The organism is Psychrobacter sp. CX21, assembly GCF_057396255.1.
In genome coordinates this window covers 1-94,190 of record NZ_JBXYJG010000014.1, presented here as the reverse complement: position 1 = coordinate 94,190, position 94,190 = coordinate 1, and the positions used below count along the sequence as shown (strand labels likewise).

General features: G+C 40.0%; 74 protein-coding genes, 4 tRNA genes and 1 pseudogene. 43 read left to right on the top strand and 36 right to left on the bottom strand.

Features of this window, described 5'->3' with window-relative positions:
* Window positions 1–31: 31 nt before the first annotated feature.
* Entirely contained in the window at window positions 32–1,246 is a 1,215-nt protein-coding gene (locus AC2SLP_RS09155) for an IS256 family transposase (RefSeq protein ID WP_486535535.1), read from the bottom strand.
* A gap of 464 nt (window positions 1,247–1,710) precedes the next feature.
* On the opposite strand from AC2SLP_RS09155, the gene AC2SLP_RS09150 reads away from it, so the two are divergent.
* The 9 genes from AC2SLP_RS09150 (at window position 1,711) to AC2SLP_RS09110 (ending at window position 11,706) form a co-directional block, all read left to right on the top strand.
* On the top strand, window positions 1,711–4,032 hold the full coding sequence (locus tag AC2SLP_RS09150; protein WP_486536365.1) for an FdhF/YdeP family oxidoreductase: 2,322 nt from the start codon (window positions 1,711–1,713) through the stop codon (window positions 4,030–4,032).
* A gap of 250 nt (window positions 4,033–4,282) precedes the next feature.
* A complete protein-coding gene (locus AC2SLP_RS09145; RefSeq protein WP_486536364.1) occupies window positions 4,283–5,596 on the top strand; it encodes a formate dehydrogenase accessory sulfurtransferase FdhD in 1,314 nt (437 codons plus the stop codon).
* 93 nt (window positions 5,597–5,689) lie between these two features.
* The gene (gene tilS, locus AC2SLP_RS09140; RefSeq protein WP_486536363.1) at window positions 5,690–7,570 is read left to right on the top strand and encodes a tRNA lysidine(34) synthetase TilS; all 1,881 of its coding nucleotides are present in this window, start codon (window positions 5,690–5,692) and stop codon (window positions 7,568–7,570) included.
* Between the two features lie 189 nt (window positions 7,571–7,759).
* Window positions 7,760–8,608: a pyrroline-5-carboxylate reductase gene (proC, locus tag AC2SLP_RS09135; RefSeq protein WP_486536362.1), complete on the top strand. Its 849-nt coding sequence runs from the start codon at window positions 7,760–7,762 to the stop codon at window positions 8,606–8,608.
* A gap of 183 nt (window positions 8,609–8,791) precedes the next feature.
* Window positions 8,792–9,361, top strand: a complete 570-nt coding sequence (locus AC2SLP_RS09130; RefSeq protein WP_486536361.1) for a YggT family protein — start codon at window positions 8,792–8,794, stop codon at window positions 9,359–9,361.
* Between the two features lie 297 nt (window positions 9,362–9,658).
* A tRNA-Ser gene (locus AC2SLP_RS09125) sits at window positions 9,659–9,748 on the top strand.
* Between the two features lie 131 nt (window positions 9,749–9,879).
* Window positions 9,880–9,956: transfer RNA gene (locus AC2SLP_RS09120), tRNA-Arg, on the top strand.
* 277 nt (window positions 9,957–10,233) lie between these two features.
* A complete protein-coding gene (locus AC2SLP_RS09115) occupies window positions 10,234–10,911 on the top strand; it encodes an RDD family protein (protein WP_486536360.1) in 678 nt (225 codons plus the stop codon).
* Between the two features lie 315 nt (window positions 10,912–11,226).
* Window positions 11,227–11,706 carry a hemerythrin domain-containing protein gene (locus tag AC2SLP_RS09110; RefSeq protein ID WP_486536359.1) on the top strand — a complete coding sequence of 160 codons (480 nt, stop codon included), beginning with the start codon at window positions 11,227–11,229 and terminating at the stop codon, window positions 11,704–11,706.
* Between the two features lie 120 nt (window positions 11,707–11,826).
* On the opposite strand, the gene AC2SLP_RS09105 is transcribed toward AC2SLP_RS09110, so the two are convergent.
* The 11 genes from AC2SLP_RS09105 to AC2SLP_RS09055 all read right to left on the bottom strand — a co-directional run bounded on the left by AC2SLP_RS09105 (window position 11,827) and on the right by AC2SLP_RS09055 (window position 22,424).
* Entirely contained in the window at window positions 11,827–12,777 is a 951-nt protein-coding gene (locus AC2SLP_RS09105; protein WP_486536358.1) for a calcium/sodium antiporter, read from the bottom strand.
* 131 nt (window positions 12,778–12,908) lie between these two features.
* Window positions 12,909–13,289 (bottom strand): aspartate 1-decarboxylase, encoded by a 381-nt coding sequence (gene panD / locus AC2SLP_RS09100; protein ID WP_486536357.1) that lies wholly within the window; start codon window positions 13,287–13,289, stop codon window positions 12,909–12,911.
* Window positions 13,290–13,617: 328 nt separating this feature from the next.
* Entirely contained in the window at window positions 13,618–14,202 is a 585-nt protein-coding gene (pth, locus tag AC2SLP_RS09095) for an aminoacyl-tRNA hydrolase (protein WP_486536356.1), read from the bottom strand.
* A gap of 107 nt (window positions 14,203–14,309) precedes the next feature.
* Window positions 14,310–15,002 carry a 50S ribosomal protein L25/general stress protein Ctc gene (locus AC2SLP_RS09090; RefSeq protein ID WP_486536355.1) on the bottom strand — a complete coding sequence of 231 codons (693 nt, stop codon included), beginning with the start codon at window positions 15,000–15,002 and terminating at the stop codon, window positions 14,310–14,312.
* Window positions 15,003–15,279: 277 nt separating this feature from the next.
* Complete coding sequence (locus AC2SLP_RS09085) at window positions 15,280–16,242, bottom strand: ribose-phosphate pyrophosphokinase (protein ID WP_486536354.1); 963 nt, start codon at window positions 16,240–16,242, stop codon at window positions 15,280–15,282.
* Window positions 16,243–16,323: 81 nt separating this feature from the next.
* Window positions 16,324–16,399 (bottom strand) — tRNA-Gln (locus AC2SLP_RS09080).
* Between the two features lie 214 nt (window positions 16,400–16,613).
* A tRNA-Gln gene (locus AC2SLP_RS09075) sits at window positions 16,614–16,689 on the bottom strand.
* A gap of 177 nt (window positions 16,690–16,866) precedes the next feature.
* Window positions 16,867–17,877 (bottom strand): 4-(cytidine 5'-diphospho)-2-C-methyl-D-erythritol kinase, encoded by a 1,011-nt coding sequence (ispE, locus tag AC2SLP_RS09070; RefSeq protein WP_486536353.1) that lies wholly within the window; start codon window positions 17,875–17,877, stop codon window positions 16,867–16,869.
* Between the two features lie 129 nt (window positions 17,878–18,006).
* Window positions 18,007–18,789, bottom strand: a complete 783-nt coding sequence (gene lolB, locus AC2SLP_RS09065; protein ID WP_486536352.1) for a lipoprotein insertase outer membrane protein LolB — start codon at window positions 18,787–18,789, stop codon at window positions 18,007–18,009.
* 144 nt (window positions 18,790–18,933) lie between these two features.
* The gene (locus AC2SLP_RS09060) at window positions 18,934–21,045 is read right to left on the bottom strand and encodes a tetratricopeptide repeat protein (protein ID WP_486536351.1); all 2,112 of its coding nucleotides are present in this window, start codon (window positions 21,043–21,045) and stop codon (window positions 18,934–18,936) included.
* A gap of 344 nt (window positions 21,046–21,389) precedes the next feature.
* A complete protein-coding gene (locus AC2SLP_RS09055) occupies window positions 21,390–22,424 on the bottom strand; it encodes a polyprenyl synthetase family protein (RefSeq protein ID WP_486536350.1) in 1,035 nt (344 codons plus the stop codon).
* 604 nt (window positions 22,425–23,028) lie between these two features.
* Here AC2SLP_RS09055 and fadB point away from each other — a divergent pair.
* From fadB to AC2SLP_RS09035, 4 genes are all read left to right on the top strand, one after another.
* Window positions 23,029–25,188: a fatty acid oxidation complex subunit alpha FadB gene (gene fadB / locus AC2SLP_RS09050; protein WP_486536349.1), complete on the top strand. Its 2,160-nt coding sequence runs from the start codon at window positions 23,029–23,031 to the stop codon at window positions 25,186–25,188.
* A 196-nt stretch (window positions 25,189–25,384) separates the two neighbouring features.
* Window positions 25,385–26,557: an acetyl-CoA C-acyltransferase FadA gene (gene fadA / locus AC2SLP_RS09045; protein ID WP_486536348.1), complete on the top strand. Its 1,173-nt coding sequence runs from the start codon at window positions 25,385–25,387 to the stop codon at window positions 26,555–26,557.
* A 194-nt stretch (window positions 26,558–26,751) separates the two neighbouring features.
* Window positions 26,752–27,201: a hypothetical protein gene (locus tag AC2SLP_RS09040; RefSeq protein ID WP_486536347.1), complete on the top strand. Its 450-nt coding sequence runs from the start codon at window positions 26,752–26,754 to the stop codon at window positions 27,199–27,201.
* 158 nt (window positions 27,202–27,359) lie between these two features.
* Window positions 27,360–27,938 (top strand): isochorismatase family protein, encoded by a 579-nt coding sequence (locus AC2SLP_RS09035; RefSeq protein WP_486536346.1) that lies wholly within the window; start codon window positions 27,360–27,362, stop codon window positions 27,936–27,938.
* 159 nt (window positions 27,939–28,097) lie between these two features.
* Here AC2SLP_RS09035 and AC2SLP_RS09030 read toward each other — a convergent pair whose 3' ends face one another.
* Window positions 28,098–29,333, bottom strand: a complete 1,236-nt coding sequence (locus AC2SLP_RS09030) for an MFS transporter (protein WP_486536345.1) — start codon at window positions 29,331–29,333, stop codon at window positions 28,098–28,100.
* Window positions 29,334–29,611: 278 nt separating this feature from the next.
* On the opposite strand from AC2SLP_RS09030, the pseudogene AC2SLP_RS09025 reads away from it, so the two are divergent.
* Window positions 29,612–30,214, top strand: a pseudogene (locus tag AC2SLP_RS09025) (HD domain-containing protein).
* Window positions 30,215–30,475: 261 nt separating this feature from the next.
* Window positions 30,476–31,150 carry a DUF1287 domain-containing protein gene (locus AC2SLP_RS09020; RefSeq protein ID WP_486536344.1) on the top strand — a complete coding sequence of 225 codons (675 nt, stop codon included), beginning with the start codon at window positions 30,476–30,478 and terminating at the stop codon, window positions 31,148–31,150.
* Window positions 31,151–31,198: 48 nt separating this feature from the next.
* Here the strand turns inward: AC2SLP_RS09020 and AC2SLP_RS09015 are convergent, their stop codons facing one another.
* Together AC2SLP_RS09015 and asd are read right to left on the bottom strand one after the other, a co-directional pair.
* Entirely contained in the window at window positions 31,199–32,032 is an 834-nt protein-coding gene (locus AC2SLP_RS09015) for a L,D-transpeptidase family protein (RefSeq protein ID WP_486536343.1), read from the bottom strand.
* A gap of 92 nt (window positions 32,033–32,124) precedes the next feature.
* Window positions 32,125–33,015: an archaetidylserine decarboxylase gene (asd, locus tag AC2SLP_RS09010; RefSeq protein WP_486536342.1), complete on the bottom strand. Its 891-nt coding sequence runs from the start codon at window positions 33,013–33,015 to the stop codon at window positions 32,125–32,127.
* A 196-nt stretch (window positions 33,016–33,211) separates the two neighbouring features.
* Here asd and dtd point away from each other — a divergent pair, with 196 nt between their 5' ends.
* The 3 genes from dtd (at window position 33,212) to phoR (ending at window position 36,309) form a co-directional block, all read left to right on the top strand.
* Window positions 33,212–33,652 carry a D-aminoacyl-tRNA deacylase gene (dtd, locus tag AC2SLP_RS09005; RefSeq protein WP_486536341.1) on the top strand — a complete coding sequence of 147 codons (441 nt, stop codon included), beginning with the start codon at window positions 33,212–33,214 and terminating at the stop codon, window positions 33,650–33,652.
* 129 nt (window positions 33,653–33,781) lie between these two features.
* Entirely contained in the window at window positions 33,782–34,483 is a 702-nt protein-coding gene (gene phoB / locus AC2SLP_RS09000) for a phosphate regulon transcriptional regulator PhoB (protein ID WP_486536340.1), read from the top strand.
* Window positions 34,484–34,845: 362 nt separating this feature from the next.
* A complete protein-coding gene (gene phoR, locus AC2SLP_RS08995) occupies window positions 34,846–36,309 on the top strand; it encodes a phosphate regulon sensor histidine kinase PhoR (RefSeq protein WP_486536339.1) in 1,464 nt (487 codons plus the stop codon).
* 100 nt (window positions 36,310–36,409) lie between these two features.
* Here phoR and AC2SLP_RS08990 read toward each other — a convergent pair whose 3' ends face one another.
* Window positions 36,410–36,892, bottom strand: a complete 483-nt coding sequence (locus AC2SLP_RS08990) for an FKBP-type peptidyl-prolyl cis-trans isomerase (protein WP_486536338.1) — start codon at window positions 36,890–36,892, stop codon at window positions 36,410–36,412.
* Between the two features lie 465 nt (window positions 36,893–37,357).
* Between AC2SLP_RS08990 and AC2SLP_RS08985 the strand changes: the two genes are divergently transcribed.
* A complete protein-coding gene (locus tag AC2SLP_RS08985) occupies window positions 37,358–39,277 on the top strand; it encodes a M61 family metallopeptidase (protein WP_486536337.1) in 1,920 nt (639 codons plus the stop codon).
* Window positions 39,278–39,310: 33 nt separating this feature from the next.
* Here AC2SLP_RS08985 and AC2SLP_RS08980 read toward each other — a convergent pair whose 3' ends face one another.
* Complete coding sequence (locus AC2SLP_RS08980; protein WP_486536336.1) at window positions 39,311–39,898, bottom strand: YdcF family protein; 588 nt, start codon at window positions 39,896–39,898, stop codon at window positions 39,311–39,313.
* Window positions 39,899–40,311: 413 nt separating this feature from the next.
* Between AC2SLP_RS08980 and AC2SLP_RS08975 the strand changes: the two genes are divergently transcribed.
* Window positions 40,312–41,226, top strand: coding sequence for a DMT family transporter (locus tag AC2SLP_RS08975; protein WP_486536335.1), 915 nt, complete (start codon window positions 40,312–40,314; stop codon window positions 41,224–41,226).
* 108 nt (window positions 41,227–41,334) lie between these two features.
* Here the strand turns inward: AC2SLP_RS08975 and AC2SLP_RS08970 are convergent, their stop codons facing one another.
* The 4 genes from AC2SLP_RS08970 to AC2SLP_RS08955 all read right to left on the bottom strand — a co-directional run bounded on the left by AC2SLP_RS08970 (window position 41,335) and on the right by AC2SLP_RS08955 (window position 47,648).
* A complete protein-coding gene (locus AC2SLP_RS08970) occupies window positions 41,335–41,946 on the bottom strand; it encodes a pseudouridine synthase (protein WP_486536334.1) in 612 nt (203 codons plus the stop codon).
* Between the two features lie 72 nt (window positions 41,947–42,018).
* Window positions 42,019–42,549, bottom strand: a complete 531-nt coding sequence (locus AC2SLP_RS08965) for an ion channel (protein ID WP_486536333.1) — start codon at window positions 42,547–42,549, stop codon at window positions 42,019–42,021.
* A gap of 85 nt (window positions 42,550–42,634) precedes the next feature.
* Window positions 42,635–44,869, bottom strand: coding sequence for an NADP-dependent isocitrate dehydrogenase (locus tag AC2SLP_RS08960; RefSeq protein ID WP_486536332.1), 2,235 nt, complete (start codon window positions 44,867–44,869; stop codon window positions 42,635–42,637).
* A gap of 559 nt (window positions 44,870–45,428) precedes the next feature.
* Window positions 45,429–47,648, bottom strand: a complete 2,220-nt coding sequence (locus AC2SLP_RS08955) for an NADP-dependent isocitrate dehydrogenase (protein WP_486536331.1) — start codon at window positions 47,646–47,648, stop codon at window positions 45,429–45,431.
* An 826-nt stretch (window positions 47,649–48,474) separates the two neighbouring features.
* Here AC2SLP_RS08955 and AC2SLP_RS08950 point away from each other — a divergent pair.
* From AC2SLP_RS08950 to glyA, 3 genes are all read left to right on the top strand, one after another.
* Entirely contained in the window at window positions 48,475–49,836 is a 1,362-nt protein-coding gene (locus tag AC2SLP_RS08950; protein ID WP_486536330.1) for a GNAT family N-acetyltransferase, read from the top strand.
* 55 nt (window positions 49,837–49,891) lie between these two features.
* Window positions 49,892–50,359 (top strand): chorismate--pyruvate lyase family protein, encoded by a 468-nt coding sequence (locus tag AC2SLP_RS08945; protein WP_486536329.1) that lies wholly within the window; start codon window positions 49,892–49,894, stop codon window positions 50,357–50,359.
* 1,074 nt (window positions 50,360–51,433) lie between these two features.
* On the top strand, window positions 51,434–52,690 hold the full coding sequence (gene glyA / locus AC2SLP_RS08940; RefSeq protein ID WP_486536328.1) for a serine hydroxymethyltransferase: 1,257 nt from the start codon (window positions 51,434–51,436) through the stop codon (window positions 52,688–52,690).
* 211 nt (window positions 52,691–52,901) lie between these two features.
* On the opposite strand, the gene gltS is transcribed toward glyA, so the two are convergent.
* The 5 genes from gltS to AC2SLP_RS08915 all read right to left on the bottom strand — a co-directional run bounded on the left by gltS (window position 52,902) and on the right by AC2SLP_RS08915 (window position 58,082).
* Window positions 52,902–54,176, bottom strand: coding sequence for a sodium/glutamate symporter (gene gltS, locus AC2SLP_RS08935; RefSeq protein ID WP_486536327.1), 1,275 nt, complete (start codon window positions 54,174–54,176; stop codon window positions 52,902–52,904).
* A gap of 292 nt (window positions 54,177–54,468) precedes the next feature.
* Window positions 54,469–54,810: a barstar family protein gene (locus tag AC2SLP_RS08930; RefSeq protein ID WP_486536326.1), complete on the bottom strand. Its 342-nt coding sequence runs from the start codon at window positions 54,808–54,810 to the stop codon at window positions 54,469–54,471.
* 1 nt (window position 54,811) lies between these two features.
* Entirely contained in the window at window positions 54,812–55,660 is an 849-nt protein-coding gene (locus tag AC2SLP_RS08925; protein WP_486536325.1) for a ribonuclease domain-containing protein, read from the bottom strand.
* A gap of 222 nt (window positions 55,661–55,882) precedes the next feature.
* A complete protein-coding gene (locus tag AC2SLP_RS08920; RefSeq protein WP_486536324.1) occupies window positions 55,883–56,581 on the bottom strand; it encodes a ZIP family metal transporter in 699 nt (232 codons plus the stop codon).
* A gap of 202 nt (window positions 56,582–56,783) precedes the next feature.
* A complete protein-coding gene (locus tag AC2SLP_RS08915; protein ID WP_486536323.1) occupies window positions 56,784–58,082 on the bottom strand; it encodes a glutamate-5-semialdehyde dehydrogenase in 1,299 nt (432 codons plus the stop codon).
* Window positions 58,083–58,599: 517 nt separating this feature from the next.
* Between AC2SLP_RS08915 and AC2SLP_RS08910 the strand changes: the two genes are divergently transcribed.
* The 7 genes from AC2SLP_RS08910 (at window position 58,600) to AC2SLP_RS08880 (ending at window position 65,603) form a co-directional block, all read left to right on the top strand.
* A complete protein-coding gene (locus tag AC2SLP_RS08910) occupies window positions 58,600–58,917 on the top strand; it encodes a hypothetical protein (protein WP_486536322.1) in 318 nt (105 codons plus the stop codon).
* A 427-nt stretch (window positions 58,918–59,344) separates the two neighbouring features.
* Window positions 59,345–60,148, top strand: coding sequence for an ABC transporter ATP-binding protein (locus tag AC2SLP_RS08905; RefSeq protein ID WP_486536321.1), 804 nt, complete (start codon window positions 59,345–59,347; stop codon window positions 60,146–60,148).
* Between the two features lie 340 nt (window positions 60,149–60,488).
* Window positions 60,489–61,313, top strand: coding sequence for a transporter substrate-binding domain-containing protein (locus AC2SLP_RS08900; RefSeq protein WP_486536320.1), 825 nt, complete (start codon window positions 60,489–60,491; stop codon window positions 61,311–61,313).
* 186 nt (window positions 61,314–61,499) lie between these two features.
* A complete protein-coding gene (locus AC2SLP_RS08895; protein ID WP_486536319.1) occupies window positions 61,500–62,240 on the top strand; it encodes an ABC transporter permease in 741 nt (246 codons plus the stop codon).
* Window positions 62,241–62,249: 9 nt separating this feature from the next.
* On the top strand, window positions 62,250–62,975 hold the full coding sequence (locus AC2SLP_RS08890; RefSeq protein ID WP_486536318.1) for an ABC transporter permease: 726 nt from the start codon (window positions 62,250–62,252) through the stop codon (window positions 62,973–62,975).
* Between the two features lie 260 nt (window positions 62,976–63,235).
* Window positions 63,236–63,901, top strand: coding sequence for a fumarylacetoacetate hydrolase family protein (locus AC2SLP_RS08885; protein ID WP_486536317.1), 666 nt, complete (start codon window positions 63,236–63,238; stop codon window positions 63,899–63,901).
* Window positions 63,902–64,118: 217 nt separating this feature from the next.
* Entirely contained in the window at window positions 64,119–65,603 is a 1,485-nt protein-coding gene (locus tag AC2SLP_RS08880; RefSeq protein ID WP_486536316.1) for a PGAP1-like alpha/beta domain-containing protein, read from the top strand.
* A 314-nt stretch (window positions 65,604–65,917) separates the two neighbouring features.
* Here AC2SLP_RS08880 and hslO read toward each other — a convergent pair whose 3' ends face one another.
* Window positions 65,918–66,865, bottom strand: a complete 948-nt coding sequence (hslO, locus tag AC2SLP_RS08875) for an Hsp33 family molecular chaperone HslO (RefSeq protein ID WP_486536366.1) — start codon at window positions 66,863–66,865, stop codon at window positions 65,918–65,920.
* A gap of 463 nt (window positions 66,866–67,328) precedes the next feature.
* On the opposite strand from hslO, the gene AC2SLP_RS08870 reads away from it, so the two are divergent.
* The 6 genes from AC2SLP_RS08870 to AC2SLP_RS08845 all read left to right on the top strand — a co-directional run bounded on the left by AC2SLP_RS08870 (window position 67,329) and on the right by AC2SLP_RS08845 (window position 76,672).
* Complete coding sequence (locus AC2SLP_RS08870) at window positions 67,329–69,110, top strand: AMP-binding protein (protein WP_486536315.1); 1,782 nt, start codon at window positions 67,329–67,331, stop codon at window positions 69,108–69,110.
* Window positions 69,111–69,218: 108 nt separating this feature from the next.
* Window positions 69,219–70,829: a carboxyl transferase domain-containing protein gene (locus tag AC2SLP_RS08865; RefSeq protein ID WP_486536314.1), complete on the top strand. Its 1,611-nt coding sequence runs from the start codon at window positions 69,219–69,221 to the stop codon at window positions 70,827–70,829.
* Window positions 70,830–71,123: 294 nt separating this feature from the next.
* Window positions 71,124–71,957 carry an enoyl-CoA hydratase/isomerase family protein gene (locus tag AC2SLP_RS08860; RefSeq protein ID WP_486536313.1) on the top strand — a complete coding sequence of 278 codons (834 nt, stop codon included), beginning with the start codon at window positions 71,124–71,126 and terminating at the stop codon, window positions 71,955–71,957.
* Window positions 71,958–72,182: 225 nt separating this feature from the next.
* Window positions 72,183–74,360, top strand: a complete 2,178-nt coding sequence (locus tag AC2SLP_RS08855; RefSeq protein WP_486536312.1) for an acetyl/propionyl/methylcrotonyl-CoA carboxylase subunit alpha — start codon at window positions 72,183–72,185, stop codon at window positions 74,358–74,360.
* A gap of 129 nt (window positions 74,361–74,489) precedes the next feature.
* Window positions 74,490–75,410, top strand: coding sequence for a hydroxymethylglutaryl-CoA lyase (locus tag AC2SLP_RS08850; RefSeq protein WP_486536311.1), 921 nt, complete (start codon window positions 74,490–74,492; stop codon window positions 75,408–75,410).
* A 74-nt stretch (window positions 75,411–75,484) separates the two neighbouring features.
* On the top strand, window positions 75,485–76,672 hold the full coding sequence (locus AC2SLP_RS08845) for an isovaleryl-CoA dehydrogenase (RefSeq protein ID WP_486536310.1): 1,188 nt from the start codon (window positions 75,485–75,487) through the stop codon (window positions 76,670–76,672).
* Between the two features lie 272 nt (window positions 76,673–76,944).
* On the opposite strand, the gene AC2SLP_RS08840 is transcribed toward AC2SLP_RS08845, so the two are convergent.
* On the bottom strand, window positions 76,945–77,526 hold the full coding sequence (locus AC2SLP_RS08840; protein ID WP_486536309.1) for a tetratricopeptide repeat protein: 582 nt from the start codon (window positions 77,524–77,526) through the stop codon (window positions 76,945–76,947).
* 546 nt (window positions 77,527–78,072) lie between these two features.
* Here AC2SLP_RS08840 and AC2SLP_RS08835 point away from each other — a divergent pair.
* Both AC2SLP_RS08835 and AC2SLP_RS08830 read left to right on the top strand, forming a co-directional pair.
* Window positions 78,073–78,429, top strand: coding sequence for a hydroxyisourate hydrolase (locus tag AC2SLP_RS08835; RefSeq protein WP_486536308.1), 357 nt, complete (start codon window positions 78,073–78,075; stop codon window positions 78,427–78,429).
* Window positions 78,377–78,607, top strand: a complete 231-nt coding sequence (locus AC2SLP_RS08830; protein WP_486536307.1) for a hydroxyisourate hydrolase — start codon at window positions 78,377–78,379, stop codon at window positions 78,605–78,607. The genes AC2SLP_RS08835 and AC2SLP_RS08830 overlap by 53 nt, the downstream gene beginning before the upstream one ends.
* A gap of 136 nt (window positions 78,608–78,743) precedes the next feature.
* Here the strand turns inward: AC2SLP_RS08830 and metW are convergent, their stop codons facing one another.
* Both metW and metX read right to left on the bottom strand, forming a co-directional pair.
* On the bottom strand, window positions 78,744–79,364 hold the full coding sequence (metW, locus tag AC2SLP_RS08825) for a methionine biosynthesis protein MetW (protein ID WP_486536306.1): 621 nt from the start codon (window positions 79,362–79,364) through the stop codon (window positions 78,744–78,746).
* Window positions 79,354–80,607, bottom strand: a complete 1,254-nt coding sequence (gene metX / locus AC2SLP_RS08820) for a homoserine O-succinyltransferase MetX (RefSeq protein ID WP_486536305.1) — start codon at window positions 80,605–80,607, stop codon at window positions 79,354–79,356. The genes metW and metX overlap by 11 nt, the downstream gene beginning before the upstream one ends.
* Window positions 80,608–81,152: 545 nt before the next feature.
* On the opposite strand from metX, the gene hemH reads away from it, so the two are divergent.
* Window positions 81,153–82,172: a ferrochelatase gene (gene hemH / locus AC2SLP_RS08815; RefSeq protein WP_486536304.1), complete on the top strand. Its 1,020-nt coding sequence runs from the start codon at window positions 81,153–81,155 to the stop codon at window positions 82,170–82,172.
* Between the two features lie 165 nt (window positions 82,173–82,337).
* Here hemH and AC2SLP_RS08810 read toward each other — a convergent pair whose 3' ends face one another.
* Window positions 82,338–82,550 carry a hypothetical protein gene (locus AC2SLP_RS08810; RefSeq protein WP_486536303.1) on the bottom strand — a complete coding sequence of 71 codons (213 nt, stop codon included), beginning with the start codon at window positions 82,548–82,550 and terminating at the stop codon, window positions 82,338–82,340.
* Window positions 82,551–82,615: 65 nt separating this feature from the next.
* Window positions 82,616–83,158 carry a ferritin gene (locus AC2SLP_RS08805; RefSeq protein WP_486536302.1) on the bottom strand — a complete coding sequence of 181 codons (543 nt, stop codon included), beginning with the start codon at window positions 83,156–83,158 and terminating at the stop codon, window positions 82,616–82,618.
* Window positions 83,159–83,558: 400 nt separating this feature from the next.
* Here AC2SLP_RS08805 and AC2SLP_RS08800 point away from each other — a divergent pair, with 400 nt between their 5' ends.
* Both AC2SLP_RS08800 and AC2SLP_RS08795 read left to right on the top strand, forming a co-directional pair.
* On the top strand, window positions 83,559–84,332 hold the full coding sequence (locus AC2SLP_RS08800; RefSeq protein WP_486536301.1) for a glucose 1-dehydrogenase: 774 nt from the start codon (window positions 83,559–83,561) through the stop codon (window positions 84,330–84,332).
* Between the two features lie 78 nt (window positions 84,333–84,410).
* Window positions 84,411–86,144: an amidohydrolase gene (locus AC2SLP_RS08795; protein WP_486536300.1), complete on the top strand. Its 1,734-nt coding sequence runs from the start codon at window positions 84,411–84,413 to the stop codon at window positions 86,142–86,144.
* A gap of 121 nt (window positions 86,145–86,265) precedes the next feature.
* Here AC2SLP_RS08795 and AC2SLP_RS08790 read toward each other — a convergent pair whose 3' ends face one another.
* Window positions 86,266–87,393 (bottom strand): hypothetical protein, encoded by a 1,128-nt coding sequence (locus AC2SLP_RS08790; protein WP_486536299.1) that lies wholly within the window; start codon window positions 87,391–87,393, stop codon window positions 86,266–86,268.
* 583 nt (window positions 87,394–87,976) lie between these two features.
* Window positions 87,977–89,134, bottom strand: a complete 1,158-nt coding sequence (locus tag AC2SLP_RS08785; protein ID WP_486536298.1) for a catalase family protein — start codon at window positions 89,132–89,134, stop codon at window positions 87,977–87,979.
* Between the two features lie 549 nt (window positions 89,135–89,683).
* Here AC2SLP_RS08785 and AC2SLP_RS08780 point away from each other — a divergent pair.
* Window positions 89,684–90,610, top strand: a complete 927-nt coding sequence (locus tag AC2SLP_RS08780; RefSeq protein ID WP_486536297.1) for a DUF4424 family protein — start codon at window positions 89,684–89,686, stop codon at window positions 90,608–90,610.
* Window positions 90,611–90,924: 314 nt separating this feature from the next.
* Here the strand turns inward: AC2SLP_RS08780 and AC2SLP_RS08775 are convergent, their stop codons facing one another.
* Window positions 90,925–91,794, bottom strand: coding sequence for a MipA/OmpV family protein (locus tag AC2SLP_RS08775; RefSeq protein WP_486536296.1), 870 nt, complete (start codon window positions 91,792–91,794; stop codon window positions 90,925–90,927).
* Between the two features lie 432 nt (window positions 91,795–92,226).
* On the opposite strand from AC2SLP_RS08775, the gene AC2SLP_RS08770 reads away from it, so the two are divergent.
* Complete coding sequence (locus AC2SLP_RS08770) at window positions 92,227–92,754, top strand: redoxin family protein (RefSeq protein ID WP_486536295.1); 528 nt, start codon at window positions 92,227–92,229, stop codon at window positions 92,752–92,754.
* A 228-nt stretch (window positions 92,755–92,982) separates the two neighbouring features.
* On the opposite strand, the gene AC2SLP_RS08765 is transcribed toward AC2SLP_RS08770, so the two are convergent.
* A complete protein-coding gene (locus AC2SLP_RS08765; RefSeq protein WP_486535649.1) occupies window positions 92,983–93,975 on the bottom strand; it encodes an IS110 family RNA-guided transposase in 993 nt (330 codons plus the stop codon).
* Window positions 93,976–94,190 lie beyond the last annotated feature (215 nt).

Genomic DNA, 94,190 nt, shown 5'->3' with positions numbered 1-94,190 from the left:
GAGCCCATCCTGAATTCTGTGTAACTGCAATTTAGATTAAATGCTTACTAACACGCTCATCGAACATAATCATAAATCGATTAAGAGCAGACGTCCAGTTACGGATGGGCATCGACCACTTTTTAGACGCCTGCTGAGTCGCTAGATAAACAACCTTTAACGCCGCTTGATCAGATGGGAATATCTTACGCTTATTCACAGCGGTACGAATCACGCTATTTAATGACTCGATAGCATTGGTCGTATAAATGGCTTTTCTAATGTCTTTCGGGTAATCAAAGAACACGGTTAAGCCCTCCCAATTATTGCGCCAAGAGGTAACCACATGCGGGTATTTATCGCCCCAGATCTCATTAAACTGCTCAAGGCTAGCCTCTGCCAGCTCAAGCGTATCAGCACCATAAACCGCCTTTAAACCAGCCGCTACTTTTTTTCTATCTTTCCATGGTACAAACTTCATAGAGTAACGTACCATATGCACAATACATAGCTGAACCTGTGTGTTTGGATATACCGTATTAATTGCCTCGCTAAAGCCTTTTAAACCATCCACACAGGCAATAAGAATATCTTGAACCCCACGGTTTTGTAGTTCAGTGAGAATACCTAGCCAGAACTTAGCGCCTTCATTCTCCGATAGCCACATACCCAGTAGCTCCTTTTTGCCCTCAAGATTGACGCCTAAGGCCAGATAGATGGCTTTATTAATGATTTGCTTGTCTTGACGTACTTTAACGACAATGCAGTCTAAATATACGATAGGATATAAGCTACTTAGTGGACGATTCTGCCATGCTGTGATGTCATCTATGATGTTGTCAGTAACCCTTGATACGAGACTGGTTGAGATATCAACGTCATAGATATCTTTGATACTCTCAACAATCTCAGTGGTTGTCTGGCCTTTGGCGTAAAACATGATGATTTTATCATCGAGCCCAGTGATACGAGTTTGATGCTTTGCAACCAATACAGGATCAAAGCTTCCTTCACGGTCTCTGGGTGTAGATACTTCAATCTCACCTGTGTCACTGCGCACTGTCTTTTTGGTGTGACCGTTGCGCTTGTTTGGGGTATCCGCCTTTTCATGCTTAGGATAGCCTAGATGCTCTTCCATCTCGGCTTCTAATGCAGTGTCAATAAATGACTGCATGAGCTCTTTTTGAAATGCTTTGATGTCTTCAAAGCTGCCAACGTGTTTGGCCATTTGTTCGGCTAGTTTTTTTAGTTCTGTTTGTTTTGTCATTGCTTATTCTCCTTTACTATGGATTATAAGCAGTTACACAAAGTTTGGGAAAGTCTCCATTTAAGCACTCAACAATTCTATAATCCTTTTTAGTCCTCAATACTTAGCTTATTGAGGGCTTTTTTTATATCGTTTTGAGCTCATGCTCACAGTCTGATGTCGTGTGCAATCTCAGATGTATAAAACAAAATGTATAGTAAATGCTAACGATAGTGTCGCAGAATATTTTTTTGTCCTATACTCATTATTATCCAGTAATCTCAAATGAATCTACCGTACAACATATAAACCCGCAGGCAAAACGGCGAACAATTTTAGCTATCAGCAGTCCTAATATTTAAATGTTCAACGGACCCTAACAAAATTCCCTTTGCTTGCTAGTTCATAATCATCGCCCATATTAGAAATTATCTAATCTATAGAGTGTCACCAGCCATTATTATCCTAGCTAAAAGAGTGCCATTATGAGAAAAATACCTGTTTATAATCATCCTGCTGCAGGGTGGTCTGCATTAATAGAATCATCACAAGTGTTATTAGATTACAAAGCATTTTTACGGGGTAGCGTGAGTGTGCTTAGTAGCAACCAGCCAAATGGTGGGTTTGATTGCCCAGGCTGCGCTTGGCCGGATCATAAAACACATAAAACAATTGATGTGTGTGAAACAGGTATAAAGGTTTTAGCAAGTGAAACCACAACTAGACGGGCCGATGCTGAATTTTTCTCCAAGCATACCGTTTCCGAATTACAAGGCTATGATGGTCATCAGTTAGAGCTGGCGGGAAGATTAACCGAACCATTGTATTACGATGCCAATCAAGACCGATATGTTCCGATAACGTGGAAAGATGCTTTTCGCAAAATTGCTGATCAGTTAAAGGCATTAGATAATCCTGATGAAGCCATGTTTTACACCTCAGGGCGCGTCACTAACGAGCCTGCGTTTTTGTATCAGTTGTTTGTTCGTTTTTTTGGTACCAACAATTTACCTGATTGTTCAAACATGTGTCATGAGCCTACTTCGGTCATGTTGGGCAGACAATTGGGTGTCGGTAAAGCCACCGTCATGCTTGAGGATTTTGAAAAAGCAAAGCTTATATTGATGTTTGGGCAAAACCCTGCAACCAATCATCCGCGTATGCTAGAGATGTTGGCGCATGCTAACGAGCAAGGCTGCCGTATTATTGCTATTAATCCAATGCGTGAACAAGGTCTAAGTAGTTTTAGAAATCCGCAAAAAGTGAACCATATGGCAGCTGGTGGCAGTGATCCAATGGTCGATGAAGTGGTGCAAATTCAAATCGGTGGTGATACTGCTCTATTGACTGGCTTAGCCAAATGGCTACTTGAAAATGACAAAATTGATAAAAACTTTATAAATGAGCATACCTCAGGATTCGATGCATTAAGTGAATGGCTACAAGCGCAGTCATGGGACGATATCGTTCGTGGTAGTGGCATCACACAAGACGCCATTATTGAACTTGCACAATTGGTTGCGGACAGTCCAGCGACTATATGTACATGGGGTATGGGTATTACTCAGCATACGCAAGGCGATGACAATGTCGCTATGATTACCAATTTGTTACTTCTAATGGGAATGATTGGTGTCGAAGGCGCTGGCGCTTCACCAGTGCGTGGTCATTCGAATGTTCAAGGCGATCGTACCATGGGTATTCATGAACAGCCCAAGCAGTCGTTACTTGATAGCTTACAAAGTGTGTTTAAGCATCCAATGCCGCAAGAAGATGGCTATAATGTGGTCACGGGTGCAAAAGCGATGATTCAAGGCAAGATCAAGACTTTCATCAGTATGGGCGGCAATTATAGTGTAGCTGCCCCTGATAGATCAGCCATTCAGCAAGCGATGTCAAATAATGCACTTAATGTGTTTGTCGCGACAAAACTCAACGAAAGCATGCTTTATCCCGGTAAAAACAATCTCATACTTCCTTGCTATAGCCGAACAGAGCGTTATCAAACCAGTTATGGTAACCAGTTTGCCACTATTGAAGACTCTATGTGCCAAATAGTACCCACTAAAGGTAAGCTTGCCCCAATCAGTGATTCTTTAAAAGCTGAAGCACAGATTGTGGCGGGTATTGCTAACGCCTATTTTGGTTCAGACCATGTTATCGATTGGGATAAAATGGCTGAAGATTACGATTATACTCGCGATTATATCGCACAAGCGATTTCAGGGTTTGAGAACTTTAATTATCGTATTCGTGAGAATAAGCGCGGTTTTCATTTGTATCATGCTGCGCGCCATCGTAAGTGGAACACGGAAAGTGGCAAAGCGCAGCTTGAAGTCCCCAAATATGACATCACTTATGTCGCCGATCAGATGAGCGAGACCAATCAAAATATTAATACTCAACACGGGTCATCTGGTACGAACGAGATTAATCAGCAGGCTCAGGATGAACAAAAAGTTTGGCAGCTTACGAGTGTCCGTAGTCATGATCAATTCAATACCACTATCTTTGGATATGAAGATCGTTATCGCCAAACCAATCGCCGTGATGTGGTGTTTATGCATCCTGATGAAATGAGCCGTTTAGGATGGGATGCAGGCGAGCGTATTATTGTGTCTAAACATGATAACAGTAAGATGACAAGGCAGATGGGGCCACTGGTACTTACGCCGATGGATATCGCGGCTAATGCTGTGGCAGTGTATTATCCTGAGTGTAATGATCTAATAGATTTAGACAGCCATACATTAGAATCGTACACCCCAACTTATAAATCGATGACGGTAACTCTGCAAAAAGCTTAGCTGATGTTTTTAATTACTCTATATAATGAGCTCGAGTTGTGTCTATTCGAGCTCATTATACAAATTCCTTAATTTTATATCTAAACTGATTTTAAAAGTTCCTTTCATAAGGTTTAACACGTTATATGGCTAAAGCGTAATATAAAGACTTAGTCTAGGTGTTTTTTATATAAGTAGTTTGGTAGATAGATAAGACGTTTATCAAAGCCATAATGTAGTAATGATATTTAAAAGTAATGAGAACTAAGTCATGTCTATCATAGACGAAGACCGGACTAGTAGTCCGTCATCTATACTCCAAGGTTTTAATGATATTGTGGATTTGAATCACTCAAAAGTTATAGAGGGTGATAACGTAGTTTACGGTATTAGAAGGACTAACGGTACATTAAGTAATGGCGGTTATAAGCTTCATGGTCATAACAATGATGTTAAAAGCAATACTGCCCATGTAAGTAGCACTTCTCATATAAGCAGCACTTCACATTTCAATAGTAGCAACCGCTACTGTAGCAATACCCATATGTCAGATCAGACCTTAAATCATGTAGCAAATCATATGTTTAGCACTCCTATGGCCAATGCACCTTATAACAAACAGGTTGAATTAAAAGCATTTAATTCAGAAAGTATATATAACTCAAAAAGTGAAGAACCACCTATCAAAGTAGCGAAAGTTCATCCCGCTCAAAAGCACAGCTATATACGCGTCAAGGAGTTAGATGAATTACACATAGAGCAGAATGAGACGGTACTAGCCGTCGAAGCAGCAATTGCCATAGTTATTAACGGTATTCATTATGCAGTACTAATGGCAAGTCCAGAACAGCTTGAGTACTTGGCACTTGGCTTTTTATTAAGCGAAGGTTTAATTGAGCATCGAGGCGAGTTATTGGATTGGCAAATACGTCCTGTACAGGATGAGAGTGATTTTAGTCCCATGAGTCAAGTTAATAATGACGGCGTTGAGCGTCAAAATCTCAAGCGCTTGTTATTAGATTATGATGCGTATATGGTTGAGCTCACTTTAAATCAGCGTAGACATCAGCAAATTATCATGCAAAGACGTCAACTGTCTGGTCGCACGGGCTGCGGTATGTGCGGTATGACGGGACTTGAGCAAGCATTGCCTGATTTAACAGATTATATCGCGTCCACTTCTGTAGGAACTGACCGAAAAATGCCAAGTTTAGAGGCATTATTATCTATAAAACAATTAATTGAAAATGCACAATCTATGCATCAGTTGACTGGTGCGGTACATACCGCTGCCACTTTATATCAAGGCGAATTGTACTTGTTTGAAGATGTGGGTCGGCACAATGCGTTAGATAAATTGATAGGTTGGCAGCTGCGAAACAATATAGCTTTAGATTATGTGGTCATGACATCAAGGTTGTCTATCGAACTGGTTCAAAAGGCCATTCGATGTCAACTGCCTTGGCTCATAGGTATGTCTGCACCAACCAGTACAGCGGTAAAAGTGGCACAGCGCTATGCTCTAGGGCTGGCTGGGTTTTTAAGAGAAGATCGGGTTACTTTTTATACTGACAAGCGCATATAATGAGTGAGTTTTTTAAAGTAACTCCCAATAACTCTTATATATTGCTTTTAATGCTGACCTAGTTTCTTACTATAAACATGTGTTTTAACGACTATGACTATAGACTGTAGTTTAACTCAGACTTTGCTCAACAGTTTTAACGATTATAAACTGCAATTACATGGCAAACGTGTTTGGCTGGCCTGTAGTGGTGGGCGAGATTCGCTAAGTTTGGCCGCATTGTGCCAGACACTTTTTGAAAATGGATCTTTGCCGTTTTTACCCCAGATACTGCATGTCAATCACCGAATGCAAAAAGCTAATGAAGAATGGTCACAGCATGTCTCAGAATGGGCCGCGCAGAATAATATTCCTTGCACAATCTTATCGATATCGATTCATAAAAAAACAGAACAAGACGCTCGGCTGGCAAGATATGAAGCAATGCTGGATATGATGAATCAAGATGATGTACTTATTCTGGGGCATCACCAAGATGATCAAGTTGAAACTCTATTAATGCGGTTATTTAATGGCGCTGGGGTGAATGGTTTAAGCGCCATGCAAGCTTGGTCGTCCAAATACAATCGATGCAAAGCTAAGCATAAGCATAAGCATAAGCGGGTGTTTTTATGGCGACCATTGCTGACAGCAAGCCGTGCTAGTATTACTAAATATGCTCAGTTACATCAACTTGATTATGTCGATGATCCCACCAATGTAATGAGTAGTCATACAGCTACAAGTGATTCAACTCTACCAAACAGCTCGACTGTTCAATCTGAATCCATAGTGAATGACAGAGCCTGGTTGAGAAGTGTGTTGTTGCCACATATTAACCAGAGATATCCGCACGCTAAGTCGGCAATCGCTCGTACTTGTGAATTGATGCAAGATGCGGCATCTATCTTGAGCGACCAAGCTCAAACGGATCTTAATAACGTGTGTATAGAAGCAGATGAAAGACAATCTGTCTTAGCTATTGAATTATTTAGTGCATTAACTAAGGCTCGGCAATCCACTCTAATTCACACTTGGCTCGCTCCTAAACAAACCCAGTTACCGCCCTCAAAACGTCTAGTCGATGACGTAATACGATTGACTCAACGCGATGATTTGGATCATCAAACTCAATTGTACTGGCACAGTGGCGATCATCATTATGTCATTCGTCGTTACAAAAATAACCTCTACCGAATCGATCAAACTTGGTTCGATTGGCTACAATTGACACCTGACACGCAACAACTATCTATAAATGACCATAAAGTTGCTGTAGATGACAGCCAAAACGTAACTGACAAAGACAATAGCACGTCCTATTTGAAGGATTCAAACCAAGTATACCTACAAAGTCACAATCATAGACTATATTTAAAGAGTCCAGAAACGGGCACTCACTGGTATGTCAGTGGCATGCACGATGTAGCTATTATAATACGTGATCATTTTTTAAACAGTGCTGCACATAGCCATTCAGATAGTGCTACCAACAACCCCTCAAAAAGCCTTCTATATCCATTTTCTCAAAGTGATTTAAAGCTTAAGTCTTTATCAATAATGATTGAACCGCTACCACGTAATCTAAAAGTACAACTTCAAGGTAGAGTAGGGCGAAAATCCGGCAAAAAGCTTCTTCAAGCCATAAACCAGCCAAGTTTTAAACGCCGATCAGTTTGTTCGTGTTCATTATTAATTCAGACAACCCCTCTCAACGACGATTTGGCAGTACAAACAGTAGAAAGTTCATTAAGTTCAATCTCTAAGTTAGATAAGTCACAATCTTTAGACACCCTACCTATACAAACTGCACCTAAAGAAATTGCATCTATAGAAACCGTACCTATACAAACTGCATCTATAGAAACTGTACCTATAAAAAAAGTGCCCTTATTTATGCTTACGACAGATGGTATCGAACCATTAAGTAGCCCAATTGAAGAAGAGATTCAACAGCTTATTGAATGCCAAAAACTATCTATTGATTTAAAATAGCTTTAAACGTACAGGCCCGTGTAAAATTCATTATGCTACGACATAAAGCTTGACATGATGTGGTAAACTAATCTGCCTTTGATATAAAACATGTCATAAAATTCCTGTAATCTAAACGTTGTTATGGGTTCTTTAATCTTACACATGCGATTGGTCAGGCCGCTAAAAAAACTCTAAAGGAAATAATGAATGTCTCAACTTAAAGGAAAGAAAATCAGCTTTATCGGTGGTGGTAACATGGCACAAGCGCTCATCAGTGGGCTGCTAGGTCGAGGTATTAAACCAACAGATATTACGGTTTCAGCTCCTTCAGAAGAGACACGCGCCTTATTTCGTAGTCAAAAAATCAATACGGTAAATCCAAAGGGTAATACAGAAACTGACAATCCTAAAGCTGCGGTTGAGTCAGCAGATGTGGTGGTTTTAGCGGTTAAACCTCAAGTTATGGGAGAGGTGCTTTCAGAGTTTGCCGATGTGTTAGATAGTCAGCTCTTAATTTCAGTAGCCGCAGGGCTCTCAACAGATACGCTGAGCAAGATGGTCGATGGTTATCTAAATATCGTACGTGCAATGCCAAACACGCCTTCGACTATTCAAAAAGGGGCGACAGGGCTGTATGCCACGGACAGTATTAGCGAGACTGACAAACAATTGGCGAGCACAATAATGGCGGCATCTGGCTTAGTGAGCTGGGTAGATAAAGAAGAGCAGCTGCATGCCGTAACTGCCGTTTCAGGCTCTGCACCTGCATATTTCTTTTATATGATCGAGTCTATGATTAATGCGGGTGTTGAGCTTGGTCTCGATGAAAAACAAGCGGCAGCATTAGCCATGCAAACTGCGCTTGGTGCGGCACAAATGGCAATTACCAGCGATGAAACACCCGCTGAGCTACGCCGTAAAGTAATGTCACCAAATGGCACTACACAGGCTGCGGTGGCTGCATTACAGCATAACAACTTTGAGCAAATTATGAAGTTGGCCATGCAGGCCTGCTATGACCGTAGTGTTGAAATCAGTACAGAACTTGCTCAATAAGCATTATTAAAGTGCTAATTCACTTGTTTGTTTCTATAGATTTTAATCAAAGTAAATAATCAGCATGAATTTTAAAGTATCTTATAAAGATACGCCCAATTCACTCCGTTTTATATCCAGTTCTCTCAGTTTTATATATAGTCAGTGTCATATTTTTAAGATAAATTAGGAAGAGTACGTTGAATGTCTAGTTCTTTAATACCTTTGTTTAATATGGTTATCAGCTTTGCCATGTTGCTTATATTCATACGCTTTATGCTACAGTTCGCTGGGCTTGAGCGAAGTAACCCTATGGCTGAACCTGCGTATAGGATCACCAAATTCGTTGATGTTTTTGAACGTATTTTCCCAACGGTAGGCGGTGGCCGAGTTAGTATTGCGGCTATCGTCCTAATGTTTTTACTCAAGCTCATTGATCTGTCAGGTAATGCAGCCTTACTAGGCTATGGGTATACGCCGCTTAAACTGTTCTTTACTGGATCTTTACAGCTCATATTGAGCTTTTTAAGTGTGGCACGCTACCTTATTATTGGGGCCATCATTATCAGTTGGATTGTGATGTTAACCCAAAAGATGCATCCGATAATGACAATTATTATTCAAATGGCGGAGCCCATTTTGGCACCATTTCGACGTATTACGCCTAATCTTGGTATGATTGATTTGTCTCCAATGTTTGCCATATTCGGGTTATTGCTGATTGAAATTATAATCAAAACCATTGCAAGTAATTTATTACCGTTATTTGGATAGCTTCATTTGAGTTAATAATGCTTAAGGGTTTTACATACTGATTAGGATATGACTAAGGTTTATAAATTCGATTTAGTTAGTAGATAAGACATAAATACTTATCTTAAAGAAATTTAAAAACTAACTTGCAAACTCCTTTGAGTTTGTTATAATACTCGCCCACAACGAGATGTAACTCTTATATAAATTGACTGATATATAAGTTATTTGGTTTATTTGAGTTTCTTATGAGTGTTGTTGTCTAAAAGCTATTTAGGAATGAGTTCATTTTAACTAAATAGTTGTTTTAGGGGTTTTGGAGAAGTGGGTGAGTGGCTGAAACCGCACCCCTGCTAAGGGTGTATACGTTAACGCGTATCGAGGGTTCGAATCCCTCCTTCTCCGCCATTTTATTAGATTAAATTAATCCAATAAAAAGTTGACACCTAAGATTTATGGACTATAATAGTCACCCTGTTAACCGTAAGCGATAGTTTACTCGTTAACACTGTGTTATAAAGTATTAGCATGATAATTATGCGCCTTTAGCTCAGCTGGATAGAGCACTTGGCTACGAACTAAGGGGTCGGGAGTTCGAATCTCTCAAGGCGCACCATTCATTCTAATCACTTATTTCATATATTAATTAATCGCCAAACGTGGGCGATTTTTTTATGTCTGTCAGTTTTTCTCTATGCCGTCACACCTATCTTCCCCTATTTGTTGCAACACACCCTCCTACTTTGCAGGTTCGATTCATATCTGTTAATTCAAGATTGAGATGAATGCTGTTGCCAGTCTCTAAATACGTTACAATACGCTAGCATATTTTATCTTAGCAGCTTATGCATACTACATTAAGTGTCTTATTCTATTAGGTTATTGTAATTATCATGTCCAAACCAAAGCTATCTCGCCGAGATTCTAGCAAGACAAACACCTCAAAAAAGAAAGCGCTGCGCCCTACAGGTATCGAGGGGGTGAGTATTTCTGGTGAACCAGAGATTGCCCGTGCCACTACTCGTGTCATAGCGATAATTTATGATGGTATGTTGATATTAGCGTTGCTGTTTTTGGTAGGTACGGTGCTGACAGTGATTGGTACGATGTTGACGATGGAGACAGGGGTAAGCTCAGATGAGGCGCAGACCTTGCCGCGTTGGTATCAAAATCTCGTACTGACACCTGCGTTTATTGTGACTCTTATTGGGTTCTATGGTTTATTTTGGCAGCGTGCAGGTCAAACCTTAGGGATGCAAACGTGGCGTTTAAAAACTGTCGATAGTAACGGTCAATTGCTCACTTGGTCTGGGTCAGTGAAACGTATTTTAGCAGCATGTGTGGTACCTATTGTATGCGGCTTGATAGGTTATTTATTCCAAGGATCTCGTACCGCTATGTTAACGAGTGCTTTATTTGGTTTGATATTCAACTATATATTTTGCTTGTTTAATAGCCGCGGATTGGCAGTTCACGATATCCTATCTAATACTGTGACATTAAAGATGCCCAAGATTCATCACGAAGGACTCATGACATCTTTAAGAAAAAAGAATAAAAAGAATAAATAGCGAATAGGGTAAATAAGAATCGCTTGCATTATTCACATGCTCATACAAATCTTAAGCCAATAGCGACACCATTTCATCATCAAATTGCTTATACTAATCTAAAATAATCAGCACGGTTATAAACAGTACTTTAATAACTTTAAGTACTTTAATAATGTGTAACTCTATGTTTTGTATAAAGATACACGAATACAATCAACAAACAAGTATTTCAATTTATTTGTCATCAAATATTCGTTACCCGTGCTTATAGTATTTTTGGATAGTATTTAGCTAATAGTATGTAGCTATAAGTCATTATTTTGGGAGTATGTCATGAGTCAAGAAACCAGTATCGATTTTGATAAAGATATTTTTGCCGCATTAATTGAAAAACACGAAGTACAGCGTGATTATTGTAATAAGCTTGAAAATACGAGTGACAATGAGAAGCGTAAAGAGATATACGAAGATTTAAGACTTGAGCTTAAAGCGCATGCAGCAGCTGAAGAGCGCCATCTATACATCCCAGTTATGCAGCATGATGATGGTTTGGATTTATCCCGGCATGCCATCACTGAGCATCACGAAATGGATGAAATGATGGAGACGCTAGACGATGGCCGTATCGGGCAAGAAAAGTGGGATGAAACCTGTGCTGATTTGATCGAAAAGGTGCGTCATCATTTGCAAGAAGAAGAGAATGAATTCTTTATAGAAGCTCGTAAGATACTAGACGATGATTTACAGCAGCGTTTAGGCGCTTTATATCAAGTTGAACACGATGAGTATGAAGAAACGCACGAACATGATTAAGGGCCTAAAATAATAGCCAACATTTTAAATGTTGGCTATTATTTATTTTTGCACATCGTCATAGTTTAAATAGGACAATCAAGCTTGAAAAGGTTAATATAGTTTTAATAGGTTAAACAGTTATATTGCGGTCAAGCCTAGCCACGTAGAATAGCCTACGAAGCTTAAAACCAGTATGATTCCACTGGTGTACTTTAAATTACCATCTCGTTTAAAAGCCACAAGACACAGTACAAATAGTAAGACCGTGGCCAGCCCAACCATTAGCATATCGCGAGATAAAATCTCAGGTTCTACAGACATGGGATGAATAACGGCAGCTAATCCTGTAACACCAAGGGTATTAAATAAGTTCGAGCCGACCACATTACCCAAAGCCATATCGTGCTCACCACGTCTTGCTGCTGCCACACTAGCTACAAGCTCAGGCAATGAGGTACCAATAGCAATAATTGTTAAGCCAATTAATAGCTCACTCATACCCCATAATGTTGCAAGCTTCACTGCGCCCCAAACCACAGCCTGTGAGCTGGCGATCAATAGCGATAACCCAACAATTAGTAAGCCTAAAGATTTTAAGATATTGACGTTTTTATTTGCATCTATTTCAGCATCAGTATTATTGCGAAGACTCAAATAGATTTGAATCAGTAATACCATAATTAAAGCTACAATTAATACGACGCCGTCTACAAACGTCAGTTGTCCATCAACGAGCTGAAACGCAGCTAGTACAGTGATTGCAAGTAGCAGCATTAAATCATGTCGTATTACGTCACTACGAATCAAAATAGGACTGATAAGGGCTGTCACCCCAAGCACGAGCGTAATATTAATAATATTAGAACCATAGGCATTACCCAGTGCCAAACTTGGACTACCTGAGAACGCCGCAAAGGCAGAGACTACCATTTCAGGTGCAGAAGTGCCAAATCCAAGGATTAACACGCCAATCAAGAAGCTTGGCATATTAAACTTTATGGCCAAACCTGTGGCACCGTCTATAAAAGCATCTGCGCTCCATACCAATATAGCTAGACCAAGAACAATGGCCACGATAGCTAAGCCCATATTTATCTCCAATAAGCTGATATACGATAATATTTAGTTATTAAGCAGAACCTAAAGTTTTTAGGATTTGAAAAAACGCCAAGCAATTTGCATCGCTTAGCGTTAGATTCGTTATAAGAATTATGATTTTATTATGATACTTGCACGGGAATAATATTAGCGGTATCTTTTACCGTATTGTCTTCATTGCAGTATACCAATCGTGGTTTGTGCGTATCAGCTTCCTCTTCATCCATTTGCGCATAGGCACAAATAATAACGATATCGCCAAGATCTGCCATATATGCTGCTGCGCCATTTAAAGAAATAATACCAGAACCAGCTTCAGCACGAATGGCATAAGTGCGAAAACGCTTACCATTAGTCACATTATAGATATCAATAGATTCATTCTCGCGAATACCTGCCAAATCTAATAAATCCCCATCGATACCGCAAGACCCTTCATAATGTAGGTCTGCATGTGTAACACGGGCACGGTGTAATTTACCTTTCAGTAAGGTCAATAACATATAGGGTTCCTCGGAATAATGGACTATAGTCGAACTACTCTTAAAGTGTTAAACTCGCGCAGCCTAGGCTAGTAGTACTTAAACTCGCTCGCCATGTACCACTTCTAAGATTGATTGACTATAAATTGTTAAGCAAATAACTTGAACGCAGATTATACGCATAATGATAGCTATCATTTGTTAATTGATTCAATAGACTATCAAAAAAAACAAGTATAAAGGTTTATAAGTTAATTTTACAGAGATTAAATAGAGCTAAATAACAAACATTCGTTCATTGTTTATATATGAGGCTTAACAAAGAGTAATTAAAGGGAAGTAAGACTACTTAATTGGGAAGTTTAAATCCATTAATTTGGCTTCTGGCTTTTTCTATTTCACCTGTCACCATTAACTGTAAAGCACCCATCGCTGCATCTAATGCCGATTCTATGGCTATTTGATCATCTGTAGACGCTTTAGATAGCACATGACCACTTACCTTAGACTTATGACCTGGATGGCCGATACCGATTCGCAGACGATGAAAATCATGACCCAAATGCGGCGTAATATCTCGTAGCCCGTTATGGCCACCATGTCCGCCGCCAGTTTTAAGTTTAATACTACCTGGAGGAATATCAAGCTCATCATGCGCAATGAGTAACTCATCAGGATCAATACCATAAAAGTTAACCATAGGAACAACAGATTGACCCGATTTATTCATATAAGTCATGGGCAACAGTAAGCGCACATCCGTATTAAAAATACGACCTCGACCCGTTAGGCCATTGAACTTCTTTTCAGGGACTAATTCAATGTTAAATTTATCTGCAATTAGGGCCACAAACCAAAAACCAGCATTATGTCTCGTGTGGACATATTGCTGGCCTGGGTTGCCAAGCCCAACAATAAGCTTAAGTTGGGACATAGCATTCTCACTGTATTCTATTGAGTGAAAGTCATTTTGATAGATAGTCATTTTGACAGTTAGATAATGACTCAAAAGTCGTTATCTAACTAATGACAATAGACGAATTATTCTTTGTCTTTATCTTCTTCATCAGTACCTTCACCACCTTGTTCGGTAGCAGGCACATCAGCAGCATCAACTTCTTCGCCGTCGTCTTCATCAACTTCTTCAAGTGTTGGTGGCTGCATATTAACGATAGTACGGTCAACCGGCTCATCAATATCAAGCTCGAATAAGATAACGTCTTCAGGAAGCTTGATATCAGAAAGATGCAATGAATCACCAATTTCTAAGTTAGAAACGTCAACTTCAAGATATTCTGGAAGGTTCATCGGTAAACAAACGATTTCTAAATCAGTTACTAGCGTAGATAAAATACCACCTTCTTTAGTACCTGGAGCGTCTTCACGACCAACATAATGAACTGGGATGTTCATATTGATCTTCTGACCTTTAACAATGCGCTGGAAGTCAGCATGCATTGGGAAACCTTTAGCAGGATGACGCTGGAGGTCTTTAATGACCGCTAAATGTTCTTCACCATCAAGCTCGATAGTCAAAATATTTGAGAAGAAAGCTTCATTTTCAAGAAGTTTCCACAGTTCGTTGTTTTTGATAGCGATTGCCGTAGGCTCTTCATTACCACCATAAATAATAGCGGGTACTAAGTTTTGCTTACGCAGGCGGCGGCTCGCACCTTTGCCCTGCTGATCTGCGGTACGGGCGATGCCTTTTACCGTGTATAATACGTTACTCATAGGAGTATCCTTGATTAATAAATTGATTTTTGATGCCATCCGGTTACATTTGCGACCAATGTATCCAAACCAACATCGAATATAGACTATAGCTGTATTATCATTGATTTCAGAGACGATTTAACCATTTCGCAGCCGTCCCCTACAGATATAGAGGGCGTATTATACGCTTATTAAAAGCTAAAATCCAGCTGGTTAAATATAAAAAACCACCATCTTAAGATAGTGGTTTTTATCTTTATATTCATACTATTCTGTCTAATGTATAAATACTTTATTAAGGCTTATTTATAGAGTCAAACATCGCGCTAATAGATTCTTCATTATTGATTCGACGTAAGCTTTCAGCCAATAGGGATGCGATAGTAACTTGACGGATCTTATCACAAGCTTTTGCATCTTCACTTAGCGGAATAGAATCAGTCACCACCAATTCATCTAATACAGAGTTACTGATGTTATCAATAGCATTACCTGATAATACAGGGTGGGTAATGTAGCCTAATACACGACGAGCGCCATTGTCTTTTAGCGCTTGCGCAGCTTTACACAAGGTCCCAGCGGTATCGACCATATCGTCGACAATAACACAGTCACGATCTTTGACATCACCAATAATATGCATGACTTGTGACTCATTTGCACGAGCACGGCGCTTATCGATAATCGCCAAATCAGTATCATCACCAAGCTCTTTTGCCATAGCGCGTGCACGAACCACACCGCCCACATCAGGAGAGACAACCATAAGATTGTCATAACCTTGTTTTTGCAAATCTTTTAGCAGTACAGGCGTACCATAGATGTTATCTACTGGAATATCAAAGAAACCTTGAATCTGATCTGAGTGTAAGTCGACCGTCATAACGCGATCTATACTAACAATGTTTAGCATGTCAGCGACCACTTTGGCCGAAATAGGTACACGAGCAGAGCGGGGGCGACGGTCTTGGCGTGCGTAGCCAAAGTAAGGCATCACTGCAGTAATACGGCCTGCACTTGATCGGCGCAGGGCATCTGCCATGACCATGATTTCCATCAAATTGTCATTCGTAGGTGCACAGGTAGGTTGTAAAATGAAGACGTCTTTACCACGAACATGCTCTTTAATCTCAACAGCGATTTCGCCATCAGAGAAGCGCGTAACATTTGCACGGCCTAGAGGAATATGTAAGTGATCTGCGACGGTTTTAGCAAGTTCAGGGTGGGCGTTGCCCGTAAAAATCGCCAGATATGGCATGATTCAAGTCCTATTTATTTGACTTAGAAAGGAGCAGTGAAGACTGCACAAATAAAGGAGAATATTGAACGTTTTGAAAAATGGCAGGGGTAGCTGGACTCGAACCAACGGATGTCAGGATCAAAACCTGATGCCTTACCAACTTGGCTATACCCCTAAAACAGACTGACTATATCAAATTATATTAAATTGAAACTAACATAACGTTTGATATTTAATTATAAAAACCAAAATAAGGTAAGTTTTTATAATGGTTTGCATTGTATTTTTTCAGAATCGTTCGTTGCGAACTATACCGAAAACTAACTAGATGTGTCAATGAATTAAGCAGTTTTATTTATATTAAAACAACACTTTAACATTAACGAATATGGCAGGGGTAGCTGGACTCGAACCAACGGATGTCAGGATCAAAACCTGATGCCTTACCAACTTGGCTATACCCCTTTATGGGCGAGTTATTATACACTAGAATTTATCCAATGCAACTTTTTTTATCGATTTAACTAAACCTTTGCATGCTATTTTGGCGAAAAGGTCATTATAGGTTCTAATTACGCCTACCAATAAATTACGAGTAATAATAACTTATAAGTACTAAAAACTGCTGAACCATAGCAATATTCATAAAGCCTCAGTGATAATAGCATGACAAGGGATGTCAGGATCATGAGCGATATAATCTTTTATTAAATCTAGCTTATTAGTAGGTATTGGTAAAAATACACTGCTACCTGTGCCCGTCATACGCGCCGTAGTACCTGTTAAGCTTTCTAGGGTTTTTAGATAGATTAAGGCCGATTGTACTTCTACTACCATGTCGGTAACAATAGGCTCAAATACATTGGTAAACGGATTATTAAGCTGCCCTAAAAAGTCATCTTGTTGGTCAACAATTTGGGATACACTTAATCTTTGCATATTTCGGTTTAGCGCGGGATGCGAAAACAACGCTTGCGTGGAAGCATGCGCATTTGGATTTAGTAACAAGTAATGTTGGTGAGGCAGTAAAATAGGTATTAGCTTGTCGCCGATGCCCTCAGCAATGGCATCGTTATTAAATATAAAAATGGGCACATCAGCACCAACAGTTGCACCAATTTTGATCAGTTCAGTGTTGCCTAACCCGATACCCCAAAGCTGGTTTAGCGCAACCAGAGTGGCTGCTGCATTCGAAGAGCCGCCTCCTAAGCCTGCCCCTGTAGGCAAAACTTTATGGAGTGTTATATCTATAACGGGCATACGATCAGGTAAGCCTGCCTGCAGATTGGGTTCAAGCGTCGCTGTTGATGTTGTTAACGCTGACTGCGAATGAATGTCTGCATCGATTTGGGTGCTAATCTGATGTTTTAATGAGTCTATAAGCGCGAGCGAGGCTTTGGTAATAAGGTTGTCATTTATATCATCGGTTACTGCAACATTGCTATGCAAACGAATGGGCATATTGGTATGATCTAGTACAGCATATGGATTAAAGATTTGCGGTGTTATATTAAACTCTAAAGTATCTCCCCAATTTAATAATCTAAAGACACTCTGTAGATTATGATAGCCATCGTCTCGTTTGCCCGTAATATGTAAAAACAGGTTGACTTTTGCTGGAGAAAACAAGCACAAACTTTGCGGTATCGTCATATCGTCGTCTATATGAGTAGAATGAGTTAAATGCAAATCTATAGCCCTACTAGCCAATTTAGTATGCTACTGACAAGAAGGCAACTGAAAAAGCGACCAAAAAACAACTGGTAAAATAGACATAAAAAGCTACTGAGTATGGTTTATGGTCATAATGACACGATGTCCATCTGTGCGGACCACTTTAATCTTACTGGGCCTAATGCTGTGGTCGTTTTTATAGCTAAATGACGCATCCCAACCTGCATTGCTTGACGCCGCAATACGACCTTGCTCATCTAGGCGGCTGTTGCTATCAGACGGTGCGGGGCGTCCAGATATCCAATAACGCAGTTGAGATATAGGCGCTTGCCATCCTGTGGCTTGTAGGAGTAACTGTTCTGGGTCACTCGCCAAGATTTGACCCGCCTCTTTATTCACTAACGTCGCTTCAACACCATTATACTCAATAACGGTATGCCCTATACCCAGAGCGCCTGTGAGGTCAATTGCAAAACGATCATCTTCTTGTGCCCAGACATAAAATGCACTGCCAGACTGAGCTGCTGTATTTTGCGTTTCAGGCGTCGTTACTCCGATTTTACCGCGAATATTAAAACTCTGTAGTAAATGGGGATAACTGTCAGTGGATGCATTCATACCTGTGTTTGCATTAGTGTTTGTTGAAGACGCTTGCATGGTTTGACAGCCTGTTAGTACCATAGCCCCAGTAGCTAGTATCGCCATTAAAAAGCGACGACCTACTACTGTAGTTGTTTGATCAACAGTACTTTGTTTAAGAGGGTTTTGACTACATGAGCTTAGTTTGTTGCTCTCTTGTGTGTAGCACGCACTAGCGGCGAATAGAAGCGGATTGGCTTTTAAATGCGGGCTGGTTTTTGAAGCGTGATTAACAAACGGTAAACCTGACATGATGTTCCTTGGGAGATATGTATGAGTGTCTTATATGAGTTACTACAATAGGGACAGTATAAAGTTTATAAATTATCTAAAATAGAGTTTATATAGCGCTTAGTCTGGCTTTAACTCCTAATAAGAATGACGACGTCAAAATAATCAATAGGATTGTAAGCGGTCATTTATATCTTGATGCCCTAAAGCGAAACGGCTTTTTAAATCGTTTAATAAGGCAGTCACTTTGTCATCTTGATCTAAGCCTTGATAAGCACGCAGTAATATAATACCTGAATCAAGTGTGGGTGACGTTTCATAGTTGATTTCAAGTAGTGATATCACCGTGTTATAGCGCTGTTCAGATAGCGCATTCGCTGCAATAATATTTAAAGCTGACAAATAATTATCTTGATCAAATAAAGGTGACTCATATGGAATATCTATAATGGACTGCGCCATATCTAGCGCCATATTAATATCATACTCATCCCCTGTTTCAAGTAATAAGACGGCTTTCGCTAAGTTGTAATCTATATTTTCAGGATCTAATAGTAGCAATCTATCAAGTAGCTTCTTTTTCAGTAGCGTATCATGTTCGTTATCCAGTATTTGTGTACGCGCGAACAACAACTTGGTGTCATCTGGAAATTTGAGGTTGGTATCTTCTAATATCTTTTTGGCTTCAACAGGTCTGTTTTGTTGTCGCAAGATATCTGCCTGCATAATGGCGCTATCTGGGGCAAAAACCTCAAACTCTTGACTTAATTTAGTCAGGGTATCAAGCGCTCTATCAGGCTGATTACGCAATAACTGTATAGACACAAGTTTTTGTCTTGATTTGAGGACAAGGTCTTCTTGCATGACTTTTGATAAAAAACGCTCAGCACGATCATACTTTTGTTGTCGCTCAGCGCTGATACCTAAATAATAATAGGCTTGGTCGATATAATAGGGGGATGCTGCAAGGCTTGAGAGTAACTCATCGGCTTCTTTATAGGCTTGAACATCGATACTGACTAAAGCTGCCAGTAACGTCACCTCGTCGTCATGGAATAAATCATTGGCTTTTAATAAAAGCTCCCAAGCTTTTTTAGTCTGTCCTAAATCTAAGCGATATCTAATCTCGTACAAATATAAGGCTTTACTGTCTTTTAGTCGCTTGCGATGCTTACTCACATAAGCCAAAACGTCTTGATCGGATTGCAGTTGTTTTAATACATCTGCTTTTAATATGATGAATGCTGAATTATTTGGGAGTGACCTTAGTGCGCGATTCACACTTATTAAGGCGATATCTGCGTGACCCAATTGAGACAGTAGTCCCGCCTGCATGACAAGGATAGAAGGATTATCATGCTTAGGTAAATTCATCAGCGTTAATAATAATAAGCGCTGATCGTTTGTTGTAGTGGGATAAATGCCTTGCAGTATTTCGCTAAGATCAGCTTGAGGATCATAGGCCAATAGGTCGCTTAACACTTCACCAGCCAATTCATAATTGCCAGCTTTTAGTGATAAATGTGCCACATAAAATAGCGCAGGTATATGCTCAGGGTTTTGCTGTTGCCATTCGGACGCAAATGCTAATGACTCGTTTGCGGGCTCATATAACAAAGACAACTCTAATGCACGCTCAAATACACTTGTTGAATTTTGCTTAAAAGATTCTTGTTTGTACAAGTTTAAAGCGGTATCAATATGACCTCGAGTAATTACATACTCAGCCTGTAATATATTTAATAGGCTTGGACGTTTATCTGTCGCTTGTGAGTTATCCGCTTGAGATTTTGTATGGTTCGCTAATTCAGATGCAGTTGTGTCTAGTTGATATTGCTCTGTTATTATCTCGCTGGGATCTAATTGCGAGCTTTTTGACATTGAGACATGAGCCGAATTAGGTAGGCTCGATTGTTTTATATTGGACAATACATCCGCACTTGCAGGTATCGCATAAGTAAACGTGCCTACAATACTTAGCAAACACAATAATTTAAGATACTTATGGTGTCTTTTAGGTAAGACAGGTGTATTTATGTCAGTTTTTGAATAACGTGCTATAGAGCCTCGGCCTATTAGATTGAACATAAAGGGTTTAAGGGCGGGAGTTTTGAGAGAAATAGACCTTAATTTATTAGGGTATTTAAAAGCGGTTTTTCTAAAAATGGATTTGCTTGGACGAAAACGCATATACCAGCGTGCACGAGTCTGACGAACGTAAGTTCCGACCCCTTTGATGAGCAATTTTGGCTGTAGCGAATCAATTATGAAAACCATATGGTCCTATATAAAAAACGTTAAAAAATGCCGAACCTTAATAGCATTTTGTCTTTTACTAGCTGGGTAGTGTTAAGCAGTTTTTAAATTTAACCGACAACTATTAAGTTACATATATTATTCAACATTTATTAATCAATAATTATTAGTCAATAACTTTTAATCAATAACTATAAGTATCTTTAAAAAAGTGCCCTATTTAGCTTTATATGACTTATGTACGATATAACTTATTTTTGCCTATCTTAACACCTCTGATTATATTGATACAAAACATCCTAATAGGAGGATCAATAAGATGGTAAATAAGAAGATAAATAAACTGTTTAAGATAGGTGATAGAATTATTTCTTACGTTGCCATAACCAATCCGCTAAGGCAATTAATGTGCTTTGTTCCGTAAAGCGCTCATCTATGGCTTGCGTAGCCTCCTCAAATAAAGACTTGGCATAGTCGTTAGCTGTGTCAACACCCATTAATCTAACATATGTTGATTTATTTAACCCTTCATCGCTACCAGCAGGTTTACCTAAAGTATCTGTACTGGCGGTCACATCCAAAATGTCGTCTTGAACTTGAAAAGCCAAACCGATATTACTGGCAAATAGGGCCAAAGAGTCCAGTTGATCACGCGTAGCGTCAGCACAGATACCGCCCATCAGTACCGCCGCTTCTATCAAAGCGCCCGTTTTGTCACGGTGTATGGCTTCAAGCTCAGCTTGGTCTATCAGCTTGTTTTCTGCATTTAAATCTAGCATTTGACCTGAAACCATTCTTCTAGCTCTAGGGGCGAAAACAGTTGATAGTTTGGCAGAGTCTTCATCTGAGATAGGCTCAAAACCACCAATTTGTGCATTTAGAATCTCAAATGCTAGCGTTTGTAATATATCTCCCGTTAGCATAGCAGTGGCTTCATCAAATTGAATATGACAAGTAGGGCGGCCACGGCGTAGATCATCATCATCCATGCAAGGTAGGTCATCATGAATTAAAGAATAGGTATGCAAAAATTCTACAGCAAGCATGGCACGGCGACAGTTATCATTAATGACCAAACTATCATTAAAAACTAAGCTGGCTGAATCCTTTAAATTTTGCTGATATTTGCTATTGTTTTCAGTTTCATTTCGACTTTGATTAGCGGGCTTACTTTGATCATTGCGCTTACTTTGAAGAACAGTGTGATAGCCACACGCCACCAATAATGGGCGAACACGCTTGCCTAGACCCGTCATGGCATAATCGCACGATTCTTTTAAAGGACTGGGTAGCTTCGCGTGGTCTAGCAAAGTCGCTATATCGCTTTGTAACGTGTCGATAACCTGTTGGCTAAAGTTTTCAAAAATGACGGGTCGTTTTGTAATAGAACTGTGGCTCATGGAACAATGCTCGATGCTTGAAGCGCTTAATAATCTAAGCCTTAAGTGAAAATAGTTTATAACCTATATGTTAAGTGACACGATTATGTTAAGTGACACAGTTAAACGGGTAACTATAAATAGTTAGCGCCATATATTATACCGACAAAAAATAATTTTAACGTTAAATAAGAATATATGACCTGTAAGTCAGGTAATGCGCTGTGACAGCGGGGGTATAAATCCCCTAAACTAACCAACTTTAAGACAGAGCTTTACTATAAAGATAATAAGGTTTAGATATAAATAGACAATATATCTTATTAATTTAATACATTTTTAATGGTTCAAGTGATATAAAATTTATATAAGTTGACTCTTTATTAAAGCTGATTAACAATTTTTCAATGCTTAGCTATATTCAAACGTTTATTTAATCTGTTGCTAACAAGTATGAATTAATAATTAGCATGAATGAATTAATAAGTACGAATTGATAACAAGCAGGATAGGTAAACCACTCAATATAAATCACAACATATAAACGACAACGTAAGTTAGCTTGCACGTGGTGCTATTGCACGTGAGGTTTAAAATAAAGTGCTAAAATAACAAGGAGATTTACATGATATATCAAGGTAACCGCATTACGGTATCACTATTGGATGATGGCATTGCCAACATGCAGTTTAATGCCGAAGGTGAAAGTGTTAATAAATTTGATGCCCAAACAAACACGCAATTCGACGAAGCTGTCACTGCATTAGAGCAAGCCGATAATGTAAAAGGTCTTATTGTTACTTCAAGCAAAGGCGTATTTATTGCTGGTGCTGATATCACAGAATTTGTTGGTCACTTTAGTAAAGAAGCAGAAGAGATTGAAAAATGGATCGTTGAAATCAACGATGTATTTAATCGCTTTGAAGACCTACCATTCCCTAAAGTAGCCGCCATCAATGGCGCAGCACTAGGTGGTGGTTGTGAAATGACGCTAGTATGTGAATACCGTGTCATGGGCGATAAAGGTCAAATCGGCCTACCTGAAACCCAGTTAGGTATCTTCCCAGGCTTTGGTGGTAGTGTACGTACCCCACGTGTTATCGGTATTGATAATGCATTAGAGCTTATTGCTACGGGTAAAGCGCAAAAACCTGAACAAGCTTTAAAGCTAGGCTTGGTTGATGCCGTTGTTGCTCAAGATGATTTGCAAGCCGCAGCCATTGATTTGGTTAAAAAAGCCATCGCAGGCGAGTTAGACTGGCAAGCAAAACGTAAAGAGAAACTACAGCCTGTGAAGCTTAATCAGCTAGAGCAAACGATGGCGTTTAATAGTGCCAAAGGTGCTATCTTTGCAAAAGCCAATCCTAAGCAGTACCCAGCACCTGCTATTGCTATCGAAACGATTGAAAAGCATGTGAACTTGGGCCGTGATGAAGCCATCAAAGTCGAAGCAGCTGGTTTTGCGAAAGCAGCTAAAACACCACAAGCGGAAAGCTTAGTTGGTCTCTTCTTAAACGATCAAACCGTTAAGAAACTTGCCAAGCAGCATACAAAACAAGCGCATGAAATTAATGAAGCTGCGGTACTTGGCGCTGGTATTATGGGTGGCGGTATTGCTTATCAAGCAGCTTCTAAAGGTCTGCCAATCATTATGAAAGATATCAAGTCTGAGCAATTAGACTTAGGTATGGGCGAGGCGAGCAAGCTGCTAGGCAAAATGGTTAGCCGTAAGAAAATGACCCCTGCTAAAATGGGTGAAACCCTAAGCCGTATCCGTCCAACACTTAACTACGGCGATTTTGGTGAGACTGATATCGTTATCGAAGCGGTGGTAGAAAATCCAAAAGTTAAGCACGCGGTTCTAAAAGAAGTCGAAGGCTTAGTAAAAGAAGATGCTATTTTAGCTTCGAATACTTCAACCATTTCTATCACCCACTTGGCCACCGTCCTTGATCGTCCAGAAAACTTCGTTGGTATGCACTTCTTTAACCCTGTACACCGCATGCCATTGGTCGAAGTTATTCGCGGTGAAAAATCTTCAGAACAAGCGATTGCTACTACGGTCGCTTTAGCTCAGCGTATGGGTAAAGTACCTGTTGTGGTAAATGACTGCCCAGGCTTCTTAGTGAACCGCGTATTATTCCCATACTTTGGTGCGTTTGATTTGTTATTAAAACAAGGCGCTGACTTTGTACACGTTGATAAAGTCATGGAAAAATTCGGCTGGCCTATGGGTCCTGCTTACCTAATCGACGTAGTAGGTCTAGATACTGGTGTCCATGGTGCAGAAGTTATGGCAGAGGGCTTCCCAGATCGCATGAAGCCAGACTACAAAGGTGCTATTAAGTACTTGTATGAAAATGAGCGTCTGGGTCAGAAAAATGGCGTAGGTTTCTATAAGTATGAAACAGACAAGCGCGGTAAGCCTAAGAAAACTGCTGATGATGCCACTTACGCACTACTTAAAGACACCACTGATGCAGATACGCAGCAGTTTGATGATCAAACCATCATCGATCGCATGATGCTCGCTTTTTGTAACGAAACCGTTCGCTGCTTAGAAGACAACATCGTAGCGACACCAAGCGAGGCAGACATGGCTATGATTATGGGTGTTGGATTCCCTCCATTCCGTGGTGGCCCATGCCGTTATATCGACCAAGTTGGCTTAGATAACTACCTAGCATTATGTGAGAAATATGCTCACTTAGGTAAAGCTTATGAAGCGCCGCAAAAGATCCGTGATATGGCAGCAGCCGGCGAAACTTTTTACCCAAAAGCTTAATACGATAACCGTTTAAAACTAATTATTTAGGGTTTACTAAAACTACAACTTTAGCGAATGGGTATGAATTGATTGCACTATTTGAGAGATTACGTCAGGAGCTCAAAACTGGTACACAATCGCTATAAATTATCAATGACAGTTATTACAGTTTTTAGCTAAGCCCTAACCATAAAAAAGATTCAAGGAGTATTACATGACAACATTAAGTCCAAATGACGTAGTCATCGTAGATGGTGTGCGTACTGCAATGGGTAAATCAAAAAACGGTATGTTCCGTAATGTCCGTGCAGACAGCATGTCAGCAGAGCTAGTACGTGCTTTGGTTGAGCGTAATGATTTTGATACCAATGAGGTTGAAGATGTTATCTGGGGCTGTGTGAACCAGACTCTAGAGCAAGGTATGAACATTGGCCGTAATATCGGTTTATTAGCTGATATCCCAAAAACAGCGGGTGGCCAGACTGTGAACCGTCTTTGTGGCTCATCTATGCAAGCGCTTCATACTGCTGCTGCTCAAATCATGACCAACCAAGGTGATGTTTTCATCATCGGTGGTGTCGAGCACATGGGTCATGTCGGCATGATGCATGGCATCGATATCAACCCTGAAGCTTCTAAGCATTATGCTAAAGCGTCAAACATGATGGGTCTGACTGCTGAAATGCTAGGCCGTATGAATGGTATTACCCGTGAGCAACAAGACGCATTTGGTTATGAATCTCATCGTCGTGCTTGGGAAGCCACTACCGAAGGTCGTTTTGACAATGAAATCATTGGTATCGAAGGTCATGATGAGCAAGGTCGCTTACAGTTATGTACGGTTGATGAAGTGATTCGCCCCAATACTACTATGGAGTCGCTAGCGAAGCTACGTCCAGTATTTGATCCTAAAGGTGGTACAGTAACAGCGGCGACCTCTTCTGCATTATCAGATGGCGCGTCTGCAATGCTAGTAATGAGTGCTCAAAAAGCCAAAGACCTAGGGCTTAATCCTCGCGCTCGTATCCGTAGTATGGCCATTGCTGGTTGTGATGCGGCTATCATGGGTTATGGTCCAGTCCCTGCGACTCAAAAAGCACTTAAACGTGCTGGTATGAGTCTTGATGACATGCAGACTATCGAGCTTAACGAAGCATTCGCAGCTCAAGGCCTATCCGTTCTTAAAGCATTGAACCTATTAGATAAACAAGACATCATTAACGTAAATGGTGGTGCTATTGCTCTAGGTCACCCACTAGGGTGTTCAGGTGCTCGTATCACAGTTACTTTATTGAACGCAATGGAACAAATGGATACTGAAATTGGTCTAGCCACAATGTGTATTGGTCTAGGTCAAGGTATTGCTACCGTTATTGAACGTGTTTAATCAAAAAATGTTTGGTTTAATGACTCGTTTAAATAGCTAGTTTTTTTAAACCAATCTTGTATCCTAAGCATCTCTAGCGTAATGTTAGAGGTGTTTTTTATCGTCTACTATTCTTAATTGTTTCTTTAATGGCTTAGTGTATATAATTTTAATTTCTCAGTTACTTTCTATGACAGCTAACAGGTCACTCTATCATGTCTAACAACTCTACTAAAAGCTCGCTTAAAACTACAAGTACGTCTAAAACTAACAGTTCGTCTAGAACTAAAAACAAATCAGCTACTTTATCCAAAGTTTTATTAGTATCTGCATTTGGGGTGGGTCTAAGTTTATTATCCAACAGTAAGTTGATGGCGGGGTATATTACGGATAAGACCAATCTTGACACTATAGAGCCGCAAATATTAATTGGCAGTGTTAACAAAACCCTAGAGCAGTTTAGTTTAACGACTAAAGCTGGTATTGAGTATCATGTGTTTGATCCTAACCATATCTTAGATGATTTGGTCAAAAAAAGGGGCGTTACTGATACGTTTTATCACTTAAATAGAGTGCGTGTTAAAGCTTTGGTGAGTAAGGTTGGTAATTATGGTCATATGGGCTATTACGAGCGTCAAATTACCATAGTTAATATTGATGAATAGAAGTAGAATGATAATGTTCAATAAATCCGAATAAAATAATTTTAAAATCAATCAATTAACAAGTTTAAGAATTAAGTATTTGACCGAATTTAGTTAGTATGACTTAATAGAGTGTAAGACGATTTAAATTTTATAACCTCGGGCACAAAGGATGTGTTATGAATACCACAGTGACCACGGACAAAACTTATCGCATCTTGCGAGACAACTGTCAGGCATTAATTATTGACGTACAAGAGAAACTAACGCCGCATGTTCATATGCATGAAAAAATAATTGAAAAGGCAGTCACACTTATTAAGGGATTGCAGGTATTAGACGTACCTATATTGCTAAATGAGCAGTATAAGAAAGGACTTGGGGAGACGGTACCTGATATTAAAGCTGCACTGGACAGCTCAGCATTTAAGGCGATTGAGAAAGTAACGTTTAGTGCTTGCGATAACGATGAAACTTGGAATTACTTGGCACAACAAAATCGTATCTCAGTGATCGTGTTTGGGGTAGAGACCCATGTGTGCGTGATGCAAACGGTACTTGATTTACTAGACATCGGGATGCAGCCCGTAGTTATCGCTGATGCGACAGGTTCACGAAGTTCATATGACCGCCGTCAAGCCATACGCCGTATGCGCCGTGCTGGTGCAGTGATTACCACAACAGAGGCCATCTTATTTGAACTATGCCGCTCTAGCAAAGACCCTGCTTTTAAAGCGATTAGCCAATTGGTTAAATAAGATTACTTAATTAAATTTACCTAAAATATGCAGTTCGAAATAAAGGAACGTAAAGCGTTATTAGAGATTAAAAGCTCAAGTGATTTGGGCTTTTAATCTCAGGCTACGTAACTTATGACTATAAGCGTAAATTTTTAGTCTATGCAGCTGCTTAAGCCCCTAGGCTATCTCAGCATTAAGAACAGGTCGATCCTTTATTCTTACCACCAAAAACGCAGCAAATATAACAGCGGCGATTAATACCCACCCTGTAGGTAGCCAGCTGCCTGTGCCTGCTTTCACACCTTGCATTAATAGCACCATAAACACACCGCCAAGGTTACCCATCATCATCAGCATTGCGACTGCTTTGGCAGCTTGCGAGGGATGAACCGTGTCTTCAGCGGCTGCAATAAGCAGTGGATACCCTGCCAATAAAAAGAAGCCTAAAATGAAGCTTACAGCCAGTGCTGCTGGACCTGTAGTCGTATACAGTAACGGATAGGTTGCCCCAGCGCCGACTAGGGTTGCCATGATTAAAAAGATACGTCTTTTGTTTAAATAATCTGATAATAAAGGAATAATTAATGCACCTAAAATGCCGCCCACAATAAGCATGGCAGTGATAATGCCTGCTGTTGTTTCGCTGATGCCTCTAGGTTCAAGTATCGGGGCTATCCAGTTACTCAGTCCATTAAAATATCCCATAGCAATAAATACAGCCAATGAAATCAACCATAAGCGTTTGTTTTGCATTAAAGACTCAATCTCATCGATTGATATGGCAACTGCATGCTGTCTTGGCTTTTCTTCCACCACTAAGAAGAAGAACAATACTGCAACAGCGGTAATTGCGACATTAAACAGGAGCATCTCTTTAAAACCAAATAGATCAACGAGGGGAGCAGGTGCAAATGCTCCAAGAGCGGTGGCTAAAAACATGCCGCCCATAATTATACCGGTAACGGTTGCAATTTGTGATTTATCAAACCAGTCTGTTGTGACTTGATTAATCGCATTGGTGATATAAGGCTGCGCTATGGCAATCAACAGCTGACCGCCAAAGACTACCAAATAACTTTCAGCGCCCAACCATCTTATAATCGAACCCACCAGCATCAGAACAGCGGCGTAGCTGACAATCTTTTTGTAACCCACATTGTCTAATATTTTACCCGAATGAATTGCAAGTAATACAAATACAATGGGGAACATAAGCGTCAATAGGTTGGCAAAAAACTCATTAACGCCAAAATGCTCTTGTGTACTAATTATAATGGTTGCAAAGGTTAGCCATAAGAATTGATTGACGCCTAACAAAAGAGAAAAGCCTGCAATAATTAGCCATTTATGTTGGGGGTTTTTGCGGTTATGTTCCACAGAAGTGGGAGGCGGAGTAGGGTGTGTAGATTGCATCGACATTCCTTGTCTATTGCGGTTTGATGATATCGCATAAAATATAAACAGTGTTTAGCACTTTATAATATAAAGTTGTATTTTGCTAGCATAATACGTTTAATAACAAAACAGTATACGCATTATTTAGAAAAATAGGGTCTGTTAATAAAAGTTTGCTTAAGAGGCGTGTGTTACTGAAAACATTAGACCGTGTGCTAAAACTAAACTTTTCTAATTTTCTATCTTAATGTTATTAGGGATACGCCCTACAAAAGTCATTATCTATAAGAGTTGTTATGTTAAAAATTGCAGAATGTAAAAAGAGCGTTGATGAAACCACGCGTTTTTTATTAGAGCTTGATGCCCTAAAACGTGTTAACCGGCGCAGTTATGTTACCCAAACTGACCGTTTAGAAAATTCAGCAGAGCATTCATGGCATTTGGCCATGGCGTGTTGGTCTATAGCTGAGCAGTTTAAGATTGAGGTCAATCATGAAAAGTTACTCAAGCTTGCCCTGGTACATGATTTAGGCGAGATCGATGCGGGTGATACTTTTTTATATGCAGAAACTCGAGACAAGGCACCTATCAATGAGCGAGAAGGTATCAAGAGATTACAAGCGACTGCTGGAAATGGCATTACGGATTTATTAGCAATATGGGATGAGTAAGAGACCGGTAATAGTTCAGAAACCCAGCTGTTAAAGGTCGTAGATCGTTTGTTGCCATTTCTTCTAAATCTCAATACTCAAGGTAAAACTTGGCGTGAAAATAAGGTTAAGCGCTCTCAGGTAGCGACTATGCATGCTTTTATAGCAGATAGTTTCCCCGCGATACATGATTGGATAGCTTTGCAAATTGGCTATGCCACAAAGCAAGGCTGGTTGATTGACGACTAAAAAGACTAGAAAGACTTAAAATATAAGCTCCTATCCGGTGTTTATAACGTTAATAGAATAAGTTGAAGCAAAATTTATTTGGTTTAAGGTGTTATTTGAAGCTTACTTGAAAAAGCACATTAAAACTGATAAAAGTCTACTAGATGTAAACAAATGAACCTTCACAGTTTTTTCATATGAATTTTTATACGGACTTAACGATTGTAGTTTATAGTAATAGGTACAAAATAAATTTATATAACCAAAAAATGAGTGCCTAACGTGATTACTTCAAAAGTTTGTCGTACTATAAAAACCTCTAAAATATCGCTGCTGGTTAATAAAACTAGCTATCAGACACTACGCTATCTTCATAAGTTTATTGCAGGTGCGCTGGTCGTAGGGATGATAGGGTTCAGTCCCATGGTGCATGCAACTAATACGAGTAGTGATGGCAATAAGCTTGCGAACGATGCCCGTAAACAAATTGGGGTTACCGTTAGCTACGACCCTGCTTATCGAAGTTTAGCGTTTCCTCGTGGCGATGTGGATCAGTCGACTGGGGTGTGCACTGATGTGGTAATACGGGCGTATCGTTTGCAGAATATAGACTTGCAGCAGTTGGTCAATCACGATATGAAGCAAAATTGGTCCGCCTATCCTAAGCTGTGGGGGCTTAAGTCTACAGATAAAAACATCGATCATAGACGGGTGCCAAATCTTGAAACTTTTTTTGAGAGACATGGCCGGAGCTTATCAACCTCTGATAAGTCAAGTTTTATGCCAGGAGACATCGTCAGTTGGCGACTACCGGGCAATAACTTACCGCATATAGGTATCGTATCTGATAAGACAACCAGCGATGGCACCCCGCTAATCATACATAATATCGGTCAAGGTACTAAAGAAGAAGCGGGGCTGTTCCGTTTTCCGATTAAAGGTCATTACCGTTATTAGTTAAGTATAAACTTTAATGCTATCAATACTAGCGTTCAAAAATGTGCACTACCAAACGATTTCTATGGGTGTGCCCACGTTGACCGCACCCATTATTTCGTCCATCTCGTCATTAGTCACCGCCATACAGCCATCGGTCCAGTTTCGCTGTTGGTTTATAAACGCTAAGTCGCCATAGCCGTTCATTTGTCCATGTATCATGATAGCGCCGCCAGGACTGACGCCACGTGCCGCTGCATTTGCTCTATCTGTTTCATTAGGATAGCTGACATGTATGGAGCGATAGGCGATAGAGTTTTCATTTTTGTAATCAAGGGTATAGATTCCCTCTGGTGTTTTTTCATCGCCCTCTTGCTGTTTGTGACCTTGAGGTGCATCTCCTAATGCAATGTGATAACTTTTTACTGATTCACCATCTTGTAACAGGTACAGCCTTTGGCTCGACTTATCGACATATACTTTATCGATTGAGGCGTCTTCAAGACTAATAGAAGAGGCAACAAAAGGACTGTCATCCTCACGAGTATTTGCTGTGTTATCAATGATTGATAAGGCGGATGAATGTGATGATAGTGCGTCTGATGTTGATGTTGATGTTGATGTTGATGCTGAAGCGGATTGTAGAGCCGCAGTGGATGCGCCTTCAAATTGCGGTTCATCTGATTCTTTAGGCATAATCAAAACCACGATGGCCCAAAAAAATACTAATATGAATAATCCTTTAATTCTCTTATAACGTTTTCGCGGTTTTGATGCAGCTGAAATATGAGCAATCGGTATATTCTTTGTCGTATTAATAGTATCAGTGGTCGTCTTAAAAGTATTGCTATCAGACGTTGTCTTAGAAGTATTGCTATCAGGGGAGTATTTTGAATTTGGCATGGGTCAGTCAATTTAAATTTGGATTTAAAGGAGTATGACAATATCCCATGCAAAATTGTAGAATAACGAATGAAAATTCGATGAAAACAAGATTAACTGTCGAGGCCAGCAACGCCTAACAGCTGTCCCATTTGTACGACCGAACCGTTTTCTAGATCTGATAGCCATGTCGTTCCAGCAGATTTGGGCATCACCACTATGGCCGTAGAACCTAAATAGAAGCGGCCAAGCTCGTCACCTTTTTTGAGGTTTATAGTATGTTTGAGGGTTTGAATGTTTTCACTGCGCTCAATTTTACCAGTAGCCACTGTCTCAATACCAGCCACAATCATAGCGCCAACTAATACCACAGCCGCACGTCCATATTGAGTCTCAAATATACATACCAAGCGCTCATTACGCGCGAACAAATCGGGCACATTTTGGGCAGTGACATTATTCACAGAAAATAGCGTACCTGGTACATATCGGGTCTCAATGAGTTTGCCATCAAAGGGCATATGCACTCTATGATAATTGCTGGGGGCTAAATAGACTGTCGCAAAGCTTCCTGAATCGTAATAATTCGCATCTGCATTGTCTGTATCTGCAAGGAGGTGGTCCACAGCATAATCCCGACCTTTAGCTTGCATTAATTGGTTTTGTTTAATATGTCCTATTTGCGAAATCATACCGTCAGCGGGTGATACAATACCATGCTCTGTATCATCAATAGGACGGGCATCTTCTGCAAGCTCGCGGGTAAAGAAATCATTGAAGCTTTTAAAGTCGGCTAGGTTCTTTCTAGCATACTCATCAAGCGTAATGCCGTAAGCTTTAGCAAATGTATTCACAAAAGCTTTTTTAACAATAGGATGGTTGCTTGCTGCTAAACGTCCTGCGGTTTCACTTAGCTTTTGCTGCGGGACAACATGTTGCAGCGTGGTAAATATCCCATCACGGCTAAGTAGCTGCTGCACATGTTTTTTAATATAATCTTTCATGATATATCCTTGTATTATAGTTATCTAAATAGTGATCATTCAGCAAACCCTACGCGTCATATTGGACTTAAAACTGTATAATGCCTAGTGCCTAGTGCCTAGTGCCTAGTGCCTAGTGCCTTGTGCTCTAATGTAGGGCTATAGTGTATGGTTATTTTATCATGGTTAATATAGGTTGAAAGTATGGGAATAGTTTATGAAAGCATTGATACAAAGAGTGACCAAATCAGAAGTGATAGTAGACGAGAAAAGTGTTGGTAAGATAGAACAGGGTATTTTGGCGTATATAGGTATAGGCCCTGATGACACCTTACAAACGGCCAAAAAGATGATTGATAAAATCCTAAACTATCGAATTTTTGCCAATGAAGCGGGCAAGCTTGATTTGAATGTCCAGCAAGTTAAAGGCGGTCTGCTGTTGGTTTCACAATTTACTTTAATGGCTAAAACAGACAAAGGTCGTCGCCCCGATTTTGGCGGCGCAATGGCGCCTGAGGCAGCCAACAATTTATTTAATGAGTTAGTTGAATATGCTAGGCAGCAGTATGCAAATGTGCACGAAGGCAAGTTTGGTGCGAATATGCTAGTAAAAGCTGACAACGATGGGCCTATAAACTTTATTTTAGATATTAATTGAGGTTTAAGATTGATAATTAGACAGCTTGTCATCTAATTGTCATAAATATAGGTTGTAATATAACGGTCATATTTGTATTAATATAAAAATATCCGCTAGAGTAGACGTAAATTTAAGGACAGCATTAGCATGAATACCGAAAGCATATTGGTTGTAGAAGATGAACCTGCCATTCGCGAAATGATTGTAACTACCCTAGAGATGGCAGGATTTAAGTGCTTACAGGCCGAAGAGGTTCAGCAGGCTCATAACCAAGTGGTCGACCATCGACCTTCACTAATTTTGCTCGATTGGATGTTACCTGGTAATCAATCCGGTATCGACTTGTGTCGTCGGTTAAAAAAAGATGAGCTGCTCTCTGAGACGCCAATCATCATGTTGACTGCACGCGGAGAAGAAGACAATAAAGTACAAGGTCTAGATGCAGGAGCGGATGATTATATTACCAAGCCATTTTCAACCCGTGAGCTGGTATCGCGTATAAAAGCAGTATTAAGACGTAGTAGTGCCTTATCAGGGGAAAAGCCCATAATGGCTGAGGGACTAAGTCTTGATCCCGTAAGCCAGCGTCTATCAGCAGATGGTGTGCCCGTTGATATTGGACCTACCGAATATCGTTTATTAGCGTTTTTTATGAGTCATCCAGAGCGTGCTTATACCCGAACGCAGCTGCTCGACCAAGTCTGGGGTGGTAATGTTTATGTCGAGGATAGAACCATTGATGTGCATATCAGACGCTTACGTAAAGTGCTTGAACCCTATGATTATTCAGGATTTATTCAAACGGTACGGGGTACAGGCTACCGTTTCTCAACGCAAGTTCACGGCTAACGCACTGTAGAGTAGATAGGCTGAGGCTGCTTAAAGAATGAAACATTTAAGTCTTAAACACTTAAGGCTTAAACACTTAAGGCTTAAACCAGTTATAACAACAACTATAAGCCAATTAAGTTGGGTTTATATTAGGGCGTATTGCACTTTATCAGGACGTCATCTATAGTAAAACCTAATCCCTTATTGACTAATCATAGAACCATGCCGATCAATTTCATTATCTTATTATCTAATAGTAGACGTCAGTATGCCAACAAATTTGGTCATGAATCATTGATAACCACCAGCGTCGTTACGCTTATTGGGTTAAATTTTGCTGTTTTTAAGACTGCCGTGCCTAAACATGCGTGGAATTGAGCATGATTGAAAATAAATCTGCAAGACCTAACCCTTCCTCTAACACCCTGCCTAAAGACGACTTTGCAGATGACGATTTAAAGCCTACTGGGAATGCACCAAGGATACTGCCTGCCTCTCAAAACAAAACGGCTTATACGACTCATGCTCCAGAAAGCAATGGTTCTACCTTATTCTGGTTAGACTTCAAATGGCTTTTATTTATGGTCGTTATTGGGGCAACTGCTGGCCATTATTTTGGGCATGTTGAATGGGGTATTATTGCAAGCATGCTGATATATTTTATATGGCGTTTGTATTCAGTACAGCAATTTTATTCATGGATGAGCCATTCTTTAACCTTACCACCGCCTGATTTTTCAGGCAGTATGACACATATTGCCAATCAGCTGTATGACAGCAAAAAACAAGAACAACTAACGCATCAAAAAATGATGGGTCTGGTAAAAAAAATCAGAAGCTCGTTATTGGCCCTACAGGATGCCGTTATCTTATTAGATGAAAATGACAGTTTGGAGTGGTGGAATCAAGCAGCAGAAACACTGCTTGAACTACGATCTGAAGATCAAGGCAGAAGCATCTTAAACCTTATCGATGTGCCACAGTTTCAGTCCTATTATGTGAATGCTGTGTCACCTAATGAGGGCGTACGGTTACGCTCATGGCGAGATAACGAACGATACTTGCAATGTGAAGTGACACATTTTGGTCAAGAAAAGCTGCTTATTATTTATGATGTCACACGTTTACAGCATTTAGAGCAAATGCGTAAAGACTTCGTGGGTAATGTCTCCCATGAGCTTAGAACCCCGTTGACGGTGCTCATGGGATATATCGAAACTTTCTCAGACCAGCCAGATTTAGATCCAAAGTGGAAACGCGGTTTTAATCTGATGACCCAGCAAACGGTTCGTATGAATCATATTATCAATGATTTGCTGTTATTATCTCGTCTTGAGAATGAAGAGTCGACCACTTTAGAGTGTGTCGACATGCCGCAATTGTTAAGCGATATTTTTGATGATGCACAAGGCTACAATCGTGAGTATAACCACGTTATAGATTTACATATTGATTCGCAAAAAAACATATATGGCTCAGAGTCTTATCTGTATAGTGCACTATTAAATCTAGTGACTAATGCCATAAAATATACGCCCAAACACGGCGAAATCACCCTATCTTGGCAAGATTACAAAGATGGGGCGCTATTTAGCGTACAGGACAATGGGATAGGTATTGCTGAGGCGCATCTTGGAAGATTAACCGAGCGTTTTTATCGTGTAGATAGTGGCCGCTCTCGTTCTACTGGGGGTACGGGACTTGGTTTGGCTATTGTAAAACATGTTTTGTTGCAGCATAAAGCCAAGCTTACTATTGAATCTGAAGAAGGTAAAGGCTCAACGTTTCATGTTCATTTTCCCGCCCGCCGTATTTGTAAAGACAAAACTCTAAAGCAGCATTAAAAGCCCTCAAGTCATAAGTTACTCAAATTTTAGACAAATAAAAAGAGCCATTTAACTAAAAATGCCTCTTTGTAATTCTATAGCTTTAATAGCGTTAAGATTAGTGCTCAACGCCACCAGCGCCATGTACATGACCGTGGTTCAATTCGTCTTCAGTAGCAGCACGTACTTCAACAACTTCAACATCAAAGTTTAGCTTTTTGCCTGCTAAAGGATGGTTAGCATCGACCGTTACTGTCTCATCATTAACGTCAGTAACAGTTACCAACATAACTTGGCCTTCAGCTTCAGACTGGAACTGCATACCTGGTTGAATGTCTTCAACACCTTGGAAGTTACTACGCGGTACTTGCTGAACGGCTTGTTCTTGGTACTCGCCATATGCGTCAGCTGGCTCAATAGTTGCTGTTAGCGAATCGCCTGCAGACTTACCTTCAAGCTCTTTTTCAAGACCTGGGATAATGTTGTTATGACCATGTAAATAAGCTAATGGCTGACCTTGCGACTGATCGATAACGTTACCGCTTTCGTCTTTTAATACATAATTAAAGCTTACTGCAGTATCTTTTGTAATCGTTGTCATAAAATTTCCTAAATAAATAAGGGTTCAAATAAAGGGGTAGCACAATAAAACGAAGTGATTATATCAATATAATCGTAATTGATACCACACTTGTTAAGATTGCCTTGCCTAATAGATTGAGATTGTTACGTAAGGTTTCAAGTCAAAATTATAAATTAATTCAATATTTACTTATTGATAAATAAAATTCTACGCTTATCTCATTCAACACTATTCCAATCAACACCTATTAATCGCACATTTTAGAAGTCCAGCAGTAGCGACGATGCTATGAGTTTGGTACCCTAAGACAACAAATATTCGTTTAAATCAATAACACAGTCTGCAAAGCATAGCCTTGAACACGTTATCTATCGAACCAATATCTTTTAAATCATTATCTTTTTAATCAATACCAATTAAATCAATACCAATTAAATCAATGCCAAATTAACCACTGACGTAATAGAGACAAATAAAAACCTTATGAAGACTTTAAATACTATTAAAAATGACTCCACAGCTACCGACATACAGCAATCTAATCAGACCCTTGCCTTTACGTTAGACTTTAAACGCTTTAAACAACATGTAGTCGATGTGAGTCTGACCTTTACCGCTACTCAAGACAAACCATTACTCTGGCTACCATCATGGATACCCGGAAGCTATTTGATGCGTGAGTTTGCCCGCAACATAACTGCGGTAAACTACACGGTAGAGGACGCATCAGTTGATAGTATCACTACGCAAAAAGCGATTAAAGTGAGTAAAAACGAGTGGTTACTTGATAGCGTTAAATCCGGCAGCAACGTACGAGTCAACTATGAGGTTTATTGCTATGATTTGTCAGTACGCACCGCTTATGTAGATCAGACACGCTTATACGGTAACTTTACCTCACTGACATTAGCGGTAGAGGGTATAGAGGACATAGCGGCCGAAGTAATTTTAAGTGTGCCGCATGCGTTTTATGAGCTTAATACAACTGACAAAAAAGTAAAGCTTGCCTGTGGGTTAAATGCCACGTATTTACATACTGAAAGCGCTCACCATTATCATCTACAGGCCGAGAACTATCATGAGCTAATCGATTATCCGTTTGAGATTGCGCCGCAAAATGAGTTTAATTTTATCGTTCATGATAATGCACATAATACGATAGCGCATCGGTTTTATCTTTCAGGCAAACACAGTGCGAACTTAGGTAGACTACAGCAAGACTTACAGCAAATATGCCAAACCTATGTAAGCTGGTTAGGTGACGCGCCATTTGGTAATGCTCAGTACGATGGTTATACTTTTATGACTTACGCCAGTGGGAATGATTATGGCGGATTGGAGCATATTAATTCAACGAGTCTCGTAACTCCGCGTAGCGATCTACCTATCAGCGATGAGCCTAAAGAGCCAAGCGAGAACTATCAGCGCTTTTTAGGGCTATGTAGTCACGAGTACTTTCATGCATGGTGGGTTAAAACCGTGCGTCCAGATGTGATGATGGATGTCAATTTGCGCACTGAAGCCTACACACCTTTATTGTGGGTCTTTGAAGGCTTTACCTCTTATATTGACGACTTTATGCTACAAGCGTCTGGCGTGGTGGGTAAAGACAGCTACCTAAAGCTGCTTCAAGGACAAATAAATCGCTATACCCAAACGCATGGCCGTAAGCTACAGAGTGTTGCAGAATCTAGCTTTGATGCTTGGATTAAATTGTATCGTGCTGATGAAAATACAGGTAATGCTGGTATCAGTTATTACAACAAAGGGGCATTGGTTGCGCTATGTTTAGATATAACTTTAATGCAGCATACTGACGGCCAGTATCGCTTGTTTGATGTGGTTAAAGCCTTTTATCAATTGGCAAAAGAACAGGGCAAAGCTGGCAAACGTATTCGTGTCGGTATGAATGATGATAACTTGACACAAGTTATCAGTCAATTTATTGATAACGCGGTGTGGCAAGACTTTAAAGCGCGTTATGTGAATGGGGTTGAAGAGCTACCTATCCAGCAGCTTCTAGAGGCAAATGGCATTAGCTTCGAGGTCGATGAAAAAGATAATACCCTACCGTGGGGCGCGGCTGTTTCTGAATCTGAAGAGGGTTTGAAAGTCAACAAAGTATTGCGTGATAGCGTAGCAGCGGAAGCGGGCATTTCTGCCAAAGATGTGATTATAGCGATTGACGGTGTTAAAGCGACTAAAAAGCAATTGCACAGTATTGCACAATCAGGTCTAGAATCTGTACAGTGTTATGCTTTTCGCCGTGATGAGCTGATGAGCTTTACTCTAAACTCTAAGACTCAATCTGGTATTAGTGCTAATCCTAGTCTAGGGAAAGTGAGTTTAAGCTTAAATGAGTCTGGTTTTGAGGGATGGTTAACTCCAAAGATTTTAAAGTAGAATTTAATAATATAAGTTTTAATGTAATGTAATCTAGTTTTTGCCTCCCATCTTGCCTAACGAGTAGTAAAACGTCTCATATAGTAGCGATTTGAGTTTTGGAATAAGTGATCGATACATTGAGGTGGTGGTTGGTGAGGGCTGACAGACCATGCCTTGTTGACTGGCTAACGCTATGGAGCGTTTCATATGCAGTGGGTCTGAGACAAGTAAACACGTCTCTAAATGGTGTGCCTGCATGATGCTATGTGCTTCAATCAGGTTCTCAAAAGTATATTTAGATTTGTCTTCAACGAATATGATAGCCTCTGGCAGACCTAACCTGATTAGATATCGTCTAGCGATTTGGCTGTCTGCCTCATTTGCATTATTGCCAAATCCACCGGTTAAAATTAATTTATCTACTTTGTTTGTCTCATATAAATATTTACCATGGTTAAGCCGTTCTTTAAATATAGGCGACGGTTGACCATCTGCCGTGCCCGCACCTAGTACTATTGCAACATCCGACTTAGCTTCGCTATAAGTCGTTGAATACTGATATATCGTATAGGCATTGATAGTAAAAAAGCTGACGTTAATCAGTAATAAAACAAGACCTAAGTACTTTAAAACACGCAACGTTATAACCTTAGTTTTTTAAATTTCAATAGCAGTCGATGCAGTCAAAGAGCCATAAGCTGAGATTAATATCTTAAAGATTATCCAATTTTTAAGTAAATGTAATGAAAATTATGAACAATTACTGTGATTTATGTTTTAACTATGAGATAAGTGCAAGCTAATAAATTCAAGTAAGCAAGCTCCTAGCTTCGAGACGTTATATGAAGAGTTAATAAAAAGTAAGGTCTATACTTTATCAGTTATTTATTTAGACTGGCATAACTAGAGCGCTCATAACCAAAGTGCTTAGAAAAACTACTTAGACTATAAGGACATTATTTAGATAATTAGGTATCATCCCACCTCCTAAGTAGACATCCTTATAAGTGTCTGATTCCATTTCATAGCTTGATTATCATTAGACCCACATTATGTCTTATCATCAGCCTGTACAGGGCGCATTTTGGATGGTTGCAGCAGGCTTTATGTTTGCCATCATCAATACCACCTTACAATATCTCGGTATAAATTATGGTTTAGGCTCTGGCGCCGCGGTGTTATTACAATACGGTATAGCGTTATTATTGTTCTTACCGCTCATGCGTACAGGATCGATTCGTTCTGCAGTCAAATCAGACTTTCGTCTGCTGCACGTGATACGGGTAGGTTTTTCAGTTATTGGTATTCAGCTATGGACGTGGGCGCTTGCCTACCCTGTACCTATTTGGCAAGGCATTGCGCTGCTCATGGTATCGCCTTTGTTTGCTACAGTAGGCTCTGGCCTTATCTTGCGTGAATCTGTGAGTCTGGTGAGATGGGTTGCGACTTTGGTGGGTTTTATCGGCGCAATGTTGGTATTACAGCCATGGTCGGATGAATTTATGTGGGCAAGCTTAATGCCAGTGGCTGCTGCTTTTTTCTGGGCCAGTGCGTCGCTTATGACTAAGTTTACAGTGAGCCGAGACACGCCAACGACTATTGTTTTTTATCTTTTAGCATTGATGTTACCATTTAATATTTTATTTGGCTTACCTAGTTTTGATATACCAAGTGATTGGCAAGTTTGGGGGTTATTGATACTTATTGGCGGTTTGACCGCATTTGCGCAGTGGTCTATTGCTAAAGCTTATTCGGTGGCTGATGCGTCCTTTGTGCAGCCTTTTGATCATATCAAACTCCCACTCAATGTATTGGCAGGATTTATCGTCTTTGGCTGGGTGCCACCAGGTATGCTTTGGGTAGGTTCAGCACTCATTATCGCATCAGTGGTATTTGTCACCCATTACGAACGCCGTCAAAATCCAGTCAAGGTAATATGGGAAGAAACATATAAAGAAGACGGTTAGGCACTGTAAAACGAATAGGAACTGACTCAATAACTCGTATCTCAAATCCTATAATAGCAGTGGCTATGGGCTGTTTTAGGGTTTTTAAGCTTTATGACACTGCAAAATTTAACTAATACCTAATTGCTTTAATCGTTCGGCATTTAAATGTATGCGTACAAACTCCCCAACCTTCAAATCACCAAGCTCAAAGCCTGCCATTGACCAACGAATCAGACGCAGGCAGGGTAGTCCGGCATGAGCCGTCATCCGTCGAACTTGGCGGTTTTTACCTTCATATATAGTCATTATTAGCCAAGAGTCGGGCACACTTTTGCGTTCACGTATCGGTGGATCACGTTGCCAAAGCGGCATGGGTAACTCATCTTCACTGATATGAGCTATCTCAGCAGGTAAGGTTTTGCCATCTTTTAAAATGACACCTTTACGAAGGTCATCCAACTGCTCTTGTGAAGGAACCCCTTCTACTTGCACCAAATAAGTTTTGCTTTGCTTGCGTCCAGCATTGGCTTTGGGCGGATGAGTAATCGCTTTGTTTACTCGACCATCTGCCGTTAGTAGTAATAATCCTTCACTGGTCGCATCCAGACGTCCCGCTACTCGCAACGACTTATCACTGAAAAACTTAGCAAGGGGAGTATATTTATTATTCGCATCATCACTAAATTGGCTTTGAACACCATAAGGTTTGTTAAATAGAATGAGGCTTGTAGCTGACATAACATTGCTCTTAAATCGGGGGTTAACAATGAATACGAAATTAAACTGGGTTAGTCTTAATATCTCTTATATCTATTTTTCAGTACCACGATTAACACCACTGCCATCTGCTTTCCATTGAATAACAGACATGCTGGTAGAGGCCATAAGGCCTAATACCAAATAACCTACCAACGCGTGGATACTTGCCAAAATACGTCCAATACTTTGTGGATGAAAATCCCCATAGCCGGTAGAGGTAAAGGTAATAATGGAATAATAAAGACATAACCAAAAATCATGAGTGATGGGTCTACCATCTAGTGTGTTATCAATGATACCTATTTGCTGATACACACCTGAAAATGCCAGTAAAAATATGATGACATTAACAACGGATAATATAAGCTCTTTCCATAGATTGCCTTTATCAGCAAATATACGTTTTAAAGTACTGAACAAGGACCATAAAAATACACCACAAAATGGGAAGGTTAAGCAGACAATGACTATATCTCTTAGAAATTCATTAGGCAAAAAGCGGGCAAGACCATACCAAATAATGCCAATTGTTATAAAAAGGATTAGCGTCGCTCTGGCGTTGTTTAATTTTCCTAACATCATATAAAGCCTATTTTAAAAACCCCACCGGTTAGGTATTAACCAATGAGGTATTTTGACACATTAAGTGCTATTGTAGCCAAATTTTTTATAGTGAGTCTAATGCGTTATTAAAGGTTGTACTAGGGCGCATAACTTGTCTCATCTTGTCATCATCAGGTAAGTAGTAGCCGCTGAGATCAACGGGTTGACCTTGTACATCATTGAGCTCTTGTACTATTTGCGTCTCATTGTCTGCGAGCATCTGTGCAAATGGCTTAAACCGCGCTTTTAGATCGCTATCTTCATCTTGATTCGCCAATTCCTGTGCCCAGTACAAGGCCAAATAAAAGTGGCTACCTCGGTTGTCAAGCTCGCCTACTTTTCGAGAAGGCGACTTATTATTTAGTAGTAGTTTCTCAGTCGCCTCACTTAGTGTGTCCGCTAGTATTTGAGCTTTGGGATTGGACTCATCTCCATTCTTACCACTATGCCAAGCTTCATGCTCTAGTGATACTGATAAAGCAAGAAACTCTCCTAAAGAATCCCAGCGCAAATGATTTTCTTCCAACACTTGTTGAACATGCTTAGGAGCAGAACCACCTGCACCAGTTTCAAATAGACCACCGCCATTCATTAATGGTACGATTGAGAGCATCTTAGCACTGGTACCAAGCTCTAAAATTGGAAATAGGTCAGTTAGATAGTCGCGTAATACATTACCCGTTACCGAAATAGTATCTTTACCCGCTTTTAGACGCTCAAGGGTGAAGCGCGTTGCGTCTTTTATGGACATGATGCGAATATCTAGACCTTCTGTATCATGATCTTTGAGATAATGCGTCACTTTTGAAATTAAAGCAGCATGATGTGGACGATTTTTGTCTAGCCAAAATATGGCTGGCATGCCACTGGCTTTGGCGCGAGTGACTGCAAGCTTAACCCAGTCTTTGACTGGTTCATCTTTAACTCGGTTCATACGCCAGATGTCATCTTGCTGAACGGCGTGTTCTGTTAATACATTGCCATCATCATCAAGTACCTGCACTTTACCAGCGCTTGGCATTTGAAAGGTTGTATTATGTGAGCCATACTCTTCTGCTTTTTGCGCCATTAGACCAACGTTAGGTACTGTACCCATTGTCGTAGGGTCAAAAGCGCCATGCTCTTTACAAAATTTGATCGTCTCTTCGTATAAGTCGGCATAGCTACTATCAGGGATGACCGCTTTGGTATCATGAAGCTCACCATCTGGTCCCCACATCTTACCGCCATTTCGTATCATTGCAGGCATGGACGCATCAACAATAACGTCGCTTGGAACGTGTAAATTCGTAATGCCTTTGTCTGAATCTACCATAGCAAGCGGTGGGTTTTTGTCATTTATTTTTTGAATGTCTGCTTCAATTTCTTGACGTTTGGCATCGGGTAGCTCTTGTATTTTAGACAGCAATTGTGCAAATCCATTATTGACATTGACGCCAATCTCATCAAAAGTCTCACCATGTTTCTCAAATAGATCTTTGAAATAAACTCTGACAGCTTCCCCAAAGATAATAGGGTCAGATACCTTCATCATGGTCGCTTTCATATGAATTGAGAATAAGACGCCTTGATCTTTAGCATCCTGTACTTGTTCGGCCAAAAAGTTCTTTAAGATGCTATAGCACAGTATTGAAGTATCAATTAGTTCACCTTCTTTTAAAGGAGCAGGGCCTTTAAGTTCAGTAACGTTATTCACGTCATCTCTAAAGATAATACGGTAGTTGGTGGGCTTTTCAATAACAAGTGATTTCTCATCATCAGCAAAATCACAAAAGCTCATGGTTGATACGTGCGACTTAGAGTCAGGCGACCACTCTTTCATAGAATGCGGGTTTGATCTGGCATAAGCTTTAACGGCTTTGGGTGCCCGTCTATCAGAGTTACCTTCACGTAATACAGGGTTAACGGCACTGCCTTTTACTTTATCAAAACGTGCACGTATGTCTTTTTCTTCTTCGGTTTGAGGATCATCAGGAAAGTCTGGAAGGGCATACCCTTTATCTTGAAGCTCTTTTATGGCTTTTTTTAATTGATGGATAGAGGCACTGATGTTCGGGAGTTTAATAATATTGGCTTCAGGTTTTAAAACCAGCTCACCAAGCGCTTCAAGGGCGTTAGGAACTTGTTGCGACTCATCCAAATAGTCAGGAAACAAAGCTAAGATGCGACTTGCCAATGAGATGTCACTCACTTCGATGTTGATACCAGCAGTCTTAGTAAAGGCTTGTACAATAGGTAGAAAAGATTGGGTAGCAAGTGCGGGTGCTTCATCTGTTTTGGTATATACAATTTTTGACATAATAATCGTGTTCCTTTGATATTTATAATTGAATGGTTATAACTTGACTTAATTGTTTAGAAATTTACAGTGATTAATAGATAAAATGAGTAAAAGATAGCGCGATTGATATAAGTTGGGTTGATTGACTTATTGAGTTTACAGCTTATTGATTATTAGGCTATTTATGAGGCTATGAAGATGATATGAATTTCTAATTCTTATGCATTGTTGTTTTAATTTTTTGGTTTTATAAAATTAATAGTCTAAGCATACTAAAAGATTGAATTTGAAATCAGTTTAAGAATCGTATCTACTACTTATCGTTATGTAGCTAATCGTGTCTTGCTTTTTATTACAGGCTCATATTAAAGCTAGATTTATTTTAAAGATAGAATCTTGGTTATGTCATAAAAAACACCCCAAGCGTATGAACGCTTAGGGTGTTTATAACTTTATCGAGTTTTCGATCACTATGGCTATTTAATCTGTATCTTTTATCAATAAACTGACTCGCTTTAGACACAGGCTAGATTTACAGCATTAATATAAGCCAGTGTTGTAGACAGATTAAGCCCTCTTAAAGCGAGGCAAGAGCTTTATTAAACGTCTCACTTGGCCGCATAACTTCTTTAGCAGTCTCTTCATCAGCTAGATAATAGCCTTTAAGATCCACAGATTTGCCTTGAACCTCATTAAGCTCTTGCATAATGGTTTGTTCATTGCTAGCTAATTGTTCTGCTAGTGGCGCAAATTCAGCTTTAAGCTCACTGTCTTGATCTTGATTAGCAAGCTCTTGTGCCCAGTAAAGTGCAAGGTAGAAGTGGCTGCCACGGTTGTCTATTTCCCCAGTCTTACGTGACGGTGACTTATCTTCTATCAATAGCTTTTCAATGGCTTCTTCAAGGGTACTGGCTAACACTTTCGCTTTTGGATTACCCTGATTCTTTGATAAATGTTCTAATGATTCAGTCAATGCCATGAACTCGCCTAGAGAATCCCAGCGTAAATGGTTCTCCTCAAGTAGCTGTTGAACATGCTTAGGCGCAGAACCGCCAGCACCTGTTTCAAACAATCCGCCACCTTTCATTAATGGCACCACAGACAGCATTTTTGCACTGGTACCCAGCTCTAGAATAGGGAACAGGTCAGTAAGATAATCACGTAAGATATTACCCGTTACTGAAATGGTATCCAGACCGCGAGAGACGCGCTCAAGGGTATAACGCATAGCGCGCACTTGAGACATGATATAAATGCGCAGACCTTCAGTATCATGATCTTTTAGATAAGTCTCTACTTTTTGAGTAAGCTCTCTTTCATGAGGTCTGTAAGGATCTAACCAGAATACTGCTGGCATATCTGATTCACGAGCGCGAGTCACGGCAAGCTTTACCCAGTCCTGAATCGGCTCATCTTTTACCTGACACATACGCCAGATGTCGCCTTTCTCAACTGCTTGCTCCATCAGCACTTCATCTGTATCGTTATCTACAATACGGGCGATACCTGAGTCGCTAGATTCAAAGGTCTTATCATGTGAGCCGTATTCTTCTGCTTTTTTGGCCATTAAGCCAACGTTTGGCACTGTACCCATAGTGGTCGGGTCAAAGTTACCGTGCCACTTACAGAAGTTAATCATTTCTTGATAGATACGAGCAAAGGTAGACTCTGGCATAACGGCTTTACAATCATATAACTTACCATCAGCACCCCACATTTTACCACCGTTACGAATCATCGCTGGCATTGAAGCATCAACAATCACGTCGTTAGGAGAGTGGAAGTTGGTAATCCCTTTTGACGAATCGACCATCGCTAAGCGAGGACGATGCTCTTGACACGCGTGTAAGTCATAAGTGATTTCATCTTGCATAGACGCGGGTAGCTCTTTGATTTTATCGTATAAGTCCGCCATACCGTTATTAACATTGATGCCTAACTTTTCAAAAGTTTCACCATGCTTCTCAAAAGCTTCTTTGTAATAAATACGAACTGCATGACCAAAGACGATAGGATGAGATACCTTCATCATGGTTGCTTTTACATGCAAAGAGAACAAAATTCCCGCTTCACGGCAGTCTTCCATTTCCTCTTCATAGAACTTGAGCAATGATTTTTTGCTCATAAACATAAGATCTATAATTTCTTTATCTTCTAAAGCAATCTCTGGCTTTAAAACATTGGTCGTACCATCTTCTAATAGCAGCTCCATACGCACATTGCGAGATTTGTCTAAAGTTATGGACTGTTCGCCGTGATAGAAGTCACCTTGATGCATGTGAGAGACATGCGTACTTGACCACTGCTTCCATTCACCCATCGAATGAGGATGTTTACGGGCGTAGTTTTTAACCGCTTTTGGTGCGCGGCGATCTGAGTTACCTTCACGTAATACGGGGTTTACTGCACTACCAAGTGCTTTACCATAACGCTTAAGTATTTGTTTTTCTTCTTCGGTTTGGGGATCTTCAGGAAAGTCAGGAAGGGCATAGCCTTTACTTTGAAGCTCCTCAATAGCAGCTTTTAATTGGCCAACAGATGCACTGATATTGGGAAGTTTGATAATATTGGTATTGGGATCTTGCGTCAGACGACCCAGCTTTGCTAAGTCATCAGACACCTTTTGGTCATCAGTAAGATAATCTGGAAACTCTGCCAGTATTCGCGCTGCAACAGATATGTCGCTGGTTTCAACTGAAATACCTGCGGTTTTACTAAAAGCTTCTACAATTGGTAAAAAAGATAACGTGGCCAGCGCTGGCGCTTCATCGGTCTTTGTATATATAATTTTTTGCATTATAGTATTCGATTCCTTTAGTTTGTTGTTAATTGAAACTGCTTAAAATAATCAATGGGTGTTGTCACAACATTAAGCATACGATATTGTCATATGAATAGGCTCAACCGTTTGACTATTATCAAAACGCACTAGATGCTTGAACACTTAAACATAATATAACCTATTGATAATCTGATATAAGTTGAACAATAGATGCAATATTAAAGCCAAGACCTTTTAACCCTAATTTACATCGTGCTTTTTTTTGTTTTTCGACTATTCATTATGATTGTTCGTGATGATTGTTAATGATGACTATAAAGCGATTAATATTAGATAATGTATATTGGGAGTACGCCTTAAACATAAACTTTATAAGTTATTTCTATATTAATAAAGTGTAATAGAAATAGAGTGTACAAGTATACTATTATTAAACGCTATCTATGTATAACAATTATAATAAACATAATACGCTAACCATAGCGCTTGAACCTATATTCTACCAGTGATTAACATAGATATCATCTTTGGAGCCACGCATACTTAAGTATAAATTTTTAAAGGGTAAAGCATGTATTTTTTATTAGTAAATAAGTTTGGTTAGATTTTCTGCTTTGATCAGGCTTGATTAAGAATATTGAGATAAGAATATTGAGATAAGAATGTTAGGTTCAAGTTGAACTATTATTCAAGAATTTGCATGGCCGTATATGGATGATTGTATTTGTATGGCTATTTTTGAATGACTTTATTTGAATGACTTTATTTGCAAATAATGACAGAATCAACGATAAAATTTGATACGCTAGACGACTAATATAATTAAAATAAATCTTAATCTATGACCTATACCTACGCTATCGTACAAGAAACAACTTGGCAGTCTAAAGCCAATTGGCAACAGCCAGACACTCCATTTATGTCCTTTGAATACTGGCAAGCCTTAAGAGATACACATGCTATAGGGCAGCAGTCTGGATGGGTGCCGTTGTATATTCTAATTTACAAATCTGACCACGTTAATAAAAATGACATGAGTCTAAATGATAACAGCCGTAAACAGAGTATTGGCGATAAAGAGAGCAGTAGCCTTAAACAGAGCATTAATTATGTTAATTCTGAGCAGTCTAATGATGAGACTAATAACTCGTCGCTCATTGCTGCAATGCCCTTATTTATTAAAGGGCATCATCAAGGTGAATATGTGTTTGATCATGCATGGGCAGAAGCGTATGCGCGTTATGGGGTGAATTATTACCCAAGACTGGTCACCAGTGTTCCTTATACGCCAGTATCTGGTGCAAGATTTTGGTTGATACAAGATCAACCACTCACGGTAGAGATTTGTAAAACCGCGATTGCAGCGATAGATGATGTTGCCAACCAAATAGAAGCTTCAAGCTGGCATGGGCTGTTCATTAGTGAAAAGCAAATGGATACTTTGTCAGATTTACCCAGTCCTTTTTATAACCATCAGAATCTTGAACGTCAAGGATGTCAGTTTTTATGGCAAAATCAAAAATTAAAACATGATTCAGAGGTTGATACTGAAGTATTTAAAGACTTCGATGACTTTTTGAGTACCCTCACGGCCAAAAAGCGAAAAAACATACGAGCAGAGCGAAAAAAAATAGCCAAACAGAATCTAAGGTGCCAAATTAAAACAGGCGCACATATTACTAAGCAAGATTGGGAGGTATTTTACAAATGCTATGCCATGACTTATGCCATTAGAGGGCGTCACCCATATTTGATACCTGAGTTTTTTGAACAAATCTCCCAAACCATGGCGCCAAACTTGATGTTGGCTCAAGCCATCGATAATAATGACGATATTGTCGCGAATAGTTTGTTTTTTTATGATGATATCAATCAAGAGGACGCTACTTTATACGGTAGATATTGGGGCGCTTTAGATGACTATGATAGCTTGCATTTCGAGCTGTGTTATTACCAAGGGATTGAGTTTGCAATTGCACAAGGGCTTAAGTATTTTGATCCTGGTACTCAAGGCGAGCACAAATTAATAAGAGGGTTTGTACCGCATAGAACCTATTCATTGCACCGTATATATGATACGCAATTTGAGCCTGCCATAGCTGAGTTTTGTCAGCAAGATCGAGACTATATGTTCACGTATCGCCGGCAAGCGCATGAAGCATTGCCATTTAATATCTCAAATATGCCATTATTTCAAGGCTGATATCCCAAGACCAATCATTAACAGCCACTTAAAAAAACACAAATAAGGTTAATAAATGGCACAAGCGCTACCTCAACAAGCCAAGTTTTGGCTACAGTCATCTGGATCATTAACTGCCTTACTCGAAGCCAAAGCAGGGCAGCCTCTAAAGGTAAAACCTATATATGAGGGATATCAGCCATTGACCTTAGCGCAAAAGAAACAGCTGGGATATACAGGCTATCAGCTTAATCGACCAGTCATGGCTTGGATAAGAGAAACTTGCTTATATGGTAATGAGCAGCAGGAATGGGTTGCTGCCCAAAGCATATTTCCACTTTATAGTTTAAAAGGGGATGCAAAACGACTTAAAAGCTTGCGCGGGACGCCCATCGGCTATGTCTTGTTTAAACGACGCAACAAACTGCCACAAACGCGCAGTATCAAGCTTACTAAAAATGGCTGGAGGCGACAAACTCTATACAATTGGCAAGATAGGCCACTTGTCATCAGTGAAACTTTTCTGGAAAGTTTTTTTGATTAGAAGTAATTATGGCACTAAAATCAGCAATAGATGGTTTGGGGTGGATATTTAATACAGTTATTGAACCTTTAGCACTTAACAATGAATTAATATTATGGGCAGTATAGAATTGCTTAATTAGGACTGTTGATAGCTATAGTCAAAGAACTTTAAAGTAGTCACAAGGCAACCGAGTGCAAGTACTACTAGGGTAGGCTTAGCGAGGTTAACACCGTGACTCTTTATAAGTTCGCCGACTATACCAATTAATCCAAGCTGTGTTCCAAACTAGGCGTAAACCGCTGATAATGCCCGAAGCGTATTGGACCTTAGCTAGGTTTACAACAACGTTTGGGGCAATTTTAGCATCAGCCTTGAGAACGGTTCTCGAGCAAAGCACTGCTTTGCCCGTTCGCAAGGCGAGAGCTATGCTCGAGAGGGGGCAGGGCTATTTTTTGCCAATATATCGCGACATTCAATAATTAACGGTTCTAACTTAGAACGACTCAGCTGCGAAAATTACCCTGCATAGCATATTGCCTAAAAAATAGCCTCTGCCAGTTCCATGAATCAATTATATACAGCCCCTAATCATCGAAACCTAAATATTCATCATCTTATTGCGGGTTATTTGTCTTTAGACTTTAAAATTTCATGTTAAACTTACTATCTAATTCCAAACGACACATTGCAAACTAACTTATTACAAGCTAACTAATTACAAACTAACTAATTACAAACTAACTAATTGCAAACGGACGGCATGTATAGTCGAATAAGACTAAAAAGAAGTCTAAAATAGTTACAAGGCAACCGAGTACTAGTACCATTCATGTAGGCCAAGTTCATATACATATAGGCCAAGTTCATATAGGCTGAGCTCATGTATGCGTATCATGGTTAACACCGTAACCGTTTAGTAATTCGCTGACTATAAACAAGATACATGTGGCATAACACTGCTTAAATCGCTTAGCGTATTGAGTGCCGTTAATTTTAGCTATCGAATTTTGATAAATAAGTTGGCTTAGTTTGGTTCTGCATCCGTTTTACATCGTTAACAACGTTTAAAAAAAGACTTTATAGGACAATACTATGTTTAAAGATATTAGCATTAAAGATTACGATCCAGAATTACATGACGCTATGCAGTCAGAAACCAAGCGTCAAGAGAGCCATATTGAGTTAATCGCTTCTGAAAACTATTGCTCACCAGCAGTTATGGAAGCTCAAGGTTCAGATTTAACCAACAAATATGCGGAAGGCTATCCTGGTAAGCGCTATTATGGCGGTTGTGAGTATGTCGATATCGTTGAGCAGTTAGCCATTGACCGCGCAAAAGAATTATTTGGTGCAGAGTACGCTAACGTACAGCCCCATGCCGGTAGCCAAGCCAACGCTGCAGTATTTTTAGCCCTGCTTGATGCAGGTGACACGGTACTGGGTATGAGCTTAGACGCTGGTGGTCACTTAACTCATGGCGCACACGTGAACTTCTCAGGCATCAACTACAATGCGGTTCAATATGGCTTAGTCGAAGAAACCGGTCTAATCGACTATGATGAAGTTGAGCGTTTGGCAAAAGAGCACAAACCAAAAATGATTATTGCCGGCTTCTCTGCCTATTCGCAAGTAGTGGATTGGCAGCGTTTCCGTGATATCGCAGACCAAGTAGGTGCATATTTCTTTGTCGATATGGCGCATGTCGCAGGTCTAGTAGCGGCAGGTGTGTATCCAAGCCCAGTTCCTTTTGCTGATGTGGTAACGACCACCACTCACAAAACCTTGCGTGGCCCACGTTCAGGTCTAATCTTATCTCGTGATGACAAATTAGCTAAGAAGCTAAATTCGGCTGTATTCCCAGGTAACCAAGGTGGCCCATTGATGCACGCCATCGCTGCAAAAGCGGTTTGCTTTAAAGAAGCCTTGCAAGATGACTTTAAAACTTATCAGCATCAAGTGGTTAAAAATGCTCAAGCGATGGCGAAAGTTATCCAACAGCGCGGTTATGACATCATCTCTGGGGGTACTGAAAACCATCTAATGCTAATAAGTTTAGTGAAGCAAGAGATGACGGGTAAAGAAGCAGACAAATGGTTGGGTGATGCAGGTATTACTGTTAACAAAAACGCCGTACCAAATGACCCTAAATCACCGTTTGTGACTTCTGGTATTCGTATTGGTACGCCAGCCATTACCACGCGCGGCTTTAACGAAGAACAATCTAGCGAGTTAGCCGGCTGGATTTGTAATGTTTTAGACAGCCGTGGTGATGAAAAAGTAATCGCTGAGACGCGTGAGAAAGTACAGAAAATCTGTGCAGAATTGCCAGTTTATGAAAGCAATCAGTAATTAGCGTTGTTGCTTTTATGCGTTAGATTGCCTTGTATGCATTAGATTGACTTGTATGCGTTGGGTTGCTTTGTATGCATTAGATTGTATAAACGCTTGATAAAAAAACCGCTTAGCTTATGGCTAGGCGGTTTTTGTTTTAAAGCTTATTGTAGATATGAACTATAAAATCAAAGCGCCTTAATTTTATTAAGCGCTTTGACGCTACCAACTACATAAATGGTAAGTTCACAAATATTTGTAGTACGGTGGCATTGACGATATCCACAAAGAATGCGCCAACCATAGGCACAATCAAAAAGGCTTTAGGTGATGGCAGATAACGGTCCGTTACGGCTTGCATATTAGCAATCGCAGTTGGGGTCGCGCCCATACCAAACCCGCAGTGTCCTGCAGACAATACGGCGGCATCATAGTCTTTACCCATAATTCTAAAAGTCAGTAGATAAACGTATAGAATCATGATCAGCGTTTGTACGATTAGGATAATAAGTACAGGGCCTGCCAAATCGGTTAGCTGCCATAGTTTTAGTGATAATAAAGCCATGGCTAAGAATAAGCTCAAAGAAGCATTACCGATCACATCAATGGCACGATCAAACATGTTGAAGTCAAAAACTAAAGTCAATACGTTACGGATAATAACGCCGCCAGCCAGCGCCCAAACGAAAGTCGGCAAATCAAACCAAGTGCCATCACCTAGCAAGGTCATAACATCTGCGAATGCTAATGCTGCTGCAAACAAGGCCAACGATTCAATAGTAGAAGAAGCGGTAATAAGACGTATGTTGTCTGGTTTTTCAAATATCTCTTTATTTCTGTGTGCATCCTCTTCATTATGCTTTGTGCTATAAAGGGATTGCTGTCCAGCAAGGCGCTCAGTTTCACTAGGGTTAAGATTTACTGGCGCAGGCTCAACGCCTAATTTATTAATAAGACGGCGAGCAACTGGGCCACCAATAACGCCACCTGCAACAAGGCCATAGGTCGCCACTGCGATACCTAATGTGGTGGCGCCCGCCACGCCATACTGCTCTTCCAAAGTGATACCCCACGCCCCTGCAGTACCATGCCCGCCAGTTAAGGCGATAGAGCCAGTAACCAAACCTAATAAAGGATCAAGTCCCAGCAATGAGGCCATAGAAACACCAACAATGTCTTGCACGACGATGAATGAAGAAACTACAGCGGTGAATATCAATAAAGGCGTACCCCCAGCCTTTAATCGTCCAAAGTCAGCACTGAGTCCAATAGAGGCAAAGAACATTAACATACAAGCTGTCTGTAGCTCTTGCTGAAAGTTAAAACTATAGCCCCAGATTAGATTGAGGACATAAACAATCACCGCAGCAACTAGACCACCCGCAACGGGTTCTGGGATGTTGAAGTCCTCTAAAAACTTTATTCTTTTTACTAAAAAACGTCCTAATAATAAGACCAAAGTGGCTAATATAAGGGTGTAATAGCCATTCAAAGTAACATCCATAAGTCGATCCTTATTACATATATTTTCTATTTTTTATACGTGTTACCACATGAAGATTAAAAATATGGATTATTATAGTTTAATAATTAACGATAAGTCGTCTATAAATAATGTGGAGTGTTGTTAAGCCATGGGGTTTTATGTTATTTCAGCCTTATGTGAAGAGACTTTTTAAAGCAGTTATTCAAGTAAGTTATTTAAAAAATGCTATTCAAAGATTCTATTTACAGATTTGATTCACACCTAATATAAACTTATGGTTATCTGACTCTACCTCTATTACTAATTAGGTTCATCTATTAGGCTCTTCATTTACGATTACCCACAGCTTGGGCTTTCCAAAGTCTTGGAATGCATCTTGAATCATGTTTTTAAATACATTGAAGTCTTCGGTATTTATATTATTGATGGCGGTCAAATCTAAGCTTAAGTTTTCAACATCACTGTCGGTCAAACAGTCCCATGCGCTATCCCAATTGTGTGCAAAGTAATTGGGAAAATCACAAGCGTCATCAAGCGCTTTTAATAAGGTTTGTTTGTTTATCTCATTTGTTAATGGTAACAATTTAGCGTTTGCGGGTATAGTATCCATCATATGAGGATGCTTTGGAATAAAATGAATCGCTTGTGTCATATTAATCGACCTTGAGTGGTTTGAAACTGTCATAGTGATCTACGGTTAGATAATATACGGTAGGCGGATTACCACCCGTGACGATACGCCGTGCTCCTCGATGTGATACTCCTGGCGTAGGTACCGTGTACTCTCGATAATACCCATTAGGCTTGTTAGGCAAGCGACCTTCTCGATTATAAAAAGTTGAACCGTCCTTACGAGGATAGGGGTAAGGTCCACCTTGTTGAATCAAGGCAATCGTCTGGTCAACTTGTGCATCTCCAGTGATATCTGTTTTAGTAACTTCTATACCAGTAACTTCAATAGACCCATCATCCTCTTTGATAGCTGGGTAAGTGCTTGAGCTGTCAGAACCTACAGATGATGATTGTGTAATATTTGAAGGATTATCGCTTGCGGACGTGTTACTAAGATTTAAATCACCAAAGACATATATGGCGACAGCTACAATCGCTATGATCGTCATCAATCGTGATAGCCAGCTTTTGTCTGCTACATGAATCTTGGCTCTATTACTGTGTGCGCCGTAGCTATTAGTTTGGCGGTTATTGAGCTGACTGCTATTTAAGGTCTTATGAGTAGACTGAGTATCTAAGATTGTAGAAGCCTTATGTGAACCTAATGCAGAGTCAGATGATAAGTCAAACTCTGTATTTGTAACTTCGATTGCATTAAGACGGTTTTGCTCGTCGCGCTCACTATTAAATATGACGTGCTGACCTACCTGTATTGGCCCTTCTAATCTTGAATGACTGATATGGAAAAAGACGTCTTCAGACTGAGAGTCGACGTCAATAAATCCGTAACCTTTGTCCTCATTCCAATACTTTATCTTACCACTTTGCATGAAGCAGTCGTCCTTATAACCGTGTTTTAAATAGCTATGTTTAAAAAGCTATGTCTGAAAAGTTAAGTTTAAAAAGCTGCGTTTAAAAAAGAATACCAGTGCCTAAACAACAGTCTTTAAATGCAATGAATAGTATGGGCGTTGATTGGCATAAAAATAGTAGGTAAACAAAATAGATATAATCCCAAAGATTAATATAACCTTAAGATAGTGGCTAATTATTTAACCACCTAATTGATTAAGCGCTAAGGCTATTACCAAACCAATTGCAGTACTAATACCAGCCCAGTGGTTGCCTTTTTTGAAAGCTTCAGGGAATAGCTCGGTGGCTAATGATGCGATGACAGCACCAGCGGCGAAACAGTCGATAGAGCTTAAAGCGGACTTTGATACATCTCTAAGTAGTAAATTACCCAATATAGCAGCGACTGACAATAGCACTGCGGCGCCTATCCAAATTAAAATGATGGTTTTTTTATTAGCGCCGCCTTCTTTCATTTGTTTTGCGCCGCCCGCTGCTTCTGGTAAGTTAGATAGTAATATAGATCCTGCTAATGCAGCCACTTGCATTGGGTTTCCACTAATTAAAGAGACGCCTAACGCTAAGTTCTCAGGCACACCATCTAAAGTAACCGCAGCCAAAAGACCGCCACCGCCGCTACTGTCCATCTTTTCATCAATTAGATAATCGACACCTGTGAATACCATTGCACCAATCATGGTGAATATAACAGCATTTAGTAGCCCACCTTCTGATATTGCAGGTTGCAACATCTCTAAGGCGACCGCTAGCATCAGCGCGCCACCTGCTATTGCTAAAAGGTTGCCTTGCATCCAGTCTGGGAGCTTGCCATAAACGCCCCATAGTGCACCCACTATCAATGCGCTAGACACGACCAATATTACTAAAAACATCATCATAACGGATACCTCTTATTACTTTATACGCGTAACGATATCAAAAATATTAGATTTAATTGTCACCATTAGCAATATTTTAGTAACAATATATTTTTGATAAAACTCACACTGTATGATGCTATAAAATAATTGGATCAATCAAAAAAATGCCAGATTATACTGGCATTTATAGGTCTCGTGATTTTTATATTAAGTTATAAGTTTAGCTACGCACCTCGCCATGCCCATAAACAATCCACTTCTGCGACGTTAATCCTTCAAGCCCGACTGGACCACGAGCATGAATCTTATCGGTGGAGATACCAATTTCTGCGCCAAGGCCATATTCAAAACCATCTGCAAATCGGCTTGAAGCATTAATCATAACGCTTGAAGAGTCGACCTCACGAATAAAACGTTGAGATTTGGTGTAATTGTCCGTAATAATAGCATCGGTATGATGACTACCATGCGTATTGATATGTTGAATGGCCTCATCTATGTCCTCGACAATCTTAACAGCTAATATAGGAGCCAAATACTCCGTATCCCAGTCCGCATCATTAGCGTCACTCAAATGACCTGACAGCTTTAGGTTATCATCTAAGATAGTCATCGATACGGCATCAAGACGAAGCTGCATGGCGTCGTCCGCCTCGACAATGGCTTCGGCAACTTTAGGTAATAGAGATTCTGCAATATCTTTATCTATTAATAGCGTCTCCATCGTATTGCAGGTGCCATAGCGGTGTGTTTTGGCATTGACACTGACATCAATAGCAATTTTAGGATCTGCATCACTATCTATAAAGGTATGACAATTTCCGTCTAAATGTTTAATAACGGGTACTTTTGCATCATTACTAATACGTTCGATAAGACCCTTGCCGCCGCGCGGTACAATCACATCAACATAATCAGTCATTGTAATCAATTCGCCCACAGCAGCTCGATCGGTAGTTTGCAATACTTGAACGCCATGCTCTGGCAAACCTGATTCTTTCAAGCCCTCTATGATACACTTGGCGATAGCTTGATTGGACTCAAATGCCTCAGAGCCGCCGCGTAAGATAATGGCATTACCAGATTTTAAAGCTAACGAAGCAGCTTCTAAGGTCACATTGGGGCGAGATTCATAGATCATACCGACCACGCCTAATGGCACACGCATTTTACCCAATTGTATGCCAGAAGGGCGATACGTCATATCCGTAACTTCACCAATAGGATCTGGCAGATTTGAGACATCTTTTAAGCCTTGTAACATGCCCTTAAAGCGTGCGTCTGTTAATTCTAATCGATCAAGTAAGGCGGATTCTAAATTATTACTACGACCATTATCCATATCGATTTTATTGGCAGTCAAAATGTCAGATTTAGCGGCTTGCAATTTGTCATATATGCAAAGCAGGGCGTTATTTTTTTCCCCCGTACTCGCAGCAGCCAGCTCTCTTGAGGCAGCTCTAGCTTGTTTGCCTACTTGCTGCATGTATTGTTTGATATCCTTTATGTTCTGTCCCATTTACAGTGTCCTAATAGATGAAGAAAAGTATAAAGATAAGATAACTTTTGTTATAACATAAAGCAGATAGAGATATTAGTAAAGCGGTTTGCGACCCACACTGATACTGGCAAACTTATACTCAAGGACATACGCTCACAAAGCATTACTAAATTCTGCTTTTGCATGTTAAAGATTAGTAGTAACTTAAGTAAGTAGCCGTTATTAATTAGCTATTTGCAAGAAACTATGAGTTAGTGAGAAACAACTTTAAGAAAGGATGGTTTATAATAGTGCTTGTATGTCTATAATTCTTTTATTACATATCTTTTATTACATGATTTTCAGTGCATAGCTTTTAATATATGACTGAAATTAATGTATGACTGAAATTAATGTATGACTGGTAAATTATGTATGACTGGTAAATAAGTTACAGACACTTCATTATAAAAGCTTTAAGTACCCAGTGCTTTAAGCTCACAAATAACTTAGTTTAAGATAAATTTAAGTGCAATATAAATGAATAGGTACTCATATGGAAAACTTTAAAGCATCACTTATTGCGCAGGTATTAGCAGCGAGTATTCTAACACTTGGTATCTCTGCATGTAGCAGCCCTGAGCAGGAAGCCGAGGTTGAAGGTGCCGAAGCCGAAGAGTCTCAAACTATTGAAACTGAATCTAACGATACAGACAGTACGCATATTGGCAATGACAATGACATTGAGCTTGCAGATCCAGATGTTGAGGCAAGTGAAGAGAGTTTAGCGGCTCAAGAAGAACAACTTGACTCAGCGGACGATGCCGAAATACTAGATGGTACTGAGCAAGAAGAGCACGTATCCACCTATTAAGTATTAAATTTTTAGGTTTAGAACATCGTGTATGATGTCAGCTAAATAAAATGCGACCAATGCATGTATGACTGTCTAGGCGAGGTTTGCATATGCATTGGTCTTATAGCTTTATACGTGATTGAATTTAATAGTCAGGTAAAGGTACTGCGCTAAATTAGTTGCTTATCTATTAGCTTATTTATATAGGTTACTTATTTAACTGCTTATATAATTAGTTGCTTATTTAATAGGTTTTAAGAGACAATATATACCTTAATAGCAAGGCATATAACTGCCTATACCATATTTGGTATAGAAGTCTATCAGGTATGACTGCTTTTTTATGGCTTAATACTTAATTAAGCTGTATGTCAGTCTAAAAACTATGGGTTATAATGCGCCTGCTTAAATTCATAATATCAAATATCGGATACCGTTCACCTTTATGTCAAATGCTACTTCAGATCGACCTGTTGCCCTTGATTTGCAAAATATATATAAAAGCTATGGATCGCTTGAGGTATTAAAAGGAGTGTCGATAACTGCTTATGATGGTGATGTTATCTCCATACTGGGCTCTTCAGGCTCGGGCAAGTCCACACTGCTTCGCTGCATTAATCTACTTGAAAAGCCCAATAAAGGCACGATTACCTTAGGTAATGAGACGCTTGACCTCGTCCCAAGTAAGTCAGGTGAGCTTCAAGCCAAAAACCGTGCGCAGCTTGAAAGTTTGAGAGCACGGGTAGGATTTGTATTTCAAAATTTTAATTTGTGGCCACATAAAACAATTTTGGAAAATATCATTGAAGGGCCAACCCAAGTTCTAAAAATGAAAAAGAGTGAGGCGATTCAAGAAGCAGAGGCATTACTAAAAAAGGTAGGACTTCACGATAAAAAAGATGCCTACCCTGATAACTTATCGGGTGGACAGCGTCAGCGCGTGGCCATTGCTCGTGCCCTAGCTATGAAGCCGCAAGTACTGTTATTTGATGAGCCAACCTCAGCCCTTGACCCAGAGCTCGTGAATGAAGTATTGGCGGTTATGCGTGAGTTGGCTGCTGAAGGCCGTACCATGTTAATCGTGACGCATGAAATGCGCTTTGCTCGTGATGTGTCGTCTAAAGTTGTTTTCTTGCATGAGGGGCGTATAGAAGAGATGGGAACTCCTGAACAAGTTTTTGATAATCCCAAATCAACCAGAGTGCGTGAATTTATGGCATCGCATAGAGCAGACGCAAATACGATTTAAATCTAATAACGTTATTTTTGTAAAAAAGTAAAAATTAAGCGCCTATAATAGAATTCATTTGCAATTGAAACCTTTAAAATTAGGTTTACGCAATAAAATATTTGTTTTTATGACATTGCTCGGGTATTATTTTTGTCAACAGCCGATAAGACTTTATTGCTATAAGTTTCAGTTAGTATGAAATTAATGCTGTTAGAATACTTAAACTGTAATTAAATAATGCTATTGCAAAGCTGAGTTGTTTATAGAATTTAATTATTAGCTTCACATTTAAATTCTCTACGCCAAAATAGATAACTTGTAATTACTGGGCATTTTTAACATTAAAAGGAAGTACCAAATGCAAAACACTTCGACACAGACTGGTTTCAATACGCTAGTCAAATCAGCCATCGCTTTAGCGACTGGCCTATCAATGACGTTATTAGTAGGCTGTAACAATACTGAGCAAACAACTTCTGAAGAAGTGGCGACAGATGCAACTACTGAGATGAGCACTCAAGAACCCATTCGCATTGCTACGGAAGGCGCCTATGCTCCCTTTAATGCAACTGACAGTGACGGTAATTTAGTTGGTTTCGATATTGACTTAATTAATGCGCTATGTGACGAGATACAAGCAAACTGCCAGCTACAGGCTCAAGATTGGGACGGTATTATCCCAGGACTAAAAAATGGTAAGTATGATGCAGTCATTGCGGGCATGTCTATCACGCCAGAACGCGCAGAGCAGGTAGATTTTACTGATTCTTATTTTGAAAACTCTTTGGTATTTGTTGCTGAAAAAGGGTCAGATTTAAATCCTGAAGATAAGACGTCTTTAGAAGGACTTACCCTAGGCACTCAACGTGCAACTATTGCCGCACAGTGGTTGGGCGATAACTTACCGAATACGAATGCAAAATTATATGACACCATTGGCGATGCTTTCTTAGATTTAGAAGCGGGTCGTTTAGATGGTATTCTTTCTGATACCGCACCTGTTGTAAACTGGTTAAGTGATGGCAAGACAAATTACGAAATTATCGGAGATGAAATAGATAATGACGATAATTTTGGTATTGCTGTGCGCAAAGAAGATCCATTAAGAGAGAAGTTTAATGAAGCGCTTGCCTCTGTTAAAGAGAGCGGTAAATATGACGAAATCAGAGGTCAGTATTTCTAATATTTAAAATAGGATTAAAATGTTAATTTAAAATATGGGTAGTTATATTCTAGCTTAATCAATCGGTATGTTGTCTTTTCAAACAAGGTAGAGAACCGGTGACCTTTACTCATATTCGTATAGGCCGGTTAATATTGAATTTTAGCCGGCCTATATTATTTTTAACATAATGAAGGTGTGAATGACGTGATGGATTTGCAAGGTTTTGGGCCATTACTTTTGAGTGGCGCACTTGTCACTATTAAACTTGCTGTAGTAAGTTTGTTTTTTGGCATGATATTAGGCTTATTGGGTGCTTCTGCGAAACTTTCCAATGTCTGGATATTGCGCAATCTTGCAACGGTGTATACGTCAACCATGCGGGGTATACCTGAGTTACTATTGGTGCTGTTTATATATAATGGCGGCTTTGTTCTATTAAATGCTCTTTTAAATAAGCTTGGTTACCATCAATATCATGATTTCAGTCCTTTTATTGCTGGCGTTCTAGCCCTCTCTATCGCGTTTGGTGCGTATGCAACCGAAGTGTTTCGGATGGCCATGCAAGAGATTCCAGAAGGTCAACGTGAAGCTGCTGAAGCGATAGGTATGCGTCCTATTCAAATATATTTTAGAATAACCATGCCGCAGTTTTGGCAACTTGCTTTACCAGGTTTAGGTAACTTATTTTTGGTGTTATTAAAAGATACGGCACTCGTATCAGTAGTGGGCTTACAAGATATTATCTTTCAGGCTAATCGCGGTAAAGCAGCTACTCAGGATTCATTCACCTTTTACATGGCAGCGGCTTTAATCTATTTAGGGCTGACCGTAATTATTACTGGTATTGTTATGTTCCTTGAATGGCGTGCAAACCCAGCTGCACGATATGCCAAACGGCTAAATAAGCCGTCCTCCTTTTTTCCTATTAATCTCATTAAAGAGTAGGGCGACGATATGGACTGGAGCTGGAAAGTTATATTTGAATCGTTCCCTGATCTCTTAGGGGGCGCAGTTGTCACTATTGAGCTGGTGGTGTTGTCCGGTGTCATCGGTTTGTTCTTAGGTTTTATATTCGCACTAATGCGCTTATCGAATAATAAGCTTTTAAAAAGTCTGGCGTTTTTATATATATTTTTTTTTCGCGGTACCCCTTTACTGGTTCAGATTTATCTGATTTATTTCGGGTTTCAGCAGTTCGATTTTCTCAAAAACTCATTTTTGTGGGAGCCTGTATTTAAAAATGCTTTTTGGTGCGCAACGATTGCTTTTACATTAAATACAAGCGCCTATATTGCTGAGATTATTCGCGGTGCCATATTGGCCATACCTGAAGGTGAATTGGAAGCTGCCGATGCCATTGGAATGTCTAATACGCAAAAGTTTAAGCGTATTATTTTACCAAGAGCCTTTGGGATTATGTTGCCAGCTTATAGTAATGAAGTTATTTTTATGCTCAAAGGTAGCGCGCTTGCAATGACAATAACCTTATTAGACATCACGGGTGTTGCCAAAACAATCAGTGCCGTGACTTATACGAATATGGAATTGTATTTTGCCGCAGGTATTGTTTATCTAGTACTAACTTGGATTATATTATTCATATTCAAGTTAGCCGAGAAGCGTTTTAACCGTTACATGAGCTATGTGCCACCAGAGGTGATGACGACGACTGTACCCTAACCCATGTATTAACTTCCCATGCATTAAATTAGGTCACTCAGTTACCCTCCATTCGTTAAACTAATTAACCAGCTTATAGGCTGGTTTTTTTGTGCTTGTATTGCTTTATAAGTTTGAGTAACCTAAGTAGCGAGCTATAAATCGAATATCTACATGTATCAATCAATAAACCCTAAGTCAAAATTCTATAAGTGGTTTATCGACCTTATAAAGTCTACGTCTGTTTCAAATTTGAACACTTAACTTAAAAGGATAAACAGTTGTCTACTCAAACTGAATCTACCCCTATCGGCAAAGTCTTATGCGTTGGCCGTAATTATGCTGCTCATGCTAAAGAGCTTGGCAATGAGGTGCCGACACGACCCATTTTGTTTATCAAGCCCGCCTCTAGCGTGATCAGTATTGATGAGCCTATTGTGAGTCAAGTAGTAGATACCCCTCGCGATACTACTTATGAGGTTCATTACGAAGCCGAATTATGTTTGCGTATCGCAAAACCGCTGAATTCAGCGTCAGTAGATACCGTGAAATCCATTGACGGGTTAATTGATGCCGTTACCCTAGGACTGGATTTGACATTGAGAGACTTACAAAGTGCTTTAAAGGCAAAAGGTCATCCGTGGGAGCGTGCCAAATGCTTTGATGGGTCCTGTATCTTATGCGATTGGGTATCAGCTGATAATTTTAATGATTTAAACCGCTTACGGTATCAGCTTTTTATCAATGATAAGCTCACTCAAGACGGGGATACAAAATTAATGTTATTTCCCATATATGAGCTGCTAAGTGAAATTAGTTATGCGTTCAGTCTACAGGCTGGTGATGTTATCATGACGGGTACACCAAGTGGGGTGGGCGTATTGCAACGTGGAGATAGTCTATTATTAAAGCTAAATTCACATGAATGGCAAACTACTGTACTTTAAAAATAAAGCTTTTAGTGTATAAATGCTTACAAAACGAAAAGCTAAATATTAAAAGAGATACTTAAAACTGATTATGAGATTTGCATTTAAGGTCGCTACATTATATTTAGTTAAAGCCGACCACAACGAGATAACTTTGAGGTTACATTTGAGCTTTATACATTTACTTAAATAATAGATACTATTTAATACTTAATTATTTGGGTAATATGAAGTCATGTCTAAACTTAAATTTGGTGAAAACGACACTAAGCACGAAAGATACGCAAAACGTGGAAAATACCCTAAATATGCAAAGTGTGATTTGATAACTCATGGTGACCCTATTTATTTAAACGAACTGTCTGAAAAGCTTAACGAATTAGACTATCTCTATGTCGATGAAATTTCGTACTCGTTAATGGACAGCTGCGCATCAATAAAAGACGATCCTGTTACTCTAAATGATTTGTTTGAAGGCTTAGGTCAGCTCATGGTGACTGGCGTGGTTGAGGTCACCAAAATTATAGAAGACATTCATTCTGAAATCCTCTTACGACCTTTTGGTAGATTTAATGATCATCATCGCAGTCGATGGCAAAGGGGCGTAACCCGACAGGCTTATAATCTTGTACGTTTCTCTATGCATCATACGGGCAGCCGCTTAACCTCATCAGGCTCCAAATTTTATAAAGGCATCTCTAAACGTCGTGTCAAGCCTTTGCCCGATGTGCTCAAATCTTTTGTCAATGTTTTGAATGGTGTGATGGGGGATCATCTCGTTCGTCTCAATAATCCACTTGCGGTACCTATTAGTTTTTATGACAGATATGGTCAAATTCATAGCAACAGTCATAAGTTGTCAGGTCGTATCATTATTATGTGTCATGGGCTATGCCTAAGTTATTCATCTTGGCATCCGTGTCAAGAAGATAGCCTTGGTGAGAACATTGCAAAAGCAATGCCGCAGGACACCATTTTATATTTAGATTACAATACAGGGCGCCGTATATCGCAAAATGGTCGGTGTTTGGCGTATCTACTTCATCAATTGGTCGATCGAAATCCTGACATCACTCAGATTGATTTGGTGGGATATAGCATGGGTGGCTTGGTCGCCCGTAGCGCTATGTTCTATGCTGATCAGCTGGGTTTAAACTGGTACGAAAGAATTGGCAATCTAGTGACTATTGGCTCACCACATCAGGGCGCGGTGCTCGAGCGTATTGGGGCGCATGTATTAGATATTATAGGCAGTGTGCCATTTGCAGGCTCTTTATCACGTTTAGGAAGCATTCGTAGTGCCGGTATCATAGATTTGCGTCACGGCAGTGTCTGTGATGAAGATTGGATGCACTTAGATAAACGTGATGTGCTTCCAGAAGATTTCCGTCATCCGGTTAAATTACCCAAACACATTAATGCTTTTTTTATAGCGGGTAATATTGTTGGTGGCTTGTATGATTCAAGAGCGACAAGTCTGGTAGGTGACGGTTTGGTCTCAGTGGAATCAGCATTAGGTGAAGACTCGTTAGAGCATACGTTGGTGGTACCAGAAGGGCATAAAGCCGTCTTTTATGAAGTCAATCATATCAATCTTCAATATGACAGGCGCGTTCATGATCAAGTGGTGGCATGGCTTGAAGATAATGGTAAAAGCGATTTTTCCATGGAATTTCGGGTTCAGTCTTATCCCTATCAGCTCATTAGAGAGCCTATTTAACTGCCTATCATTTAAACAGTCTATCAATTAAACAGTCAATCATTTTAACTGTCCATTAATTTAACTGTCTATCAATCAGTCAATCAATCAATCGACTCGACTATCTATATTCAGTCAAAAGTCTGCTCAACCATAAAATTTTAAACTAACAAGCCCTCTAATGTCTATACATTAGAGGGCTTGATGCTTTTATTAATTATGAACAGCTATAGTCGGCGAACTTATAAAGAGTCACGGTGTTAACCTCGTTAAGCCTACCCTAGTAGTACTTGCACTCGGTTGCCTTGTGACTACTTTAAAGTTCTTTGACTATATTAACTAAAGATCTCTTCAACATCTGATTGATCAAATTTGTAAACTGAACCACAAAATGAACAGTCCATTTCAAATAAACCTTCTTGTTCTTCAATGATGTCATTCGCTTCGGCTTGACCCAGTTGGCGTAATGCCGCTTCGCACTTTTCACGAGAGCAGGTACAGCCAAATTCAAGCGATACAGGGCTTGGTGCGACGACTTTTTCTTCATTATATAAACGATAGATAATTTCGCTTGCATCCAAAGTGGTCAATTCTTCAAACTTAACCGTACGTGTTAATAGGGTTAAACGTGTCCATAAGTCATCATCAATACCCGCTGCCTCATCTTGTTCAACTTCGTAGAGTTCATCAGCAGTACGAGGCAGCATTTGCACTAAAATTCCGCCCGCTTGCAACCCATCACATGCCAAATTAATGAGTGAAGGGATTTGCGCCGATTGTAGCTGATAATGAGCCAAACATTCGGCAAGATTATCATAACCACGTTCAACGATACCTTGATAAGCCTCCCCTTGACGAGGCTGGATATTAATAAACATCACCCCTTTACCTAAGTCGCCAAGCTCAGCAAAGGCTTCATTAGCCGTGGTTTTGTGAGACCATGCTTGCTGCTGCTCTTCGGTATCATGTTTCCAGCTTGCGAGCGCCCGAATTATGCCACTTTGGTCACATTCTGCCATTGCCCAGTTTAATAATGAGGTTTCATCAGATGATTGCAATTGAATGGATAGCGTACAATCGATTTTTAAGGTACCGATCAACAAGCTTGCCGCAGTTAGCATTTCACCTAGTAATCGTTTTATAGATTCTGGATAGTCACGCTGAGCGGTAATGGTGGCATAGCTTTGTTGTAGACGAACAACGTCTCCACGCACAGGGGAGTCTTCAATAAAAAAGCGTTGGCGTAAATCATTTGCGGTTGCAGTCTCATCGTTTTTTGACATAGGGTTTTCAGACATAGGTTTTTTAGACATAGAATTTTGAGTGTTATTATTTTGAGTCATAAATTTATCCGATAAATATACAGTTTTATTTATATGGGGTGAGACGACTTTTATTCAATATCTGCATCTAATTTTGGTAGAAGTATAGACATATGACGCTAACCAGAATTAAAAGATATATGGCTAAATTTAAAAATGACTACTGATATTTTCTTTTATTTGACACAGGTTGTTATGAAGATTTAAACTACAAACAGTTAACAACTGTATTCTGAAATAACTGACTTAGATAAATAAGTATTGCTGATAGTTTTTGAATAGATATAGTTAGTATAAAGAAGTTTAAATAGAATAAATAAGTTTATTAAATGGAATTAAGTCAACGTGTTGGTATGAATAGCAGTGTCTAGCCTATAACAGGACTGTTGCGTGTCAACGTATAATTAAAGCGAAAGGATTCGTTATGATTGGTAATACCCATTCTACCCCCTCATTACCTACTGCTAATGCTTCACTAGATTTTAGCCAAATACCCAGTATTAGCATGGGTGCTAAATCTGCTAATGCCCCCCTAAATACTAGCCATGATGCAGGCCCAAAAACGGCTTTAATCGAAGCGACCATTGGGGACTTCTTTGATGCCATCGTAGCCAAATATCCTGACCAAGAAGCTTTGGTGGTATGTCACCAAGACATCCGCTGGACCTATCGTGAGCTACACCAAAAAGTAAATCAGCTTGCCAGTGCTATGATAGAAATGGGATTAGAGATTGGCGATCGCGTCGGAATCTGGTCACATAATAATGCTGAATGGCTGCTCATGCAGTTAGCTACGGCTAAAGTCGGGGTTGTTTTAGTCAATATAAATCCAGCCTACCGAAGCTTTGAGCTGCAATATGCGCTTAATAAGTTAGGGTGCTCGGCACTGGTACTCATGCGACATTTTAAAACGAGTGATTATGCCAATATTGTGCGTGAATTATGTCCTGAGATATATCATAAAACGTATACTCAGTTAGATTTGGTTGAAATTCCTACAGTAGAACGCATCATTTGGATTGACGAGCAGGACACTGACGAAACGTTCAGCTTTATGCAAAAGTTCTCTGAATGGATGCAAGAAGGGGACGCTAACGACCCACGAGTGGCAGAGCGCCAAGCACAGCTAAAAAACACAGATCCAATTAACGTCCAGTTTACAAGTGGTACAACAGGAACGCCAAAAGGCGCTACTTTAACTCACCGCAATATTCTAAACAATGGTTATTTTATCGGCGAGGCAATGGACTTAAGTTCAGACGATCGCTTATGTATTCCTGTACCACTATATCACTGCTTTGGTATGGTACTGGGGAATTTAGCAATAATGACACATGGTGGCTGTATTGTTTATCCCAACGATGGGTTTGAGCCCTTAAGCGTACTCAAGGCCGTTGAAAAAGAAAAATGTACCGCTCTGCACGGCGTGCCGACGATGTTTATCGCAGAGTTAGATCATCCAGAGTTTAATCAATACGATCTGTCAACGCTGCGTACCGGCATTATGGCAGGATCAAGCTGTCCAATTGAGGTCATGCGCCGTGTGATTGATGAGATGCACATGGATGAGGTGACCATCGCCTACGGTATGACAGAAACCAGCCCTGTCTCTTGTCAAACCAATAAGCATACGCCGCTTGATAAGCAGGTATCTACTGTGGGATTGGTGCAGCCCAATATCGAAGTTAAAATCGTCGATACAGAATCTGGTGAGGTGGTACCAATTGGAGAAACGGGCGAGTTATTAACCCGAGGCTATTCGGTAATGAAATGCTATTGGGGCAGCCGATTTAAAACTAAACAAGCCATTCAAGACGGCTGGATGCATACCGGCGACCTCGCCACAATGGATGAAGATGGCTATATTAAAGTTGTTGGACGCAGTAAAGATATGGTAATCAGAGGGGGCGAGAATATCTATCCTGTTGAGATAGAGAATTACTTATATCGTCATCCGAAGATTAGCGATGTTCAAATAGTTGGCGTACCAGACAAAAAATACGGAGAAGTATTGGCCGCTTGGATTATTCCCAAAAAAGACACCGAGCTTACAGAAGATGAGGTAAAGCAGTTCTGTAAAGAAAATATCGCTTATTATAAAGTGCCACAGTACTACCGCTTTGTGAAAGAATATCCTATGACCATCACAGGAAAAATTCAAAAGTATAAAATCACAGATATGATGATCGAAGAGCTTGGTTTATAATGCGCACGCTGATGGATACAACCATAACTACTTTAATTGTTTAAAACATTGATTCACTAAAAGCATTATTTAATATTGCATCCACATTTAGGATAGAAAAGGGACGACATGAGTGCCACTATTAACAGTAAGCTGAGTCCAAATTCAAAGGAATTTGCCAATAATACGGCTGCCATGCAGGCTTTAGTAGATGACTTGCATGCCCATCTTAAAAGAATTGCTCAAGGTGGGCCTGAGCGATCTCGTCTTAAGCATCTTGCCCGAGGCAAACTCCTACCTCGTGAGCGCGTGGAGCGGCTCTTAGATCCAAATACGGCTTTTTTAGAAGTTGCACCTATGGCGGCTTTTAATATGTACGATGCAGACATCCCCGCAGCAGGTGTTATAGCAGGGGTTGGGCGTATCAATGGTATAGAGTGCATGATCGTGTGTAATGATGCGACTGTCAAAGGCGGCACTTATTATCCGATGACTGTCAAAAAACACTTGCGCGCCCAAGAGATTGCTAAAGAGAATAATTTGCCATGTGTGTATTTGGTAGATTCGGGCGGTGCGAACTTGCCTAACCAAGATGAGGTGTTCCCTGATAAAGAGCATTTTGGACGTATCTTCTTTAACCAAGCTAACATGAGTGCAGCAGGAATACCGCAAATAGCTGTGGTAATGGGTAGCTGTACGGCGGGCGGCGCCTATGTGCCTGCTATGAGCGATGAATCTATTATTGTAAAAGACCAAGGCACTATCTTTTTGGGTGGTCCGCCTTTGGTGAAAGCCGCTACAGGAGAGGTGGTCAGTGCAGAAGATTTGGGCGGCGGTGATGTTCATACTCGGCTATCAGGCGTGGTCGATTATCTCGCTCAAAATGATTTACATGCCTTGTCGCTTGCACGGGATATCGTAGGTAACCTTAACCGTGAACCCAAAAACGTAACAAATCAAATCGAGCCAAGACCACCTAAGTACGATGCTAAAGAATTATATGGCGTAATCCCGACCGATACGCGAAAGCCATTTGATATCAGAGAAATTATTGCACGTATTGTGGATGCCAGTGAATTTGATGAATTTAAATCACGCTTTGGTACTACCTTGGTATGCGGCTTTGCTCATATTGAAGGCATGAAAGTGGGCATCATTGCCAATAATGGTATTTTATTTAGTGAGTCTGCCCAAAAAGGTACTCACTTTATTGAGCTGTGCTGCAAACGCAAAATTCCTTTGGTATTTTTGCAAAACATTACAGGGTTTATGGTAGGCCGAAAATACGAAAATGAGGGCATAGCACGTCATGGTGCCAAAATGGTGATGGCAGTTGCCAATGCCAGTGTGCCTAAATTTACAGTCATTGTCGGCGGCTCCTTTGGTGCGGGTAACTATGGTATGTGTGGACGTGCTTATAGTCCAAGGTTCTTATGGATGTGGCCGAACGCGCGTATCTCAGTGATGGGCGGCGATCAAGCGGCTTCGGTATTGGCAACGGTAAAGCGTGACAATATTGAGCGTAAAGGTGAGACATGGAGCGCTGAGGAAGAAGAAGCTTTTAAAGCGCCATATAAAGAGATGTATGAGCAGCAAGGTCATCCTTATTACGCCAGCGCGCGACTTTGGGACGATGGGGTGATTGATCCTGCCGACACTCGCAATGTATTAGCACTCGGCTTAAGCGCTGCTTATAACGCAGATATTGAAGAAACGACATTTGGTGTGTTTAGGATTTAACTTACTGTTCAACTTGTAACTTACGATTTACCTTAAGGTTTTTTTAAAAGTTCAGGTTAAAGTTTAGCTAAAGCCATTAAAGCTAAGAAGTATCGGTTTAAATTGTTTCATGAACGGCCTTTATTAACATACTATAATCAAAGAAATCTTAAATGGTTACAAGGCAGCCGAGTGCAAGTACTACTATTGTAGGGCGAGCGAGGTTAACACCGTAACCGTTTAGTATTTCGCTGACTATATTAACTCTTTCTGACTTTTATTTATATATTGAACGCTTAACTCAATGAGATATTTATGACTGAAAAAAACACGCTATCCAGTTCATTCGCCGATTTGGATAAGCTGTCCACCTTAAACGTAACGATTAGCAATTATATCGCAACCGTTACTTTAGCACGTCCCGATAAGCGCAATGCCTTTAATGACGAGGTTATAGAAGAGTTAAACCGAGCGTTTACGCAGCTTGGTAACTCGCTTGCAGATGAGGTGCGTGTGATCGTCCTAGCGGCACAAGGTAAAGCCTTTTGTGCAGGTGCTGATTTGAATTGGATGCGGGCAATGGCAGATTATACCCGTACTGAAAACTTAGCCGATGCAGATAAGTTGGCTCAGATGCTTAGAGTCATTTACGACTGTCCTAAACCTACGGTAGCAGCTATTCAAGGCGATGTTTATGCAGGGGGAATTGGACTCATCTCAGCGTGCGATATCGCGATAGCAGTCGACACTGCAAACTTTTGTTTGAGTGAAGTACGTTTAGGATTAGCGCCAGCGACCATAAGCCCTTATGTTATACGGGCAATGGGCGCACGCGCCGCTCATCGTTATTTCTTAACGGCTGAGGTGTTCGATGCTAAAGAAGCTCAGCGTATTGGATTTATTCACGAATACGTCCAACAAGATGCGCTTGAAGAAAAAATAGCAACCATAATTAAAAAGCTTAGTAACAATAGCCCTAATGCTGTCACTGTATGCAAGCAATTATTGCATAATGTGGCAGGTGAGACTATTGATGACTCGCTTATTTCAAAGACAGTAGCGGGTATTGCAGACATTAGAGCATCTAATGAGGGCAAAGAAGGGGTGCAGTCGTTTTTACAAAAGCGTAAGCCTAATTGGTTGCTTTAAATGTCAATATTAATGCCAATATTAGTGCCAATATTAATACCAACAGATCCAAACGTTAGCGAAGCTATTTGTTGACAATTGACACGACTTAATCATGCTACAGATACTCTCATATACCCTCTATTGGTCTTTAATAAGCAATTGACGTAATGCGCTAAGCGACATGCTATAAAAGACATCTACTGATAGGGCCAGATTAAAAGAGCTTACATTAAAGGAATAAACATGTTTTCTAAGATACTAATCGCCAATCGTGGAGAGATTGCCTGCCGCGTTGCTGCGAGTGCCAAACTGATGGGTGTACGCACAGTAGCTGTGTATTCAGATGCAGACAGACACGCAAAGCACGTTAGTGTATGTGATGAAGCGGTATATTTGGGCGGCTCAGCCCCGAAAGACAGTTATCTTAAGGGCGACTTATTGATTCAAATTGCTAAGGAGACAAGGGCTGAGGCCATACATCCTGGCTATGGCTTTTTGAGTGAAAATGCCTCGTTTGCAAAAGCTTGCGAGGAGGCAAGTGTTGTATTTATCGGGCCTTCTGCATCAGCCATTACCGCTATGGGTTTAAAGTCTGAGTCAAAGCAGCTGATGGAAACTGCTGGCGTGCCATTAATCCCAGGTTATCATGGTGATAATCAAGATCCTGAATTTTTGCATAAAGAAGCAGACAGAATTGGCTATCCCTTACTTATTAAAGCCAGTTCCGGGGGTGGCGGTAAAGGCATGCGTTTGGTTGAGCGCAGTGAAGACTTTATTAGCCTATTGGATTCTTGTCGCCGTGAAGCCATTACAAGTTTCGGTAACGATGCCGTATTACTTGAAAAATATGCGTTAAATCCGCGTCATATTGAGATTCAAGTATTTGGTGATAGTCATGGTAATTATGTGCATCTGTTTGAGCGCGATTGTTCGGTACAGCGCCGCCATCAAAAAGTATTAGAGGAAGCGCCAGCGCCAGGGGTTGATGAGACCATGCGTGAGGCAATGGGCACTGCGGCCATTAATGCAGCGCGTGCGGTCAACTATGTGGGGGCGGGTACGGTAGAATTTATCATTGAGCAGCGCCCAAATGCCGATGGCAAAGTCGAGATGGGTTTTTATTTCATGGAGATGAATACCCGCCTACAAGTTGAGCACCCCGTCACCGAAGCCATTACTGGCGTAGATCTGGTAAAGTGGCAGCTATTAGTGGCAGCTGGCGGCGAGATTCCATTAAAGCAAGAAGACTTAGCTATTCATGGTCATTCGATTGAAGCGCGTATCTGCGCTGAAAACCCTGATAATGACTTTTTGCCAGCAACAGGTAGCTTATATACGTACCGAAAGCCTGAGCATACAAAGTTTACAGTGGGTTCAGTACGGGTGGATGATGGGGTAGAAGAAGGTGATGTCATCAGCCCCTTTTATGACTCTATGATTGCAAAACTTATTGTACATGCCCCAACTCGCGACCAAGCGCTTGCAAAGTTGGATCAGGCATTGGCACAAACTAGAATCGTAGGTTTACCTAATAACGTGGCTTTTTTACGCCACATACTTGCTACCGAATCATTTAGTCAAGCCAAACTAGATACCGCTTTGATTGAGCGGGAAAAAGAGAACTTATTTAATCAGCAGCCATTATCGCTTGAGACCCTGGTATCGGCTGCTGTTGTGCATAAGCTTAATGAAGAGCAGCAAACTTGGCATAATGATAAAGCGCATGCACAGGGTTTTGATCCCTATACTCGCTATGGGGGTTGGCGCGGGTTTAGCGACTATACACGGCAATTTAGTCTGGTAATTAATGATGATGATAGCGATGAGCAGCATTATGTGGCTATCATTAGTGAGTGTGAGCCAGTAGATGATATGTCGGCGCAGGAACAAAGTGGTAAACTTACTTTAACGATTCGACCCCTAAGCGCAGATGAGGATGTTAGTAAGCCACAGCCTATGACATTACTGCCTGATGCCACTCAAGATACTACTCAAAATACCACTAATATTAAGAGTGTCTATAGCAGTCAAATAGAATATAAAGTGACAAATGGCGATACTTATATATTATGGTTAGACAAAAAGCGTCTAACTGTTCAAAGCTGGATTGAGGGTGAAAAGGTACATATATTCACCCATAGCGGTAGTGGAGTTATCACCCTAATCGATGCGATGGCACATGTGGAAGGTGACACGCAAGCGGCGGGTAGTTTAAAGTCTCCGATGCCAGGACAAGTAGTGACCTTCAAAGTTTCTGAGGGTGATAACGTCAAACAAGGCGACCCTTTAGCAGTCATTGAAGCGATGAAAATTGAGCATACGATTAACGCACCGGCCGATGGTGTGGTCGCTGAGCTGTTATTCGCACCAGGTGATTTAGTAGCAGATGGAGATGAGCTGTTAAGATTGGATACCGAATAAGCAGATACATGGTATTTGTGAATTATACGTTAACCCTAACAGCGCTATCGCTCAAAAGCGGTATTAACCCTAAATGTATTTCACTCAAATGTACCATTATATTGTAATAAACCTAAATTAGATAAAGTTATGTCAATAAACTATCCAGATCACGTTGAAATTATAGATGTCAGCCCCCGCGATGGACTGCAAAACGAAAAGCAGACAGTACCTACTGAGATAAAATTCAAACTTATTCAAGATTTGATTGAGGCGGGTATTAAAAAGTTAGAAGCGACCAGTTTTGTGTCACCAAAATGGGTGCCGCAAATGGCAGACAATAGTGAGCTGATGCAGCGGATTAATGAATCACGCCGACCAGAGGTTTGCTATTCGGTATTAACCCCAAATATGCGCGGCTTTGACAATGCGCTGGTTTTTTCACCAGATGAAGTGGTTATATTCGGTTCAGCCAGCGAAACATTTAGCCAAAAGAATATAAATTGTAGTATAGATGAAAGTATTGAGCGCTTTGCTCCTGTTACAGCGGCAGCAAAAGACGCTGGTATTAAGGTGCGCGGAGTTATTTCGTGTACTGTGGGCTGTCCTTATGAAGGTGAGATTGAACCGAGCCAAGTCGCGTATGTCACAAAGCGTTTGGTCGATATTGGTGCTGAGCATATTGGTATCGCTGATACGATTGGGGTGGGCACCCCCATAAAAGTACAAAATGCCTTAAAAGCAGCTTTTGAATATATCGACGTACAACATATTTCTGGTCATTTCCATGATACCTATGGGCAAGCTTTAGCAAATATTTTGGCATCACTAAGCTTAGGTGTTGCTCAATTTGACACTTCAGCAGCAGGTTTAGGGGGATGTCCATATGCTAAAGGAGCAACAGGTAATGTAGCGACCGAAGATGTGGTCTATATGTTACACGGTATGGGTATCGAAACCGGTATTGATTTAGAAAAGCTTGCCCTTGCAGGACAACGTATCAGCGACTTTTTACAGCGCAAAAACGGCTCCAAAGTAGCCACTGCGCTTTTAAACCAACAACAGTGCTAAATAGCAGTTTAAGTTAAGCGCTCCTTTAAAAACATGACATTAATCTTCATGACGATGAACAAATAAGGATTTTTATGAGTTTACCAGGATTAGATTTTCAATTAGGTGAAGACATTCAGGCACTGCGCGATACCGTGCGTGCTTTTGCAGAAAAAGAGATCATACCGCGAGCTGCTGAGATTGATAGCAGCGATGCGTTCCCGATGGACTTATGGGAAAAGATGGGTGATTTAGGCCTGCATGGTATCACCGTACCAGAAGAGTATGGTGGTGTAGATATGGGTTACGTGGCGCATATGATTGCTATGGAAGAGATAAGCCGAGCGTCAGCTTCTGTGGCGTTAAGCTATGGCGCCCACTCAAACTTATGTATTAATCAGCTAAAACGCAACGGCAGTGACGCGCAGAAACACAAGTTTTTACCCAAACTTATTAGTGGTGAATTTATAGGCGCATTGGCCATGAGTGAGCCAGGTGCTGGCTCGGATGTCACCAGTATGAAGCTACGCGCTGAAGCTAAAGACGGCGGCTATGTGCTAAGCGGCAGTAAAATGTGGATTACCAACGGGCCTGATGCGGATGTGATGGTGGTATATGCCAAAACCAGTCCAGAGCTCGGTGCAAAAGGTATTACTGCATTTATAGTTGAAAAAGGGATGGAGGGCTTTGGTACGGCGCAAAAACTCGATAAGCTGGGTATGCGTGGCAGTAATACAGGAGAGATGATCTTTAATGATGTATTTGTGCCTGAAGAAAACATTATGGGCGGGTTAAATAATGGCGTTAAAGTCTTAATGAGCGGTTTAGATTACGAACGCGCTGTATTGGCAGCGGGTCCAGTGGGTATTATGCAAGCGGTTATGGATAACGTGGTTCCCTACATTCACGACCGAAAGCAGTTTGGTCAGCCGATTGGTGAGTTTCAACTGATTCAAGGTAAAGTAGCCGATATGTATACCATTTTACAAGCAGGCCGAAGCTTCTTATATACGGTGGGTAAGAACCTAGATATGTTAGATGCTCGCGGTGAAGGGCATAGCCGTCAGGTGCGTAAAGACTGCGCCAGTGTTATATTGTGGTGTGCTGAAAAAGCGACATGGATGGCTGGCGAAGGTATTCAAATATTTGGCGGTAATGGCTATACTAACGAATATCCCTTAGGTCGATTCTGGCGTGATGCCAAACTGTATGAGATTGGTGCTGGTACAAGTGAGATTCGTCGCATGTTGATAGGACGTGAATTGTTTAATGAAACCAAATAGCCCGTAGGTTGTATTAAAGTAGTGTTGATTATTAACGAGTCAAAATATAGTCAGCGAATTATTAAACGGTTACAGCGTTAACCTCGCTAAGCCTACATGAGTAGGACTTGCACTCGGTTGCCTTGTAACCATTTTAGACTTCTTTGACTATATAATAAGCTGATAAATTCATTAGTTCTTTAGATCCACAGCCAAGAGCATACTTAATAAAAAACCCAGCGTAAGCTGGGTTTTCTATTTAATAGCAATGTTTAGCTCATCAGCATAGAGGGCTATTGAGTCTGGAACCAGCTATCTGCTTGACTGCGGGCAGTGGCCATATCAGAGTTTGAGAGGTTTAACGCAAGCTTACCAATCTTACCACGGGCTTTATCACGTACTTTTTCATTTAGCATGCCATCACGAGCAGATAAGTCATACCATTTATACGCATCTACAAGGTTACGCTGCTTCTCATCGATTAAAGCTAAAGTATAGCTGGCACGATTATCACCACGCTTAGCAGCACGCTCTAACCAAAAACGAGCTTGTTGTTCATTAACCGCAACCCCTTCGCCACGGGCGTACATGATACCGAGGTTAAGTTGAGCAGGTGTTATATTTTGATTGGCAGCACGGGTATACCATTCGATGGCTTTACGTGTGTCTTTTTGCACGCCAATTCCTTTTTGGTAGCGCTTCGCTAAATAAAACTGAGCATGATCATTGCCTTGATTCGCACGAGCAGTTAAATCGCTAACGCTCATAATCTCGAAACGAGACGTATCTAAAGGTACATTTGAAATTAGCTCAGCTTGAGCCATACCAGCGGTAGCAAACAAGGCAGTAAATAAGGCAGCTTTAAAAAGTTTCATACGGATTATTCCAAAATCTAACTGTGTTTAATAATAGAGTGAACTTAATGGGTAAACTAAATCTATGTCTTCAATATAAACCAATGCGCGTATTTTATAATAAGAAAATACTCGTCAATAGCGTTTAAGATTTGAAATCAGAATAAATATAATGATTTAGATAACACATATATAACAGGTTTTACATAGCTTAACATTGCGTAATCGTAAACTCAAACCAAATTGTTACGTAATTATTCTGAACATTTATATTAAATTTTATTAATTTATAGAAAATATAACTATTAATTTTAAATTTTAATCAGTGTAATTTGAATTAATAATTTTTTTAAAGGTACTAGGGTGGGTCTTAAATCATTTAAAAGTATGAGTAGTTGAATATTTGTTAAAGTATGAAAGTAAGTGACTTATTTATAATCATTATTAGGTTATCTTAATAATAGCAATGTCGTTAATTTTTATATATGATAAATAATGTGTAACACGATGTTTAGCATTCGACTATTTTATTACCTAACTATTTTGAATTTATAAGCGAGGGAAGCTATGTCTAAACCTATGCCAAAAACTATATCAAAAACTATATCAAAAACTATGCCAAACGCGGCGGCTACAACCACACCTAAAGTGTCCGTCAAAAGCATGCCAAAAATATCAGTTAAAAGATTGTTACTGGCTTCTGCTGTCAGTGGCGCTTTATTGTCACTAGCAACACCTGCACTTGCAGATTTGGATAAGGGCAGCTATCAGTTATCAAGCCATGTTCTCGACATCAGTACAGGCAAGCCTGCTCCCAATGTCAAGATTCAGCTGATGATGCAACAAAATAACGGCACTTGGACGTTATTAAATGCTAAGCGAACAGATGAAAATGGTCGAGTTAATGATTTTTTTGCCAGGTAATGCCAGTCACGAGGGGACGTACAAGTTAATTTTTGAGACCACGCCCTATTTCTTTAAGCAAGGTGTCAAATCCTTTTACCCTTATATTGAAGTTAATTTTAAAATAGAAGATGACGCACATTATCATGTCCCGATTACTTTGTCGCCTTATGGTTATAGTACGTATCGAGGTAGCTAGATATTCAAAAAATACGCAATGTAAGTACAAAAAAAGATAACCTTTCAAAGTTGAAGGGTTATCTTTTTAAAATAATCAATTTTAGGAGATGCTAATGAGCGTGATTATTTTGCGTATTCTTTAACAATGAACATGACTATAGCGGTTTAGTCACACGATATATCGCTACCTCAGCGAGTAAGTTAGGGGCTTTTTTTACAACTTTACTCATTAGGCTTGAACGCTTATCGGTACCAAAGCCAGAATCTGTGACGGCGTATCGATTAACAATCTGAATATCATGGTCAAAACATAGCTTTTCAAAATCCTTAAAGGTGCAAAGATGTATATTTGGCGTGTTATACCACTCGTAGGGCAAAGCCTCTGAGACAGGCATAAGACCTTTAATACCTAGATGTAAACGATTTTGCCAGTGGGCAAAGTTTGGGAAAGTGATTACGGCCTCTCGTCCAACACGCAGCATGTCAAGTAGTAGAATATCGGGTTCTTTTACCGCTTGAAGCGCTCGTGCCATGACTACTGTATCAAAGCTATTATCAGCAAATCTTGCCAACCCATCATTTAGATCTTGTTCAATAATATTAAGACCTTTAGTGATACCTTCATTTATTTTATCTTCATCAAGCTCAAGGCCGTAACCTGTCACATTGAGCGTTTTATGCATATGTTCTAATAGTGAGCCATCACCGCACCCCAGATCCAGTACACGAGAATTGGGTTTGATCCAGCGTTTGGTAAGTTCATGATCAATTCTCATATGAGGCACTCCTAACCGAATGTGTCGATGACTTTTGATTCAAAGTATCTAATAAAGGGGCATTCAAGAACCCACTTACTGCGCCCATATACCTAGGAATGTCGAATAAAAAAGAATCGTGGCCATGCGGAGCATCAACATTTACATAACTCACCGCTTTGTTATTAGCCATCAAGGCATCGACAATTTCTTCAGAACGGCTTGGTGCAAAACGCCAATCGGTAGTAAATGACACGACCAAAAACTGGCACTGGGTATGGGCTAGCGTTTGCTCTAATGCTTGCTGGTCAGTCAAACTTTCATCCTCAACATAATCTCGACTGGTATCGAAATAATCTAAGGCTTTGGTCATCAAAAGATAGGTATTGGCATCGAAATTTTTACTAAAGCGCTCACCTTGGTAGCGCAAATAGCTTTCAACCTGAAATTCGACATCATAGCCATACATAAACTTACCAGACTTTAAATCACGCCCAAACTTAGACTTCATCGCATCTTCGGTAAGATAAGTAATATGCCCAACCATACGTGCCAATATAAGCCCACGACGCGGATAGGTGCCTACTTCTAAATAGCGACCCTTATTAAAATCCGGGTCTGACAATATCGACTGACGCGCAACTTCATTAAAAGCAATGTTTTGCGCGGATAATTTGGGCGTGCTAGCAATAATAATGCAGCGTTTTAAACGGTTGGGGTAATCAACTGACCATTGTAGTGCCTGCATGCCGCCCATCGAGCCACCCACAATCGAATACCAAGTCTCAATACCTAATCGATCAGAAAATAGAGCTTGCGTATATACCCAGTCCTTGATTGTAATAAGTGGAAAGTCAGGCCCATAAGGCTGACCCGTTTCTGGATTGATGGTAGTTGGTCCTGTCGAGCCATGACAACTGCCAATGTTATTTAAACAAACCACATAATATTTGTTGGTATCGATAGCTTTGTTTGGGCCAATCATGTTGTCCCACCAGCCTGGTTTTTTGTCGTCTTCACTGTGCCATCCTGCCGCATGATGGCTACCAGAGAGCGCATGACATATTAAGATTGCATTTGATTTATCAGCATTTAGCGTTCCATAAGTTTCATAAACGAGATCAAACTTTGGTAAAGTACGATTGCATTCTAAAGTTAACGGGGTATCGAAATGCATCGTCTGCGGGGTAACAATACCCACAGAATTAGCAAGTTTTGGATCTGTCGGTGTCGCTTTTGCACTTAAATTTGAAAGGGTACTCAAAATTACCTCAATTATGATATTTGCTTCGTGTGTGTTGATAATTCCTTCAATGGCTTTTAAAGAGGTTAGAACCGCCAAACCTTATGATACAGCCCCTAGCTATACGAATAATGAAAGTAAAAGGATATGGCTTTTGCTATTTTAGGGGTAAGGACGAATAAGTACAACTTACTTCTGTAGTAACTGAGCCGATATACCTAAGCCAACACACTTAAACAAAGTCTGTATAGATAGAAAAGTCCTATATAGAAAGACTAACGTATAACATACTTATTAAAGCATGAGCTCAGTATAGTCAAAATAGCATCAACTTTATTCAAAGAAGTCTAAAATGGTCACAAGGCAACCGATTACAAGTACTACTCATGTAGGCTTAGCTTGGTTAACGCCGTAACCGTTTAGTAGTTCGCTGAATATAATGGTACACTCACAGACCCTAAACTATGAGTTATGAACGTCATTGTATAATCAAATATGGTTTAAATTATCATAGAACGCTTTATTCTCGCTCGTTCAAATGTTTCAGAAAGGACATTTTTCATACTATGAAACCGAATAATCCCCCTCGTATTGCTGTTTTATTGGTAAACCTTGGTACCCCTGATGAGCCGACTGCACCCGCAGTACGTCGCTATTTGAAGCAGTTTTTATCGGATCCTCGAGTTATTGAAATTCCTCAGTTTTTGTGGGCAATTATCTTAAATTTGTTTGTACTGCCAACACGGCCAAAGCGTGTTGCCGAAGCGTATGCCAGTGTGTGGGAAGGGGATTCACCCATACGCAGAATATTAGGTGAGCAAGTGGACCTATTGCAAAAGCGCTTAGTCAATTCAGTTGCACCGTTTGAAGTCTCTGTACATCCCGCCATGACCTATGGTAATCCAGGTCTCCCTGATGTTATGGATAACCTGCGTCGTGAAGGCGTTGATCATTTTGTCATTCTGCCGCTGTTTCCACAGTACTCAGCTACCTCTGGCGGCGCGGTATATGATGCAGTCACCAAGTGGTCTTTAAAGCAGCGCAACTTGCCAAATCTAACTATTGTTAAAGATTATTTTGCTCATCCTTTATATATTAAAGCGCTGGCCGACTCTATCAGACGCTTCCAAGCTGAGCATGGCAAGCCTGATAAGCTAATGTTTAGCTTCCACGGTATTCCGCAGCCGTACGCAGACAAAGGTGATCCGTACCCTAAGCGCTGTAAATGTACAGCAGCACAAGTGGCGCATGAATTGGGACTTAATGAAGATGAATGGATTATCAGCTTCCAATCACGCTTTGGCAAACAAGAGTGGGTGAAGCCTTATACTGATGTGACCTTAGAAGAGTGGGGACAAGCGGGCGTGAATTCAGTACAAGTGGTCAGTCCCGCTTTTTCAGCCGACTGCTTAGAGACTTTAGAAGAGCTTGCAATGGAGAACCGCGACAACTTTATAAATGCTGGCGGTAAAGAATATCATTATATCCCTGCACTAAATACAGATGACGCTCATATAGACCTAATGGAAGCGCTAACGAAGCCCTTAGTCAAAGGATGGGTCGCTACCCTCGATGGGTGGGTGTAGCTTATTTTCAAAAGCTATCATTAGAATTAACAAAGCCTCCTTATAAACTAAGGAGGCTTTGTTTAAAAGCTAAAAGATTAATTAATTAAACGCTCAAAACTAATTAGCTAATAGCGTTTGTGTCAATAACGTATAAGCTTGTTAGAAATTAATTCATACATAATATTATTCATCTTCAAAGCTGTGAGAGACTGCATCCTTATCCGCTATATCTTCAATCTGTGGATAATCCTTATCGTCCAACGCATCTTCAATAAGTACCTCATCAATGCGAGCCTCATCGATATTCTGACGGTGCATTGGGGTCAAACCTTCTTGTAAGTTATCGCTTTCATTAGCAATATCTAAATCGATAGCAGTATCAATTGGGTCTTTCATAATTTATCCTTAAATATAAATAGCTAAGAAATAAAAATAGCTACAGTAAATAATTTTATAAGTATTTATAGGGTTTGATCACGAGGTAGCTCAGCTTCCTGTGAAGCGCCCGCCATATCACGGTCTAAAGAGTAGAAGTTAGCATTGTTGTCTTTGCTTTCTGAGGCTAAAGCAAATTTATCACGCAGCTTATCAATTAACGCTTCTTCTTCAATCTGCTCTTTAACAAACCATTGTAAGAAATTAAATGTTGGCCAATCTCTTTCATCAAACGCTTTATCTACTAACGCATAAATCTTTTTAGAGTTATCAAGTTCATGTTGCCATACATCTTCAATACAAGACTCTAAATCTACAGGATTATCACGAGGGGCTGGAATAGTCGTAATTTTAGCCTCTCCACCACGTGTCTGTATGTATTCTAAAAATTTGAACATGTGCTGGCGCTCTTCTTCTGAATGCTTATAGAAGAATTCGGCTATACCTGCATAGTTATTAGAATCTGCCCATATGCCTAAAGATAAATAGGCTTGAGCCTGTGCTGCCTCATTATTCATCTGCTCATTTAGAGCTTGTTCCATCTGATCTGAAATACGTTTATCACTCATATGTCTTCCTTATTAAAAGTTATAGAAAATTTTGTAGGGTGGAACACATTATAAAAGCTTTATTTAGATAACGTAGTTAGGTCGAGTTATGAGTTGTTCAAATTCTGTGAGAGGCGTTAAGACATGTAACTTAACATAACCAAATTTATGCATCACATTTTTTGTCCCCTGTTATTCTAATTTAGTAATTGATTTAATAAGACACCTTAATAATTACAATCAATAGATACAATTAATAATTCATTGAATTAAAATTTTAAGAATCACAAAACATATAGAACTCTATGACTATGTGCAGTAGGACTATATACAATGGACTTTGCACAGCGGCTAACGTTAACTTATCAAAACCTTTAATATTATTAATTACTATTCACAAGCTATAATAAAAGAGAGACCTATGACAAACTCAAATTTATTCGATTTATCTGACAAAACCGCCATCGTAACCGGTGGGGCAAATGGCATTGGTAAAGCAACTGCCTTAATGCTTGCCAAGCATGGCGCCAATATTGTTATTGCCGATTTAAAACTAGATGATGCGAAAACGGCAGCGGAAGAGATTGAAGCATTAGGCGTTAAAGTATTAGCGGTTGAGTGTAATGTACTAAAAGATGAACATCTTGAGAATCTTACTGAACAAGCGGTTAAAGAATTTGGTGGGATTCATATTCTTATTAACAATGCTGGTGGCGGCGGGGGTGGACGTGAAAACCCATTTAAAATTGATGTGGATGATATCAGACGCGACTTTGAATTGAATGTCTTTAGTGGTTGGCGCCTGTGCCAGCTTGTGGTACCACATATGAAAGATGCAGGTTATGGCTCAATCGTATTTACCACCTCTATGTCCAGCATTAACAAAAGCCCAAATATGAGCGGCTATGGCGGATCTAAAGCTGCGGTTAACCATATGGTTGCTAACCTAGCTCACGACTTTGGCCCTGAAGTACGTATTAACGCGGTAGGCCCTGGCGCAACCAGAACCGCTGCTCTAGAAAGCGTGTTAACGCCCGAAATTAAAGAAAAAATGTTAGAACATACCCCCATAAAACGCTTGGGTGAAGTGGAGGATATTGCGGGTGCCATGCTCTATTTTGCCTCCCCAATTTCTGAATGGGTAAGCGGCCAGACGCTGTTTGTTAATGGTGGTGGTATACAGACTTTGGATTAAAACTTTAATTAGAATCTATCTAAATTGGCAACCATGAGTTATTTTGAATTTGAACTTTACTTTAAATCAGGATATAGCATGCTAAAAAATATTGTCTCCTCCGCTTTGGCGCTAAGCGTACTGGTTGGATGTACCAGTGATACATTAATTGAAAAAAATACACAGCCTGCGCAGATTTACCACAATGGTCACATCATACCGATGACCACGGCTGCACCTAGCGAAGTCGAAGCGGTAGTGGAAAATAAAGGCAATATTGTGTATGTGGGCGATATAGCGCAAGCCAAATCAAAGTTTTCAAATGCTAATTATGTTGACTTAAAGGGCAAAACATTACTGCCAAGCTTTATCGACCCGCATAGCCATTTTGGCATGGTATCTAATACTATGGGGCAGGTTGATTTAAATGCGCCACCTGTGGGTGATGTCGCAAGTATCAATGAGCTACTAAATAAGCTTAAAGTCTATAAGACTGAGAACAATATCAAGGACGGCGAGTGGATATATGGCTGGGGTTATGATGAAAGCCAATTAAATGAGAAGCGACATCCGAATAAGATGGAATTAGATAAAGTTTTACCGAATAATCCCGTATATATTCAGCATACCAGCGGGCATATGGGTGTAGCAAACTCTATGGGCTTAAAAGCGATGAATGTGGATTACAATACTCCGAATCCTGAAGGCGGTTTGATAGCGCGATTACCAAACTCTGATGAACCTAGTGGTTTAGTACAAGAAACCGCCATGTATCCTTTTGTCGGTCATATGCTGCAAGTTTTAAATGATAAGCAGGCAGAGTTTTTTGAGCAAACCCAAGATTTCTATGCTCAAAATGGTATTACCACGGCACAAGACGGCATGACTGATAGAGAAGCGATTCGCTTTTTCCAGTCGCAAGCGGATCAAGGTAAATTAAAAATCGACTTAGTGTCGCTGGCAGGATTTAGCGAGCTTGAGAGTAACTTAAAAGATAACGAGCTTGAATTTAAGACCTATAACAACGGCTTTAAAGTGCAAGGAACAAAGATTATTGCTGATGGCTCACCTCAAGGTAAGACTGCCTATTTCACTGAACCGTATTTAACGCCAGTCGAAGGGTGCGTTAAAGACTGTAAAGGACTGCCAAGTTTATCGCAAGAGGCACTCAATGATTTGTTTAAAACCGCTTACGCAGCTGATAACCAGTTGTTTATCCATGCCAATGGCGATGCCAGTATTGATATGATCATTGAGGCACATGAATACGCTGCTAAAGCACTAAATCAGCCACTAGACAAGGATCGCCGAACTATTGTTATTCACTCGCAATTTGTGCGACCTGATCAACTGCAAACCTTTAAAAAATACAACATGGAACCGTCATTTTTCACCAACCATGCTTTTTTTTGGGGAGATGTGCATGTTGAGAATTTAGGGAAGAAGCGCGCTGAGTTTTTGAGCCCAATCGTAGCAGCAGATGATTTAGGACTTAAATACACCAACCATTCAGATGCTACTGTGACTCCAATAGATCCATTATTTACAGTTTGGTCAGCGGTAAATCGCACCTCACGCAGTGGTAAAGTTATTGGCACCGCACAACAAGCCAGCCCCTATCAAGCCTTAAAAGCGATTACCAGTCACGCCGCATATGAGATGTTTGAAGAGGACAGTAAAGGTACACTAGAGGTTGGAAAAATAGCAGACTTAGTTATATTAGATAAAAACCCATTAACAGTTAAGCCCTCAGAGATTAAAGATATAAAAGTAATGGAGACGATTAAAAACGGTAAAGTTATTTTTACTCGATCAGATAGCGATAATAATTAGAGACATAAGTAAAGCGATAGATTTGATCTTGGCTTTGGTTGCCTTAATGAATAATGGTAGTGCAATCCAAAGCCAAATCAATTTCAACAATATTTAAATTAGTGTATTAACGATATACTGATTAAAACAAAGCTTCTAACCGTAATAACGCTGACGGGAAGTGGTCTTTATCTTCTTCTTTATCATTGAAGTAATTAACCTCAGTTTGCAAATACAACCAATCACGCCAAAAAGGCTGACGATAACTAAGAGTAGGACCATAGCTGTTCAGAGAAGGCTTACTGTCATCAAAGCTACCAAAAGCGGACACACCATATGCTAAGGTTTTATGCGTATCTAACTGATGAATTTGACGCAGCTCGTTACTCCAGGTTGTCTCCTCGTCATCATCTTCATGCCGATAGCGTATGTTAATATTGTTATTAACGGAGCTGTTATAATCCAACATATATTGTGTGTTTAATTCACCCTTAATTGTATGCTCACTTGACCTCCCATAACGATAATAATTTCGGGTTGTCACATTCCAAGAGTCTTTGGAATACAAGTCACGATCGACCGCCAATTTAAAATACAAATCATCTCTTGAGCGAACACCCACATCCGCGTCTATACCTAAAGCGTCTTCAATTTTAGACCAGCGCAGTGCGATAGATGCGTTATCATCACGCGCTTGTTTTCTATCAAAGGTTTTGCTTTCGTTGACACCATCTATACCAGGCTCACGTGGTGCTGAACCTTTGGTGATAACCTGTTCTTCATCTAATTCATCATCACCAAAAATCAAACTAAAGCGTTTTTCAAGTACGGGCAATTTAAGACGACCACGTACCCTTGGTTTCACTTTAACATCACTACCTTCAACAGGATCATCTACCCAGCGCGTATCCAATACCAATCGTAGACTTGCTGTGGCAGGGTCTTCTGGATCAGGATTACCGAACCAGTCATCCATTTTGTGAGCCCACTCTCCAAGTTGCTCTTTGACGTCTACTCGTGCATCGTCAGCCCACTCGGTAGCGTCTTTATTGAGTTCATCAAGAGTAGCCATGCCAGGTATGAATGAGGTGTCATCTTCATCGTCCGGATTTTCATCATACAAAGTATCAAGCTCCCCCTCATATGTAGTATCGGTTGGGTCACTAAATGTGGTTTCTGCATGAGCAATATTAGTTATGGCTGTTAAAGTTAGAGTTGAGCATATCAATATAGATAAATGATAAGGTTTGGTTTTTAATGACGTTTTCATATAGGAGGGATTCGCAACAATATTTAATAAGTTGGTTAGGGTCTGTTGAACATTCAAATATGGAACTGGCGGCGGTTATTTTTTAGGCAATATGCAGGGAAATTTTAGACACTTAGTTATTCTAAGTTAGAAAATTTCTCAATATATTGACAAAAAATAGACCCGCCCCGTAGGGCTGATACTAAAATTGTCCCAAACGTTGTTATAAACCTAGCTAAGGTCCAATACGCTTCGGGCATTATCGTCGGTTTATGCCTAGTTTGGAACAATTTTAGCTATCAGCAGTCCTAATATTTGAATGTTAGACAGACCCTAAAGGTTTGAATAATATACTAGCGTACCTAAATTTACTATAAATGAGAGATTTATATTGATAGATTTAATGACCAGCTAATCATGTTTCGATTTTTCAGTGAAAACCTCTTTATAATAAAATAGAGTAACCTATATATAATCAATGATTTTAAGTGACAAGCAAAACCCCAAAGCGTTGAGAGCATCAACGCTTTAGGGTTTGATTAGATCGCTTTATAATAGGACTAATACTAGCGTAGTCAATACTTTAAAAAAGGATTAGCTATAATCAATAATCAAGCTTATTAGCAAACGCTTCTTTTAAACTACCTGGCTCTTCACGTTTTACGCCATTTTGCTTATGACGCTCGATGGATGAAGTACGATAGGCACGCAGGCGAGATTGCTGAATGCGACCAATCGGACGGTTTTTTTCTAACGACCTAAACACCGAATACGATAAATGCTCCATCACAGAAAAGTTGCCATCTTCGGGCACGTCTTGACAAGGCACAGTCAGGCGAGCAATGGTAACAAATGGCGCTTCAGACGCTTTCCACTCTTTAGTCAATATTTCAATCGGTTGTTTCTTCAAATCACGACACAGTTGTATCTGCACATCAAATTGGTAATCATTCACCGTAATCTCTTTTAATAGTGCGTTACGAATGGCGTCGTCTTCACTCAATAAATTCAAGTCAGGGTCGTTAATTTTGGCAAGTGATTCCTTAGTAGGTGTTACTCTGATACGACCCATATAATCGCCATGACGCACCGCCCCTAACGAGAAGAAATCATACATCCACGGGTTTTTAGGTTTGATCGTGGCTATTTTTCTAAACGCTTTTAAGCTTTCTAAACCCTGCTTGTCTGGCAGTTTCTTACCGTATTTTGTTAGCCAATTAAAGCCAAATTTCATTAAACCAAGCGTACTGTTGCCCGCATATTCATTAAAAGCAAACAGTAGCTTCGACAAGATTGCATAGTCTTCAATAGAGTTGGTGAAAAAGATAGGTACATTGATTAAAGCATAGTCAAAGGTGGTGCAGTCTGGGTCATCCGGTGTCAGTTTTTTGCCGGGCACATCGAATATCTTAAACGCCAGCCCAATGCCAAGACCCAATCGTCTGTCTGGTGCGATGTTGCCTTGCGCATTTGAAAAGCGAATAACAGCGTCATGAATACCGGGCTTGGCGTATAAGCCCTGCGCATATTCTTCTGGTAAATCATCTAATATTTCGAACTTAGCTTTTAGTGCGCAGTAGCCTTTAGAATGTACGGCACGGGTATGATGGTCAAGGTGGTTTACCTTTTTGGTTTTTTTGACGTAGTCCTTAATGTCGGCAACCACCATTTCCATAACCTTTTCATCATGTTCGGTCAGCTTGGTGTATTTTTCGTCGAAATTGACGTATTTTGGTTTTCTGTTGAATAATTTTTTTAGCATAAAGGGCTACCTAATAATTATGACTGAGTATATTAAAATGGGTGCCTTCTCTATAATAGAAACAAATCGGGATAATAACTGAAAAATTATGATGTCAGAACGTAACATTGTGCACCTTAAACTCTCATTCATGCACAAAATTTAGGCATTTATAAGTATAAATATAAGAATGCTTGAATACATAATATTATAAGTTATGTTTAAAAGTTTAGCTTTTAATAATGGCTATTTAGAATAGCTATTAAAAGTGTGAAAATTAAAAAGATTGATTTCAATTATCCTAATGTACGGTTGAGTTCTCGATAAGCTTAGTGCTTGATTAGCTCAGTTCTCAATCAGTATCGCTCGTTTGCTTCATACCCTTTTAGTATGTGATAGCGATAAATCTACTAAGGGTATGTACAAATAATTTTGGAATTTAAATTAATGAAAACATCAGCGAGATTACCACTCCATAACTTATCAACTAATAGTGATAATTTATATAAGGCTTTACCGTTATTTAAAATAATAATAGTTAGCTTGATCACAGTGTTTTCAAGAACTGTAATGGCAAATGATTCTACAGGCTATATTGGTACTGGCGGGGTACAATATCTAAAAAACCACGATATAAGTATGCAAAGTGAAGACCTGTTTATTTCCAAAGACATTTTTAAGGTAGATTATCAATTTGCCAACCTTACTAATAGAGACATCACAGAAACGGTGCTATTTCCTTTGCCTGCGTTTGCAAAGCCTTTTGATGGAGATTTTGCTTATCCAGAAGAACTCATCGAAAGCTTTAAAGTGTACACAGACGATGAAAGAATTATTCCAGACTTACATATTCGTACCTTTATGCCTGTTGAAACCTTAACACAGGGTAATGTCGGAGACAATGATTCAGAAATGATTGATACCACTCAATTATTTGAGGATTGCGGAATTACAAAATCAGAAATGATGGGAGATTGGTTAGATTATAATAACCCACTTTCAGATCAAAAATTGCTAAGTTGTGACCATATTGCGCTAAAAGCAATGCAAAACCAGCACAAAACTCAGAAAGAAAATGAGGGTCATAGCAATTTTGATTACGGTATATATTGGGAATCACAACCCATCTATAGCTGGGAGCAGACCTTTAAAGCTAATACAAACACTCATCTTAGACATACGTATAAACCATTAGTGGGGGGCACGATGTATTTTACGTCCGATGACTATGAAAATTTTTGTGCAGACAGCACGGTCAATGTCACTCATGAAAAGCTTAATGTGCATAGTGAGTTAAAATATATTTTGACGACAGGCGCAAATTGGGCGACACCGATCAAGGACTTTACCTTAACGGTTGAGCGTGATCCTGATGAAATCATGTCATTTTGCTGGGAAGGAAAGGGCGAAATTCATAAAATAGGCCCCACTACCTTTAAGATAAAAGAGAAAAACTTCATCCCCACTCATGACTTTCATGTGGCGTTTATTCGTTAAATAAGTGAATTTGGTGAATTGAATCGTTAATTAAATATCATCAAAAAAGTCTAAAATAGGTACAAGGCAACCGAGTCCTAGTACTACTATAGTAGGGCGAGCGGGGTTAATACTGTAACCGTTTAGTATTTAACTGACTATAAATGGTCGGTAGGGCATCAAAGTTATACCACATGAATGCCCCTTTAAAATCTATATTTTGAATACCAACAACTTAAGCAAGTGCATACCCGCACTTGCTTTGTATGAAACTAAAAATCATTGAACTTAAAATTAATAAAATAAAGATATTTAATCCAAACACTGTTTAGTCCTTAAAACGTGTAGGTTGCGCCGATTGCCGTACGCCAGCTTACTCTATCATCGACCATAGGACTGTCATACTGTTCATCAGACAAATATTTAAGTCCTTGATTCATTACCACTGACCACTGCTCATCTATCTTATAACTGGCAGTCACGTTCAAGTAGGGGCTAATACTTGAGTCGGCGTCATAGGCGCTTACGCCAGATTTAAGAGATTCGCTATCGGACACACCATAGTAATAATCGTTAAAGTCGTCGTTAACCCATTCTAAGCCCACACTCGGTAATACCATCAATTCACCCACAGGAAGCCGAGTCCCAATAGATGCTCGAGCCGTTGTACCTTTGCTGTTGCCTAGCACATCTGTGGCAACTTGAGTATTCACCGCCGCGTAACCAATTCTATGCTGATAACCAAGACCAATCATGCCCGAAATATCACGCTCATCTAAGCTTTTTAGCGCACCACTGGCATCATCGGGATCAAACTTTGCGCCGTCTGGTTGGATAAAAGCTGTGACTTTACGAGTCCCATCATCCATCAAGTATCCGCCAAGCTTAACCCCTCTTAAAAACACCTTGCCATTATCATAAAAAACACTCGGCAATACTCGAACTTTATTATCGGTATCATAGACATTACTAATGTACATGACCGAAGCACCAATACTTAATTGATGCTCAGGATCGAGCTTCGTATCGGTAGAATAACTGCTCGTCGCTGCACGATCATAGTTATTCATACTATTAGTACTATAAGCACCATCTTGCGCAAACGTATAACCGCTTATAAGTAAAAATGTCAGTGCAGACGTCGTTTTTAACATCGATGGTGAGCTATTTTTAAATAGCTGCAAGTAATTTGGCATCATTGGCATAGTCCCGTTGCTCCCATTGCGTTTATATAAAAATAAAAGTGCATGTCCATTAAAACTGCATACCCTAAATGTAAACTAAATAACCCAAAACAAAACAGTCTTATTATGTAATCAATTTTCAACCTAGCTTATTAAAAAAACCACATAGATAAAAAAATAACTTATGATTAAATAGCCAGCCGCTCAAATTTGCAACTATCAAACGTCTCATATATCACTTTATGACTGTGTAGACTCAAACAGATATAAAAAGAAACCAAACAGCAAAGTAATGCAACTCAACCCTTAAGCACTTTTTGGTATCTTCAACATACGTCATAAACATATCAGGGATATCAAAAGATGATATCTCTGTTTGTACCTAAGTTTTACATAAGTTTGTACTTAATAAAGCAACCTAATAACGATAGTAATCTAAATTGGAGAAAAATAATGATTAAATATGTGCCTGAAGTTACCTTTAAAACCCGTGTCCGTGATGAGTCTATCGGCGGCGACAATCCATTTACATGGTACGACTTAACCACTGATGAGCTATTTGCCAATAAAAAAGTAGTGGTGTTTTCCCTACCAGGTGCCTTTACGCCAACGTGTTCGACCAGTCATTTGCCTCGCTATGAAGCGCTATACGATGAGTTTAAAGCACTCGGTATAGATGAGGTTGTTTGTATTTCGGTTAACGATGCCTTTGTCATGTATCAGTGGGGCTTAAAGCAAAACCGTGAAAATGTCTTTTTGCTACCTGATGGCAATGGCGAGTTCACCCGTAAAATGGGTATGCTAGTAGATAAGAGCAACCTTGGTTTTGGTATGCGCTCATGGCGCTATTCGATGTATGTCGACAACAAAGAAATCAAAAAAGCGTTTGTTGAGCCTGATTATGGCGATAATTGCCCCATTGACCCATTCGAGGTGTCCGATGCTGATACCATGCTCAAGTATCTAAAAGAGAATGCTTAAGCGTATTTGCTTTAATAGCAAACACTTAGCAAACTAAATAAAAAAGCCATCCAAGCTTGACGTTTGAATGGCTTTTATTTTATCTGATGTGAGTAGCTATTCTCGCTTTTTTGCTATTATCTCGGCTAGCGGTAACACTATGTTCTTGCAAAGTTCTATCGTGGTTTGAGTTATGCGTTATTGGACGATATAGAGGTGAACGGTAGATACCATCTTAAAAAATAAATATCAAGCAGAAATAAATTCAACTTTTGCCTGATAAGGAGATTGATGTTTCAATACACCATAGCAGATATGCACAAGCTTACGCATAGCAGCGCAAATCGCCTGCATCTTGCACTTACCATTGGCTAACAGCCTCTCGTACTGTGCCTTAATATCAGGATTCCATTTAGTGGATACCACTGCAGCCATATACAGTTTAGCTCTAATAGCACTTGAACCATTCTTAGCTAAACGTGATTTGCCTTTAAACTGTCCTGACTCAATATGTCTAGGAACAAGACCAATAAAGGCTGCAACCTGTGACGCTTTAGTAAACTGCTTATTGTGCATCAGCGATAGCATCTGTCTTGATGTGGCAGGGCCTACACCTTTGATAGTTTGTAGTAGCTCTTGGTCATGCTTTAACTTAGGATGTTTATCGATATGATCATCAATATCATCGTTAAGCTTTGCAATAGCAACTTCTAAAGCATCAATCATAGTGCCAATGGATTGCTTCACAATAGGCGCAGTATCAGTAGCATATGCTTTTTCTTGACGGTTAAGCTCACGTTGCAAGTCTTGCTGTAGTGCATCTAAACGAGTCAATAATGACTTTAATTGTCTTGCTTCTACTGGTGGCGGTGTCCACTGTTCTGGCTTAGCACTATTAGCATAACGAGCCAGTAAGACGCTATCCTTTTTGTCAGTTTTATTGCGACTACCAAGAGAGTTTGCATAGCTTCTGACATAGGCTGGATTTACGATACTTAGAGCAATACCTTTATCATGTAGAAAATAAGCCACATTCTCATGATAGACACCTGTTGCTTCAAGGGTTACGTGTATATCACTTAAATTATCGCTGACGTTTGTTTTTAGCCAGTTGATAAGATTATCAAAGTCGTCTTTGTTGTTTTTAAATACTTTGGTTTTAACCTTTAGCTTGTCTGCATCTTTAAGCCATGCAACATCAAGCTTTGCTTTACTAACATCGATACCAATATAATGAGTCATCTTGTCATCTTCCCTTGTTCATGCAGTGTCACTCGTATTGAGGCACTTGGATACCATTCAGAGTATTAAGATGATAAAAATGAGCATTGGGCATTATCTACGCTACAGTGTCTAGGCACTAAGGGTGCGCTCATGCTCTCAATGCTCGTGATTAACCGCTTTAGTTTATCAACTCTCGTTGATTGCGTTAAGGGGTCAGTCAAGATACAAGGGTG

Excerpts from the sequence above, each read along its gene's own strand:
- AC2SLP_RS09155 (WP_486535535.1), bottom strand. The coding sequence starts at position 1,246 with ATGACAAAACAAACAGAACTAAAAAAACTAGCCGAACAAATGGCCAAA.
- AC2SLP_RS09150 (WP_486536365.1), top strand. The coding sequence starts at position 1,711 with ATGAGAAAAATACCTGTTTATAATCATCCTGCTGCAGGGTGGTCTGCA.
- AC2SLP_RS09145 (WP_486536364.1), top strand. The coding sequence starts at position 4,283 with ATGTCTATCATAGACGAAGACCGGACTAGTAGTCCGTCATCTATACTC.
- tilS (WP_486536363.1), top strand. The coding sequence starts at position 5,690 with ATGACTATAGACTGTAGTTTAACTCAGACTTTGCTCAACAGTTTTAAC.
- proC (WP_486536362.1), top strand. The coding sequence starts at position 7,760 with ATGTCTCAACTTAAAGGAAAGAAAATCAGCTTTATCGGTGGTGGTAAC.
- AC2SLP_RS09130 (WP_486536361.1), top strand. The coding sequence starts at position 8,792 with ATGTCTAGTTCTTTAATACCTTTGTTTAATATGGTTATCAGCTTTGCC.
- AC2SLP_RS09115 (WP_486536360.1), top strand. The coding sequence starts at position 10,234 with ATGTCCAAACCAAAGCTATCTCGCCGAGATTCTAGCAAGACAAACACC.
- AC2SLP_RS09110 (WP_486536359.1), top strand. The coding sequence starts at position 11,227 with ATGAGTCAAGAAACCAGTATCGATTTTGATAAAGATATTTTTGCCGCA.
- AC2SLP_RS09105 (WP_486536358.1), bottom strand. The coding sequence starts at position 12,777 with ATGGGCTTAGCTATCGTGGCCATTGTTCTTGGTCTAGCTATATTGGTA.
- panD (WP_486536357.1), bottom strand. The coding sequence starts at position 13,289 with ATGTTATTGACCTTACTGAAAGGTAAATTACACCGTGCCCGTGTTACA.
- pth (WP_486536356.1), bottom strand. The coding sequence starts at position 14,202 with ATGTCCCAACTTAAGCTTATTGTTGGGCTTGGCAACCCAGGCCAGCAA.
- AC2SLP_RS09090 (WP_486536355.1), bottom strand. The coding sequence starts at position 15,002 with ATGAGTAACGTATTATACACGGTAAAAGGCATCGCCCGTACCGCAGAT.
- AC2SLP_RS09085 (WP_486536354.1), bottom strand. The coding sequence starts at position 16,242 with ATGCCATATCTGGCGATTTTTACGGGCAACGCCCACCCTGAACTTGCT.
- ispE (WP_486536353.1), bottom strand. The coding sequence starts at position 17,877 with ATGACGATACCGCAAAGTTTGTGCTTGTTTTCTCCAGCAAAAGTCAAC.
- lolB (WP_486536352.1), bottom strand. The coding sequence starts at position 18,789 with ATGTCAGGTTTACCGTTTGTTAATCACGCTTCAAAAACCAGCCCGCAT.
- AC2SLP_RS09060 (WP_486536351.1), bottom strand. The coding sequence starts at position 21,045 with ATGGTTTTCATAATTGATTCGCTACAGCCAAAATTGCTCATCAAAGGG.
- AC2SLP_RS09055 (WP_486536350.1), bottom strand. The coding sequence starts at position 22,424 with ATGAGCCACAGTTCTATTACAAAACGACCCGTCATTTTTGAAAACTTT.
- fadB (WP_486536349.1), top strand. The coding sequence starts at position 23,029 with ATGATATATCAAGGTAACCGCATTACGGTATCACTATTGGATGATGGC.
- fadA (WP_486536348.1), top strand. The coding sequence starts at position 25,385 with ATGACAACATTAAGTCCAAATGACGTAGTCATCGTAGATGGTGTGCGT.
- AC2SLP_RS09040 (WP_486536347.1), top strand. The coding sequence starts at position 26,752 with ATGTCTAACAACTCTACTAAAAGCTCGCTTAAAACTACAAGTACGTCT.
- AC2SLP_RS09035 (WP_486536346.1), top strand. The coding sequence starts at position 27,360 with ATGAATACCACAGTGACCACGGACAAAACTTATCGCATCTTGCGAGAC.
- AC2SLP_RS09030 (WP_486536345.1), bottom strand. The coding sequence starts at position 29,333 with ATGCAATCTACACACCCTACTCCGCCTCCCACTTCTGTGGAACATAAC.
- AC2SLP_RS09015 (WP_486536343.1), bottom strand. The coding sequence starts at position 32,032 with ATGCCAAATTCAAAATACTCCCCTGATAGCAATACTTCTAAGACAACG.
- asd (WP_486536342.1), bottom strand. The coding sequence starts at position 33,015 with ATGAAAGATTATATTAAAAAACATGTGCAGCAGCTACTTAGCCGTGAT.
- dtd (WP_486536341.1), top strand. The coding sequence starts at position 33,212 with ATGAAAGCATTGATACAAAGAGTGACCAAATCAGAAGTGATAGTAGAC.
- phoB (WP_486536340.1), top strand. The coding sequence starts at position 33,782 with ATGAATACCGAAAGCATATTGGTTGTAGAAGATGAACCTGCCATTCGC.
- phoR (WP_486536339.1), top strand. The coding sequence starts at position 34,846 with ATGATTGAAAATAAATCTGCAAGACCTAACCCTTCCTCTAACACCCTG.
- AC2SLP_RS08990 (WP_486536338.1), bottom strand. The coding sequence starts at position 36,892 with ATGACAACGATTACAAAAGATACTGCAGTAAGCTTTAATTATGTATTA.
- AC2SLP_RS08985 (WP_486536337.1), top strand. The coding sequence starts at position 37,358 with ATGAAGACTTTAAATACTATTAAAAATGACTCCACAGCTACCGACATA.
- AC2SLP_RS08975 (WP_486536335.1), top strand. The coding sequence starts at position 40,312 with ATGTCTTATCATCAGCCTGTACAGGGCGCATTTTGGATGGTTGCAGCA.
- AC2SLP_RS08970 (WP_486536334.1), bottom strand. The coding sequence starts at position 41,946 with ATGTCAGCTACAAGCCTCATTCTATTTAACAAACCTTATGGTGTTCAA.
- AC2SLP_RS08965 (WP_486536333.1), bottom strand. The coding sequence starts at position 42,549 with ATGATGTTAGGAAAATTAAACAACGCCAGAGCGACGCTAATCCTTTTT.
- AC2SLP_RS08960 (WP_486536332.1), bottom strand. The coding sequence starts at position 44,869 with ATGTCAAAAATTGTATATACCAAAACAGATGAAGCACCCGCACTTGCT.
- AC2SLP_RS08955 (WP_486536331.1), bottom strand. The coding sequence starts at position 47,648 with ATGCAAAAAATTATATATACAAAGACCGATGAAGCGCCAGCGCTGGCC.
- AC2SLP_RS08950 (WP_486536330.1), top strand. The coding sequence starts at position 48,475 with ATGACCTATACCTACGCTATCGTACAAGAAACAACTTGGCAGTCTAAA.
- AC2SLP_RS08945 (WP_486536329.1), top strand. The coding sequence starts at position 49,892 with ATGGCACAAGCGCTACCTCAACAAGCCAAGTTTTGGCTACAGTCATCT.
- glyA (WP_486536328.1), top strand. The coding sequence starts at position 51,434 with ATGTTTAAAGATATTAGCATTAAAGATTACGATCCAGAATTACATGAC.
- gltS (WP_486536327.1), bottom strand. The coding sequence starts at position 54,176 with ATGGATGTTACTTTGAATGGCTATTACACCCTTATATTAGCCACTTTG.
- AC2SLP_RS08930 (WP_486536326.1), bottom strand. The coding sequence starts at position 54,810 with ATGACACAAGCGATTCATTTTATTCCAAAGCATCCTCATATGATGGAT.
- AC2SLP_RS08925 (WP_486536325.1), bottom strand. The coding sequence starts at position 55,660 with ATGCAAAGTGGTAAGATAAAGTATTGGAATGAGGACAAAGGTTACGGA.
- AC2SLP_RS08920 (WP_486536324.1), bottom strand. The coding sequence starts at position 56,581 with ATGATGATGTTTTTAGTAATATTGGTCGTGTCTAGCGCATTGATAGTG.
- AC2SLP_RS08915 (WP_486536323.1), bottom strand. The coding sequence starts at position 58,082 with ATGGGACAGAACATAAAGGATATCAAACAATACATGCAGCAAGTAGGC.
- AC2SLP_RS08910 (WP_486536322.1), top strand. The coding sequence starts at position 58,600 with ATGGAAAACTTTAAAGCATCACTTATTGCGCAGGTATTAGCAGCGAGT.
- AC2SLP_RS08905 (WP_486536321.1), top strand. The coding sequence starts at position 59,345 with ATGTCAAATGCTACTTCAGATCGACCTGTTGCCCTTGATTTGCAAAAT.
- AC2SLP_RS08900 (WP_486536320.1), top strand. The coding sequence starts at position 60,489 with ATGCAAAACACTTCGACACAGACTGGTTTCAATACGCTAGTCAAATCA.
- AC2SLP_RS08890 (WP_486536318.1), top strand. The coding sequence starts at position 62,250 with ATGGACTGGAGCTGGAAAGTTATATTTGAATCGTTCCCTGATCTCTTA.
- AC2SLP_RS08880 (WP_486536316.1), top strand. The coding sequence starts at position 64,119 with ATGTCTAAACTTAAATTTGGTGAAAACGACACTAAGCACGAAAGATAC.
- hslO (WP_486536366.1), bottom strand. The coding sequence starts at position 66,865 with ATGTCAAAAAACGATGAGACTGCAACCGCAAATGATTTACGCCAACGC.
- AC2SLP_RS08870 (WP_486536315.1), top strand. The coding sequence starts at position 67,329 with ATGATTGGTAATACCCATTCTACCCCCTCATTACCTACTGCTAATGCT.
- AC2SLP_RS08865 (WP_486536314.1), top strand. The coding sequence starts at position 69,219 with ATGAGTGCCACTATTAACAGTAAGCTGAGTCCAAATTCAAAGGAATTT.
- AC2SLP_RS08860 (WP_486536313.1), top strand. The coding sequence starts at position 71,124 with ATGACTGAAAAAAACACGCTATCCAGTTCATTCGCCGATTTGGATAAG.
- AC2SLP_RS08855 (WP_486536312.1), top strand. The coding sequence starts at position 72,183 with ATGTTTTCTAAGATACTAATCGCCAATCGTGGAGAGATTGCCTGCCGC.
- AC2SLP_RS08850 (WP_486536311.1), top strand. The coding sequence starts at position 74,490 with ATGTCAATAAACTATCCAGATCACGTTGAAATTATAGATGTCAGCCCC.
- AC2SLP_RS08845 (WP_486536310.1), top strand. The coding sequence starts at position 75,485 with ATGAGTTTACCAGGATTAGATTTTCAATTAGGTGAAGACATTCAGGCA.
- AC2SLP_RS08840 (WP_486536309.1), bottom strand. The coding sequence starts at position 77,526 with ATGAAACTTTTTAAAGCTGCCTTATTTACTGCCTTGTTTGCTACCGCT.
- AC2SLP_RS08835 (WP_486536308.1), top strand. The coding sequence starts at position 78,073 with ATGTCTAAACCTATGCCAAAAACTATATCAAAAACTATATCAAAAACT.
- AC2SLP_RS08830 (WP_486536307.1), top strand. The coding sequence starts at position 78,377 with ATGCTAAGCGAACAGATGAAAATGGTCGAGTTAATGATTTTTTTGCCA.
- metW (WP_486536306.1), bottom strand. The coding sequence starts at position 79,364 with ATGAGAATTGATCATGAACTTACCAAACGCTGGATCAAACCCAATTCT.
- hemH (WP_486536304.1), top strand. The coding sequence starts at position 81,153 with ATGAAACCGAATAATCCCCCTCGTATTGCTGTTTTATTGGTAAACCTT.
- AC2SLP_RS08810 (WP_486536303.1), bottom strand. The coding sequence starts at position 82,550 with ATGAAAGACCCAATTGATACTGCTATCGATTTAGATATTGCTAATGAA.
- AC2SLP_RS08805 (WP_486536302.1), bottom strand. The coding sequence starts at position 83,158 with ATGAGTGATAAACGTATTTCAGATCAGATGGAACAAGCTCTAAATGAG.
- AC2SLP_RS08800 (WP_486536301.1), top strand. The coding sequence starts at position 83,559 with ATGACAAACTCAAATTTATTCGATTTATCTGACAAAACCGCCATCGTA.
- AC2SLP_RS08795 (WP_486536300.1), top strand. The coding sequence starts at position 84,411 with ATGCTAAAAAATATTGTCTCCTCCGCTTTGGCGCTAAGCGTACTGGTT.
- AC2SLP_RS08790 (WP_486536299.1), bottom strand. The coding sequence starts at position 87,393 with ATGAAAACGTCATTAAAAACCAAACCTTATCATTTATCTATATTGATA.
- AC2SLP_RS08785 (WP_486536298.1), bottom strand. The coding sequence starts at position 89,134 with ATGCTAAAAAAATTATTCAACAGAAAACCAAAATACGTCAATTTCGAC.
- AC2SLP_RS08780 (WP_486536297.1), top strand. The coding sequence starts at position 89,684 with ATGGCAAATGATTCTACAGGCTATATTGGTACTGGCGGGGTACAATAT.
- AC2SLP_RS08775 (WP_486536296.1), bottom strand. The coding sequence starts at position 91,794 with ATGCCAATGATGCCAAATTACTTGCAGCTATTTAAAAATAGCTCACCA.
- AC2SLP_RS08770 (WP_486536295.1), top strand. The coding sequence starts at position 92,227 with ATGATTAAATATGTGCCTGAAGTTACCTTTAAAACCCGTGTCCGTGAT.
- AC2SLP_RS08765 (WP_486535649.1), bottom strand. The coding sequence starts at position 93,975 with ATGACTCATTATATTGGTATCGATGTTAGTAAAGCAAAGCTTGATGTT.